This window comes from Streptomyces sp. LUP30 (genome assembly GCF_001746365.1).
Taxonomy (GTDB): Bacteria; Actinomycetota; Actinomycetes; order Streptomycetales; family Streptomycetaceae; genus Streptomyces.
This window is the reverse complement of record NZ_MJAJ01000014.1, coordinates 55,277-151,597: the sequence shown is the minus strand read 5'-3', so window position 1 is coordinate 151,597 and position 96,321 is coordinate 55,277. Positions and strand designations below refer to the sequence as shown.

At 68.6% G+C, this 96,321-nt stretch carries 81 protein-coding genes and 15 pseudogenes; 46 read left to right on the top strand and 50 right to left on the bottom strand.

From position 1 onward, the window contains the following. The 6 genes and pseudogenes from BG482_RS14690 to BG482_RS14675 form a co-directional block, all read left to right on the top strand. Nucleotides 1–220, top strand: a pseudogene (locus tag BG482_RS14690) (XRE family transcriptional regulator); the annotation flags it as partial. Nucleotides 221–685: 465 nt separating this feature from the next. Beyond that, nucleotides 686–853: a hypothetical protein gene (locus BG482_RS43945; RefSeq protein WP_176741382.1), complete on the top strand. Its 168-nt coding sequence runs from the start codon at nucleotides 686–688 to the stop codon at nucleotides 851–853. A 21-nt stretch (nucleotides 854–874) separates the two neighbouring features. Further along, entirely contained in the window at nucleotides 875–1,045 is a 171-nt protein-coding gene (locus tag BG482_RS43940; RefSeq protein WP_176741381.1) for a hypothetical protein, read from the top strand. A gap of 177 nt (nucleotides 1,046–1,222) precedes the next feature. Beyond that, nucleotides 1,223–1,516, top strand: a pseudogene (locus BG482_RS14685) (transposase); the annotation flags it as partial. Nucleotides 1,517–2,288: 772 nt separating this feature from the next. Continuing rightward, nucleotides 2,289–4,556, top strand: a complete 2,268-nt coding sequence (locus tag BG482_RS14680; RefSeq protein WP_069769446.1) for an NB-ARC domain-containing protein — start codon at nucleotides 2,289–2,291, stop codon at nucleotides 4,554–4,556. Beyond that, the gene (locus BG482_RS14675; protein ID WP_069769445.1) at nucleotides 4,553–5,620 is read left to right on the top strand and encodes a tetratricopeptide repeat protein; all 1,068 of its coding nucleotides are present in this window, start codon (nucleotides 4,553–4,555) and stop codon (nucleotides 5,618–5,620) included. The genes BG482_RS14680 and BG482_RS14675 overlap by 4 nt, the downstream gene beginning before the upstream one ends. Nucleotides 5,621–5,649: 29 nt before the next feature. Here BG482_RS14675 and BG482_RS14670 read toward each other — a convergent pair whose 3' ends face one another. Further along, a complete protein-coding gene (locus BG482_RS14670) occupies nucleotides 5,650–6,654 on the bottom strand; it encodes an NUDIX hydrolase (RefSeq protein WP_176741380.1) in 1,005 nt (334 codons plus the stop codon). A gap of 105 nt (nucleotides 6,655–6,759) precedes the next feature. On the opposite strand from BG482_RS14670, the gene BG482_RS14665 reads away from it, so the two are divergent. Further along, the gene (locus BG482_RS14665) at nucleotides 6,760–7,542 is read left to right on the top strand and encodes an alpha/beta fold hydrolase (RefSeq protein WP_069769443.1); all 783 of its coding nucleotides are present in this window, start codon (nucleotides 6,760–6,762) and stop codon (nucleotides 7,540–7,542) included. Here the strand turns inward: BG482_RS14665 and BG482_RS14660 are convergent. The 6 genes from BG482_RS14660 to BG482_RS14635 are packed head-to-tail and all read right to left on the bottom strand — an operon-like array spanning nucleotide 7,488 to nucleotide 13,935. Then, nucleotides 7,488–9,257, bottom strand: coding sequence for a hypothetical protein (locus BG482_RS14660; RefSeq protein ID WP_069769442.1), 1,770 nt, complete (start codon nucleotides 9,255–9,257; stop codon nucleotides 7,488–7,490). The genes BG482_RS14665 and BG482_RS14660 overlap by 55 nt on opposite strands. After that, on the bottom strand, nucleotides 9,257–9,811 hold the full coding sequence (locus BG482_RS14655; RefSeq protein ID WP_069769441.1) for a hypothetical protein: 555 nt from the start codon (nucleotides 9,809–9,811) through the stop codon (nucleotides 9,257–9,259). Before BG482_RS14655 ends, BG482_RS14660 begins: the two co-directional genes overlap by 1 nt. Next, nucleotides 9,808–11,049, bottom strand: a complete 1,242-nt coding sequence (locus tag BG482_RS14650) for a hypothetical protein (protein ID WP_069769440.1) — start codon at nucleotides 11,047–11,049, stop codon at nucleotides 9,808–9,810. Before BG482_RS14650 ends, BG482_RS14655 begins: the two co-directional genes overlap by 4 nt. Next, a complete protein-coding gene (locus BG482_RS14645; protein WP_069769439.1) occupies nucleotides 11,046–11,759 on the bottom strand; it encodes a trans-aconitate 2-methyltransferase in 714 nt (237 codons plus the stop codon). The genes BG482_RS14650 and BG482_RS14645 overlap by 4 nt, the downstream gene beginning before the upstream one ends. Beyond that, entirely contained in the window at nucleotides 11,756–12,883 is a 1,128-nt protein-coding gene (locus BG482_RS14640) for a hypothetical protein (protein WP_141746595.1), read from the bottom strand. The genes BG482_RS14645 and BG482_RS14640 overlap by 4 nt, the downstream gene beginning before the upstream one ends. Then, nucleotides 12,880–13,935 (bottom strand): lysine-2,3-aminomutase-like protein, encoded by a 1,056-nt coding sequence (locus BG482_RS14635; protein ID WP_069769437.1) that lies wholly within the window; start codon nucleotides 13,933–13,935, stop codon nucleotides 12,880–12,882. Before BG482_RS14635 ends, BG482_RS14640 begins: the two co-directional genes overlap by 4 nt. Nucleotides 13,936–14,098: 163 nt before the next feature. Between BG482_RS14635 and BG482_RS14630 the strand changes: the two genes are divergently transcribed. Continuing rightward, the gene (locus tag BG482_RS14630) at nucleotides 14,099–16,768 is read left to right on the top strand and encodes a tetratricopeptide repeat protein (RefSeq protein WP_069769436.1); all 2,670 of its coding nucleotides are present in this window, start codon (nucleotides 14,099–14,101) and stop codon (nucleotides 16,766–16,768) included. 52 nt (nucleotides 16,769–16,820) lie between these two features. On the opposite strand, the gene BG482_RS14625 is transcribed toward BG482_RS14630, so the two are convergent. Next, nucleotides 16,821–17,735, bottom strand: coding sequence for a macrolide 2'-phosphotransferase (locus BG482_RS14625; RefSeq protein WP_176741379.1), 915 nt, complete (start codon nucleotides 17,733–17,735; stop codon nucleotides 16,821–16,823). Nucleotides 17,736–17,895: 160 nt separating this feature from the next. On the opposite strand from BG482_RS14625, the gene BG482_RS14620 reads away from it, so the two are divergent. Beyond that, nucleotides 17,896–18,735 carry a PHP domain-containing protein gene (locus BG482_RS14620; protein ID WP_069769434.1) on the top strand — a complete coding sequence of 280 codons (840 nt, stop codon included), beginning with the start codon at nucleotides 17,896–17,898 and terminating at the stop codon, nucleotides 18,733–18,735. An 88-nt stretch (nucleotides 18,736–18,823) separates the two neighbouring features. Then, nucleotides 18,824–19,417 (top strand): hypothetical protein, encoded by a 594-nt coding sequence (locus BG482_RS14615; protein ID WP_069769433.1) that lies wholly within the window; start codon nucleotides 18,824–18,826, stop codon nucleotides 19,415–19,417. Here the strand turns inward: BG482_RS14615 and BG482_RS43450 are convergent. The 3 genes and pseudogenes from BG482_RS43450 to BG482_RS14600 form a co-directional block, all read right to left on the bottom strand. Further along, nucleotides 19,393–21,981, bottom strand: a complete 2,589-nt coding sequence (locus tag BG482_RS43450; RefSeq protein ID WP_069769432.1) for a tetratricopeptide repeat protein — start codon at nucleotides 21,979–21,981, stop codon at nucleotides 19,393–19,395. The two genes, BG482_RS14615 and BG482_RS43450, sit on opposite strands and share 25 nt — an antisense overlap. Beyond that, nucleotides 21,978–23,906, bottom strand: a complete 1,929-nt coding sequence (locus tag BG482_RS43935) for a hypothetical protein (RefSeq protein WP_176741378.1) — start codon at nucleotides 23,904–23,906, stop codon at nucleotides 21,978–21,980. Before BG482_RS43935 ends, BG482_RS43450 begins: the two co-directional genes overlap by 4 nt. A 449-nt stretch (nucleotides 23,907–24,355) precedes the next feature. Next, a pseudogene (locus BG482_RS14600) lies at nucleotides 24,356–24,984 on the bottom strand (transposase); the annotation flags it as partial. A 104-nt stretch (nucleotides 24,985–25,088) separates the two neighbouring features. On the opposite strand from BG482_RS14600, the gene BG482_RS14595 reads away from it, so the two are divergent. From BG482_RS14595 to BG482_RS14565, 8 genes are all read left to right on the top strand, one after another. Next, the gene (locus BG482_RS14595) at nucleotides 25,089–25,415 is read left to right on the top strand and encodes a hypothetical protein (protein WP_069769430.1); all 327 of its coding nucleotides are present in this window, start codon (nucleotides 25,089–25,091) and stop codon (nucleotides 25,413–25,415) included. 257 nt (nucleotides 25,416–25,672) lie between these two features. Further along, nucleotides 25,673–26,884 carry an NAD(P)/FAD-dependent oxidoreductase gene (locus BG482_RS14590; protein WP_069769459.1) on the top strand — a complete coding sequence of 404 codons (1,212 nt, stop codon included), beginning with the start codon at nucleotides 25,673–25,675 and terminating at the stop codon, nucleotides 26,882–26,884. Continuing rightward, nucleotides 26,881–27,798, top strand: a complete 918-nt coding sequence (locus BG482_RS14585; RefSeq protein ID WP_069769429.1) for an RNA polymerase sigma-70 factor — start codon at nucleotides 26,881–26,883, stop codon at nucleotides 27,796–27,798. Before BG482_RS14590 ends, BG482_RS14585 begins: the two co-directional genes overlap by 4 nt. A gap of 355 nt (nucleotides 27,799–28,153) precedes the next feature. Further along, nucleotides 28,154–28,303, top strand: a complete 150-nt coding sequence (locus BG482_RS46165) for a helix-turn-helix domain-containing protein (protein ID WP_370745788.1) — start codon at nucleotides 28,154–28,156, stop codon at nucleotides 28,301–28,303. 321 nt (nucleotides 28,304–28,624) lie between these two features. Beyond that, the gene (locus tag BG482_RS14580) at nucleotides 28,625–29,782 is read left to right on the top strand and encodes a cellulose-binding domain-containing protein (protein ID WP_069769458.1); all 1,158 of its coding nucleotides are present in this window, start codon (nucleotides 28,625–28,627) and stop codon (nucleotides 29,780–29,782) included. 192 nt (nucleotides 29,783–29,974) lie between these two features. Further along, complete coding sequence (locus tag BG482_RS14575) at nucleotides 29,975–31,471, top strand: cellulase family glycosylhydrolase (protein WP_079141817.1); 1,497 nt, start codon at nucleotides 29,975–29,977, stop codon at nucleotides 31,469–31,471. A gap of 177 nt (nucleotides 31,472–31,648) precedes the next feature. Next, entirely contained in the window at nucleotides 31,649–31,840 is a 192-nt protein-coding gene (locus BG482_RS14570; RefSeq protein WP_069769428.1) for a hypothetical protein, read from the top strand. 783 nt (nucleotides 31,841–32,623) lie between these two features. Next, nucleotides 32,624–33,790 carry a helix-turn-helix domain-containing protein gene (locus tag BG482_RS14565; protein WP_079141816.1) on the top strand — a complete coding sequence of 389 codons (1,167 nt, stop codon included), beginning with the start codon at nucleotides 32,624–32,626 and terminating at the stop codon, nucleotides 33,788–33,790. A 68-nt stretch (nucleotides 33,791–33,858) separates the two neighbouring features. On the opposite strand, the gene BG482_RS14560 is transcribed toward BG482_RS14565, so the two are convergent. From BG482_RS14560 to BG482_RS14545, 4 genes are all read right to left on the bottom strand, one after another. Then, a complete protein-coding gene (locus tag BG482_RS14560; protein ID WP_069769426.1) occupies nucleotides 33,859–34,638 on the bottom strand; it encodes a D-Ala-D-Ala carboxypeptidase family metallohydrolase in 780 nt (259 codons plus the stop codon). A gap of 61 nt (nucleotides 34,639–34,699) precedes the next feature. After that, nucleotides 34,700–35,113 (bottom strand): hypothetical protein, encoded by a 414-nt coding sequence (locus BG482_RS14555; protein ID WP_069769425.1) that lies wholly within the window; start codon nucleotides 35,111–35,113, stop codon nucleotides 34,700–34,702. Nucleotides 35,114–35,145: 32 nt separating this feature from the next. Then, nucleotides 35,146–35,529, bottom strand: a complete 384-nt coding sequence (locus BG482_RS14550; RefSeq protein WP_069769424.1) for a hypothetical protein — start codon at nucleotides 35,527–35,529, stop codon at nucleotides 35,146–35,148. Nucleotides 35,530–35,567: 38 nt separating this feature from the next. Next, nucleotides 35,568–36,914, bottom strand: coding sequence for a GH25 family lysozyme (locus BG482_RS14545; protein WP_079141815.1), 1,347 nt, complete (start codon nucleotides 36,912–36,914; stop codon nucleotides 35,568–35,570). 657 nt (nucleotides 36,915–37,571) lie between these two features. Here BG482_RS14545 and BG482_RS14540 point away from each other — a divergent pair. Further along, entirely contained in the window at nucleotides 37,572–37,781 is a 210-nt protein-coding gene (locus tag BG482_RS14540) for an SDR family oxidoreductase (RefSeq protein ID WP_069769423.1), read from the top strand. On the opposite strand, the gene BG482_RS14535 is transcribed toward BG482_RS14540, so the two are convergent. Both BG482_RS14535 and BG482_RS14530 read right to left on the bottom strand, forming a co-directional pair. Next, entirely contained in the window at nucleotides 37,760–37,960 is a 201-nt protein-coding gene (locus BG482_RS14535; RefSeq protein WP_069769422.1) for a nuclear transport factor 2 family protein, read from the bottom strand. The genes BG482_RS14540 and BG482_RS14535 overlap by 22 nt on opposite strands. A gap of 352 nt (nucleotides 37,961–38,312) precedes the next feature. Continuing rightward, entirely contained in the window at nucleotides 38,313–38,873 is a 561-nt protein-coding gene (locus tag BG482_RS14530) for a hypothetical protein (protein WP_141746587.1), read from the bottom strand. Nucleotides 38,874–39,366: 493 nt separating this feature from the next. Here BG482_RS14530 and BG482_RS14525 point away from each other — a divergent pair, with 493 nt between their 5' ends. The 4 genes and pseudogenes from BG482_RS14525 to BG482_RS41035 all read left to right on the top strand — a co-directional run. Continuing rightward, nucleotides 39,367–43,698, top strand: coding sequence for a LamG-like jellyroll fold domain-containing protein (locus BG482_RS14525; protein WP_069769420.1), 4,332 nt, complete (start codon nucleotides 39,367–39,369; stop codon nucleotides 43,696–43,698). A 151-nt stretch (nucleotides 43,699–43,849) separates the two neighbouring features. After that, the gene (locus BG482_RS14520) at nucleotides 43,850–50,290 is read left to right on the top strand and encodes an RHS repeat domain-containing protein (RefSeq protein ID WP_069769419.1); all 6,441 of its coding nucleotides are present in this window, start codon (nucleotides 43,850–43,852) and stop codon (nucleotides 50,288–50,290) included. 92 nt (nucleotides 50,291–50,382) lie between these two features. Further along, nucleotides 50,383–50,853 carry a hypothetical protein gene (locus BG482_RS14515; RefSeq protein WP_141746585.1) on the top strand — a complete coding sequence of 157 codons (471 nt, stop codon included), beginning with the start codon at nucleotides 50,383–50,385 and terminating at the stop codon, nucleotides 50,851–50,853. A 54-nt stretch (nucleotides 50,854–50,907) separates the two neighbouring features. Continuing rightward, nucleotides 50,908–51,438: pseudogene (locus tag BG482_RS41035) on the top strand (transposase); the annotation flags it as partial. Between the two features lie 112 nt (nucleotides 51,439–51,550). On the opposite strand, the pseudogene BG482_RS14510 reads toward BG482_RS41035, so the two are convergent. Beyond that, nucleotides 51,551–52,113, bottom strand: a pseudogene (locus tag BG482_RS14510) (transposase family protein); the annotation flags it as partial. A 578-nt stretch (nucleotides 52,114–52,691) separates the two neighbouring features. On the opposite strand from BG482_RS14510, the gene BG482_RS43445 reads away from it, so the two are divergent. Beyond that, the gene (locus BG482_RS43445; protein ID WP_141746583.1) at nucleotides 52,692–54,014 is read left to right on the top strand and encodes a hypothetical protein; all 1,323 of its coding nucleotides are present in this window, start codon (nucleotides 52,692–52,694) and stop codon (nucleotides 54,012–54,014) included. Nucleotides 54,015–54,181: 167 nt separating this feature from the next. Then, complete coding sequence (locus BG482_RS14505) at nucleotides 54,182–54,754, top strand: hypothetical protein (RefSeq protein WP_141746581.1); 573 nt, start codon at nucleotides 54,182–54,184, stop codon at nucleotides 54,752–54,754. A 78-nt stretch (nucleotides 54,755–54,832) separates the two neighbouring features. Here the strand turns inward: BG482_RS14505 and BG482_RS41030 are convergent, their stop codons facing one another. Then, nucleotides 54,833–55,219 carry a GNAT family N-acetyltransferase gene (locus tag BG482_RS41030; protein WP_256096373.1) on the bottom strand — a complete coding sequence of 129 codons (387 nt, stop codon included), beginning with the start codon at nucleotides 55,217–55,219 and terminating at the stop codon, nucleotides 54,833–54,835. Between the two features lie 351 nt (nucleotides 55,220–55,570). Beyond that, on the bottom strand, nucleotides 55,571–56,845 hold the full coding sequence (locus BG482_RS14500; protein WP_069769416.1) for an ArgE/DapE family deacylase: 1,275 nt from the start codon (nucleotides 56,843–56,845) through the stop codon (nucleotides 55,571–55,573). 168 nt (nucleotides 56,846–57,013) lie between these two features. Between BG482_RS14500 and BG482_RS14495 the strand changes: the two genes are divergently transcribed. Both BG482_RS14495 and BG482_RS46160 read left to right on the top strand, forming a co-directional pair. Continuing rightward, nucleotides 57,014–57,451, top strand: coding sequence for an Lrp/AsnC family transcriptional regulator (locus BG482_RS14495; RefSeq protein WP_069769415.1), 438 nt, complete (start codon nucleotides 57,014–57,016; stop codon nucleotides 57,449–57,451). Between the two features lie 54 nt (nucleotides 57,452–57,505). Further along, nucleotides 57,506–57,752, top strand: a pseudogene (locus BG482_RS46160) (IS5/IS1182 family transposase); the annotation flags it as partial. A 546-nt stretch (nucleotides 57,753–58,298) separates the two neighbouring features. Here BG482_RS46160 and BG482_RS14490 read toward each other — a convergent pair. After that, nucleotides 58,299–58,508 carry a hypothetical protein gene (locus BG482_RS14490; RefSeq protein WP_069769414.1) on the bottom strand — a complete coding sequence of 70 codons (210 nt, stop codon included), beginning with the start codon at nucleotides 58,506–58,508 and terminating at the stop codon, nucleotides 58,299–58,301. Between the two features lie 50 nt (nucleotides 58,509–58,558). After that, on the bottom strand, nucleotides 58,559–59,320 hold the full coding sequence (locus tag BG482_RS14485; RefSeq protein WP_069769413.1) for an ATP-binding cassette domain-containing protein: 762 nt from the start codon (nucleotides 59,318–59,320) through the stop codon (nucleotides 58,559–58,561). A gap of 226 nt (nucleotides 59,321–59,546) precedes the next feature. Here BG482_RS14485 and BG482_RS14480 point away from each other — a divergent pair, with 226 nt between their 5' ends. From BG482_RS14480 to BG482_RS14460, 5 genes are all read left to right on the top strand, one after another. Continuing rightward, on the top strand, nucleotides 59,547–60,518 hold the full coding sequence (locus BG482_RS14480; RefSeq protein ID WP_069769412.1) for a substrate-binding domain-containing protein: 972 nt from the start codon (nucleotides 59,547–59,549) through the stop codon (nucleotides 60,516–60,518). A gap of 40 nt (nucleotides 60,519–60,558) precedes the next feature. Further along, a complete protein-coding gene (locus BG482_RS14475) occupies nucleotides 60,559–61,569 on the top strand; it encodes an ABC transporter permease (protein ID WP_079141812.1) in 1,011 nt (336 codons plus the stop codon). A gap of 322 nt (nucleotides 61,570–61,891) precedes the next feature. After that, nucleotides 61,892–62,548 (top strand): hypothetical protein, encoded by a 657-nt coding sequence (locus tag BG482_RS14470; RefSeq protein WP_141746579.1) that lies wholly within the window; start codon nucleotides 61,892–61,894, stop codon nucleotides 62,546–62,548. An 81-nt stretch (nucleotides 62,549–62,629) separates the two neighbouring features. Continuing rightward, entirely contained in the window at nucleotides 62,630–63,844 is a 1,215-nt protein-coding gene (locus BG482_RS14465) for a sensor histidine kinase (protein ID WP_079141811.1), read from the top strand. Further along, entirely contained in the window at nucleotides 63,841–64,530 is a 690-nt protein-coding gene (locus tag BG482_RS14460) for a response regulator transcription factor (RefSeq protein WP_069769409.1), read from the top strand. The genes BG482_RS14465 and BG482_RS14460 overlap by 4 nt, the downstream gene beginning before the upstream one ends. 107 nt (nucleotides 64,531–64,637) lie before the next feature. Here BG482_RS14460 and BG482_RS14455 read toward each other — a convergent pair whose 3' ends face one another. Beyond that, on the bottom strand, nucleotides 64,638–65,195 hold the full coding sequence (locus BG482_RS14455) for a hypothetical protein (RefSeq protein WP_069769408.1): 558 nt from the start codon (nucleotides 65,193–65,195) through the stop codon (nucleotides 64,638–64,640). Between the two features lie 91 nt (nucleotides 65,196–65,286). On the opposite strand from BG482_RS14455, the pseudogene BG482_RS46155 reads away from it, so the two are divergent. Continuing rightward, a pseudogene (locus BG482_RS46155) lies at nucleotides 65,287–65,413 on the top strand (hypothetical protein); the annotation flags it as partial. Between the two features lie 117 nt (nucleotides 65,414–65,530). On the opposite strand, the gene BG482_RS14450 reads toward BG482_RS46155, so the two are convergent. From BG482_RS14450 to BG482_RS14435, 4 genes and pseudogenes are all read right to left on the bottom strand, one after another. Continuing rightward, a complete protein-coding gene (locus BG482_RS14450; RefSeq protein ID WP_256096367.1) occupies nucleotides 65,531–66,187 on the bottom strand; it encodes a 1-acyl-sn-glycerol-3-phosphate acyltransferase in 657 nt (218 codons plus the stop codon). A 163-nt stretch (nucleotides 66,188–66,350) separates the two neighbouring features. Next, nucleotides 66,351–66,842 carry a MaoC family dehydratase gene (locus tag BG482_RS14445; RefSeq protein WP_256096366.1) on the bottom strand — a complete coding sequence of 164 codons (492 nt, stop codon included), beginning with the start codon at nucleotides 66,840–66,842 and terminating at the stop codon, nucleotides 66,351–66,353. A 179-nt stretch (nucleotides 66,843–67,021) separates the two neighbouring features. Continuing rightward, nucleotides 67,022–67,231: pseudogene (locus BG482_RS45170) on the bottom strand (MFS transporter); the annotation flags it as partial. After that, nucleotides 67,231–67,839 carry a TetR/AcrR family transcriptional regulator gene (locus BG482_RS14435; protein WP_069769404.1) on the bottom strand — a complete coding sequence of 203 codons (609 nt, stop codon included), beginning with the start codon at nucleotides 67,837–67,839 and terminating at the stop codon, nucleotides 67,231–67,233. The pseudogene BG482_RS45170 and the gene BG482_RS14435, both read right to left, overlap by 1 nt. Before the next feature lie 427 nt (nucleotides 67,840–68,266). On the opposite strand from BG482_RS14435, the gene BG482_RS45800 reads away from it, so the two are divergent. The 4 genes from BG482_RS45800 (at nucleotide 68,267) to BG482_RS14425 (ending at nucleotide 70,294) form a co-directional block, all read left to right on the top strand. After that, on the top strand, nucleotides 68,267–68,440 hold the full coding sequence (locus tag BG482_RS45800) for an ATP-binding cassette domain-containing protein (protein ID WP_370745786.1): 174 nt from the start codon (nucleotides 68,267–68,269) through the stop codon (nucleotides 68,438–68,440). Continuing rightward, a complete protein-coding gene (locus BG482_RS46150; protein WP_176741377.1) occupies nucleotides 68,380–68,544 on the top strand; it encodes a hypothetical protein in 165 nt (54 codons plus the stop codon). The genes BG482_RS45800 and BG482_RS46150 overlap by 61 nt, the downstream gene beginning before the upstream one ends. 59 nt (nucleotides 68,545–68,603) lie before the next feature. Then, nucleotides 68,604–69,404 (top strand): thioesterase family protein, encoded by an 801-nt coding sequence (locus BG482_RS14430; protein WP_069769403.1) that lies wholly within the window; start codon nucleotides 68,604–68,606, stop codon nucleotides 69,402–69,404. A gap of 173 nt (nucleotides 69,405–69,577) precedes the next feature. Next, on the top strand, nucleotides 69,578–70,294 hold the full coding sequence (locus tag BG482_RS14425; RefSeq protein WP_069769454.1) for a PaaI family thioesterase: 717 nt from the start codon (nucleotides 69,578–69,580) through the stop codon (nucleotides 70,292–70,294). Nucleotides 70,295–70,479: 185 nt separating this feature from the next. Here BG482_RS14425 and BG482_RS42615 read toward each other — a convergent pair. Further along, a pseudogene (locus BG482_RS42615) lies at nucleotides 70,480–70,596 on the bottom strand (IS3 family transposase); the annotation flags it as partial. A 211-nt stretch (nucleotides 70,597–70,807) separates the two neighbouring features. On the opposite strand from BG482_RS42615, the gene BG482_RS14420 reads away from it, so the two are divergent. Further along, a complete protein-coding gene (locus tag BG482_RS14420) occupies nucleotides 70,808–71,158 on the top strand; it encodes a hypothetical protein (protein WP_069769402.1) in 351 nt (116 codons plus the stop codon). Between the two features lie 217 nt (nucleotides 71,159–71,375). Here BG482_RS14420 and BG482_RS43440 read toward each other — a convergent pair whose 3' ends face one another. Then, on the bottom strand, nucleotides 71,376–71,618 hold the full coding sequence (locus tag BG482_RS43440; protein WP_141746578.1) for a hypothetical protein: 243 nt from the start codon (nucleotides 71,616–71,618) through the stop codon (nucleotides 71,376–71,378). 243 nt (nucleotides 71,619–71,861) lie between these two features. On the opposite strand from BG482_RS43440, the gene BG482_RS46145 reads away from it, so the two are divergent. After that, a complete protein-coding gene (locus BG482_RS46145; RefSeq protein WP_079141810.1) occupies nucleotides 71,862–72,236 on the top strand; it encodes a helix-turn-helix domain-containing protein in 375 nt (124 codons plus the stop codon). A 177-nt stretch (nucleotides 72,237–72,413) separates the two neighbouring features. Here the strand turns inward: BG482_RS46145 and BG482_RS14415 are convergent, their stop codons facing one another. The 7 genes from BG482_RS14415 to BG482_RS14390 all read right to left on the bottom strand — a co-directional run bounded on the left by BG482_RS14415 (nucleotide 72,414) and on the right by BG482_RS14390 (nucleotide 79,586). Further along, on the bottom strand, nucleotides 72,414–72,680 hold the full coding sequence (locus BG482_RS14415) for a hypothetical protein (protein WP_069769401.1): 267 nt from the start codon (nucleotides 72,678–72,680) through the stop codon (nucleotides 72,414–72,416). Nucleotides 72,681–74,253: 1,573 nt separating this feature from the next. Beyond that, on the bottom strand, nucleotides 74,254–75,432 hold the full coding sequence (locus BG482_RS14410; RefSeq protein ID WP_069769400.1) for an ABC transporter ATP-binding protein: 1,179 nt from the start codon (nucleotides 75,430–75,432) through the stop codon (nucleotides 74,254–74,256). 90 nt (nucleotides 75,433–75,522) lie between these two features. Further along, nucleotides 75,523–76,356 carry a carbohydrate ABC transporter permease gene (locus BG482_RS14405; protein ID WP_069769399.1) on the bottom strand — a complete coding sequence of 278 codons (834 nt, stop codon included), beginning with the start codon at nucleotides 76,354–76,356 and terminating at the stop codon, nucleotides 75,523–75,525. Beyond that, on the bottom strand, nucleotides 76,356–77,306 hold the full coding sequence (locus BG482_RS14400) for a carbohydrate ABC transporter permease (protein ID WP_069769398.1): 951 nt from the start codon (nucleotides 77,304–77,306) through the stop codon (nucleotides 76,356–76,358). The genes BG482_RS14405 and BG482_RS14400 overlap by 1 nt, the downstream gene beginning before the upstream one ends. 88 nt (nucleotides 77,307–77,394) lie before the next feature. Beyond that, nucleotides 77,395–78,639: an ABC transporter substrate-binding protein gene (locus BG482_RS14395; RefSeq protein ID WP_069769453.1), complete on the bottom strand. Its 1,245-nt coding sequence runs from the start codon at nucleotides 78,637–78,639 to the stop codon at nucleotides 77,395–77,397. A 510-nt stretch (nucleotides 78,640–79,149) separates the two neighbouring features. After that, a complete protein-coding gene (locus BG482_RS43915) occupies nucleotides 79,150–79,314 on the bottom strand; it encodes a hypothetical protein (RefSeq protein WP_176741376.1) in 165 nt (54 codons plus the stop codon). Between the two features lie 23 nt (nucleotides 79,315–79,337). Then, nucleotides 79,338–79,586 carry a hypothetical protein gene (locus BG482_RS14390; protein ID WP_141746576.1) on the bottom strand — a complete coding sequence of 83 codons (249 nt, stop codon included), beginning with the start codon at nucleotides 79,584–79,586 and terminating at the stop codon, nucleotides 79,338–79,340. A gap of 90 nt (nucleotides 79,587–79,676) precedes the next feature. Between BG482_RS14390 and BG482_RS46140 the strand changes: the two genes are divergently transcribed. Beyond that, nucleotides 79,677–80,480 carry a DUF427 domain-containing protein gene (locus tag BG482_RS46140; RefSeq protein WP_079141809.1) on the top strand — a complete coding sequence of 268 codons (804 nt, stop codon included), beginning with the start codon at nucleotides 79,677–79,679 and terminating at the stop codon, nucleotides 80,478–80,480. A gap of 240 nt (nucleotides 80,481–80,720) precedes the next feature. Here the strand turns inward: BG482_RS46140 and gvpJ are convergent. The 4 genes and pseudogenes from gvpJ to BG482_RS14370 all read right to left on the bottom strand — a co-directional run. Continuing rightward, nucleotides 80,721–81,086 (bottom strand): annotated as a pseudogene (gvpJ, locus tag BG482_RS14380) (gas vesicle protein GvpJ); the annotation flags it as partial. Nucleotides 81,087–81,572: 486 nt separating this feature from the next. Continuing rightward, nucleotides 81,573–81,734, bottom strand: coding sequence for a hypothetical protein (locus BG482_RS40990; protein WP_256096364.1), 162 nt, complete (start codon nucleotides 81,732–81,734; stop codon nucleotides 81,573–81,575). Between the two features lie 132 nt (nucleotides 81,735–81,866). Beyond that, nucleotides 81,867–82,520: a fasciclin domain-containing protein gene (locus BG482_RS14375; RefSeq protein ID WP_069769396.1), complete on the bottom strand. Its 654-nt coding sequence runs from the start codon at nucleotides 82,518–82,520 to the stop codon at nucleotides 81,867–81,869. A 71-nt stretch (nucleotides 82,521–82,591) separates the two neighbouring features. After that, the gene (locus tag BG482_RS14370; RefSeq protein ID WP_069769395.1) at nucleotides 82,592–84,193 is read right to left on the bottom strand and encodes a sulfite oxidase; all 1,602 of its coding nucleotides are present in this window, start codon (nucleotides 84,191–84,193) and stop codon (nucleotides 82,592–82,594) included. Between the two features lie 447 nt (nucleotides 84,194–84,640). Between BG482_RS14370 and BG482_RS14365 the strand changes: the two are divergent. Further along, a pseudogene (locus BG482_RS14365) lies at nucleotides 84,641–85,328 on the top strand (transposase family protein). A gap of 51 nt (nucleotides 85,329–85,379) precedes the next feature. Here BG482_RS14365 and BG482_RS14360 read toward each other — a convergent pair. The 6 genes from BG482_RS14360 to BG482_RS43435 all read right to left on the bottom strand — a co-directional run bounded on the left by BG482_RS14360 (nucleotide 85,380) and on the right by BG482_RS43435 (nucleotide 90,227). Further along, nucleotides 85,380–86,132 (bottom strand): anti-sigma factor domain-containing protein, encoded by a 753-nt coding sequence (locus BG482_RS14360; protein ID WP_069769394.1) that lies wholly within the window; start codon nucleotides 86,130–86,132, stop codon nucleotides 85,380–85,382. After that, nucleotides 86,129–86,713 carry a sigma-70 family RNA polymerase sigma factor gene (locus BG482_RS14355; protein ID WP_069769393.1) on the bottom strand — a complete coding sequence of 195 codons (585 nt, stop codon included), beginning with the start codon at nucleotides 86,711–86,713 and terminating at the stop codon, nucleotides 86,129–86,131. Before BG482_RS14355 ends, BG482_RS14360 begins: the two co-directional genes overlap by 4 nt. A 148-nt stretch (nucleotides 86,714–86,861) precedes the next feature. After that, complete coding sequence (locus BG482_RS45165) at nucleotides 86,862–87,095, bottom strand: helix-turn-helix transcriptional regulator (protein ID WP_107450548.1); 234 nt, start codon at nucleotides 87,093–87,095, stop codon at nucleotides 86,862–86,864. A gap of 286 nt (nucleotides 87,096–87,381) precedes the next feature. Then, nucleotides 87,382–88,110, bottom strand: a complete 729-nt coding sequence (locus BG482_RS14345) for a DUF4142 domain-containing protein (protein WP_370745785.1) — start codon at nucleotides 88,108–88,110, stop codon at nucleotides 87,382–87,384. Nucleotides 88,111–88,626: 516 nt separating this feature from the next. Next, entirely contained in the window at nucleotides 88,627–89,214 is a 588-nt protein-coding gene (locus tag BG482_RS45160; protein WP_176741374.1) for a helix-turn-helix transcriptional regulator, read from the bottom strand. Between the two features lie 638 nt (nucleotides 89,215–89,852). Continuing rightward, nucleotides 89,853–90,227, bottom strand: a complete 375-nt coding sequence (locus tag BG482_RS43435) for a hypothetical protein (protein ID WP_141746574.1) — start codon at nucleotides 90,225–90,227, stop codon at nucleotides 89,853–89,855. Between the two features lie 290 nt (nucleotides 90,228–90,517). Between BG482_RS43435 and BG482_RS14335 the strand changes: the two genes are divergently transcribed. The 3 genes and pseudogenes from BG482_RS14335 to BG482_RS40980 all read left to right on the top strand — a co-directional run. Beyond that, nucleotides 90,518–91,102 carry a DinB family protein gene (locus tag BG482_RS14335; protein WP_069769391.1) on the top strand — a complete coding sequence of 195 codons (585 nt, stop codon included), beginning with the start codon at nucleotides 90,518–90,520 and terminating at the stop codon, nucleotides 91,100–91,102. A gap of 543 nt (nucleotides 91,103–91,645) precedes the next feature. Continuing rightward, entirely contained in the window at nucleotides 91,646–92,098 is a 453-nt protein-coding gene (locus BG482_RS14330; protein WP_079141806.1) for a DUF5959 family protein, read from the top strand. Between the two features lie 159 nt (nucleotides 92,099–92,257). Then, nucleotides 92,258–92,422: pseudogene (locus tag BG482_RS40980) on the top strand (IS5/IS1182 family transposase); the annotation flags it as partial. Nucleotide 92,423: 1 nt separating this feature from the next. Here the strand turns inward: BG482_RS40980 and BG482_RS14325 are convergent. Then, nucleotides 92,424–93,020, bottom strand: a complete 597-nt coding sequence (locus tag BG482_RS14325) for a TetR/AcrR family transcriptional regulator (RefSeq protein ID WP_069769389.1) — start codon at nucleotides 93,018–93,020, stop codon at nucleotides 92,424–92,426. Between the two features lie 87 nt (nucleotides 93,021–93,107). Here BG482_RS14325 and BG482_RS14320 point away from each other — a divergent pair, with 87 nt between their 5' ends. Beyond that, nucleotides 93,108–93,839 (top strand): SDR family NAD(P)-dependent oxidoreductase, encoded by a 732-nt coding sequence (locus BG482_RS14320; protein WP_069769388.1) that lies wholly within the window; start codon nucleotides 93,108–93,110, stop codon nucleotides 93,837–93,839. A gap of 58 nt (nucleotides 93,840–93,897) precedes the next feature. After that, the gene (locus BG482_RS14315) at nucleotides 93,898–94,356 is read left to right on the top strand and encodes a nuclear transport factor 2 family protein (protein WP_079141805.1); all 459 of its coding nucleotides are present in this window, start codon (nucleotides 93,898–93,900) and stop codon (nucleotides 94,354–94,356) included. A gap of 299 nt (nucleotides 94,357–94,655) precedes the next feature. Here BG482_RS14315 and BG482_RS42605 read toward each other — a convergent pair. The 3 pseudogenes from BG482_RS42605 to BG482_RS45155 form a co-directional block, all read right to left on the bottom strand. Continuing rightward, nucleotides 94,656–95,461: pseudogene (locus BG482_RS42605) on the bottom strand (IS5 family transposase); the annotation flags it as partial. A gap of 60 nt (nucleotides 95,462–95,521) precedes the next feature. Continuing rightward, nucleotides 95,522–95,949 (bottom strand): annotated as a pseudogene (locus BG482_RS14305) (RacP protein). 4 nt (nucleotides 95,950–95,953) lie between these two features. Continuing rightward, a pseudogene (locus BG482_RS45155) lies at nucleotides 95,954–96,061 on the bottom strand (DUF6192 family protein); the annotation flags it as partial. Nucleotides 96,062–96,321 lie beyond the last annotated feature (260 nt).

The following is a 96,321-nucleotide window of genomic DNA, read 5'->3' as shown; positions in this document are numbered from 1 at the left end:
CACCGACGACGGACGCTTTAGGCGCCTCACCGTCCACCTCCCCCCGGCGTACGCACAACGCCTCTTCGACGCCCGCAACACCGGAGCCGGCGACCAGCAGATGCGCGGCATCATCGCCGAGGGCTTCAAAGACGTGTACTTCCAAGACGGCGGAAACCGCGCCCAAGGACTCACCGACGTCACCCTCAACGACATCGACTACCTCGACCTCGACTACTGAACCTCCATCAGACGGCAGACCCGGCCGGGTGCACCGGGCCTGCTGTGACTGAGCGCTTCACTTGGCGAGTGAGCGGTCGAGTTGGCGAACTGAGCACCATGCCTGACGGAGCATCCGGAAAGGGTCGGCTGCGAGGCCGGCCGACGCCCCGCCAGGACAAACGCGTCACCGAAGCAAGCCCCTGACGTGCTCCTTTAGCCCTTGCCGCCTCTGTGGCGGCTTCTTCATTGGCGGGCAGAAACGGGTTACCGAACGCAAGCCCCTGACGTGCTCTTTTAGCCCTCGCCGCCTCGGTGGGGGCTTCTTCATGCGCAGGTCAGCGCTCCCTACAGACCCGCTTACTGACGGCCTCGTTGGTGCCTTGCGCCGCTAACCCACTCGCCCGTCACTGTCGGCCCCACCCCGCTCTGTCCCTGTCCGGGGAGGGCACTTTTTCCCGCCCCCCAACCAGCCTTTGGAGGATCAGTGAGCAACGAGCAGCGCGACCAGCAGCAGGTCCCGGCGACGCAGCAGCAGGCGACACCGCCCAGCCGAGCGGAGTTTGTGAAGAAGGGAGCCGCCGCAGCAATCAGCGGCCTGTCCTCGGGGGCGGCCCGAGCGATCGTCACCCACGTTCTGGGTGACGGCTCATGACTTGCGGGCGTTGGGCAGCGCATGTCAGGACTCCTGGAGCACGCCGACGTCCGCCGGACGCCGCCTGCCGCGGACCGGACCGGCCGCTTTCCGAAGTTATCGCAGTGCCTGCGCGAGCACGTCGACGCCGGACAGCTGAAGGCGATCGAGGACCATCGGAGCGTCGGCATGCCGCAGCACGCCGCCGATTGACTGGCGAGGGGCGGCCCAGAAGCACATCCTCGACCAGCCCGCCGACGACGACCTGGCCGCCTGGGCCCTCGTCCACGCCACCTCACCCGCACCCACCAGGCCGTCACCGCCACCACGCGGGCTCCCGAGGCGGCGAGGTGACCACCATCGTCCTATACGACCAGCCATCCTCGACCCGCCCACCTCGCCGCTTACGCCGGACTCGCTCCAGCGACCCGCAGCTCGGGCTCGTCGATCCGCGGCGAACAACCCTTCCGGCGTGGAAACAAGCAGTTCAGGCGGGCCTTCTTCCTGTCCATGTTCGCGGCCCTGGCCGACCCGGTCACGCGGGCCTACTACGACAAGAAAATCGCTCAGGGCAAGCACCACACCCAAGCCCTCCTCTGCCTCGCGAGACGACGAACCGACGTGCTCTTCGCGATGCTCCGCGACGGCACCTTCTACGAACCCCAACCCGCCCCCACAGGTTGACGAAACCCATACGGGCACCCCCCGACACCATCCACGACGACCCTGCCCGGGAGCGCGTCGAGACGAGCAGTGAAACGCGTGCTGCCGCCGTCGGGCTTCTACGGCCGACGACGTACTGGCAAGAGCTTCCTGTTGCGCCGCCTCTGCCGGAAGTACGGCGGCCTCTACCACATGGTGCAGCGGGAGGAGGCGCCGCTCCCTGCGATGCAGCGCCTGGCCGACGCTATCGCCGCAAGCCGTGGGCTCGGCACCCAGCCGACGGTCGTCACCGGTTTCGTCCGACGGTGTCAGGGGTGGGGATGCGGGGTCATCAGGCCGCAGCCGAAGCCATGGCCTTGCGCAGGCCTTGGACGAGGGTGCGGCGCAGCAGGTCGGGATCGGTGACTTCGAGCGGCCGTCGAAGATGACGGCAACCCTGGTGACCGGCCGTCTCCTCGAGGCGTTGTTGCTGCGAGGTTTGGCGAAGGACAGGTTGCGCTGGTCGCGGTCGAGGAGTTCGTAGCGGTCGCCGTGGTACGGGTGCTTCTTGTACGCCGTGGTGCCCTGGGGCAGCAGCGGTTTGCTGTCGGGTTTCTCGCAGATGCGGAATCCGCAGCGTTCCTGCCGGTCCAGGCGCCACAGCTCCTACGTCGATGCCGACGGCACGGCTCACCGGGTGGGGTCACCACTGGCGACGGCCGGACATCGCTGACCCGCGTCACTCTCAGCCGCTCAACTCCCCTACCCCCAGAGGCCGCACGGTAAGCTTGCACGGCAGGCGCTGGGAGGTGCGATGCGGGGTCCGCACGTTGGTCCTGATCTTGCTGCGGGCCTCGGGCCGCTGCCGGCACAAGCTCTCCACGAGTCGGCGACCCTTCTGAGGCGCCACTACGAGCTGGACCGTTGGCTGTCGGGCGGCGGCGACCGGGTACGGTCGGCGATCGTCTTCGAGACCGATGACCAGCGGACCACCCGCCTCGTCCTGAAGGTGGTTCCGAAGGGGGAAGGGCCCCTTGGCGAAGCCGCTTTCGCCAGGCATCGCCGTGCCTACGACGAGGCGCCGGTCGCCTTCGCAGCCGATCATCTGTCCGCGCTGGTGAACGAACCGATCCGGGTCGACGACGGCTCGTGGATCGTCTTCGAGACGATCGCCGGCGACGACTCCGAGGACGTCGAGGCGCTCGGGGTTCTGCTGCGCACCATGCTGGGCGGACCGGCCTCCCCCGGCGGCCGGACCCCGTGTGATCCCCGGGAGTTCGCGCGGGCGTGCGGTCAGCTGGTCGGCGGGATTCTCGATGAATGGGTCGAACGTCCCCGAACCGCCGCTCGGCCGCTGAGCGTCGCCGACTTCGTCCGGCGGCACCTGCCGGAGCGGATCGAGTCCGGGACCGTGCTGCACCAGTTGTCCGCGACGCACACCGGCGACTGGATCACCCTGGACGGCGACGGCGGCCGCGCACCCAATCCGTTCGCCCTCCTGGAGGGTGCCTTCTACGGTGACGAGGTCACCGTACGGGTGCTCGCCGGAAAGGCGCACGGCAACCTGCGTCCCGAGAACGTGTTGGTACGGGTGCGGCCCAGCCTCTGCGGAACGCTCTTCCACCTGCTCGATCTGGCCCGGTACGAGCCGGACGGAGCGCTGACGCGCGATCCGGTCGGACTCGTCCTGCACATCACCGAGCAGGCCCTGGAAGTGCTCGGCGACTTGGAACGGTCGGCCCTGATCGATGCGCTGGTCCAGCCCGAGCAGGGCCGGCTGGCGATGCTGCCCGGCTGGCTGGCCGCGGTTCTCACGGAGGTGTCGGACGCTTGCGCCCGGTGGCTCAAGGGATCCGGTCTCCAGCCGGAATGGCGCCGACAATGGCTGCTGTCGCTGGTCGGCACCGCGCTGCGGTTCACCGGCGCGACCTCGGACCGGCCGAAGGAACGGGACTGGTTCCTGCGGCTGGCGGCCAGCGCCGTCGGCCGCTTCATGGACCTGGTCCCGGTCGTCGACCACCGTGCCACCCCGGTCACCGCACCGCCCGTCTGCCCGGGGGGAACGTCCGAGCGGCATGTCCTTCCCACCCGACCATGGTCCATGATCGGCAGGTCCGGACTCGTCGGCGAACTGCTGGCCTCGCTCACCGTGGCACGGCCGGTCCGCCAGGTGATCCGCGGTCTGCCCGGTATCGGGAAGACGACGCTGCTGGCGGCCCTGGCCAACGACCCCACCGTGCGGAACTCGTTCGATCACGTGCTGTGGACAGCGCTGGGACCGGCACCGTCCCTCGCTGACTGTCTGCAGTCCTGGCGGGACGGGCTGGTGGGTGAACGCGGTACCCCGGCGAGCCGGCAGAACCTGGCCGAGGAGGTGCGCTGGCTGCTGCGGGACCGAACCGCGCTGCTGATCGTGGACGATGTCTGGGACGTCGAGCACGCCCTGTGCTTCGACGTGGGTGGTCCGCGGTCGACCGTGGTGTTCGGCACGAGACTCACCTCCGTGGCGGAACTCCTCGCCCACGACGAGTCGGAGATCGTGGTGGTCGGGCCGCTCGACGAACAGTCCGCCGGGGATCTGCTGCGCAGGACAGCGCCGCGGATGACGCGGGAGCACCCGGAAACGGCGGCCTGCATCCTCGGTGAGCTGGAAGGTTCACCGCTGGCGATCCGGGTGGCCGGCCGCCTCCTGGAGACCGAGCTGAGACGGGGGTTCGACCTGTCGTCGATCGTCGCCGACGTGCTCTCCCTGCGATCGGTGCTCGCCTCGCGTGCACCCACGGACCGGTTCGACGCCCAGGAGGGCGTACTGCCCACGGTGGAGGCGCTGCTCCGACAGAGCACCTCGCTCCTGGACCCGGCCGACCGGGACCGGTTCGCGATGCTCGGGGTCATGGCGGCGAAGCCGGCGACCTTCGACACCGCTGCGATCGCCGCGATCTGGGAGTCCGAACAGATCTGGCGGCCGCTGCGCAGGCTGCTGGACCGGGGTCTGCTGGAGCCCACGAGTTCAATAAACCGGTACTGGCTGCACAGCCTGCTCGCGGCCCACGCCCGCGACCTCCTGGAGTCCGCGCCGTGACCCTGCTGCGACAGGCCGAGATCCGGCACGCCAGGCATTTCCTCGGGCTCCTGGAGCGGACGAGGAGGATCTCCGACCTGGGCGACATGCGCCGCGCCGCGCTCAGTGTCGAGGACGACTGGCAGAACGTGGCCCAGGCGATTCGCTCGATGATCCGGCTGAGCCGGTCGGACCAGCAGTACGCGGAGCTGCTGAGCCGGATCGTCGACGTGGGCACCTTCTTCATCACGCTGAGGATGACGCCGAGCGAGGAAAGGGAACTCCTCGGCGAGGCGTCGTCCGCGGCCGAGCTGATCGCGGACGAGCGCGCCCTGGCGGCCCATCTCGGCAATCTGGCGCTGGCGCACAAGTCGTTGGGAGACTACGACGAGGCGCTGCGCCTACAACTGCGCGCGATGTCTCTCAACGAGCGCACCGGCTTCGTCATGGGGCAGGCGCAGTGTGTCGGGAACATGGGGAACATCGCACTCGAGACCGGCCGGTACGAGGACGCGCTGGGCCTGTATGCACGCCAACGTGAACTGGCCCGCCTGGCAGGAGATTTCCGGGGCATCGGGAACTCCCGCATGAACGCGGGTCTCGCCCTGAAGAGTCTGGGTCGCCTGGACGAGGCCTTGGCCGAATACGAGTCGGCGCAGTCCGCTTTCGAGCAAGTGGGTGACGCGTTGGGCTCCGGACGCCTCATGGCCAACAAGGCGTCGCTGCTGCGCAGGCTCGGTCGGCTGGAAGAGGCCAGGGAGCTTCTGCATCGTCGGATCGCCTCGGCGGAGGAACTGGGGGACGAGCACGGGAAGGCGTTGGGGATCGCCAATCTGGCCATCCTGGAACGCGACTGCGGGAACTTCACGGAGGCCCTGGATCTTCTCGTACGCGCCTGGGAAAGGCTGTCGGCCAGTGGCCATCGCCGGACCGGTATGCAGGTGCACGCGGAGATGGCCCGCTGTCATACCGGCCTGGGCGACACCCAGGCCGCCCGCGCCGCCGCCGTGTTCGCGGCGGAACTGGCGCGGGAGCACGGGCTCCCTGTCGACGAGGACATCCGCGCCCTGGCGGCCGGTCCGTGAACCGCCCCGGCCGGTCTCACGGCGGCGGGTCACAGCAACTGGAGGATCGACACGGCAAGTCCGAGCAGCCCGAGGACCAGTCCCATCGCCTCCCAGGGATGCCGCCGGACGAGACCCCAGCGGGGCGGCCCCGCGCCGGCCGGGGCGGCCAGGACGGCCGGGACGGCCGGCTCGAGCCCCGCCAGACCGCCGGCGAGGTCGGTGAGCGCCGAGAACAGGATGCGCCTGCCGTCGTCGGCCCTCCCGCTGTTCAGTTCACGTTCGCTGACCCAACGGTCGGCGGGCCCCAGCACGATCCGTTCGCGGCGGGTCCGCAGATGGAAGAGCACGATGCGGTAGCGGGTGAGAATCCCCGAGGTACGGGAGACCGCCAGCCGTTCGAACCGCCGGAGAACGGTGACCGTGTCGCTGTCCTGATGGAAGGAGAAGTCGGTGAGTTCCTCCTCCAGTTCCCTGATGACGGTGTGCTCGATCGTCCCGTCGTCCGGGCGGCGATGGCCGCCGATCAGCTGGTACTGGCGCGACCGTGCGTCGTACTGCACCAGATACCGGCTCTCCCCTCCGGGTGCCGCTCCTTCCTTGATGACGACCTGGGCGATCTCGGCAGCGGCCAGCGGCGAGGCGGAGGTCCCCGTCTCCGCGAAGCGGCGGCTCTCCATGGCGAACAGGAACCGGGGGCCCGACAGGACCGCCGAACCGTCGGCCGATGAATCGGCGCCGGCTTCGGCCCTCCCCCAGTTGAGGAAGACCGCCATCCCCTGGTCGAGGTGCTCCGCGAGACTTCGAATGCAACCGTGCGCGATCGGGGTCGCGGCCCTGAACAGCGGTTCCCCTTGCCCGCTCGTCCGGAGCTCGAGCACACCGAGGACCCCGAGCACGGCCATCGCGGCCTCGGCTCGGGGAGCGTCCCGCTCGTCCAGCCCCGCACGCCGCGCCAGTTCCGCCGGGCCGATGGCCGGCTCCGAGATCGGTGGAACGGCTCTCAGTATCCGCGCCGCCCTCTCCCGGTACGACGCTCCTGCTGCCGACTGCACCACAGCTCCCTCCTCACTCTCGCGTTTCCGGGCCGTCGCCCCGGAGCTCCGTGAGTCCCACGCACCCGGGCCGCAGGCATGAGGCCCGCGAGAGGCACGGGCCGTGTGGAGCACAACGGAGGCCACCTCTTCTTCAGGACGGCAGGCACGGGTGAGGCTCTGGTCCTCCTCCATGGGTTCACCCTCGACCACCGTCTCTGGTACCCGCAGATCGAGCGCTTGCGAAGCCGCTTCCAGGTGGTCGCCTACGACTGCCGGGGATTCGGACGGTCATCGGTCCCCACCGGCTTCTACTGCCCCGCCGACGATCTGCGGAGTGTGCTCGACCATCTGGGGATCGCCAGGACCCATCTGGTCGGGCTGTCGATGGGAGGCAGGATCGCGGTCAACTTCGCGACGGCCCATCCGGAGCGGGTGGAGTCTCTCTGTCTGCTGGGCAGCGACGTCGGGGGTCACCGGTTCTCCTTCGACTGGGACCCCGTGGGTGACACCCTCGAGGCGATGCGCGCCGCATGGCTCGCGCACGACGTCTTCGGCGGGATCCGGTCCTCGCCCGCCCTGTTCCGACAAGTCGAGGCGATGGTCGCCGACTACACCGGCTTCCACTGGCGTGCGGACGACCCCCGGGAGGCCGATCTCGACGCCGTCGGCCGGCTGCACCGGATCACGGCACGGACCTCGGTCGTCGTGGGCGAGCACGATCTGCCCGACTTCCATGTCATCGCCAGGCTTCTGGCCGACCGTATCCCCGAGGCCGCTCTGACGGTCGTGCCCGGCGCCGGACATCTGCTCCCTCTGGAGTGCGCCGATGTATGCACCGAGCTCATCGCGCGTCATCTCGACGACTCCCGTGCCGGCAGCCGGTCGGCCGCGCCCGGTCCGAGGTGACGCCTCCACTCCCCGGACCAGTACCATCCCTTGTCGAACCCGAAGATCACCGGCGGACGGTCCAGGCCGGCGACCGCACGCCAGAACGCGTCGACCAGGCCGCTGTAGCGGACGGCGGACCAGAGATCAGCCCGTGTGAAGGGCGGCCCGTCGGTCCTGACCACACGGATGTCGTACCCACCGCGGTAGTGGTTGCCTCCCACCGCGAGCGGCTCGCGCCACAGCTGTGCGCCCGGCGCCCTGATCGAATGGCGGACACCGGCGGCGACATGTCCGCCGTGCCAGAGGTGGGCGTGTTCGGCGAGGTCGGGCATGGTCGGGGGAAAGAAGTAGTGCCGGTCGACAGGCACCTCCGCGCGAGTGAAGTTGCCCGGGACGAAGTGCCACCGGTTGTACTGCATGCGCTGACTGACCGACCACAGCAAGGTGACCAGCTCGTGCTCCGGCCGCCGCCCGGCGAAGTCGGGATGCGGGAGCACGCAGCAGAAGAAGTCGGGCTTGCGCAGAGCGAGCACTCCGGACGTCCGGTCGGGGGCCACGGCCCGCAGCCGCGTCAGATCACGGACGGCGCTGGTCATTCCGTAGTCGGCCCGCAGATCCCGTACGGCCGCCATGACGATCGACGCCAGCAGCTCTTCCACGTCTCCTCCCTCCGCCGCCAGCTCCACGACGGCTCGCGAGACCACCGCTTCGGCGGGCAGTCCTGCGGGGTTCCGCATGGCGGGAATCCCGCGCGCCAGGTCGCCGAGGGTCGGAGGAAGGAGGGCGTGGGCCCGCTCCGTGGCGGGGACCTTCGCGAGGACCTCCCGTTTCCCGAAGGCCGGCGCGGAGATCCGGCGGAAGCACACCGTTGCGGAGGCGTTCACCGCGGTCCTGAGCGAGGCCGTCTCCATCGCGAGCTCCTGAAACGGGCGTCCCGCCGTGTCGGACTGGACCGGAACGCCCAGCGACGCCGCGTAGCGGCGCAGACGGGATACCAGCCATGTCCTCAGGCCAAGGGCGCTCAGCTGCCGCCCGTTGAACTCCTCGAAGCAGATCGGCCCTCCGGCGGTGAACAGCAAGTGGGCCGCGGCCACGAAGAGCCGGTCGGCCCGCGGCCAGTCGGCGACGGGTACGTCGGCAAGTCCCGCGAGGACCCTGTCACGCAGCAGGGTGTTGCTGGCCGCGTCGGACCTGGAGTAGATCCGCCTGCCGACATAGACGAGAACCGTCTCGACCCGGTCGATCCAGTCGACGACCTGTCCGAGGCGCTCGGTGAGCGTGCCCTCCTTCTCCCATGCGTGGAGTATCCGGTCCAGTTCCCGCTGTTCGATGAGTTCTTCCTGCCGCCAGGCGGTGTGGCGTTCCTCCGCCCGTTCCCTCGCCGCCTCATCCAGGCGCAGCGTCGCGAGAAGGTCGGCCTCCGGCGTCCCGTCGAGTTCGTCGCGCAGGAGAAGGGACAGCTTGCCCTGCCGTGAGTAGGCGACGAAGAGATCGCCGTCCTCGGCGGACGGAACGGACAGCCGTAGCCGTTCGTCCCCCATGATTTCGTGGAGCAGGTGCCGTTCGCGCTCGGTCAGACCCGCCGACGCGTCCGCGTAGGGCAGTCGGCCGCCCACGGTGAGGAGCCGGATGAGTGTCGTGTAGGCGGGCCGGTCCTGCCCTGCCTCGCGGCGCAGTTCCTGGAACAGGTCGTCCGCGCGGAACCGGGCTTTCCCCTGCTTGGCGCCGCCCATCAAGCGCTCTCCCGTCCTTGGCGACCGTTGATGTCGCCCGCCCTGATCATGATTTCCTGAGGCACCCGGCCGGCGGCCTCGAGCGCCGCCCCGATCCTGGTCCGCCACTCGTGCGTGAGCCGGTCGGGAATGCGCCGTCGGCTGGACTCGACGACCCCCTCGCAGGCCGGTGTTCCGCACGAACACGCGAAGGCCCACGGCTCGTCGAAGCGGAAGGTCCGGTAGTCACAGCAGGCCTCCTCGCCTCGGCGGATGTCGGCGACGGCGATCCCCACGGAGAGGCCGAGGTCCAGCACCGCCGGCCGGCATGAGTGGTTGAAGAGGTGGGCACCGTGGCAGGGGGTGAGCAGACCGGCGTCGGCACGCCGGTAGCCGTATTCGTGGAGCCAGTCGATCACCGCGGGCGGCGCGGTGCGCTGGCTGCCGGTGTCCATGACACGGCAGCGCGGGCAGGGTGCCCACAGGGCGGTGCCCAAAGGGATGTCGGCCAGGGCGATGATCCCGGAACCATGGATCCTGCTGATACCGGGGTGGAGCGACGAGTGGAGTGTCATGTCAGCCCCAGGATCGAGGTGAGCAGCCGTTCCGCGTCGAGGACGTCGGCCCTGTTCCCGCCGACGACGAGGTAGCGCCATCTGCCGTCGATCTCGGTGGTGTCGGCGGTGAGGACCACCCTGGTGGTCCCGTTCGCGAGACCGGCGGCTTCGATGGCGCCGACGGCGGTGTCGAAGTCGGGGCCGCGACGCCCCTGGCGGACGTCGGCGAGCCAGGACGGCGACGCCTCGCCGGTGAGACGGCGCGCGAGTTCCTCCAGATATGTCCCGCCGGTACGACGGACGTTGGCCTCCGTCACGACATGACTGTCCGCGAGGAGACAGCAGTCCACGTCGAAAACGCCACGGAAGCCCTCACCGTGCAGCCACGAGCCGATGGCGAGCGCCGCCTCGTGCGCGACCGCGGCGCCCCGCGGATCGGCGGGCGCCGTCATCCCGGTCCAGGCGTTGTTCACGGTCCTCTGATCGCAACTGGAGAAGGGCACGGGCCCGTGCTCCTCGACGATCATCTCGACGCTGGGCACCGAGACGAAGTCCAGGAACTCCTCGTAGACCCACCCGCATCCGCGCTCGTCCGCTTCCACGACTCCGGTGATCTGATCGGTCGGGGACCTCGGATGGTCGGCCCGCACGACCACGGTCCCGTACCCGTTGGACGAGCGGTCGATCTTGACGATGGCCGCTGGACGTTTCTTCAGGAAGTCCTCCACTCGCGCGCACAGTTCCGGCAGGGTCGCGGCGTGACCGCCGGCCGCGACCGGCAGCCCGAGGGCCCGGGCGATCGAGCGGAACCCCCGCTTGGTGTTGATCTCGCGGACGGCGCGCACCGTCCTCTCCGTGGGGATCCCTCGGTAGCCGGCGACCGGGGTTCCGGTCCGGGCGGCGAAGTCGACGGTCCTGCGGTCGAGGACGAAGGGCAGGAGCTGCGACCGTGACACCACCTTCTCCACCGCGCCTTTGTGCTCCACCAGGTCGAGGGCGTGGCCGGTGAAGATCTCCTCGGGCTGCACCAGGTCGATCCGCCCGAGGTCGATGCCGAGAGTCCGTTCCACGTAGTCGCGGAACGACCGGCTGCAGGGTGCCAGCACGACCAGGCAGTCGTCCGGACGTGCGAGCCACAGTTTCCTCGGTGTCACCGATGCCATGGTCCGCGCGTAGGACGGCGGCGCGTTCTCGATCATGACATCGTTGACCAGATTCCCCAGCACGGTCCGGCTGCTCACCACGGCCTCCTTCATGTGGTCTCCTCGGAGGGTTCAGAGCGGCGGGCGTGGAGCACGGCGTGCCCGGCGTACACCCAGCAGACATCGACGTCGGAAAAGCCGGCCCCGGCCAGCCAGTCGAGGTGGTCGCCGACCCGGGAAGGGCGATCGACGGGATCGGGGAACCTGAAGGTGTTCCATCGGGCCGCCTCGAAGGGAGCGGTCGCCTCGGGCTCCGTGGCACGGACCTCGGCGTCCCAGCGGTCGGCGGCGACGGCCAGCGGGCCCCGGCCCACCGGCAACACCAGATCGGCCATCACGAAGGACCCGCCCGGTGCCAGCGAAGCGCGCACCAGCCGGTAGAGAGCCTGTTTGGCGCGGTCATCGAGATGATGGACCGCCAGCGAGGTGACGACCGCTCCGTAAGGGCCGTCGGCCATGGCGCCGCGGTCCTCCATACCGGCATGGCGCAGGGTGACGCGTCCCGGGAAGACCGCGAGCCGGTCCCGGGCGAGACGGAGCATGCCCGCCGAGGCGTCGACCGCGGTCACGCGCACCTCGGACAGCCGGCCCAGGATGTGTTCTGTCAGCCTGCCGTCGCCGCAGCCCAGCTCCAGGACGTCCGGCCGCGGCATTTCGGCGAGCAGGTCGCAGACCACGTCGAACTGCTCCTTCCTGCGGGGCACGAAGGCGTCCCCGTACCGCACGAACAGGGCGGTGTCGTCGTCCTCCCAACCGGTACTCATGTTCCGCTCCTCACGGTCAACGCCCCCTGCTCCGCGAGCCACCCGGCGACCGTGCGACAGCCCGCCGGAACGTCCGGGCCCCCGTCCGGACACAGCACCCCTTCGGTCAGCCAGTCGCGGATGTCCGCGCGATCGGGCACCCGGACCGAAGCTCCGAGCGCGGCGACCCACAGGCCCCGGCCATCGCCGTACCAGAGCACCGGCGATTCCAGTCGTGCCGGGCCGCGCACCCGGGCGGTGCGCACGGGCGGCCCCCCGGCGAATGTCTGCGCCGGCGGCCTCATGCCGAGTCCGGAGAGCGTGGCCAGCAGGTCTCCGGCGCTGCCGTCCGAGGCCAGATGACTGCGGTACTCCTCCAGCCAGTCACCCGGAACCTCGCCCGCGAAGCGCTCCGCCCAGGAGCGCAGCACCGGTCCCCGACGCGCCGGCCCCCGCCCGTAGGCGGCCACGTTCAAGGCGAGGGAGGGGCCGTTTGCCGAGCGGCCGACGTGCCAGGTCCCCGCCTGCCAGGCGAAGCCCTGCTCCCGCGCCGCCGTGAGGCTCTCGGCCCGGTCGCGGTGGTCTCGCGGATCCAGGCCGGGCAGGTACTGTTCCTGAGCTCCGCTCCCGGGATCCCTGTCCTCCCTGACGACCGTTCCCTTCGGCGGCCAGGCGTCCTCGGTCCAGAAGTCCATGGCCTTCTCGCCCTCGACGACGAGGTGGAGGTTGGAGCAGGCCTCCCGGTGGATGCCCCCCGGCGTCTGCCGATACCGGCCGTAGAAGATTTCCGCCTCGACCCGTCCCTGCGGCAGCCCCCGGGTCGCGAACCAGGGTTCCAGCCCGCCGACCAGGGCGCGGAACAGCGTCCGGTCACAGGTCTGAGCGGCGCTGGCCCAGGCGAACAGGTCGTCCGCCGCTCCGGCCGCCGTCCGCCCGTCCGACCACGCCGCCGGTCCGGCGAGTGCACCGCGTACGAACAGCTTCGTGCGGCGCGCGGTCGGGGTCTGCGCGTCCGTGGCGAAGGCCCGGTCCAGTGTCCGGCGCACGCGTCCGGCACTCACCTCGGGAAGGTGCCAGAGCACGCGGGAGACGGAAGCATCCGCCGGGTGGGCGGCGATGGCGAGCCGCACTGCTGCGGGCCTCACCGCTCCGACTCCTTCGGCACCGGCGGGTAGCGGTGACGGGCTCCCCCGCGGTCCGTCACCAGATACGAGCCGTCCGCCGAGCGTTCGAGGGAGGTGCCGGCGATCGGTACCTTTCCATGGCCACCCGGTATGTCCAGGACGTAGGTCGGCTGGCAGAGTCCCGAGACGTCGCCGCGCAGCTGATGCACGAGGTCCCTGCCCTCTTCGATGCCGGTGCGAAAGTGCCCCGTCCCGCGGGCGAGATCCGCGTGGTGCAGGTAGTAGGGCTTGACCCGGTGCTCGACCAGTTTCCGGAAGAGCTCCTCCAGCACACTCGCGCTGTCGTTGACGCCTCGGAGCAGCACGGTCTGGCTCAGCAGCGGGATACCGTGGTCGGCCAGTGCCCCCAGCGCCGCCGACGCCTCGTCACCGATCTCCTGGCGATGGTTGCAGTGCAGGACGATCCAGACCGGTGTACGGCGTCTGAGGACGGACAGCAGCCTGGGCCGGATCCGCTCCGGAGCGACGACCGGAACCCGGGTGTGGATCCGGACGACCCGCACATGGGCGATGGCGTCGAGCCCGTCCAGGATCCGGTCCAGGCGGGCGGGCGGGAGCATTAACGGATCGCCGCCGGTGAGGATGACCTCCCAGATCTCCTCGTGGTCGCGGACGTAGTCGAGGGCTGCCGCGAGATCGCCCTCCGGCAGGACGCCGTGCTCCGGGCCCACGGCCTCCCTCCGGAAGCAGAAGCGGCAGTAGACGGGACACATCCCCAGGGGCTTGAGGAGGACGCGGTCCCGGTAACGGTGGGTCACGCCGGTCACCGGGCTGAACCGGTCGTCGCCGATTGGATCGCTGAACTCCTCGGCGGACTCGATCAGTTCGCTCGCCGTGGGCACGAACTGTGCGGCGACCGGGTCGCCCGGGCCGTGCCCCAGGCGGCTCCTGACCGCAGGGCTGATCGCGATCGCGTACCGCCGGGCCACCTCCTCCAGGGCCGCCTCGTCCGAGGCGAGGCCGGCGGCCACGAGGCCGTCCACGGTTCGGATCGTCGTTCGGTCACCTGTCATGTCGCTTCCGCCCTCCGCTCGTTGCCGACGCTTCCAGGGGACCGCCGGGCGTCGCGTGGGCTCAAGGGCGATGTCGCAGGTCCAGACAGGTTCGGACAACTCCGTTGTCCGGCCTTCGCTATGCTGCCCGGGGAGCCCTACGCATCTGCCCTGGCGGTTGACCTTGCCTGACGACCTTCCCGATCCCCGGCGCATCGCGACCCGCAAGGACTTCGGTCGTGAACTGACCCTCGTCAAGGACGCCTCCGGTCACACCATCCGGCGCCTCGCCGGCGAGCTCGGTATTCCGGCCAGCACACTCGGCGGTTACTTCGCGGGCACGCACCTCCCCAGCCTTCAACCGCCGGGCCTGCTGCTGCGCTTGCTCCGCATCTGCGGGGTCGCCGATCCCGGGGAGCTGAAGGAATGGCACCGGGCCTACTGGCGGGTCAAGCGAGCGACCGACGATCGCGCCGGCCAGGAGACCCGCGAGCCGGAGACCGACCAGGCCGGGTATCCCGAGCCCTCGACGTCACCACTGATCGCCGACGGCTCCCGGCTCGTCTCGGTCTCCACCCGTCCTCCGGTGGGACGGCTGGGCGGGGACCCGGAGATCCGGGGCCGCGAAGCCCTGGTGGGCGTGCTCGTCACCGCGATGGAGAGTTCTTCGCTGCTGCGCGACGAACCGAGCGTCCACGTCCTGCACGGGCTCGGGGGCTGCGGCAAGAGCACTGTGGCTCTGGCTGCGGCGCGAGCCGCCCTCGCCGCAGGTGTTCGCATCTGGTGGCTGGTCGCGGACGACGTCGCGGTGCTCACGGCAGGGATGCTGTCGATCGCCATGGAACTGAGCGCCGACCCGGACGAGTTACGTCTGGGCAGCCTTCAGGACATCGTGTGGCGGCTGCTCGAAGGACTGGAGGAACCGTGGCTCCTGGTCCTGGACAACGCCGACGACCCGCCGGGCGCGCTCTCCCTCAACGGACGTCCGGTGACCGACGGCACCGGGTGGCTGCGGGACGCGGCGCACAGTCTCGGCACCATCGTCGTCACGAGCTGCGACAGAAGCGAGTCGAGCTGGGGTGCCCCTCCCCCGTCGTGGCTCGCGCTGCACGAGGTCGAATGCCTGCCGCCGGCCCTCGGTGCGGACGTGCTCATCGAGCTCGCGGGCCGAGGGGGCGATCCCGAGGCCGAGGCTGAGGCCGCCGCGCTCGCCGAGCGGCTCGGCGGGCTCCCTCTGGCCCTGGTCCTCGCCGGCCGCTACCTGGCCGAGATCGCCGAGATGCCGCGGAGCTGGATCACACCCGACCTTCCCCTGGGGTTCGGAAGCTACCTGGAGGTCCTGGACCGGGGAGGAGAACCCGCGGCACTCCTGGCGGCGAAGGCGGGAACCCCTCCGACCAGGCCGGAGCACGTGACGGTCGGCCGGACCTGGGAGCTGTCACTGGACCTGCTCGCCGAGCGCGGCCTGACCGAGGCCCGCAGAGTGCTACACCTTCTTGCCTGCCTCGGCTCCGCGCCCGTTCCCTACGAACTCGTCCTGAGCGCGGAGACCATCTCGGCCTCGTCGCTGTTCGGCCCGCTGTCCCCCAGGCTGACCTGGGAGACGCTGCGTGGGCTCGAAGCACTCGGGTTGCTCGACTTCACCACGTCGTCGGCCGGGGAGCCGAGCGGAGGCGGGACGACTCGGCTGCTCGTGCTGCACCCCGTGGTCCGGGACGTCTCCCGGTGGCACGTCGACGTCCGCGCCCTGAGCGGTGACTTCGTCGCCCTGACCGTCGCCCTGCTCAGCTCGGCGCTGGAACACAGCGATCCCAAACTCCCGCAGGACTGGGCGCGCTGGAGCCTGCTCACCGACCACTGTGCCGCACCGCTCGACCTGATCGACGACCATGGTCTGGAACCTCCGGCGGCCCCACCCTCGGCCGTGGACCTCGCGAACCGAGCGGCGGGATATCTGCGCGCCGTCGGTCATCTCGGACGCTCCGAGGCCGCCTACGTCCGGGTCAGGGCCACCGCGGCCCGCATCCTGTCCCCGGACGACCCGCGTCTGCTGGCGGTCACGCACGACACCGCCCGGCTCCACTACGACCAGGGCAGGCTCCGTGAGGCGGAGAAGGAGTTCCGCGAGGTGGTGGAACTTCGGGAGCGACGTCTCGGCCGTGATCACCCCGACACGCTGACCTCGCGGCACCACCTCGCCCGGACCCTGCTCGGACGGGGCATGCTGGACGAGGCCGGGGTTATCTTCGAGAGTACGTTCCGCGTACGGTCCAGGATCCTCGGCGTGACCCATCCCGACACACTGACCAGCCACAACAGCATCGCCGATCATCTGAGCGCCATGGGGAACCACTCCGCCGCACGACAGGTGTACGAGCGCGTCCTCGCGCTCAGGACCGAGCACCTGGGCCCGGAACATCCGGCGACGCTGGTGACCCGCCACTACCTGGCACAGACGCGCTACCGCCTGGGCGAGCACACCGGGGTGGTGGAGGAGCTGCGGGCACTGGCCGACACCAACAGCGGGCTTCGCGGCCCGGACCACCCCAGAACCCTGTCCGTTCTCGGGACGTTGGCCGATCTGCTGCACGACTCCGGGCGGATCGAGGAGGCGAAGGAACTGGCGACGTCCCTCGTCGAGCGGCGCCGCAGGATCCTGGGCAACGCTCACCGGGCGACCCTGGCAAGCCGCTACCGGCTCGGGCTGATCCTGTTCGATCTCGGTGAACTGGACAAGGCGGAGGAGGCCCTGACCGACGTACTGGTGGATCGGCAACGCGCCTACGGACTCCGTCATCCCACCACCGTCATGACGCAGGAAACCCTCGCCGCGGTACGCCGGCATCGTGCCTAGGCCCCCGAGACGTACGGTCCGTCTTGGGGTTCCCGCGGCGTGATGACACGGTTCAGGCCTCCGCCGTGCCCATGCGCTGCCTGGCCATCTCGACGTAGCGCGGTTGGCTGCTCGTCAGCCCGAGGACGCCGAGTGCCAGCGGGGCGAAGGCGATCGCGTTGAGCACATGCTCTCGCAGTCCGGGCCAGGCAGGGCCGCCATGGCGCCGATACCCCTCCATCAGGCGGTCCCAGGTGGGGGGATCGAACTTGCGGGCGGCCTCGACGAATTCCTGTCCCGGATCGCCGATCTCCGCGTCCGTCCAGTCCAGCACACCGGTCAGATCACCGTCGGAGTCGACGAGCGTGTGCCCGGGGTGCAGGTCGCCATGGATCAACACGGCCTGGGGCGACCACAGTCGGTCCTCCGCCAGCCAGCGAAGGCCCCTGTCCCACCAGCTCTTGTGCATGCCCAGTTCCGTGCGGCCGATCTCCAGGCGCGTTCGGAAGACTTCCCGGACCGCGTCCGGGCCACGTACGGGGATGCCGGTGTCCCTGAGTTCTCGCAGGTCCGTCCCGTGCAGCACCGCCATCAGCCGGGCGAGTGCGTCGACATAACGCTCCGGCGGGTCGGTACGGTCGATCCTCCAGTGCAGCTCGTGGGTGCGGACGTCCTCCGAGGCCGCGGGTTCACCGGGCAGCATCGGGTAGGCGATCAGGTCCGGGCCTGCCACGGCCCACTGCGGCACCGCCACCGGAAGGCACGGTCCGACGAGACGGAGCACCCGTGACTCCGCCTCGATCGCCGCCGCGAGATCCGCCCGGCGCGCCCGCCGGAGGATCCACGCCGTCCCATCCCGCCCGAGGACGCGGACGACGTGGAAATCCCATCCGGTGTCGTCCGGCACGGCGGTCTCCTCCCGCAGGACGAGCCCATGGCGACGCGCGCTTTCCAACAGGAGACAGGAGATCTCCTCATCCCTTTGCATGTCGATGCCTTTCCCGGCCTGTTCACTGATTCTCCGCGCCTCCCAGTCTGCCCGAGCGCGCACTTCCGGCTTTCCCTTCCGTGAGGTCCGGACAAGGCCGTACAAGGCCGCACGAGGGCGAATCCTTGCTCGATCCGAACTCCGTTGCCAGCATAGGCACATGCTCCCCACCGACAGTCATGTCCATACGGAATGGTCCTGGGACTGCCTCGCCGGGTCGATGACGGCGTCCTGCCGAAAGGCCGTGGACCTCGGGCTCCGGTCGATCGCCTTCACCGAACACACCGACTTCACCGCCTGGCTGATCCCGCCCGAGGCGATCGCGACCATGCCCGAGAAGTACCAGGAAATGGTACGCGCCGACGGTACGCTTCTTCCGCCTCCCCTCGACGTCATGGGATATCTCTCCTGCATCGAGGAATGCCGAACTCGATTTCCCGGACTGCGCATCCTTTCCGGACTCGAACTCGGAGAGCCTCACTGGCATTCGACGGAGGTGAAGAACATCCTCCGGAGCGGCACCTTCGATCGTGTTCTGGGATCGGTGCACTCACTGAGGGAAGGGCCGCATGCTCTGGTCGTCGAACGGCTCCACGGGCTCCGCCAGCCCGACGAACTCCTGCGCGACTACCTGGCCGAGGCGCTGGCGATGGTGGAGGGGTCGGACGCCTTCGAGGTGCTCGGCCACCTGGACTACCCTGTCCGCGCCTGGCCGGCGGAGGCGGGTCCCTTCGATCCGGGCAGTTTCGAGGAGGAGTTCCGCGGTGTCCTGCGGGCGCTCGCCGTGGCGGGCCGGGTCCTCGAGATCAACACCGCTGTTCCGCTGGACGCCCTGATCGTTCGCTGGTGGCGTGAGTGCGGCGGCAAGTGGATCAGTTTCGGGAGTGACGCCCATGAACCCGGCCAGGTCGCCCGCGACTTCGCCCGGATGGGCGCGCTGGCCGAGGGTTGCGGGTTCCGCCCCGGACGGAACACCAGCGACTTCTGGCGGCGGAGTTGACGATCGGCCGCTCCCCGGTCGAGTGACCGACATAATGGGGCCCTCAGCCCCTGGCGGGGATCCTCGGCAGGAAAGAGGAGAAGCCTCATTGCCCGGCACAGCGGCGGCGGCCGTACTCGACCTGTTCGTGGAAGAGCCCGTCCTGGGCAGCGACAGCCGCTTCTTCAGGGAAGCGGGGGTCGCCTTCGGTCACCCGACCGTCGGGCCGATCGGCGACGACGAGCTGCCCGAGCCGGTCACCCGCCGTCCCGATCTGCGGAAGCGTCGCTTCACCGCCCTTCATCTGCCGTTCGACCTCGAAGAGCTCAAGAGCGGGCAGCGATACGTCAAGGCCATGGTGCGGCTGAGCTTCGACTGTGATGTGCGGGCCGTGACGGTCTCCTGCACCTCCTCCGACGAAACCGTCGAGGTCCGTACCTTCGGTGTGGGCCGCAATCAGCTGAGTTGTGTACTCTCCGGGCGGCAGGACGGAGCGGGCTTCGCGCCGTCCGCTCAGCTCGCCGCCGCCGTACTGGAGGCGCCGCTTCGTCCCACCCTGGTCACGGGGACGATCGACGCCTCGGTCACCTTCACGCATCGGCAGTTCGGTGTCAGCACCCGCAGACAGGCCGAACCCGAGCGGCCCCTGCGGTTCAGCCTGGACCTGGCCACCGGTTCCTACGCCATCGACGGGGCCGGATAGAAGGTGCCGAGCGGTACCACCGGCGCCCAGTGGTGGACCCGCTCCGATCGGGCGCCCTCCTGAGAGAGCATCCAACGGGTGGCCGCCAGAAGGGCGTCCGGCAGCGCCGCCCCGGTCGTCGTGTCCAGCACGCGCTCCACGTAGAGCGAGGCGGGGACCGAGTCGGCCAGCTCACCGACCGTCGCCATGATCTCGGACGAACCCGCGGCGAGTGCCAGTGTGGCGAGGCTGAGCGGGTCCGTCGGGCCGTGCCCCGGTATGGCACCGGCCCAGCAGGCGATGAACACGAGCAGATCGGGGGAGCGTGCGCCCACCAGGTCGACCGGCAGCAGCCACTCGTCCTGGTCGAGTTCCAGATAGTGCCCGAGGCCCGGTGTCGGGCGTCCATGGCCGGCCACCACCATGGCCTGTCCGCCCGACCTCAGTCGTTGCTTGGCCTGCGCCGGGGTGCTCAGCACCGTCACGTCCCAGTGGGAATCGTTCTGGAAGGCCGAGAGCCGGTGGTGACGGACGAACGGGCTGCGCCACAGGTCCACCTGACGGGCTCCGGCCGGGGTGGACGGCTTTCCCCGTGCCGCGAGTTGCCTCTGCACTGTCAGAGAGGGGCAGAGCACATAGGCCGCGCCTTCGCCGAGGACCCGGCCGTCCGACAGGGGAACAGCGCCCCAGGGCACGAGCCACAGTTCCCCCACCGGGATGAGGACCAGCCGGGCACCTGATTGCCCGGTCAGCATCTCGTCCACCGGTGCGGGGATCATGTCGCGCAGAGAGGCGAGGTCATCGAGCCTGAGGTCGGCCCGCTCGTCGCCGTCACCGCCCAGGAGCTCCAGCATCTCGACGGTGCTGTCGGCCAGTTCCGTGACGCCGAGGTGGCAGGTGCCGTCCGGCTCGCGCCAGAGCCAGCGGAGAAGACGACGATCCCTCGGGTCCAGGAGCGTCTGCACCGTGTGGCAGCCGCGCGGGAGCGCGTCGAGCAGGGCGTCTCCCTCGTCCCGCGGCGGAAGGTAGACCGTGGCCAGCAGGTCCTCGAGCGATGCCTCCGCCTGGGGAACCAGCCCGTGCCTGACCCCGACGGCACCCAGCAGCCTGACGATCCGCTCCCTGCGCGCCGACGGCGCCTCACCGTCCGATGTCCGGCCGGCGGCGCCGCGCCGATGCCCGATGAGTCTCTGATCGGCACGGACGAGCAGCTCCTGGAGCAGGTTCAGCTCGGCGGAGGCCGTCGTCGCCCGGGCCGCCTCCTCGAAGAGCCCCGCGAGCCTCCGCCCCGCGAGGCAGTCGGCCGCGACCGCGAAAGCGGCCGGCGAGCCGTGCCGGGTGGCGGCGTCGAGCGCCCCGGCGTAGACGCCTCGGAACCTGTCGCGGTACTCGCGCTGGGAGCGGTCGTCGCTGTGCGTCGCCCGGTACTCCTCGACGGCTACGAGCGCATCCATGCACGCGCTCAGCACGTCATCGCCCCTGCCCAGTTCCTCATAGGCCTCGGCGAGACGGTGGTAGGCCTTGCTCACTCCCAGGATGTCGTCGAGATCGCGGTAGGCCGCGAGGGCGGTCCGGAAGCGGACGACCGCGTCCTTCCAGTCGGCGCGTGCCCTGGAGACCCGGGCGAGATCCTGGAGCGCGTGCGCCCGGCTCAGTCGCAGGCCGGCCGATTCGGCGGCGTTCAGGCTCTCCTGATAGCGGCGCTCGGCGTCGTCGATCTCGTAGGCGTCCAGGTGCACGTCGCCGAGACCGCTCAACGCATTGGTGAGTCCCATCGGATTGCCCGCGGCCGTGTAGGCCTCGTGTGCCCGCTTGTACCATGTCCCGGCCTCCGGGCGGCGTTTCAGGCGGTGCAGGACGACCGCGGCGCGCAGGGCCGCGTTGCCCTCGCCGATCGGGGAACGAACCTCCGTGAACATCGCATATGCGCGCAGGGCGTGCGCGACCGATGCTTCGAGGTTGTCGAGGCGCTCGGCGCATTCGGAGATCCCGAGTGCGCAGTTCGCCGCGTAGAGCGGATCGCCCAGGGCGTTCGCCAGCTCCGACGCCTCCTCGAACCTGGTGCGGGCGGTCCCGGCGGAGTGTGCCATCAGCGTGACGTGCCCGAGATGGACCAGGGCGCGGAGCCGACCGAACCGGTAGCCGTCGGTGTTCGCGATCTCCAAGGCCGCCTCGTACTCGCGTGCCGCACTCTCGATGTCGCCCACGGCGAACGCGACGTCGCCCAGCCCCACTCGGGCGTTCACCGTGACGACCCGCAGCGACGCCGAGGTCTCGTGACCGAGCAGCTCGGTGAAGATCCTGGTGGCCGCAACGGAGTCGTTGGCTCGCACGGCCATGTCCCCCTGGTCGTCCAGGGAGACGCTCGCCTTCCAGTCGGCGAACGACAGTCCGCGATCGCAGGGTCCGGGAGACGCTTCGGGGTCCCGTAGATGCCGGTATCGGCTGCGGAGCGCCACCGCTCCGGGGGGTTCGAGCCCCTCGACAAGGGCTGTCCGCTCGCTCCTGTCCTCGGCGACCCAGGCGGTGTACAGGACTCGGGAAGCGGGATGGTCGGCGATGTCGCTCTCGTAGCCGGCGTTCACCGCTCGACCCTCCCCTGCCTGAAGGTGAAGAGAAGCCTCTCGACCAGTTCGTCGGCCACCGCGCTCCCCCGACGCACCAGTTCGTGCCGGGCCAGGACACCGTCGGCGGGCAGCCTCAGCGGACCGGCCGAGCTGCGGGATCTGACCGTCTCGTGCGGCACGGCATGCGCCGGGCCCTCGGAGACGACGAGACCCCCGGTCTCGACGCCCAGGGCGATCCCGAATCCTTCGGGTGCGGGTGCCGGTACGCGCAGCAGGGCGTCCAGCAGTCTGCGCAGCCGTATCGCCAGGTCGGCCCGATCGAGGATCGCGCCCGAATCGTCGTGTGGCAGCGCGGTCCAGGCCGAACGCTGCCCGCTGCGGGTCACGGCCAGCCCCGCGCCCGAGGATCCGACGGCTGCGGCCGGACCCTCCTGCCGGACCTCCTCGTCCTCCGTGAACAACCGGGCCTCGCGGCCCGCCGCCACGAGACCCTCCTTCAACGCTTCCCAACGGGTCACGGCCAGCCGCTCGACGGGCGGGTGGGGGATCAGGTGCAGTTCGACGGCCGTGCGCGCGGCCGTGCGTGGCCGCACGAGATCGGGGATCCAGGCCACCGGGAGGGGTTCGGGCAGCGTGCGCCAGGCGGGCGGAGTCACGGCGACCGGCGGGGCCGATTCCGGATCGGGGGCGGGAAGGCCCGGCATACCGACGAACCGGTCGGCCGCCCGGGCGGCGAGCCGGAGGAACCAGGGGTGATCCGCCCTGTCGGTGGATTTGCGCCCGAGAAACAGCATCGCGCACCCGGCCAGGGACAGCAGCCGTTCCCGCCGCCATTCCGGTTGGAGGCCGGAGCCCTCCAACCAGCCGAGGAACGCACGGTCCATACTGGTGATCACCTCGACCAGCCAGCCCGGGAGCCGTCCGGCGTGCGCCTCGTCCGGTGCGATCACATAGTCCAGTAAGGCCTCCCGCTGCGGGGCGGACAGCGTGTCCATGCGACGGGCGAGGACGTAGAGCAGCAGGTGCGCCGGATCGCGGGTCACGGGGCCGTCGGGCTCGTAGAGCGCGAGGTCGATGAGGTGGAACTTCTCGGCGTCGATGGCCGGATCGACGCGAACGAGGACGTTGTCGGTGTGCAGATCGCCGTGCGTGCGTCCGACCAGACCGCGCACGATCCGCCGATCGCCGAAGAGCGCGCCTCTGGCCAGCGCGAAGGGGTTGACCAGTGGGCGCCGCTCGCCAGCGATCTCGATACGGTCCGTGCGGTGCTCCATGGACAAGGCGTGCAACCGGCCGCCGGGTTCCAACTGGTCCTGAATGTGCAGGCCCAGGAATTCCGCCACCGTGAACGCCTGTCGCGCCTTGCGAGGACGACCGTTCCACGGTTGGAGCACCCCGCTGACGACCGCGCCGCAGATCTCTGCGAAGTCCGTTGATGTACAGGGGATCTCGGTGGTGTCCCCGGCCGGTATCCCGAGCATCGAGTTCAGCAGCACCGTCAGCACTTCGACGCTCTCGATGTCGTCGCCCGCGATCTCCTGGAGGGTCATGAAGCGGCCCTTGCCCAGCCGAATCGGGTCCCCTTCGAGCTTGGTCAGGTGCTCTTTGGCGAAGTCCGGCGCCTCGGCGTAGGCGTCGCGATGCCGGGCGTACTCCGTCGCTGTGAGCCGGGTCGTCGTGTCGTCGGTGATGGGGACCTTGAGCAACAGACGTCGCGTGCTCAGGGTCCGATGGTCCGTCTCGAGGACGATCGCCACGGGGGCCCGGCTCCGGCCGTTCACCAGCCACCGGTCGAGCTCGTAGTCCCGCTTGTGCAGCGCCGCCATCTCGGTGAGCGCTTCGACGGCCGACGCATCGAGCCCTGCCGCGAGCGCGTCTCCGACGATTCCCTCTTCCATCGCTTCTCCGTGCTTGTCATCGCGGGCGCCGGCGTGGTCAGGCATGGGCGGGATTCTACTTTCCGGGACCGCCTCTCATAGGGGTTCCCGGCCAGCCGTACAAGTCCGGACAGGCTCGGGAGGAGGGCCCACGGCTTCGGTGATTGCCGGTGGCCGAGCAGCCGGTTCAGGCTCTCCGCTGCCCGTACGGCGGAGTCTCCGCAGCAGTTGTCGACCAGGACGTGCACCTGCCACACCTTCTCGCCAGCGGCGCGGAGTCGCGCGGCAGCCACTCGGCGAGTCAATCGTCGCGGTAGGGGTGGCGGAAGCGCTCCTCCTTACCGCCGGTTCCCCACGCGAGGTTGCGGCTGTGGAACTGTCAACCCCCTCGCAGCGTGGAGAGGATCCATGCGGCCAGTCTCTCGGCGAAAGTGGCCCAAGTGCTCCGACGCGAAGGGGTCGCCGGATCTGTCGGCGCGCGCACGGGCTAGAGGTTGTCCTGTATGGGGTGTGAGTTATCCGGTGAGGGCCAGGTTGTGGAGCCTGGCGATGCCGAGCATGGCTTGGTGCACGCCGTTGCCCTTGAGCCGGCAGTCCCGCAGGATCCTCCAGTTCTTCAACCGTGACAGGGCGTGTTCCACGCGCGCTCGCGCCCGGCGGTGGACGGCGTTTTCCCCTTCCTGCTGCGGGCTGAGGTGCGTCTGGCCTCGTCGTTTGCGGTGCGGGATGAGCAGGCCGGTGCCTTGGTAGCCTCCGTCGGCGATGGTCGGTGCACCGCGGCAGGCCCGGTCGACGCCGGACTCCGTAAACGCCCGGCAATCGTTGCGGCTGCCGGGCAATGGCAGGCCGATCGTCACCACCAGGCGGTTGCTGGCGTCGACGACGACCTGCAGGTTGGTCGAGTACCGATAGTTCTTGCTCGAGGCGGCGATGCTGCGGTCGCGGGTGGGCACCAGGGTGCCGTCGACGATGTAGACGGTGTCCTTGCGCGGCCGACGCGCTGGCGAGATGGCCAGCAAGGGCGCCAGGTGGTCCAGGATGCGGTCGGCCGCCGACTTCGAGACCCGAACAAAGGCGCCACCTGCCGCAACGTGAGGTTCGTGCGCCAGTACGTCGCCACTAGCAACACCCGGTCCTCCAGTGGCCGCCGGCGCGCTGGCCGCCGGCCTCACCGCACCAGCGATCGCCGCGCTCACCGCCGCCCGGACCGACCTCGACCAGACCCTCTCCCCCGACGTTCCCTAGGATTTGGCCGACCTCGAGGCCGCTGCCGAGAGCTACGGGTACGGCTACCACGGTCGGGAACCCACCCGCGTCCTGGCCGACCTGGTCACCGACTTCACGACCCTGCGCCCGCTCCTCACGGTCCCGCAGCCCGCACCGGTGAGGGCCAGGTTGTGCCGGACGGCCAGGCGGATGGCCGGGATGACCGCGACCGTCCCGCACGACCTGGGCAGCCGCCGGGAGTCACGCGCCTGGTTCGCCACCGCCGTCCGGGCCGCCGCCGAATCGGGCGACCCGCAGCTGCGCGCGTGGAACATGCTAGGCGCAGTTCCGCTGGTCGGGGTGATGTAGAGGCGGTCGTGCTCGCGGGTGGTGTGGAAGCACCAGGCCCTGCCGCTGCCCTGCTGCTCCTGTTGTTCCGTCAGTTCCCGTGCGGAGCCAGTTTGATCATGGTTGAATGCTGCGCGCCGCGGCGCTCGGGGTGGGGGCTGATGCCGCCATCGCCCGCCCTCTCTCTTCGTGATGTGACGCGCGCCACATCGACCCCATGTCACGAACGGAAAGGCAGCTTGCGTCTCGTGGTCGTCCGAACGGCGGGAACGACCGACATGAGAGGCAGCAGAGAGATGAACGCGACAGCAGCACAGCAGCACGAGGTCCTGGTCCTGGGCGCCGGCTACGCCGGGCTCTCGGCCGCGATCCAGCTCGCGGCTCGCACCAGGAAGCGTGGGAACCTGCGAGTGACGCTGGCCAACCCCTACGACACCTTCACCGAGCGGCTCCGACTCCACATGACCGCCACCGGCCAAGAGACGGCCGAGATGAACATCCCGGAGCTGCTGGACGGCACCGGGGCCGGCTTCGTCCGCGGCTGGGTCACCGCCGTGGACGCCGAGGCGAAGACCGTCCGGATCGACGACGACCGGGTCCTGCACTACGACACCCTGGTCTACGGCCTGGGCAGCATCGCGGACACCGTTGCCGTCCCCGGCGTGGACGACCACGCCTACACCCTGAACAGCCCGGAGGACGCCGCCCTCCTCGCCGACCGGCTGACCCGGCTCGACGGCGGGACCGTCGTGGTCGGCGGCAGCGGCCTCACCGGTGTCGAGGCCGCCGCGGAGATCGCCGAGCGGCATCCAGAGCTCCAGGTGGTGCTGCTGGGCCGGCGGGAGCCGGGCGCGAGCATGCACCCGAAGGCCAAGGCCTACCTGGATTCGGCGCTCGCCCGGCTCGGCGTGCAGGTGCGCAGCCGCGTCGAGGTGGTCAAGGTGCTGCCGGACAGCGTCGAGCTCGCGGACGGCTCCAGCGTCCCGGCGGCCGCGGTGCTGTGGACCAGCGGCACCCGTGTCTCGCCGCTGGCCGACGCCGCCGGCCTGACCGTCGACGATCGCGGCCGGGTGGTCACCGACAGCGCGCTGCGCTCGGTCTCCCACCCGGGTGTCTACGCCGTGGGCGACGCGGCGGCGATCCGCCAGGGCTTCGGCGTGATGCACGGGACCTGCCAGGGCGGCATGCCCACCGGCGTGCACGCGGCCCTCTCGATCCTGCGGGTGCTGGCCGGTAAGGAGCCCAAGCCCTTCCGCTTCGGCTATTACCACACGCCCGTCAGCCTGGGCCGGAACGACGCCGTCGTGCAGTTCACCCGCCCCGACGACAGCCCGCGCCGGATTGTGCTGACCGGCAAGCGGGCCGCGAAGTACAAGGAGACGGTCACCGCCGCACCGTGGCCGACCTTCGCCCGCATGAAGAAGATGCCCGCCTCGGGCGGGTTCTGGCCGCGCGGCGGCAGCTACACCCGGATCAGGAGCGCCAAGTGACCCAGCCGCAACAGGTCGGCCCCGACCAGCTCGCCTTCCAGCAGTTCCGCCCCCTGCTCTTCTCCGTCGCCTACCGCATCCTCGGCACCGCCACCGACGCCGAGGACGCGGTCCAGGACGCCTGGCTCAAGTGGTCGTCGGCCGACCGTTCCCAGGTCGCCGACCCCAAGGCCTACCTGGCCCGGATCGTCTCCAACCTGGCGATGGAGCGACTTCGTTCGACCCGCCACCAGCGCGAGACCTACATCGGGCCATGGCTCCCCGAGCCGATCCTCACCGGCCCGGACACCGCCGACGGCGTCGCCACGGCGGACTCGGTCTCCATGGCCCTGCTGGTCGTCCTGGAGACGCTGAGCCCTCTGGAGCGCGCGATCTTCGTGTTGAAGGAGGTCTTCGCCTTCAGCTACGCGGAGATCGCGCAGGCGGTGGAACGCTCGGAGACGGCGGTCCGGCAGGGCGCGCACCGCGCCCGCAAGCACGTCCAGGCCCGCCGGCCCCGTTTCACCGCGGACCGCGCCCGCCAACGCGACGTCACCGAGCGTTTCTTCGCGGCGACGGCGGGCGGCGACATCAACACCCTCATGGAACTGCTCTCCCCGGACGTCACGCTGTGGACCGATGGCGGCGGCAAGGTCCGCCAGGCCCTCAAGCCGGTCGTCGGCCTGGAGACCGTGGCGCGTTGGTTCGCCGCGCTCGGCACCGTGACCTACCAGGGCATCGAGCCCGGGCAGATGCGGGCAGAGCTCACCTCGATCAACGGCGGCCCGGGCATGGTCTTCCGCGGGCCGGACCGCGTGATCGCCACGCTGACCTTCGATTTCGACCCGGAAGGCCGCATCTCGACCATCCACAACGTGGCCAACCCCGACAAGCTCCACGCCGTCGCGAACGGCACTCGGCACGAACTCTCCTGACCGCCCGATCGTTGTCGTCACCATCCGCACCCTCGCCATCAGCCAACTCGCCATCCAGATCCGCACCCTGATGATCCTCGGCCGCCACCAGCAGACCACCGCACGGCCCTCCCTCATCGTCACTGGACCCGCCGCAGCCGACAGAACCACCGTCCTGCTGAAGGTCGGCCGCACCTGCCACCTCGCCCATCTGCAAGAACCCGCCCCCGCCCAGGTCAGGCCACACCACGGCACCCGTGGCGTACGTCCTCGTCACGCCCGGTCTGGAACAGCACGACAGCACTTCAGCTAGCCGCGCAGCGGCCCCGGCGCGCTCATCCGAACGGGGCGCCAGCACCACGGCTGGACGCTGGCCGTGCTCGCTGACCGCATCGGCTGCTCGCCCGCAACCGTCTCCCGTCTGGAGCGCCGCACCCGGATCGCCGTCCCCGCTGTTCAGCAGCCTGCCAAGGTGGTCAAGGACTGCGGCGACGTGCACGTCCTTGTGAGGCCAAACCCCAACTGATTCCACCCCCTGTCCGGGCCGGGCACACGCCCCAGCCCGGACACGGCGAAAACTCCGACGGGAACGCAACCCCTTGTCAGGGTCATGGCCCTCTTCTACAGTCCCGGATACGTGGGAGCGCTCCCACAGTTGCGATGCTCCAGCGCTCACTCCGAGAAGAGTCCCATACGAACGTCACGGCGCCCCGTCACGAAGAAGGCGGATCCCCCCATGCAGCTTCTTCCGATCCACCGCTCGCCCGCCCGAAAGCGCGTTGCTGTGTTGCTGGCCGCCCCGACCATGCTCGTCGCGGACAGCTGTGCCGAGAGAGTGATCATGCCCATGACATTACGCGTGCGCCGCCACCGGCTGCCTCTGTGGGCATTGGTTCTGACCGTGGTGGCGGTTGCCCTTCCCGCCATCGCGACGTCACGCGCACAGGGCGCGGCCACGGGCTGCACGGTCACGTACACCACCAACGAGTGGTCCGGCGGCTTCACCGCCCAGATCCGCGTCACGAATCTCGGCGCCGCCCTGAACGGCTGGCGGCTGGAGTGGGCCTACGCTGGCGACCAGCAGGTCACGTCCGCGTGGAACGCGCAGGTCACCCAGTCGGGCAGCGCGGTGACCGCCGTGAACGCCGCGCACAATGCCGTGCTCGCCGCCGGCGGGTCCGTGGACTTCGGCCTCCAGGGCACCTGGCGCACCACCGACCCCGCCCCCACCGCCTTTGCCCTCAACGGTGCTCCGTGCGGCGGAACCGCGACTCCCACGCCGACGCCGACGGCGACATCCACCGCGCCGACCGAATGCGCTGGGGCCGGGGCGACGATCTGCTCCGACTTCGAGGACCAAGCCGGCACCGTGCCCTCGGGCGCCTGGCAGACCACGGCACCCGACTGCCAGGGAACGGGGAAGGTCAGCGTCGACACGTCCGTCGCCTACAGCGGCACCAGGTCGCTGCGCGTCGACGGCGGCGCCGGCTACTGCAACCACGTCTTCGCAGCCTCCACTCGCGATCTGTCCTCCGTCGGGCCCGTGGTGTACGTGCGGATGCGGGTCCGGCACACCACCGCCCTGCCCATCAACCACGTCACCTTCGTGTCCATGCCGGACGCCTCACAGGGCAGCAAGGCGCTGCGCGTCGGCGGGCAGAACGGCGCGCTGCAGTGGAACCGCGAGAGCGACGACGCGACGCTGCCGGAACAGAGCCCGGCGGGTGTCGCGCTCAGCACCCCGCTGGCTACGGGCCGGTGGCTGTGCTTAAGGTACGAGATCGACACCACCGCCCAGTCCATGCGCACCTGGGTCGACGACCAGGAGATCGCCGGACTGCGCGTGGATGGGGTGCCGACCCAGAACGTCGACGGGCAGTGGCTCGCCCGCAGGACCCCTCCCCGCCCCACCGGCCTGCGCCTGGGCTGGGAGAGCTACGGCACCGGGGACGACACTCTCTGGTTCGACGACGTGGCCCTTGGCTCCTCACCGATCGGCTGCTGACGCCCGCATGGAATGTGCCGGGACGACAGGATCTGAACGCGCGACAGTTGTCGATTCCTTGATCCGTGCGGCGCGCAGCACCCGCCTGGTGGACCGGTCAGCTGCAGGCCCTCGGCCTGGGCCCTGGCTCACCCGTCCGTCGATCAGATGAGTATCGAGGCTCATCGATCCCTCACGTAACAAGGAGATCAGGTGAAACGTCGTCACACCTTAATAGCCGCCGGCGCCGCCGGTGCACTGATCCTGGGTGGCCTTGCCATCGCCGCCCTGCCCGCATCGGCATCCGCCACCGGCTGCTCGGTCGTGTACAAGGTGCAGAGCGAATGGCCGGGAGGGTTCACCGCGGATCTGGCCATCAAAAATCTCGGCTCACCCGTGCGAGGGTGGACCGCGACGTTCGACTTCCCGGACTCCGACCAGAAGGTCACCAACGGCTGGAGTGCCACCTGGGCACAGTCCGGAACCCACGTGTCCGCCACCAACCTCGACTGGAACGGGACGCTGGACACGGGCGGGTCGGCGTCCATCGGGTTCAACGGTGCGTGGAAGGGCGCCAATCCGCAACCCGCATCGGTTGCGCTCAACGGCGTGACCTGTAGCGGCTCGGTGACATCCCCGACCCCCAGCCCCACCACCACTCCGACCGGCGGCCCCAGCGGTCCGGCCCCGGAGCTGAAGGTTTCCGGCAACAAGATCGTCACCGCGAGCGGCAAGCCGTACCGGCTGCTGGGTGTGGACCGCTCCAGCGGTGAATACGCTTGTGTTCAGGGCAAAGGACTGTGGGACGGCGGCCCGGTCGACCAGGCTTCCGTCGACGCGATGAAGACCTGGAGCATCCACGCGGTACGGGTGCCGTTGAACGAGGAATGCTGGCTCGGCCTCAACGGCTCGCCCCAGGGGACCGCTTACCAGCAGGGCGTCAAAGATTACGTCAACCTGCTGGTCGCCAATGGCATCACCCCGATCCTCGACCTGCACTGGACGCGGGGCGCCTATACCAACGGGCCGGACTGGCACTGCAAGGACGCCACCGCGACCTGCCAGAAACCCATGCCGGACGCGCAGTACGCCCCCCAGTTCTGGACCGGTGTCGCCAACGCCTTCAAGGGCAATGACGCCGTCGTCCTCGATCTGTTCAACGAGCCGTACCCGGAGATCGCCGCCGACTGGGACAAGACGGTCGGCTGGCAGTGCTGGCGCGACGGCGGCACCTGCACGGGCTTCCCGTACGAGACGGCCGGCATGCAGGACCTGGTCGACGCGGTCCGGGCCACCGGCGCGACCAACGTCCTCATGCTGGGTGGCCTTGAGTGGGCCAACGACATGCGCGAGTGGCTGACGCACATGCCGAACGACCCGCTGAACAACATCGCCGCGTCATGGCATTCGTACAGCTTCAACGCCTGTGCGACAGTGTCCTGCTGGGACAGCCAAGTCGCGCCGCTCGCCCAGCACGTGCCGGTCGTCATCGGTGAGTTCGGCCAGGACAACTGCGGCTTCGACTACATGCACCAGTTGGTGGACTGGGCCGACGCGCACAACATGAGTTATCTCGCGTGGACCTGGAACCCCTGGGGCTGCAGTAATGGTGGCGTGCTCATCAAGGACTGGGCGGGCACCCCGGAACCCGGCGTCGGAGAGGGTCTGAAGGCCCACCTGATCAGCCAAGACCCCTACTCGACCCCATAACCGAGTGCCCAGGTTCTCGCCCGGGTCCAGCCCGACGAGGTCCTCCAGGGCGAGGCCGGCCGCGCCCGCCTGCTCGCCGAGCAGCGCGCCGTCCTGGTCCCCGACCCCGCGCACGCGGTCGCCGAACTGCACTGACCAGCCAACCGTCCTTCCGTGCCCGAATGAGTGACGAAGGCCATGCCCCACACCGCGTACACGCCGTCACTGCCCGGCCTGAGCACCACCGACGACCTGGACACCGTCAACAACTGGGGGCTGGGCGCCGACTCGACCGCCTACCTCGCCCGGATGCTCACAGACCCCGACGCACACGGCACCGACCTGAAGCGCACCGCCGTCCTGTACATGGCCACCGGCAGCGTTCTCTAGCCGGTCTGCGCGTGTTGCTCTCTGTCTCTCTGGGGCCCCGCTATGACGGCAGAGGTTGACGAACAGAGCGCGAGACCAGGCTCCCGGTAGCGCCCCAGGTCGCCTGGCCTCACTTCTGAGAGCCCACGGCCCGCAGCGTCTCGACCACCGTAGCGGTCAGCCGACGAGTGCAGTGAGTCGTCCGCGGATGCGTGCGCGGTCGTTCTTGAGTTCCTCGGAACGGATGAAGCCGGTCGCAGACTTCTCTGCTTCTCGCCGTGCGGGAGGTCAGCGGCTGCAGCGGCGAGCCGAGCGTCAACAGCAGTCCGTCGCGGCGGAGTTGACCGGGCCACTGAAGAGCCTCCTATTTGATCAGCCAGTTGATCGACTCGGCTGAGAGCATGGCTCACCCCCGGGGTTCAGGCAGCGCTGTGGTCATCGCCTTGCACGCGACCTGACCCGCGATACGGCGCAAATAGAGTACCCATTCGATCAGAGGGTCCGGAAACGGTGAAGGCGCCCTCCAGCATGCCCGGCCCGGGGCGTCGGCCGCCCGGCCGGATGAGCGCGTGCGCGCGAGCATCGCACGGACCGGGAAAGCCGGTCGAGACGGCGGGAGCCAGGGGTCACATCACCCCGAAGACCCCAAGGAGACCCTCGGACTAAGGGAATGTTTGACATTGTTTCAAACTGCGTCGAGAGAAGGGCCATTGGCGATCGTATTGCGTGGGCGAAAGGGCGCACGCGCCCGGACCGGCGGTGTAGCTTCTACCCGTCAGTAGGGGCTTGAGCAAGGGTGGAAGTGTGGTTGCCTCTCCGCATACCGATAAGTTCGCCGCCTGTCTTCGCATGCTGAAGGAGCGCAGCGGCCGGGGGTACGACCGCCTCGGCAAGGAGGCGGGCGTCAGTGGTTCCAGTCTGCATCGGTACTGCTCGGGGCTCGGTGTTCCGACGGACTACCGGGTCGTGCACTCCTTCGCCAAGGTGTGCGGTGCCAGTGCGGAGGAGCTCCGCGAACTCCACCGGCTCTGGGCACTGGCGGACACCGACAGGGACGCACCCACCGGGACCGCCAAGGAGAGCCTCGCGGCAGATCGCGAGGCCGGAGCGGAGACGGTGGCGCGATGGGAGGCCGACGCGAGGCGGGAGGCCGGGCCGGCGGCAACCACGGCTGCGGCCGAAGGTGCGGAGCCCGGGTCCAGGCACGGCGCACCGCCCGTGGCGCCGGACACGGGGGCGGACGACGTCGTCCCGCTGGAGGTAGAGCTCGGTACGACGGGGCGGCCCGGGCGGTCCCGGATGCCCGAGAAGCTCTCCCCCCGCTTCGCGGTACTGGCGGCCATGGTCGCGGTGCTGCTGGTGGCCGGTTTCGTGTGGCTTCCCGGCAGTCGTTCCGCCGACGGGTCACCGGCGGCGGACGACGGGCTGCTGTACTCCCCCGCGTGCAAGTCGGTGAGCATGGGCCAACACGACGAGTGCGTGCGCGAGGTCCAGACCCTGCTGGTGGCGGCGAAGGGTCGGCTCGCCGTCGATGGGGACTTCGGGCCGGAGACCCTGCGCAGGCTGACCGCCTTCCAGGTGCTGGCGCGCCTGCCGGCCAGCAACGTGGTCGACGAGGACACCAAGAAGGCGCTCTACGCCCGGAGGGTGAGCATGTCGACCTGGTCGCCGGCCAGGGTGGCGGAGCGGATCCGTCAGGTGTTCACCGAGGATCCCGCGTCTGCGGTGGCCGTCGCCCGCTGCGCGTCCTTCCTGGACCCGTTGTGGGTCCTGCCCAACACCAACGGCAGCCGCAACTGGGGCGTCTTCCAGATCTCCGACGGCCGCCTGCGCGAGCTCGGCGGCACCCCGCTGCGGGCGTTCGACCCGGAGTGGAACATCAAGGCAGCCCACCGCCTGTGGAGTGCGCAGCACGACTTCCACGACTGGCCCTCCTGCGAGGCGGCGCTGAAGGACACGCCGAAGGCCTGAGGCGCGAAGCCCCGGGTACCGCCGCCGCGGTACCCGGGGTATACGGTCGCGGCCGGGCCGCGACCGCGTCAGATCGTGCCGCTCTCCCACCACCAGTCGCGGCCCAGGTCGGCCCGGCTGTCGACGTGCTGGTGGTCGACGGTGTACCGCTCCAGGCCGGAGAACCCGCAGGTCTCCGCCTTCTGGTAGACGGTCTTGGTGGCGACGCCGGGCACGTCGAGGTCGGCGGCCGTGCCGTACAGGTGCATGCTGTCGCTGGCCCCGCCGATGTCGGCGTTGTGTGCGATGCTGCGGAAGCCCGAGTTGACCGTGATCGGCTTGTCCCCGAGCTTCTTGCGCAACGCCTCCAGCTTGTACATGCAGCGGCGGGCGTTCTCCTTGGTCTGCGCCGCGCTCAGTTTGCCGCCGTTGAAGGTGCCGCTCGACTGGTCCACGAACTCGCTCCAGTTGAAGTGGGCCGTGGAGCCGTCCGACTGCTCGAGTGCGTTGAGCTTCGCCTGGGTGTTGGGGCCGGCGACCCCGTCGTCGTCCAGGCCGTACGCGGCCTGGAACCGCTTGACGGCCGCGAGCGTGCCGGGGCCGAAGTCGCCGTCGAGGCCGACCCGGGTGTGGCTCGCGCTGTCGGCCGCCCACCCGGAGACACGGATCTGCAGCTCGAGCACGTCGGCGCCGCTGTCGCCCTGCTTCATGGTGCGCGACCACGAATAGGCCTGCGCGGTACCGGAGAGCAACAGGGGGCCGATCGCCAGGCCGGCGCCGACGGCCAGCGTCCCGCGCAGCATGCTGCGGCGGTCGAGCGGGCGGCCTGCGGCGGAGCGTGCGTCGGCGGAACGGAAGAGGAAGGTCATCGTCGTCCTTTCGGGACGGTCGGAACAGTCGGAACGGTGGTGCGAGAAGTGCGGAAGGAGATCAGTAGGCGAGCTGGAAGTTCACGTTCTGCGCGTCGGTGTCGTAGGGGCCGACGCGCAGGACGAAACGGGTGCCGTCTTTGACGTCGGTGGCGACCGTCGCCCACGGGGTGCCGTGCAGGGAGTACGTGTTGTCGTGGTTGCACTTGTCGGTGTGTTCGACGAACACCACACAGGCGTAGAGGAATCCGCCGTCGTCCGTGGTGAGCCGCATGTTGATGTCACCGCACCGCGAGGACGTGGTGAACGGCCCGTAATCCTTGGGTCCCACCTGGTAGCGGTAGTTGAGGTTCTTCGCACCGCCGTAGCAGCTGGTCGCCGCGGCCGAGGACTGTGCGGCGGCGGGCGCGGCACCCGCTGCCAGCAGTGCGGCCACGGTGACGAGAGCCGAGGCGAGCGCCCGGGTCTTGATCATGGTGGTCTCCGTTCGGTGATGTGGGTGAGTCGTCAGAAGGCGATCTGGAAGGTGGCGGAACTGCCCTCCAGGTCCACGCCGTTGGGCACGGTGAACTTCGTTCCGTTCAGGACGTCGGTGGCGATGGTCGTCCAGCTCCGGCCGATCTTGGTCCAGTAGTTGCAGCCGCTTGCCCGGGCGAACTGCACGCAGGCCCAGCCGAAGTCGGCGTCGCCGCCGGTCATCCGCATGTTGATGTCCGTGCAGCGGCTCGTGGTCACGTACGGGCCGAAGTCACGGACCTCCCCGTAGTGGACCGTGACCGCTCCGCCGTAGCAGCTCGTGGCGGCGGTGGCTGCCGAGGCGGGCGCCGGGACGGTGAAGCCCAGGACGGCGAGCAGGGCGACGAGGGCCGCGCGGGAGAGGCGGTCGGTCATGGTGTTCCTCATCGGTACGGTGGTGGCCACGGCCGGAATCACCGGTTGGCCAGGCGGTCGAGGTCGGCCTGGGTGCCGTTGAACACGTCCCCGGTCGCCGGCGCCCGCAGGCCGGGGAAGAGCGCGGCGTCCGTGTACTGCCACATCGCCCAGGTCGTCGAGCCGTTCGGCAGCGGAGGCTGGGTGATCGACTGGCGGTAGTCCGCGAGCTGAAGCGGATACCGGGCGAAGGCGGTGGTCGACCCCATGCAGTCGTCCAGGAAGGACTTCTGGGTGTAGATCATCGGGACGCGGCCGAAGGCGTTCTCGACCCGGTCCAGCCAGGCCTTGGCGTCGGCCACCGTGCCGTAGGTGGGACAGCGTCCGCTGCCGTCGTCCATGCGCTCCAGGTCGAAGATGGGAGGCAGGTCGCCCGCGCGCTTGCCGGTATAGCCGGTCGCCCGCACGGCGGCTATGAACCGGTCGGCCTGCGCGGCACCCGTGTCGGCGGCCGAGCCCGTGTAGAAGTGGTACGGCGCGACGGCCAGCCCCGCCGCCCGGGCCGCCTCCAGGTCAGTGGCGAGGTACTCGTCGGTGACGTTCATGCCCCGGGTGGCCTTGACCGTCGCGAACTCGACGCCGGAGGCACGGACGGCCTTCCAGTCGATCGGCGCACCGCCCGGGTGCTGGTACTTGGCCGTGTCCAGCCCGTCGATCGGATACCCGGCCGGGCGGGGCGGGGTGCAGTACGTGTTACGGCTGGACCAGTCGACCAGCTTCGCCCACGTGTTCGGGCCCACCGTGCCGTCGGCGCTGAGGTTGGCGCAGTGCTGGAGCTCGATGACCCGTTCCTCGGTGCCGCCGCCGAAGTCGCCATCGATCGTCAGGGGCGGATAGTGGTACGGCTCCATGGCGAGGTTCAGCCGGCACTGCACCTCCTTGACCTCGTCGCTCTTCGCCCCCTTCTTCAGGGTCGGGCGCGAGTCGGTGTGGCCGCACACGGTCGCCTGAGCCGTCCCCGCCGTGCCCTGGGTCGCGCAGGTGTGCGGCTGGGCGGCCCAGGTGTTGAGCGCGGCCCACGTGTTCGGGCCGAGCACGCCGTCCGCACTCAGTCCGGCGCACCGCTGGAACTCCCTGACGCGTGTCTCCGTCGCCGCACCGAAGGTGCCGTCGGCCGCGATCGGCGTGTACCGGCTCGGCTTCGTGGCGAGGTCGAGCTCGCACTGCGCCTCGACCGTCGCGTCCCCCGTCGACCCCTGCTGCAGCGTGGGCTGTGCGCTCGTGTGCCCGCAGACCGCGACCGCGTTGGCCGCGGCCTGTGCCGCCTGCGTGGCCGTTTGCCCGTACAGGGGCAGGACCGCTGCCACGGCGAGGATCAGACCCCGCAGGAGCGTCCTCTTTTCCATCTGGTGTTCCCCCTCTTGCTGGTGAGTGGCCGGGAGCCCTCCCGGCCCGAGTGATGCTGGCAGCGGACGTCCCGTGGTGGTCGCGTCCGGCGGAGATCGGGACGCCGGGACGCCGGCACGGCTGTGACCTGCGCGGACGGACCGGTGCTGGGACGGGCTCGGGACGCGGACAGCCGTGCGGGTCCCACGACCGGGAGGAGCGGAGGTCGAACGGGACGTGCGACGGCTGCAAATGGGAAGCGGGGAACGGTCGGGCCGGGTCAAGGTGGCGCTCATCGCCCTGCTTGGGCGTATGGCGCTGCATGACCGCAATGATCGTCCGTGGCGCGTGAGGGGCCAGGGGTGGCCGGCGCCGCCGGGCGTCCCGGCAGCAGACCATCGAGGCGCTGAGTCAGCAGGTCCCGGCATACGTTCGCTGCCGCCCGGACCGCCCTGGGCATCCTCGACTGGGAACTGTCCGCCGATCAAGGTAAAGCAGGTCCGGGCCCACATCTGACAGTCCGCGGCCTGGGCCATCGCCTTCTGTTCGGTGCGGGCCCATCTGATGGCAAGGCCATGGGAGTGGTGAACGCTTCGATGATGCTGCCGTCAAAGGCTGGGTCGACAAGGGCGGCGAAGGTTCTTGATCGACGGCTCGACCTTCAAGGAGCCGACGACATGACGCAGCCAACCCGCCCGAGCATCACCCGCGTTCTGATCACCGGCGGGACAGGCAGCATCGGACGCCTCGTCGCCGCCCGCCTGCTCGAACTGGGCAGCCTGCCACGCGTGCTCAGCCGCGACCCCGACCGCGCCCGGCGCTCGCTGCCCGATGGCGTCGAGGTGGTGGCAGGCGAACTGGCCGATCAGCCATCGATGGAGTGGTAGACGAACCGCCCCTGACGCATCTGCGCCAGCCACTCCCCCTTTGGCTGCACGTGTACGGCCACGTAGCTGAGGGTGAAGTCCTCCGCGAGCAAGCCTTCGAGAGTCGTGGTGTCCCCTTCGATCATGACGTCCAGGTAGGCGCGGTGGGGCCTCCCTGAGGCCCGTGGGAGCCGTTGCATCAGGGGTGGGCATGTGACTCCTCGGCGGGCTGTGAAGCGGTATCCGCCCCGCCGTCGGGGGCCTGTGCCGGCACGACAGATGCGAACAGCGGTCCCAGTTCAGCGGGCGGAGCCCTGATCGGCGACGAGCCGTCCGGCTGCTGTCAGCATGGCCACCGCTACCCGCGGGATCTGGGTGCGAGCGATGGCTCCGCCGAGATGACCTGTAAGACGGCCGTACCGCCGGTGAAAGCAGCGACCCCACATCGCGCTGTCCCCCATGGACATCAGTTTCAGTGAGGTGCAGCGCACTGTCGAGGGCGCCTTGGGAGCCGTTCCGTTCACCTGGCAGCCAGTCTGATCGACAACAGTCCTACTGGGATTCCTCGGAACCGTCCTCGCTCGCTCCAGCAATCCTGCCGCCGACGAATACCACGCCCAGCCCGACGACGGCTGCACCGGCGACTGTCGCCACCCTCATCCCCGCCATCAAGAACTGTTTGCTCTCGCTGTCCTTCTCGGATACCCGCCCCACGTTTCGTTCGAAGCGGTCGTGCAGGGACTCCCGCTGTGCCTCGCTGAGGTCGTCCCGACCGAGGTCGGCCCGCAGGGCGTCCCGCTGGTCCTGCGCAGCCTTGTAGAAGTGGTTCTGGCTGTTCTCGTTGGCTGCAAGAGTGGTCTTGTGGGCCTCTGTGACCGCATCGATGTTGGCTTTGCCCAGGTCCTTGAAGGAGGGGAACTGCTCGATGAGCTTGAGCCGCACCTCGGTGGCCATCTCGGGCATCGCTGCCGCGAACCTGAGCACCTTGTCCTTGGACAGGTTCCGCCAGCTCGGGATACCCAACTTCCGCTTGACTGCCGATTCGTGCACGTCGCCCATTCCCTGACTCCGCTCGTCGTCCCGTGAGGCATTCCGGATGGTAGCGGTGCTCACCGACAGACTCCCCTGCTTCTGCAATCCTGGCCGAGGGGTTGCTGTCCGGCTGGGGTCAGTCTCAGTTCTGGTCTCGATTGCTGCTCGATCCGGCACGGTATGCGCTCGTCCGTGGCTGTCCGGCACGTCGCCTGACCTGTAACGCGATCCCTTCCGATGACGCGCGGCCCAGGGGCTCCTGACCGACGTTCCGGGTACGGCCTGCTCCGCAGCGCACCCGGGACCGCACCGGACGCCGGAACCCGGATCGCACTGGACCTGGACGCCGAAACCGCCGCCCCGGGCAGCCTCCCGCCCACTCCCGTCATTCCAGCCGACTGGGTCCGCTCATTCCGCCTCGGGGCTTCGGGGGACGTGTCCGGTTTGTGCTTCTGTTCCTCGCGGATTCCCGGCGGGGACACGGGAGTTGACTGCCGTCGAACTTGATTGACAACGAGAACCGGCCACCCGGATAGTCATCTTCACATTATGAAGATTGCATGAGAGGGCTGGCGTGGCTGAAAGAACTCGGGGGAGAGCTGCCGTCGGCGCGATCTCCCTACTGGTCGGAGCACTGCTCACGGGCCAGATACCAGGATCGTCCCTGCCCGCCGCGGTCGCGCAGACCTCGGACACGGCGGGGACGCGGTCCCAGACCGCCGACGCACCCACACCGGACACCCTTTCCCCCGCCGTCGACCGGGCACGGGACCAGGCCCGGCGAGCCGGCAAGCAGGTCGAGGTCGTCAGCGAACGCGGAGCGAGCCGCGAGCTGTTCGCCAACCCGAGCGGCACCCTCACCGAGATCACCCACCTGAAACCGGTGCGCACCCGTCGGGCGGGCCGATGGGTCGACATCGACACCGGCCTGCGACGGCTGGACGGCGTGGGCATCGCGCCCGTCGCCGCCGCCTCCGACGTGGTGTTCTCGGCGGGCGGCAGCCGTGACCCGCTGGTCAAGATGGTCAAGGCGGGCCGGGAGCTGTCACTGTCGTGGCCCGGCACCCTGCCCGCCCCGGTGCTCTCCGGATCGTCCGTGACCTATCCGGAGGTCCTGCCGGGGGTGGATCTGCGGATGACCGCGGAGCCCGACGGCTTCTCCCAGGTGCTGGTCGTCAAGAGCGCCGGGGCCGCGGCCAACCCCGGGCTCGCCGCACTGAAGCTGCCCATGGCCGGCAAGGGGCTCACCGTCCGTCCCACCGCCACCGGGGGACTTGAGGCGGTCGACGCACAAGCGGGAGGCGTGGCCTTCGAAGCGGCGCAGCCGGTGATGTGGGACTCCCGCCAAGCCGCCGACATGGTGCCGGACACGGGCGCGGGCGCCAAGAACAGCGCGCCGTCCGCCAAGTCCGCAGCGTCCGAAGCGCCCGCCAAGTCCGCGGCCGGGCGGCCCACTTCGCCCGCCGCTCCCGCCGCCGGTCTGTACGACGGCCCTGGGGACACTTCGGCACGGGCCGACGTGGGCGCCTCGGTGACGGGGAACTCCCTCCTCCTCACCCCCGACCCGAAGCTGCTCTCCGGTGAGGACACCCGCTACCCGGTCTTCATCGACCCCGCCTGGTCCTCACCGCGTGCGTCCTCGTACGCGATGGTCTCCCGCGCCTACCCCGACTCCGACTTCTACAAGTTCGACGGCGCGGACGACTCCGGCCTGGGCTTCTGCCCGCCGAACTTCACCGGTCTCAAGTGCGCGCCCAACGACGCCAAGCGGCTCTTCTACAAGCTGCCTGTGACCAGTTTCGCCGGCAAGAGCATCACCAGCGCCGAGTTCGTCGTGCGGGAGACGTTCGCCTACAACTGCACCAAGCAGCCGGTGGAGTTCTGGCGTACCAAGACGCTCACCTCGACGACGTCCTGGAACGACCAGAAGGCCGCGGGCTACTGGATCGACCAGATGCCGACAGTGACGGCGGCCAAGGGCGCGACCGCCTCCTGCCCGGACGGCGACCTGGAGTTCAACGCCAAGGACGCCGTCGTCTGGGCCGCCGCCAATAAGCAGACGTCGCTCACCTTCGGGCTCAAGGCCCCGGACGAGAGCGCCGAGAACCAGTGGAAGCGCTTCGCGGGCAACGGCTTCCTGCGCGTCGAGTACAACAACCCGCCGAGCCAGCCCAAGCAGTCCCAGCTGACCATGGCCCCCGGGGGCAGCTGCACGCTGTCGCCCAAGGCCGTCAACGTCCTTCCCAAGGCGACGGCCGTCCTGTCGGACCCCGACAAGGACCAGGTGTACGCGGAGTTCAAGGTCGAGTGGGACGCGGGCGACGGCTGGAAACAGCACTGGGACTCCGGCCGCATCGGCCCCAAGGCCTCCGGGCAGCCGTACACGATCACGCTCCCGTCCAGCATCCCGCAGAACGTCAAGGCCGCGTGGAGCGTGCGGGCGTCGGACGGCAAACTGTGGGGGCCCTGGAGCTACGCGGGCGACACCCAGACCGGCTGCTACCTGGTCTACGACTCCAAGCATCCGGCCGCACCGACCGTTACCTCCGGGCAGTACCCCGCCTCGCACACCGACGACCCGCTCGACCCCTGGCTGGACGGCGTCGGACGCTACGGCCGCTTCACCATCGACTCGACCGCGGCGGACGTGGCCAAGTACTGGTTCGGCCTGAACGCGGACCCCACCGCGGCCAATGAGCGCAAGCCCGCGACGCCCGGAGCGCCCGTCTCGATCGACGTGATGCCGACCAGGCCGGGGCTCAACACCCTCTACGTGCAGGCCTGGGACGCCAACAACAACGACAGCACGATCGGCTCGTACCAGTTCCGGGTGGCCACCGGCCAGCCCGAACGCGCCGCCTGGACCCTCGACGCCCCGGCCGGCTCGACCCAGGACCCGGGCGACGGCGGCGTCCGGCCCGCCCTGCTCGACGGAACCGCGGCCCTCGGCGAACCGGGCGTGCGCGGCACGGCCCTCGCCCTGAACGGCGCGGACGCCACGGACGGCTACGCGGCCGCCGGCCCCCATCTGCTCGACACCGATGGCGACTACACCGTCTCCACCTGGGTGCGCCTCGACTCGGACGCCGCCACCGCCACCGCCGTCAGCGTCGACGGCACCTACCACGCGGGCCTCTACCTCGGGTACGAGGGAGGGAGCAAGCGCTGGGCGCTGCGCGTGCCCACGAAGGACGCCGCCGGCGCCGGCTTCGCCGCCCAGCAAGTGCTGTCACCGGCCCCGCCGCAGGTCGGCAAGTGGACCCATCTCGCGGCCGTCCGTGACGCGACGGCCGGCAAGTACACCCTGTACGTGGACGGTGTCGCGGCCGGCGCCGCCGCCGTCACCACCCCCTGGCACGCGGCCGCCAACCTCCAGTTCGGGCGGGCCAAGTACAACGGCGCCTACGTGGACCCGTGGAAGGGCGCGATCGACGAGACCGCCGTCTACGACCGTCCGCTGGGCGCGGAGGACGTCGGCCGGCTGGCCCGGCAGGAGCCGGTGACCACGGGCCGTCCGGCCAAGGCGGCCTGGAGCTTCGACGACGCGGCGACCTCCCAGGTGGCGAAGGGCGAGAGCCAGGTGAACCCGCTCGTCCTCAAGGGCGACGGCGCCACGTTCGGCGTCCCGGGGAACGTGGCCGGCGCCCTGGACCTCGGTTCCGCTGCGAACGGCTACGCGAGCACCGCCGGACCGCAACTCAACACCCTGCGCAGCTTCTCGGTGGCCGCCTGGGCGAAGCTCCCCCGGACGGAGTCGGACGCGGCGCAGATCATCGCGACCCAGGCGGGCGCCCAGCAGAGCGGCTTCGAGCTCTACTACTCGGGCTCCTACCGCCGGTGGGTCTTCAACCGGTACAACTCCGACACCGCGGGCGTCCAGCCCACACGGGCGATGGCCAACCTCGGCAAGCCCGCCGCAGACCAGGTGTACCCCGGCGACAGCTGGCACCATCTCCTCGGGGTCTACGACGGCACGCTGAAGGAACTGCGGCTCTTCGTGGACGGCGGACTCGTCTCCGCTGTCCCGTTCACGCCCGCCCCCTGGGACGCCGCTGGTCCGGTACAGGTCGGTGCGGGATCGTACGGCGGTCGGCCCGACTCGTTCTTCAAGGGGCAGATCGACGACGTGCGCCTGTACGACCGGGTGGTCTCCAAGGACGAGGCCGGTGACCTGTTCAAGCAGCACCCACAGGTGAAGGGCCGCTGGAAGTTCGACGCCACGACGGCGGGCACGCCGGCCTCCAGCCCGGACGACAGCGTCGGCAAGCGGCCGGCGGTCCTGTCCGGCCAGGCGTCCGTGAAGCCCGCCGCCGGATGGGTCGGCGCGGGCGGTCTGGTCCTGGACGGGGTGGACGACTACGCCGCCGCCGCGACGGTCCCGGTCAACACCAAGGAGAGCTTCACCGCCACCGCTTGGGTGACCACCGCGGCACGCCCCCAGAAGAAGGTCACGGTCCTGTCGGCGGAAGGAGCCGTCAACAGCGCCTTCACCGTGCGCTATGCGCCGGATCCCACGGACCCGGAGAACCAGGGCGGTTACGAACTGGAACTGCCCGGGGCGGACACGGCCGGCGCGCCCCGGCCCGCGGTACGGCATTCGAGCTTCCAGTCGGAGTTCGAGTGGGACCACCTGGCCGTCGTGTACGACGCGTTCGCCGACGAGGCACGGCTGTACGTCAACGGTCATCTGGAGCAGGTCGAGGACGCCATGTCGTGGCGGTCCAACGTCCAGCCCTTCCAGGCGACCAAGCAGCTGCAGTTCGGACGCAACAAGGAGAACGGGACCCTCGGCGAGTACTGGCCGGGCGTGATCGACGACGTGTGGATCTTCTCCGGCGTGGCGAGTGAAGCCCAGATCGCCAAGCTCGGGAACGGGGAGTCCCTGGACACGGTTCCAGGCCCGTAGTCCGTGACCCGTAGCCCGTGACCCGTAGTCCGCATCCCCGGGCGTCGTGACGACGCGCTTTCTCCGACCCGTGGGCCCGCATACAGCGGGCCCACGGGTCCGCAAGCGACCGGACCCGACCCCCACCCGACAAACGTAAGGACCATTCGGGTTGTCCAGACCCATACGGCCGCCTCGCGCGGGCCGCTTCCACCGGTACACCACCCTGACGGTGACCGCGCTCATGATCGGCTCGCTGTTCCAGGCCGAGCCCGCGCTGGCCGCCGCGACATCGGGCGGTGTCCGGCACACCTCACCCGTCGAGGCCGACCACCCTGTCCCCGGCGTATCGCTCAGGACCAAGCCGCGCAAGGCGGACGGTCTGCCGTCGGGCCTGCGCCGCGCGCCCCACGCCGCCTGGCCGAAGGCCGGCTCCGCGCAGGTCCAGCTGCCCACGACCACCCCGGCGGCCTCAGCTGCTCAAGGCCTGAGCGCCGGTGGCAAGGCGGCGGGCAAGAGGGGCGCACGTCCCGCCGTCGCTCAGCTGCCCGTACCCGGCCTGCCCGTCAAGCTGCTGGCCGACCCGGCGGCGACCGGCTCCGCCAAGGCCCAGGTGCGGCTGCTGCCCAAGGAGACCGCCCGCGGTCTCGGCCTCGACGGAGTCCTGCTCTCCGTCGCCGCCGCCGGCCCCGCAAGCACGTCCACCGGCTCCCGCAGCATCGGCGTCAGCATCGACTACTCCGCGTTCGGCGAGGCCTACGGCGGTGACTACGGTGCGAGGCTGCGGCTGGTCACCCTGCCGTCCTGCGCGCTGACCACGCCGAAGCTGCCCCGCTGCCGTACGACGACGCCGGTGGCGGGCCGTAACGACAGTGAGAAGCACACGGTCTCCGCCGCCTCCGTGGCGCTGCGTCCCGCCGCCTCCGCCGTGCTCCTCGCCGCGGTGGCCGACCCCGACGGCGGTTCCGCGGGCGCCGGCGACTACTCGGCGACCCCGCTGTCGTCGTCGGCCGCATGGCAGACCAGTCTCCAGACGGGCGACTTCTCCTGGTCCTACCCGCTGACCGCGCCCACCGTGCCCGGCGGACTGCTGCCCAAGCTGTCCATCGGCTACTCCTCGGGCGCCGTCGACGGTCAGACCACCACCAGCAACAACCAGTCCTCCTGGGTCGGTTCGGGCTTCGACATGAACACCGGCTTCATCGAGCGGCGCTACAAGCCGTGCGGCGAGGACGGCGACTGGAGCAAGGACGACGCCCCCGGCGACCAGTGCTGGGGCTACGACAACGCCACCATCAGCTTCAACGGCCGCGCAGGCGAACTGATCCCGGCGGGCAAGAACGTCTGGCGCATCCGCAACGACGACGGAACCCGGGTCGAGAAGCTCAGCGACGCCACCGGGCGGGCGAACGGCGACAACGACGGCGAGTACTGGAAGGTGACGACCACCGACGGCCTCCAGTACTTCTTCGGTTACAACCGCCTCCCGGGCTGGAGCACGGGCAAGCCCGAGACGAAGTCCACCTGGACCGTGCCCGTCTTCGGCAACAACACCGACGAGCCCTGCCACCAGGCCACCTTCGCCGCGTCCTGGTGCCAGCAGGCCTGGCGCTGGAACCTCGACTACGTGGTCGACCTCCAGGGCAACGCCATGTCGTACTGGTACGACCCGGAGACCAACTCGTACGGCCGCAACCGCGTGGCCGCCGACGACACCCCCTACGAGCGCGGCGGTGTCATCGACCGCATCGAGTACGGCCAGCGCAGCGACACGCTTTACACCGCCAAGCCCGTCGGCAAGGTCGTCTTCACCAATACCGAGCGGTGCATCGAGGCCACGGCCGCCGCGTGCGCCGTCACGGAGATCGAGAAGAACCCCACCCGGTGGGAGGACACGCCGTACTACCTGAACTGCAAGGCGGGCGGCGACTGCGACAAGGGCCGGTTCGCCCCGTCCTTCTGGTCCCGCAAGCGGCTTTCCAAGGTCACCACGCAGATCCTGCAGCCCTCGGGCGGATACGCGGACGCCGATGCCTGGGCGTTCGTCCAGAGGTGGGGCGACGCGGACATCGACCGTTCCCTGCTCCTGGAGTCGATCCAGCACACCGGCCTGTCCGCCGCCCCGTCGATCACGCTGCCGAAGGTGACCTTCGGCTACAAGCAGGGGCCCAACCGGCTCGACCGGCTCGGTGACGGCATCGCGCCCTTCATCAAGTACCGGCTCTCCAACGTCTCCGACGAGTCGGGCGGCTCGATCGACGTCGCCTACTCGGAGCCCGAGTGCGACTTCGCCGCACTGCCCACGCCGGAGTCGAACACCACCCGCTGCTTCCCGCAGTACTGGCAGCCCGCCGGCGCGCCCGATCCCGTCCAGGAGTGGTTCAACAAGTACGTCGTCACCCAGGTCACCGCGACCGACCGCACCGGCGGCTCCGACGACATGGTCACCAAGTACGCCTACCTGGACGGAGCCGCCTGGCACTACGCCGACGACGACGGCCTGACCAAGGAGAAGTACAAGACCTGGTCGCAGTGGAACGGCTACGGCCGGGTCCAGGTCCAGTCCGGCGGCTGGGACGGCATGCGCTCGCTGAACGAGCACTGGTTCCTGCGGGGCATGGACGGCGACCGCAAGAACGCCGGAGGCGGCGTCAAGGCGGTGACCGTCTCCGACGGGGAAGGCGGCAGCCTCACCGACCACGAGGCCTTCCAGGGAGTCGAGTTCAAGACCATCGACTACACCGGGCCGGGCGGCACGGTGGAGAGCAAGACCGTGAGCACGCCCTGGCGCAAGGAGACCGCCAAGCGGGTGCGGGACTGGGGCACGGTCACCGCGAACCTGACCGGCACGGCCGCGACCCGCACCTGGGACCGCAAGCACGACGGCGGCTGGCAGCAGACGTCCACCGCGACGACGTACGACGACCTGGGGCGGGTCACCGAGGACAGCGACCTCGGTGAGGCCGCGCCCGGCGACGAGCAGTGCACCACCACCGAGTACGCCGACAACGCCACCACCTGGCTGCGCGCCCTGCCCAAGCAGGTCGAGGTCCTCGACGTGGCATGCGGCACCGCCGTCACCTATCCCGCGCACCTGCTCTCCCGTAAGCGCAACACCTACGACTCCCTCGCCTTCGGCGCCGCCCCGACCCGCGGCCTGCTCACCAAGCAGGAGGAGCTCGTCGGTTACACCGGCGCCACCCCGAACTACCGGTGGAAGAGCACCGGGTACGACAGCTATGGGCGGCCCAAGTCCACCTCCGACTCGTCGGGGGCCAGTAGTACGACCGTCTTCGCCGCGGCGACCGCCACCAAGCCGGGCACCCTCACGGTGACGGGCACCGAACTGGTCGCCGGCACCCCGTCCAGCGCGCAGTCCGTCGTCACGGAGTTCGACGGCGTCCGCTCGCTGCCCACCGCAACGATCGACACCAACGGCAAGCGCGCCGACGCGGAGTTCGACGCGCTGGGCCGGCTCACCAAGGCCTGGCTCGCCAACCGGCCCAAGAGCTCCAGCCCGACGCCCAGCCTGGAGTACGGCTACCGCATCGCGGAGGGCGACATCGCCGCGGTCGTCGCCAAGAAGCTGATGAACGACGGCAGTCAGCAAGCGTCCTACATCCTGTACGACGGCTGGCTGCGACCACGGCAGTCGCAGTCCGTCGGCTCCGACGGCGGCCGGCTGATCGACGACACGTTCTACGACGGACGCGGTCTGGTCGTGCGCAAGTACGCGCCGTACTACGCGGCCAAGGCGCCCGAGGCCAAGCTCTTCGGCGTGACCGAGCAGGGCTCGGTGGAGACCCAGACCGTCAACGAGTACGACGGACTGGGCCGCCAGACCGTCACCAGGACGCTCCGCGGCAACGGCGTCGGCGTGGAGCTGTCCCGCACCACGACCACCCACAGCGCCGACCTGGTCACCGTCGACCCGCCGGACGGCGCCACGCCGACCGCGACGGTGCTCGACGCGGCGGGCCGGACCACCGAACTGCGTGAGTTCCACGGCGGGGCGCCGACCGGCGCCTACGACAGCACGTGGTACGAGCACGACGCCGACGGACACCTGACGAAGGTCACCGGCCCCGACAAGACGGTCCGCTCCTACACCTACGACCTGCTCGGACGCCAGCTCACCTCCACCGATCCCGATTCGGGCACCACCAGGACGACCTACGACGACGCGGACCGGGTCACCACCGCGACCGACGTCGGCCGTCAGAAGACGCTCGCCTTCGTCTACGACCGGCTCGGGCGGCACACCGAGACCCGGGAGAACTCCACCACCGGCCCGCTGCTGGCCTCCTGGACCTTCGACACCGTACGCAAGGGCTACCTGGGCAGCTCCACCCGCTATGTCGGGGGCGCGGGCGGAGCCCAGTACACGCAGACGATCAACGCCTACGACAACCTGTACCGGCCCCTGCGCACGACCGTGTCGATCCCGTCCACCGAGCCCGGACTGGGCGGCGCCGCGGGAGTCAGCTACCAGACCAACACCACCTACAACCTCGACGGGACCGTCAAGTCCGCCAGCTATCCGGCGGCCGGGAACCTGCCCGCCGAGGTGGTCGCACCGACCTACGACGGCCTCCAGCGCGTGGTGAAGGCCGAGGGCCTCGGCACCTATGTCGGCAACGCGCGCTACAGCCTCACCGGGAAGCTGGAGGAACTGGAACTGGGCGACGCCGGCAAGCGCGTCTGGATCAACAACACGTACGAGCCGGGCACCCAGCTGCTGTCCACCAGCCGCACCGAACGCGAGGGAATCGCCGGGGTCGACCGCGCGGTCACCTACGACTACGACGACGCGGGCAACGTCGACTCGGTCACCGACGCCTCCCGCCAGGGCACGGACCGGCAGTGCTTCCGCTACGACTACCTCCAGCGGCTCACCGAGGCGTGGACCCCGGCCGGCGACTGCGCGTCGGCCCCTGCCGCCGCCGCTCTCGGCGGACCTGCGCCGTACTGGCAGTCGTACACCTACACCGCGGCCGGGAACCGCGACACCGACACGACGCACGACCCCAGCGGGAAGGCCGCGGGAGACATCACCCGCACCTACCGTTACGACGAGAACGGCAAGGGCCAGCCCAACACCCTGACGTCGGTCTCCTCGGCGGGCGCCGTCACCGGCAAGGACACCTACACCTACGAACCCGGCGGCGGCGCCGAGTCCCGCACACCGGCCGGCGGAGCCAAGCAGAGCTTCACCTGGGACTCCGAGGGCAACCTCGCCTCCGTCACCGATGGCTCCGCGACCACCCAGTACCTGTACGACGCCGACGGCAAGCGCCTGATCAGCCGCGGTCCCGGCGGAGTCTCGACGCTGTACCTGGGAGCCTCGGAGATCACCTGGACGAAGGCCACCGGGAAGACGACCGCGCGGCGGTACTACGACCTCGGCGGGGCGAGCGCCGTGCGTCAGGACGACGGCAAGCTCTCCTTCGTCGTCGCCGACCACCACGGCACCGGTGAACTCGCCGTCGACGCCACGACGCAGACCATGGTGCAACGCCGCACCATGCCGTTCGGCGAGGCACGCGGCACTCTGCCGCCGGCCGGAAGCTGGCCGGGGACCAAGGGCTTCGTCGGCGGTACGCAGGATCCGACCGGCCTCACCCATCTCGGGGCCCGGGAGTACGACCCGAAGACGGGGCGCTTCCTCAGCGCCGACGCGGTGGTGGACCCGACGGACCCGCAGCAGCTGAACGGCTACGCCTACGCGCACAACAACCCGCTGCGGCGCAGCGACCCGACGGGCAACTACGACCCGGACATGATGGCGTGGTGCCAGGACAACCCCGGCAGGTGCCAGGGCGGAAGGATCATCCCCAGCAAGCCCTCGAAGCACAAGAAGAACCCCAACCCCGGGATGGACAAGAAGCGCGCCCATATGCCGGCGGTGCAGAACGAGCGCCTGGAAAAGATCATCAAGGAGCTCTACATCAGGCCCCAGGTCGCGGACTCGGACGTGAAGGGCGACGGCAAGACGGGCACGGCCCTGATCGAGGAGATGAACGAGGGCAAGGCCTTCGGGGGTAAGGGAACGAGTTGGCACATCGAGAAGGCCGTCGCGAAACTGGGCGGTCTGCGGGACCTGTTGGAGGACGACCGCAAGGCCAAGGTGGACACCGGAAAGGGAATCCTCTCCGACTCCGACCGCAAGGTCGCGATCAACGAATCGAAGGAACTCTGGACGGCCCTCAACGCGGATGACGTGGCCGGAGAGGTGACGAAGAGGGTGAACGCGAAACCCGAGTTCGCGAAGACGGTGTCCAATCTCATCAAGACCGTCATCTCGGCGGAATCCATGAGCGAGGTCACAGGGCAGAAGTTCGCCGTCCCCGAGAACCTCCACCCGAAGGCGGCCCAACGGGCCGTGCCCTCGGGTGAGAAGATCAAGGGCCGAGGTTTCGCCAAGGCGTTCGGGGTGGTGGGCGGTGCCGTCAGCGTCGCGCAGTTCCCGGTGGACGCCTACAACTACGGGTTCGAGGAAGCCACGAAACAGCTCACGGAGTCCCTGACGGACCCGCTGGGCGTGGTTCCCGAGGGCCAGGGGGCGGGATGCCTGTTCTTCAATGACTGCTATGTGGTGAGCCCGATGGCCTGACCGTCGGACCGCCCATCAGAGACGCCGCCGGCCGGGAGGCATTCCCGGCCGGCGGCGCGGTATTATCAAGCGCCCTATGAAGAGGTATGGACATGCAAGGAATCTCGTCCGGTGATCTGGTCGCGCAGCTGAGGCGGCTGCTGCCGGAGGTCGAGCCCTACTTCGAAAAGGCGGCCGACCGGCACGACCTGCGTGCGTCGCAGGTGACCCATTGGGAGCAGGTGAGCACCCATCCCGGGACGCTCCTGTCGGAAGTGCTTGCGCACCCGCTGTTCCAGCCCTTGATGGAATCACCGGAAATCGACGCGAAGCAGAAAGGCGTCCTGGAGCGTTGCTTCGAGTTCATAGAGGGACTCCACGAAGACCCCACGGGTTGGCTCGTGGACACGGCCTACTTCACTTTTGTGGAACCTTTCCTGGAAAGCGGTGAAGTGCTCGACCGCGCCTTCCGGTTCGCCTGGCCGAAGACCCGGGCGGCGACCCTGGCCATGCTGCGGGGCTGGAACATCGCCGTGGACCCGTCCTGGGAGAATCCGCCGGAGGAGGACGACCGGCAGGGCTGAGAACGGCTGGGATTGCGGCGACGGCGAGATCGGCCTGGCCTGTCTGGACGCTCAGTGGGCGGGAGGCCGTCGGGCTGGACCGAGCAGAATCGTCCCGACCGGCTGCCCGCCTCCTACCACCGCACTCACGGCGTGCGGTGCTTCCACGGCTGCTACTCGGTCGGTGACGACACCCTGTGGGTCGTCAACCGTCGTAGAAGAGGTGTCGCCAACACGCTGGCCGCGCTGAAGTCGATCCGTGCCGCCCGGCCCTGCGGCGCCCCGATCTACGTGATCCTGGACAACCTGTCCGCCCACAAAGGCGCCGACATCCGTCGCTGGGCGGGGAAGAACAAGGTCGAGCTGCGCTTCACCCCGACCTATGCATCCTGGGCGAACCCGACCGGAGCCCACTTCGGACTGCTGCGGCAGTTCACCATCGCCAACTCCCACCACCCCAACCCCACCATCCAGACACGTGCCCTGCATGCCTACCTGCGTTGGCGGAACGCCAACGCCCACCACCGTGATGTCCTGGCCGCCGAACGCAAGGAACGCGCCCGCATCCGCAGCGAGAAAGGCATCCGCTGGGGCGGACCTCCCCTCAAGAGGTCTTGCACGGTCAAATCCGCGCCAAGTGGCTGGCCAAGCAGGACGGCGCACTTGCCGCGCACCCGGCGCTCCCCGTGTAGCGCCGCCGCAAGCCGGCCGTGTCTGCAAGGCGGACCGTGCCGCCCGCGCCCTGGTACCCCTTGTCCGCCCAGCAGTTGATGCCGGCTTGGGCGAGAGCGTCGATGATGCCGTGCGCTCGTGCGGCCCGAACGTCGTGGACGGCACCGGGGAGAGCTGGTGAAGCCCACAGGAGACGGCCCTTCGGGTCGGTCATGACCTGCACGTTCATTCCGTGCGTCTTGTGTTTTCCCGCGTAGAAGAGCCGGTCGGCGGCGATCCTGTCGATCGGCGGAAGGGTCCCGTCCAGGATCAGTTACGCCTTCATCGACGCGGCCCGTACTGCTTCGGCGAGCGTGGGGGCGAGGGCGGCCAAAATTCGACGGCCTCGGTGATGTACCGGTAGACGGTGGTGGTGCCGATCCCGAAACCGGACGCGAGCTGGGCGTAGGGCTGGCCCTTGCGCAGGTGGGTGAGGGTGAGCAGTGCCTGTGGGCCCGCGCTCAGGCGCCGCCATTGGGTGCCGAGAGCGTGACGGTTTGTTCTCAGGCGGGTTGAGAGGAAGCGGAAGGCAGAACTGGACTCGTCGACGCCGGACGGGTAGACAAGCATGCGAAGCCTCTGGTGGAGACGGTTCCCTTGGTCGAAAACCCATCTACCAGGAGCTTCATCCGTCTGTTAGGCCAACTCCCCAGCCCGCACTGAAGGTTGGAAAAGGCTCACAATATCCCGGCGTGTCGTTCGGAATTGTCGCGACGCCCCTAGGAGAATTCGCTATCTGATGGCCAGCCCGGAGCAGATGTCCGCGACGAGGAGGTCGGGAGTTGACACCCGAACCAGATTCTACGGTTACAGTTTCCGGCACCGGCGTGCCCCAACTTCTCAAGATGTATGACCGAGCGCTAGAGGATGCGGCGTCTTTGTCACCGTTTGTGTTGGTGCACTCTCGGCCCTCGCGGTGGCGATTTATCAAGCCATTGGCCCGGTTTCCCCGTATGGCCTTTGGTACGCGAATGTTCCTAATCCGGCACGTAGAGCGGTCACTCCTGACACTTGAACGAAATTATCATGTTCGAGAAGCTCTGGGCGAGCTGACACCCGATCACGATGATCGAGATCGCTCCGCTTGCGCGGCGTACCGTAGAGCCCTCCCACCAAGCCGTTACACGTTCGCCCTCATCGGCTTTGCGGTGTCTGCTGTGATCGTTGCGTCGGTTATCATCCAGCTCGCTGGACGCGCCGCGAGATCTATTCTCGCAGGCATCGCACACGGGGAAACAAAAAATAATGACAAACAATCCCTAGATAAGCTGCTAAGAAGCCTACAAGATAACCGCCTTGAGACGACCTTCGGCGAGATCAGCAAAGACCTGGTCAACTTGATGACCGGTGGTGGAGGAGGAGATCTGCCGACGGCAGTCGACCACGCAATCCATATTGGTAGCGCAGGTCTGCTGGTACTGGTCTTCATCGCCTTCGTCACCGGCTACGTGGCCACTCGACCATTGGTATCTTCCTTCCGGCTCAAGAGGCAAATCCTCGGTCTCGCCGATCAGGACGGACTTGGCCTTAACGACACCGCAAGCAGTTGGTACGTAAACAAATCGGTCGGCGCTTATAAGCAGGAAAGAAAAGCCTTTGGGGCACTTAAAAGAAAGCCGGTACCGGAAAAGCCTGTCGACCTAGTAATTCTCGCCTTTCCGCCTGCATTTCTGCTCGCGCTGGCGATTCTGCTCGCTTGGTGGGTGACAAAAGACACCCTTCAAACTGCCACCGAGTGGCAGCAGTCGTGGCAGGAATGGCTGCCAAACCTATTGGCGGCTTATCTTTACGTTGCATGGCTGGGAGCTCTGGGTGCGCTTCGAATGATGTGGCTGCTTTCAGCGTTCGAAGGTCGTAGAGATGGGGAGAACCGAAAAGCCCCCTTCGTCGGCAAGATGCGCCACAACGGCTTGTATGTGGAGGCGCGTCCCGTGATTGAGGCTGCCGCGTGGCCGATGGCTTCGGGATTGCTCTATCTTCCATGGCTCTTTTATCCAGTAATTGGCGCCATTCACTTCCATCGTATTATGCTGACCGGGAATCGTTTGCTCGGACACCGCGGCCACTGCGCAGTGGCGACTCTGGCCTTCATCTCAGTTGTCGCCACGCCGGTCATCGTCTCTCACCAGCTCTGGCGATTTGCCACACTGGATAGCAGTCGCCGCAGCAAAATCCTTGCTGTCGTTGCTTTCCCTGCGTTGTTCATGCTACCGGTGGCCCAGGTTGCGAGCGCGGTTGCATACTCTTCGTCTGCAGTCTCTTCGAATGCAGACATTTCAGCCTCCTCTTGGCTTTTTCTGTGCTCCGTTTCCTCTGGCCTCCTGTGGGCTCTTCTTTACGCACTGGTTGTGGCAGCGGTGCAGAAATGCCAGAACAGCCTGATTCGAAAACTAGCCGATGAGGTGAAAAGTGGACAGTGCGAGCAAGCCGGTGCCCATGTCACACTCGGCCCGGTCCACGGACAAGAATAAAATTCGTAGCCAGGCGCTGCTATAACCGGGATCTACGGAACACCTTGAGCCTTTTCCAACCTCGAGGCGCTATCCCGTAATCGATCTTCGGATGGCGGTCCTGCAGGCGCCCGGTTGATCTGATGCTCACGGTCAGCACGCTGCTGGCCACCGCTTAGCATGCCTTCATGACGCAGCCCTGGACGATGCGCAGGATGGCGGATGAGTTTGCCGAGCTGCTCGGAATGGATCCCGCCAGCATCGACGGCGGCAACCTGACGTTCGTCCGGAGAGACCTGCACGCAACACTCTCGATCTGGAAGGACCGCTACGACTGGTCGACCTTTGGCTGGACGGTCCACTCGGACTACACCGACCTCCGTGACCGAATGGAAAGCTTCGGCGGAGTCAGCATCCGGATCGACCACCCCGCGCCATCCGGCGACGCGAGTCCAGCCAATATTCCCCAGGGCGCCTGCTATCTCTGGCCGGCGGGCGGCACTCCACTTGCCCCAGAGGCCACTTTCGGTGTCACTCAGTACGGACTGCCCTCCCTGCACTTCGTCCGTGACCCCCACGACCGGGGCCTGCTGCTACTGGCGGATGCCCACGTCCACCGGGGCAGGGTTGGTCCTTCGCGCCAACTAACAACGAACCGGCACGGCTTGCGAAGGCCATCCTGTTGGCCCGCCGGTCCGGGGATCAGGATCTTGAGCGGGCGGCTGTCGTCTAGCTGCGGGACAGGGGCGAGGAAGCGGTAGCCCACCGGCCCGACTACCGCTTCCGGGAGGCTGTCGCCGACTGGTCCAAGCAGTACGCCAAGGCCACCGGGATCGATCTCAGCGACCTGGCCAGCTGTCAGGGACCGTGTGGGCAAGCCGATCGCTTCCCAGCCGCCGAGCCCGCGCCTCCGTCCAGGCAAGCAGCGCACTGCCAAGACCCCGCCTCGTGTGACCGGGATGCACGTGGACCGTGGCGCGCCGGCCCTTAACCCAGCCCCAGCCAGCCAGCTCACTTCCGGAATGGTGAACGAGCACCGCGTCGGACTTCACTTCCAGGCCAGGCGTGTTGAGGCCAGCGGCGATGACGTCGGCGCCGGTCGCAGCACGACCACGGAGCTCGTACTCGCAAGCGGTGACCAGTTGGTGAACTGCATCGACATCAGCGGTGGTTGCCGGTCGGCTTCCGTAGCCGTCCGGCAACCACTGAGAGGAAGGACCAGACATGGGTGAGCCCTGCGTCATCTGCACCTCCACGTCGACCTGATCACCTACTGACTTCTTCAGGGTGTTGTCGGGGGTGGTGACGGCTGATGACGGGTGGTGATCCCTGTCGGCCGGTGGTATGCGGTACGCGCAGGGTGCCGGGCTGACCATCGAGAGGCGACGGCCTCGTGAGCGGATCCGGTACGGGGCAGGTGCGCGGTTCGGCCGTGGTGAGAGGACTGCGGTGATCGCTCTCGAGCCGATGGCCGAGAACTGCCGTACTGTCGGAACCGCCGCTGGCCACCCCTGCGACCGCCTCCCGCTGGCCGCAAGAGTCACTTCCACCGGGTCACAAAAGCCGTTAGGGGTCTGCTACTTGGTGCCGACCATGCGCAGTGTGGCGAGCACCAGTGCCCGGGTGACGGTGACGATGTCGCTCACGCGGACCTGTTCCTGTGGACCGTGCGCGAGGCGTACGTCGCCGGGGCCGTACTGCAGCGTGGGGATGCCCGCCCCGGAATACAGTCGCAGGTCGCTGCCATAGGGGGCGCCTCGCTCAGAAGGCCGCGGGCCGCCGGTGACGTCGGCGTGCGCGTCGGCGACCTGGGCCGCTAGCGGATGCCCGGCCGGCAGCCGTCCGCTGGCGAACTGCCCGCCCGGCCACGTCACCGTGGCGGGGTGAGAGCGCAGCCAGGGGTCGGCCGCGCAGGCTTCGGCCACGCACGCCTCCAGTTCGGTGCGTGCCTGGGCCGGATCCTCGCCCAGCCGGACGCCCAGTCTTCCCTCGGCCACCAGCAGGTCGGGCACGCTGCTGGCCCAGTCACCGGAATGAACGGTACCGACGGACAGCGGGTAGGGGATGGGGTATTCGGACATGAGCGGGTCAGCCCCGACGTTGCGGCGGCCTTCCAGCTGGGCGAGCGCACGGTGGATGGGCAAGTACGCGTCGATCGCGCTCACCCCCACGTATCTGGTGCTGCCGTGGGTGGCCCGGCCGGGTACTTGGATGCGGAAGGTCAGGGCGCCGGCGTTCGCAGTCATGACCGCGCCGCTGGTCGGTTCGGTGATGATGCAGGCGTCGCCGGTGTGGCCGCGTCGGAGGGTGCCGAACGCCCCGAGTCCCCCGTCCTCTTCACTGACTACGAAATGCGCGGACACCTGACCGCGCAGCCTTGCGCCCGCCTCCCGTATCGCGGCCAGGGTGGCGAGTATCGCCATCACCCCCGCCTTCATGTCGCACGCTCCTCGTGCGTGCACCACGTCCCCGGTAACCCGAGGGCGGAAGGGGTCACCCTCCCAGCGCGCCAAGTCTCCGGAAGGGACGACGTCGACGTGCCCCTGGAGGATCAGCGTCGGCCCGTCGCCCTGGGGCACCGTGCCGCCCACCAGGCCCCACGCCTCGGTGCGCGGGGCCTCGCTGCCGGGAAAACGGGGATGGTCACGTAGCTCGGGCAGGTTCATGGACCACAGGTCGACATCGAGGTGCATCCGCTTCAGATGCCGGGCCAGGACGTGCTGAACCTCGGACTCCGCGGCGCTCCCCGTCACGCTCGGAACCGCGAGGAGTTCCAGCAGAAACCGGGCGATGGCCGCCTCATCCACCGCGGCCAGGGCCGAGGCTTCCACATCGCTCAGGCTTGCTGTCATCTCAACGCTGCTCCCACCACGTGACATCAGGACAATCCGGAGACTATGTTCGACGGACAATGCAAGCAATCGCCATTTGCTGCTTCCTACTGTCGCTTTCTTGCAATGTCAGCGGACCCATGGCTATTTCTTGCGCTGGCCGCAGGTTCTGACGTCTGGAGTGAGGTCATGGACGCCATCGATCAAGCGATCATCCGGTACGTGCTGCACGACGCTCGGGCCACATACGCCCAGATCGGCAAGGCGTCCGGGCTGTCCGCGCCCGCCGCCAAGCGGCGTCTCGACCGCCTCGTGGCTACCGGAGCGATCCGCGGTTTCACCGCTCTCGTCGATCCTCAGGCGTTGGCCTGGCATACCGAGGCTTTCGTCGAGGTCTACTGCACCGGCAATCCCACCCCCGCCGAACTGCGCCAAGCCCTGGAGGCCATCCCCGAGGTCGTCGAAGCCTGTACCGTCTCGGGCGCCGCCGACGCTGTCGTCCACATGCTCGCCAGAGACATCGCCCACCTGGAACAGGCCATCCAACGCGTGCGGGCCACCTCTCCTGTGGAACGGACCGAGAGCGCCATCGTGCTCTCGCGGCTGTTGAACCGGCCTCGCGTGTGATCGACACCGTGCGACCACCGCGAGTGCCGAGGCCGGCGTCCGCCGGCCTCGGGACGACGCGGCATCCCGCACACGATCCCCGAACGCCTCGACCAGCAAAGACACCGCAAGAACCGAGGCTCCAGAAGGGGGTCGACCCACCGGCTTCGACAGCGAGCGCTGCAAGAAACGCAACACCGTCGAACGCACCATCAACCGCCTCAAGGGCTTCCGGGCCGTCGCTACCCGCTACGAGAAACGCGCGTACATCTACCTCGGCACCGTCACGCTCGCAACCCTCGTCATCTGGCTCAAAACATGATCCGAGAAACAGTGCCTGGTAGAGGAGTTGACTCCACAGCCGATCGTCTCCATCACGCCGTCGTACGCAGCGAAGACGGCCTGGGGGACGCCGAAGAGCTACCCCCGCGGGGCACAGGGACGACCCGCTCGGCGGCACGGGGCTCGGTGGTCCCGCGAAGCCACCCCGCGGGCGCGGGGCATTCCCGCGCGCGGGGATGGCCGCACCACGGTGATGGAGCAGGCGGACACCTCCGACTGCCCACCGTCGCTGAGTCTCACCAGGTCGTGCGCGGGGTGGCACAGGGGTCGGCGTGTCCCCCGTCTCCGCAGCCAGGCGGGCGCCCCGTGGGCTGGCAGCAGTGGGCCCCGCTGGAGTGCTCGGTCCCAGCAGTAGCTGTGTCCGTTCGGCACCCGCGGCTGCAGCGCCGGTGTCTGGGGGTCTTCGGGCTCATCCCTGCCCTTCCTGCGCCAGCGGGCGGAGGGCCTCGCCGTCCGGGCAGTAGATGTGTGGCCGCCGTGAGTCGGAGACAGGCACCGATGTGGATGCGGAGCACACGGTGCGCTTCTATACGAGTGCACGGGTCGCAGGCTCGAGAAAACCGGCCTCGGTGTCGCAGAGGTAGGCCGGCGCGACTTCGAGCATCAACGCGCCGATCCCGTGCGCGCAGGCGGCGAGATCGTCCACGACGCCGCGCAGCGCCGCGAGCGCGGGATCCGCCGACGGCGAAGGCGGGTCGGTACGGACGTCTCGGACGGCCTGGGCGGACCACCGCACGCACCGCTGGCAATTTCCGGTCCCGCGTGGGGTTGGGGATCCTGCGCGAGTCAAGGGCTGCTCGAGATCCCTGTGATGGAGGAGATGATCCGGTCCTGAGATGTGGTCGGTACATCGAAGAAACCGTTGTTGTAGCCGAGCCGCAGCACCGCGGCCCGGTCCGCGACGGCCTTGACGTCTCCCAGGTTGTGACTGATGAGGATCACCCCGATCCCCTGTTCGCGGAGCTTGTCGACCAGGTCGAGGACATGGTCTGCCTGCTGTGTGCCGAGTGCCGCGGTGGGCTCGTCGAGTAGGACGGCCTTCGGTTTACCCAGGAGTGCGCGAGAGATCGCGACCGTCTGCCGCTGGCCCGCCGACAGCGTGGCGACGGGGGTGCGCATGTCGGGGACGCGAATGCCCAGTGCGTCCAGCTGCCGGCGTGCCTCTGCGCGCATGCCGTTCTTGTCCATGTGCCGGAAGAGGCGGCCCAGGGCACCGGGACTTCTGCGCTCCCGGCCGAGAAAAAGGTTCTCGGCCACATCAAGGCCGTCGCACAGCGCCAGGTTCTGATACACGGTCGCGATACCGAGGTGTTGGGCGGCCTGAGGGGTCCTGATCTGCACCGGCCGGCCCTCCCACTCGATGACGCCGGTGTCGGCCGGTGCGACGCCCGCGATGACCCTCACGAGGGTGGACTTGCCAGCGCCGTTGTCCCCCAGGAGGGCGACGACTTCGCCCGGGTGGACTTCCAGCTCGACGTCCTTCAGGGCCTGCACGGCACCGAATCGCTTGGAGATGCCACGCAGTGCGAGCAGCGGCGAACCGGTCACGCGTACCTCGCCTCCTCGGTGCGTGCAAGGTCGGCGGAAATCCGCCCCGTGGTAACGGTAGGTCAAAGCTCGCTTACATTACCTTTCGACATAGTCTCGACATATGAGGCAGAAGCGGGGATCGTGGGGCGTTGGGCCAGCCCAGGGAGGGCAGACCACGACACACCGCCCTTCGAGGCGCGAGCGCGCATGTCAGTGGCGTCGCCGACGGGGAGCGGCGCTCCTCATGGCGGGTGGCCTTCTGCTCGGGGCCGCCGGATGCGGCGAGGGGCAGAGCGACAGCGGTGGCACGGGGTCGGGGAAGGTCAAGATCGGCCTCGTGACCAAGACCGAGACCAACCCGTACTTCGTGACTCTGCGCGAGGCCGCCGTGGCGGCGGCGGCGAAGAACGACGCCAAGCTCATCGCCCTGGCCGGCCGGTTCGACGGGGACAACGAGGGCCAGGTCGCCGCGATGGAGAGTCTCATCTCCAGCGGTGTGAAGGGCATCCTCATCACGCCGTCGAACGGCACGGGGCTCCTGAGCACCATCGCGGAGGCCCGCCGACAGGGCATTGCGGTGATCGCGCTGGACTCCACCACCGAGCCGCCGAGCGCGACCGATGCCACCTACGCGACGGACAACGTCAAGGCGGGACGCCTCCAGGGTTCCTACCTCAGGGCTGCTCTCGCCGGCCGACCGCCCAAGGTGATCATGCTCGACGGCACGGACGACTCCACCGTCAGCAAGCAGCGTCACGAGGGGTTCCTCAAAGGCTTCGGCATCACGAACGACTCCCCGGCGATTCGCGGACAGGCGAACACCAATGGAGAACGCAATCCGGCACAGGCTGCGACGGAGAACCTCCTGGAGCGCACGAGCGACATCAACACGGTCTACACGATCAACGAGCCGGTGGCGAGCGGTGCCTCCGCGGCCATGGCGGCTCGCGGCCTCACCGGCAAGGTGACCATCGGCTCCATCGACGGTGGGTGCACCGGCGTCCGCGACGTGCGGTCCGGCAAGTACGCGGCCACGGTCATGCAGTTCCCCGTCAGGATGGCCACGCGAGGCGTCGACTCGGTCGTCGAGTACGCCAAGAACGGGAAGAAGCCGCACGGACTCTCGGACACGGGCACCGTACTCATCACCGACAAACCGGTGAACGGATTGGCGTCTCAGGATACGGACTGGGGACTGAAGCATTGCTGGGGATGACGTACCGACGTCGAGCGGTCGAAGAGGATCAGGCTGACCGATGAGAACATCTGTCACCGACCACGCCGTCGACGCTGAACGGCACGCCCGGCTCCGGGAGGGACTCCGGTACGCCCTGCGCACGCCGGCCATCGGCCCTCTCACTGCTCTGCTCATTGCCGTGGTGGTCTTCTGGATCATCACGGATACGTTCCTGACGGCGCAGAACCTTTCGCTGGTGCTCCAGCAGTCCATCGTGATCGCCACTCTGGCACTGGGCCAGTCCCTGATCATCCTCACCGCCGGCATCGACCTCTCGAACGGCGCCATCGCGGTCCTCGGCACGATCGTCATGGCCAAACTTGCCTTCGAAGGCGGCAGCCCCGGGGTGGCCCTGCTTATCGGCTTGGCCGTGGCGACGTTCCTGGGACTGGTGAACGGCCTGCTCGTCGCCCGGCTGGGCTTGCCCCCCTTCATCGTGACCCTGGGAACCCTGACCGTCGTTTTCGCGGTGAGCAGCCTCTACTCCGATTCGCGTAGCTATCAGGTGACCTCCGATCTGCTCCTGTTTTGGGGGCACGGCATCCAGCTCGGAGCGATGCGCCTCACCTGGGGGACATTCCTGCTCGTGGGCCTCTACGGGTTGTTTTGGTACGTACTTGCCAACACCGCCTGGGGCCGACACGTCTACGCCGTCGGCGACGCACCCGAGTCCGCGCGCCTGATCGGCATCAAGGTGTGGAGCACAGTCCTCTCGGTCTACGTCACCGCCGGGTTCCTTTACGGCATCGCCGCCTGGCAGGCCCTCGGCCGAATCGCCAACGCCGACCCGAACGCCTACCAGACAGCCAACCTGGAAAGCATCACAGCCGTCGTGCTCGGCGGCACCAGCTTGTTCGGCGGCCGGGGCAGCATCATCGGCACGCTCATCGGGGCCCTCATCGTCAACGTGCTCCGCTCCGGTCTCACTCAGGCGGGCATCGACAGTCTCTACCAAGATGTCGCGACCGGGACCCTCGTCGTCGTCGCAGTCGGCGTCGACCAGGTCTTGCGGCGAAGCGGCTCACGCTGATGCCAGAGTCCAGGCCGTGCCTGCCGTGGCTCGCCCTGCCCTTCTCTGCACGTTTCGGCCGCGCCCTGGTGTCGTCACCCGAGACGGCATCCGGCCTCCACGGGTATCGAGTCGGGATCGATACCCGTGGAGGGCGATTGGTCGCTGTTGCGGCGCGGCCCACTGGCCGGCACCGCCTTCACCGACGACGAGCACGCGTGAGTAATCCTTGACTCGGCCAGAAGCAGCCTCCCGGTGAGGGCCTGCTGACATGACCGGCAGGTGATCGAGGCCAGGAGCGGCCGTCGGCGGTGGGGGGGACCGCGGTCTCCACCCTCCACCCTTGCATCTCCATCCGGTGACCAGCCCGGAGGCCGATGGCAGGGCCGGGCGTCGCGGCGAGGGTGGGCGCATGACAGCGAAGATCGTGATCATGCAGCTGGCGATCCTGGCCGTGGTGCTGGAGTCCGATCTCGGCCGCCGCAAGATCAGCTGGTTCCGGGTGGGACGGCCGGTCGTCGGCGTCGCCGTTATCGTGCCGTTCTTCTTCACCTCGTTGCCCACCGGCGGGAACGATCTGCTGCTGCAGGGCGCCGGCGCGCTGGCGGGGGCGGCACTCGGGCTGTTCTCGGTCTGCCCGCTGCTGGTGTCCGTCGACTACCAACCGGATTGGCGACGCCGTTGGCCGCGCACCTCGCCCACCCCAGGCAGCCCCGCCGCGGTCAGCCGCTCGGGGGCCGGTTACGCGGCGGTCTGGATCGCCGTGACGGCTGCCCGGCTCGGCTTCGCCTACGGCGCCCAGCACATCTTTCCGGTGGGGGTCGGCGTGTTCCTGACCACCCACCACCTGAACGCCACCGGTCTGACGAACGGCTTCATCTTCCTGTCGGTGAGCATGAGCCTGTTCCGCAGCCTGGGGCTGTACGTGCGAGGCCGCGCGCGCCTGGCCCAGGCCGGTCCGGTCGTGGGCGCCGCGCATGTGACGGGCGGTGCACGGTGATTCTCATACCGCTGCTCGGCCTGATCGTCCGTGCTGTCCGCGCGCTGGGGGCGCGCTCTGCAGGCACGCCATCCTGGGATAATGCGGACCGAGAGTATTGTTAGAAGGTTAAGCCCGGCCGTGGACCCTCCCGGGATCGGGCTGAGCGGCATGATCCCCGACCCACGGGCGCGTGCCGCGGCCATGCTGGTGGGGCTGGGGGTGTCGATCTGGATCAACATCGTCACACTTCCCGCTGCCCCCGGGATCGTGGCGCCTGTCGCTCTGGCCGTCGCCGCGCTGGCTTGGCTCGTCCTGATCGCCCGCACCCGAGGTACGCACGTGGTCGCGGTCGCCGCGGTGATGTGCGCAGCCGGGGCGGTGCTCGCGGTCACTGATGCCAATGGGTTGATCTTCACCGGCGTCGCGGCGAGCGTGGCCGCCGTCGCGTTCGATCCGGTCGCCGCCCTCGTGCTGTCTGCCGCCGGTCCTGTCGCCTACTGCCTCGCGGCGATCCCTCACGGGCCGTTTCCGGGGCGCCTGTTGGGCACCGCCGCGGTGGTCCTCGCCGGGCTGGTGGCTGGTGCCAGGCGACGCGAGATCGACCGGCGTGCTCGGCAAAGCACGCTGGTCGCCACGGAACGCCGGCGTACCGAGCTCGCACGGGCCGAGGCGGAACTCGCCGGTGAGCGCAACCCTCTCGGCCGCGAGCTGCACGACGTGCTCGCCCACACCCTCGGCGCCCTGTCGATCCAGCTCACCGCTATCGACACCCTCGCCCGCACCGACGTATCGCGCGAGAAGCTCATCACACAGATCGAGCTCGGCCACGAGCTGGTCAGCACGGGCCTGGACGAGGCACGCCATGCCGTCCGCGCGCTGCGGGGCGAGCCCACGCCGCTGGCCCGGCAGCTCGAACGGCTCTGCGAACTCCATCAGGCAGAGCTCGAACTGGACGGTAGCCAGCAGGAGCTCAATGCCGACATCACGCTCGCGCTCTACCGGCTCGCCCAGGAAGCACTGACCAACGCCGCCAAACACGCCCCTGACACGCGCCGGAGTGTGCGGGTCGGCTTCGGTCCGCGGGACGTGACCGTACAGGTCGGCAATACGAGACCTGCCCCGGGCCCGGACACGCCCGCGGCGCTGCACGCGAGCGGCAGCGGGTTCGGCCTCCAGGGTATGAGGGAACGCGTCAAGCAGGCGGGTGGCGATCTCCAGGCGGGTCACACGCCCGACGGCGGATGGCTGGTCGCCGCACGCATCCCCTACCGACGGGGCAACCTGGGCAACCGCAGCGACGGGAATGACCGATGAGCCCCACGCCGATCTCCGTGATCATCGCCGACGACCATCGGGTCGTGCGCGAGGGCCTGGCCACCATCCTCGGCGCCGTCGACGGGGTGCACATCGCCGGGCTGGCCGCGGACGGCGCTCAAGCCGTCGATCTCGCCGCCCGGCACGAGGCCGACGTGGTCTTGATGGACCTTCACATGCCCGGCGTCGACGGCGTCGAGGCCACGCGCCGGCTCAGGGCCGAGCGTCCGGCCACGGCCGTCGTGGTACTCACCACCTATACCGACGACGACTCCATCCTCGCCGCACTCGAGGCCGGAGCCACCGGCTACCTGACCAAGAACGCCTCCGCCGCGGACATCCACCGCGCCATCGAGGCCGCCGCCTGCGGCCACGCCATGCTCGACCCGCTCGCCGCCGCCCGCCTGATCCACGCGAGCCGCCGCAACGACCCGGGCCACACCGTGAAGAACGCCGCTCTCCCCGACGGCCTCACCGAACGCGAGGCCCAGGTGCTCGGCCTGATCGCGCAGGGCCTGTCCAACGCTGAGATCGCCGCCAAGCTGTACCTGAGCCGCTCCACGGTGAAGACCCATATCCATCAGATCTTCGCCAAGACCGGCAGCCGCGACCGCCCGCAGGCCATTGTGTACGCGCACCGGCATGGGATCCACGCCGAGGAGGATCCGGCCCAGCGGAACGGGTGACCGGCCGGTCCTTCTGAGCTTCACGATCAACTCATGGCCCCTTCGACGCGTATCCGGGTCGCGGGTCAGCCCGGACCGGGAGTGTCCGGTCCGGGCTGACCCGCACGTCATTGGTCTCGGCGGGCTGGTTCGCGGATGAGCTGGGGCATCAGCTCCCGGTTAGCGGCGCGCGCGGCGGCGAGGTCGTCGTCGCGGTCCTGGAGCTTGAGTTCCAGGTCGACGACCTGCCGTTCGAGGGTAGTGATCCGGGCCTGGAGCTGTTCGGTGTCTTCGGGGCCGCCGATGCCGGACTCCCGCCAGACCTGTTCGCCCAAGGCCTCGCTGAGGCGGGTTTCGAGGCGGCGGATCTGGGCGGTGAGGCGGGCGGTGCGGGCGTCGGCGGCGGCAGGTCGGCTTGGAGGGAAGCCCGGCTCACGGCCGGGCCCCGGCCGCCGGGGATCATGGGCGGCTCGGCGGGCCTGGGCGTGAACCTGGCCGAGCAGATCGCGGTGACGGTAGAGAAAGATGCGGTCGACGCCCACGCGGCGGGCGATGGCCGCGACGCTGACCTCGGAGCCGTCCTTCGCGGCCTCGGCCAGGGAAGCGAGCACGCGTTGGCGGCGTCTGCCAGTGTCGGCCCGGCGTCCCTCGATCATGGCCTGGACGGTGGGGTCGGGTGCGGTCATGCGGGTCGTTCCGGTCGGAAGTCGGGCAGCGGCTGGCGGATGCGGGGCATGCCGAGGAAGTTCTGCCGCATCTGGCGGACGACCTGGACGGGCCGCCCGCGGGTCGGGCGGCCGGATCCATGGTCAACCACTCCCTGTGGGTGGCCACGACGAATCCGCTGTCGCACTCCCTGCTGTTTGAACGCTTCCCCGGCGAACGTCGCAGCTCGCTGCCCGATACCGTCCTCCAGACCGGTGAGGTCCCTGGAACCGCCCCACTGTCCCTGACCACGCGTCACGCTGATTACGGAGGGCTACTCGTCACTTCGTCGTAGCTTCGGGAGAAGAGGGCCGGGTCAGCCCTGCTCCTTCACCCTCGCAGCGTAGAGGGGCACGTACTCCTGGCCGGAGACCTCTGCCAGGGCCTGCATGATCAAGTCAGAGACAGCCCTTCGGGCACCGGCGTCAGCGGCGGAGCCCTCGTACAGGGTGAGGTCGACGGGCTTGCCGAAGGTGACCTTGACCTTGGCCGGACGCGGAAGCATGCGCCCGGGGGGCAGGACGCAGTCGGTGCCGCTCATGGCCACCGGCACCACGGGCGCGCCGGACTTGAGAGCCAGCCATGCCACGCCCGTCTTGGCCCGGTAGAGCCGGCCGTCCGGGGAGCGTGTGCCCTCGGGGTAGATACAGAAGACACCGCCGTCCTTCACCACCCGAAGACACGCGTCAAGCGAGGCCACCGCCGCCCGTTGGTTCTCGCGGTCGACCGGAACCTGCCCACTGCCCCGCATGAAGGACGAGACGATCCGCATCGGCCAGGGACCTCCCTCAAAGTACTCCGCTTTCGCCATGAAGGTCACCTGCCGATCCAGCACCAGCGGCAGGAAGGTGGAGTCCACGATGGACAGGTGGTTGGACGCGAGTATGACGCCGTTCGACTGCGGCACATTCTCCAGGCCCACGGCTTCGAGCCGCGCCGCAGTACGCAGCACCGGCCCGGTCAGCCACTTCAAATGCTCATACATCAATTCGTTCCTCTATGACTCGTGCGCATCGCGCGTTGGCGCGACCCTCGCCCGCGGCGGCAAGCTCGAACATGCCACGGCATTCCAGCGCGTACCGGACGTACGCGTTACCGAGCGCCCAACTGGCCGCGCCTTGACGGAGTGCCACCCGTCATGCGCCGTCCCGGGTGCTCAGCAGGTTCACGACCGTCACCCGCAGCACCGGCTCGCCGCCCTGATCGATGAGCTCGGCGAGCGTGCGCACGATGCCGCGTCGCGGATCGGAGCTCGATCGCCGGGTGTCGATGGTGCGGAGGTGCAGGCGGAGCCGGTCGCCGGGGTGGACGGGCTTGAGCCAGCGCAGTTCGTCCACCCCGGGGCTGCCCAGACTCGCGACCTTCGACAGATAGTGCCTGGCGAACAGTTGCATCATCAGTGTGACCGTGTGCCAGCCGCTGGCGACCAGCCCGCCGAAGGGGCCCTGCCGCGCGGCGATGGGATCGATGTGGAAGGACTGAGGGTCGTACTGCGAGGCGAAGGCGATGATCTCCTCCTCCGTGACCGCAACGCTGCCGTACTCGTACGTCGCACCCGCTGTGTAGTCCTCGAAGTACCGGTCATCGATGGGGACCATGAATCCGTCCATGTCCTGGTGTCCATTCAAGTTGCGTCATCCTTACGAGCTCTGGGAAAAAGTGCTGAGGGCAGGGGGCCGAGGGTCGCGGCCGCGGCCATCAGCAGCAAAGTGGTTCGCACGGAGCGCCAGCGCCTGCGCTCGTCGCGATGGCGACGCCGAGAGTCGTGCCGATGGCATCGCGGTCTGGTTCAGGTCGCTGACGGCTCTCGGTCGCCCAGCCGTACCGCGACGGCGAGAAGGGCAGCCGCCGCGACTAGATACCCGGTACTGGGCCACTGGATCTGTGCCGGGCTCGCAGAGAGCCAACGCTGCAGGCTGGGCTGCGCCACGAGTAGAACGGTGCCGTCCAGTGCGACGGACACCGCCCCGGCCACGCTGACGAGAAGCGGACCCGAGCGTCGCAGCCGCCCGGTCATCAGGTCATGGGCCCCAGATGGGCGTCCAGTGCAGCTTCGATCAGCCCCTCGTGACTGTTGAAACCGTCGTCACCGAGGGCGAGTTGCAGGCTGCCCCAGGACCGCAGTTGAGCGATGCCGTGCAGGTTCGCCCACAGGGCGGCCGCAGTGACGGCCGCCGCAGGCTCCAGCGCCTGTGCCAGGCACCGAACGACGAGCTCGGTGACACGCTGGAACATCGGAAGCGTCGCCTCCCGCAGCCGAGGTCCGTCCGGGGTTCCACTCTGCTCGCTGCTGTCGAGCAGGTCGTGACGGAACATCAGCTCGAACATGCCGCGCCGTTCCAGTGCGTAGGTGACGTACACCCGCGCCAGCACCGCCAACTCAACATGCGGCACGGCAGTCCCGGCCGTGGCTGCGGCGAACCGCGCGCCCAGCTCCTCGAAGCCTCTGTGCGCGATGGCCGACAGCAGCGCCCGGTGTGTCGGAAAGTAGCGCCGCGGCGCACCGTGCGAGACACCTGCCCGGCGGGCGATCTCCCGAAGACCAACCGAAGCGGTGCCCTCAGACAGCACCAGCTCTACGCCGGCATCGACCAGTCGTTCCCGCAGAGACCCTTCAACATCCATAGACAGTGTCTACCAGATATTCGTAGACAGCGTCTATCGGCAATCCATCTGCGCGGACTCAGGGCTGGCGGTCCGCGTGGTGCCGGGCGGCCGGCGCCGCAGTGCCCTTTCTCAAGGCGTACCTGGCGCTGGAGTGCCACGACCTGGGGACCGCCCGTCCCGGCGTCGGGACGTTGGTGACCCGCCCGGACGCTGGCCGGCGACACGCTCGCCGCGCACGGACCGCTCCGCAAAGACCTGCAGCGCTGGCTGACCAGCCCGCCTGGCAGGGCGCGACGACGAGAGCATCGAGGCGCTGTGAACGCATTTCGTAACGCCGCCGGAGAGGACGTAGCGCGAGCGCTGTCTTGCATGCCCAGGGCCTGGACAAAGGGACAAACAGCGCTGGACGCTGCAGAACTGCGACCCGGATGTCCCCGCCGGACGGGTGGTCGGCCCCAACGGCGCCGGCAAGTCGACCTTATTGAACCTGGCCTCCCGCATGCTGACCCCGACGGCCGGTTCACCATCGAGGTGTGCGGCGGCCGTCCCGCTTCGGGTGTGGAACCGCTGGCCAAGATCGGCTTCGTCGCTCAGGACAACCCGACCTACGCCGCGTTGAGCGTCGCCGACCACCTCGACTTCGGCTTTGCCGTTGCGCAGGTCCAGAGGTCAGTGGATCACACGCTGACGGGCGCGGCATCAGTTATGCAAAGGCAGATGTGAGTGAAGCGACGAATGGACTGCCTGGTGGGCGGTCTCGCTTGTTGAGTAGCTTCTGTCCCATGCGGAAGACCATCGGGCACGATTTCGACCAGGACACCCGGCTCAACTGGGCCTCTGAGGCGAGCTGTACGGCTCACCTCACCGATCGCTGGAACACCACCAGCGGCAACCCCAACGGTGGCTATCTCATGGCCGTTGGGGTTCGTGCCCTCCAGGAGCGCTCTGCCCATCCAGATCCGCTGGTGGCCTCGGCGTTCTTCCTCCGGCCGGGATCACCGGGGCCGGCCGAAATCCAGGTGGAGTCGGCCAGGGAAGGACGCCGAACTTCCACTCGCGAGGCACAGATGCGCCAGGGCGGCCAGGAGATCCTGCGGATCGTGGCGACGTTCACCGACTTCGACCAGGCGGACGGTCGCAATCTGTCGCTGACGGAGACGCCAGACCTGCCCTCGCCGGATGACCTCTCCGATCCGCTGGCCGGGATCGAACTGCCCGGCATCACCGTCGCAGACCGGGTCGAATACCGGACTGCTCAACCACCCGGTTGGCTGCATGGACAGCCCAGCGGTGACCCCAGCATGACGTTCTGGATGCGATTCGCCGACGGCCGCGAACCCGACCTTGTGAGTCTGCCGTTCCTGGCCGACGCGGCATATCCGGCGATCATGGAGCTGGGGGAGATGCCCTCGGCCACTCTCGAACTGACCATCCACCTGCGAGATCGGCCCGCCCCCGGCTGGCTGGCCTGCCAGATCAACACCCGCCACGTCGCCGGCGGCTTTCATGAAGAGGATTGCGATATCTGGGACTCGCGAGGCGTCCTCGTCGCCCAATCGCGCCAACTCGCTCTCATCCCCTGAGTCTGTGTGGGCCGGATTTGGTTCGTGCGGCAGGTCGTGGGGAGCGACGGGCGTTCGTTGCATCGCAAGAAGACGGCACCTGTGAGGTGGGGAGTAGCCCCCTCCCCCAGCGCGTCGAACCTGCCCGCCCCTTCGCCGCCGCCGGGAACAAGGTGTGTGGTGGAGTGGGCGCCATGACCGACATTGAGACGATCACGGTGCCCCGTCATCTGCGGGGGTATCCCGGGGTGGCATTCGGCGGGTATATAGCGGGGGTGCTCGCCGGGCGGGCGGCGGCCAAGACCGTCCGGGTGGACTTCCGACGGCCGACCCCGGTTGAGGTACCGGTGGGTCTCACAGAGACCGCCGGCGGCGGGGCCGTGCTGACCGGCGCCGACGGGGTGCTCGCGGTGGCCACGCCCGACGAGCTGGACCTCGAAGTCCCCGAACCGCCCTCCTGGGAGGCGGCCTCGGCCGCGGCCGAGACGTACCGCGCGGCTCCGCCGGAGGGGGCTGCGGACTGCTTCGGGTGCGGACTCGACCGCACGCCCGACACCGGGCTGCGCCAGCACTGCGGAGTCGTACCGGGACGGGATCTGGTGGCCGCGGCATGGACGGCCGGGCCCGCGCTCGCCGACACGGAGGGGAAGCTGCGGCCGGAGCTGGTGTGGGGGGCGCTCGACTGCCCCGGGAACGCGGCGGGTCGGCTGCGGGGGAGGTTACGGGAGGGGGCGGTGACGGCCTCACTCACGGCGCGGTTGCTCCGGCCGGTGCCGGTTTCCTCACGGCTGGTGTCTTATGCCTGGGTCCTCTCGGAGGAAGGGCGGAAGCACCGGGTGGGTGTTGCCCTGGCCACGGCGGGGGGCGACCTTTGCGCGGTCGCCTCGGCGCTGTGGGTGGACCTTCGATAACACCCCCGACGTTGGCTGGGACTCGCGAAACTGACAGCTGAACCGCCACGGGGGCCAGCCCTATCAGCTGGGCCCCGTGGCGTGGACAGCATGCCTCATGCCTGGATTTGCTTCCACGGGGCCGTACGTGACCACCGAGTAGTGTGCCTACTCCTGTCGACGGCCCAGCATGTTCATGATCGTCAGACGGTGGTGCGGATCTTCTTCCCACGTCGGACGCCCTCCAAGCCGAGATCACGCATCAACCGGGAGACGGTGCACCCGGCCACCGGTACGCCTTCGCGGTACAGCTGCCGCCAGACCTATCGGACCCGCTGTGCACGAATCGGGGACTGCCGGCGCGCTCACTGGTGCTCTTGGGTCACAGGTCACGCCTACGGTCTTCAAGGAACGAAACACAGCCCGGACGCACACGCAGCGCATCCGTCCGAAGAACCGCAGCGACCAAGACCCGTCGGCTCGATCCCCTGATTCGAACGGGCCTGCGCTCGACCTCTAGGTAAAGGATCTGTCATGCAGTCGATCAGTCGATTCACCGCCCGGGCCGTAACCCTGGCTGCCGCAGCTGGAGCCACCGTCGCCCTTGCCGGCGGCCCAGCCTCCGCCGCCGGCTTCTGGGCCAACGCATGCCAGGACGGGAGGGCTTGCATCGTCCTCGCGCACGGAGCAGGCCCGGGGGGAGCGTACTGGAACATCGATGGTTGTAAGCACCACCCGATTCATGACTACTACAAGAGTGCGCTCGCCCAGGGCAACGCCTTCTACGTCAACTACGCCAACGGCAAGTGGGACTATGTCGGGCCGTGGACCGGGCGGCCGCTGGACAGCGGCAATCTGGTCACCTCGGTCGACGTGCTCTGCTGAGCTGGGAAAACTCCGCGGTGCCGGCCGAGGGGCCTGATCATCCTAAGTACGCGTGCCGCTCCCAACAGCGGCACTACCACCCGATCGAGAAGCGCTGGCTCATGGCACTTGCATTTCCGCCCGATGCAAGAATGACCCGTCAGCGACCATCGTCAGACGCCTGATCGACCGACTCACCCGCCACGTAGGTCGCTCACGGTTTCGCCGAACTCGCGTTTCAGTCTTGCCGAGATGTTTGTTTTTGTGTACTCCCCATCGTGCTGCGATCGCGGCCGTAGAGATGCCCGCGCAAGTGGGCGGCGATCTGTTCCGCCAGCCCGGCGTCACGGACCGCGCGGGAGCCGGGCCTGGCAGCGCGGCGGGCATAGAAGGCGGTCCTGGAGACCTTCAGCAGCTCACACGCCCGTTTGACGCTGTGACCTGCACGCTTCTCCGCCTCGATGAACGGGTGCACCGTCACCGGGTCTTCTTCACCGGTCAGAGCAACAGTCCTGGTTGAGGACGGTATACGTGGCGAGACTGGGTCGGCCGGGGATGTCGGACGAGATGAAGGCCGACTTGTGGCGACGGTGGAGGGCCGGGGAGTCGATCAGCTTCATCTCGAGGCAGATCGGCAAGCCTCCCAGCTCGGTGTTCACTGTCGTCAAGCATCACGGAGGGATCGCTCCCGGACCCCCGCAAGGCGCGCGCCGGAAGCTTGACCATGGGCGAGCGGGAGGAGATCTCGCGCGGGCTTTGTGCCGGTGAGTCCTACCGGACCATCGCCGGCCTCCTGGGGCGTGCGGTGTCGACGATCAGCCGTGAAGTCAGCAACAACGGCGGACGGGACGTCTACCGGGCGATCGCTGCGCAGAAACGCGCACTTGACCGCGCACGCCGCCCGAAGCAGTGCCTCCTGGCCCACAGACCCGCGCTGAGGCGGACAGTGTCGCGGCACCGGTCAGCTCCGCAGCGAGGCGCCCGATCGGGATGGCGGATGAGCGCGGCGATCTGCGGCGATGCGAACTGCGGCCCCCGAACCAGGCGGACGTCGCTGCGCCCCACCGTCATGATCGCCTGCCAGTCCTCGTCCTCCTAGGCACCGGGGCTTACCTCCTCGGGCTTCTTGATACGGCCACCGGCGACCGGCACCCTCCCGCGCGCCGCCGACAGCTGCCGTCTGCTCGCCCTCGTCGAGCAGTGCCATCAGGTAGACGTGGGTACCGGCGAGCATCTGATGGTCTGCGACCCAGGCGTCGCGGACGGCGGCCGTCAATCATGCCCGCGATTTGCCCGACATACCAGCGGAGGAAGGAGCAGTGCCCGCCGCGCGCGCCGACGCGCTGTATGGCTCCGGCCTTACCGGTGGCTGGGCAACGCTGTCGAGCACCAGTGACTCCTTCGTCCGGCCCGGAGGCTCGGCGTCCACCTGGTCGACCGAGACCTGCTCGGCCAGCTGCTGGTCGGCGTATCCGTCCAGATGCAGCTGCCACACCATGGACAGCACCAGGTACCAGCGCAGGGCGAACGAGTGGCGGATCATATGGGCGCGAGGCCCACACAGCGCATTATGACCGGCGGCCCTCGCGCTGTTCGGGCGTCAGTTCTTCTGCCGAGAGGTCGACCTGGTGCTACTCGAGGTTAACGATCTCTGTTGCGTGAGGACCAATGAGCCGTCTGCGGTTGCCTGCTGCCAGCTTTTTTCCTAGGCGCTCTGCGTTGGCCTCTCCTCTCTGCCAGCTCAGAGTTCGGCGACAGTAGATAAATCAGCCACCACAAAGGCACTAGGAACACCAACGCAATGAGCCAAAAAACTGCGGAGACACCAATCCTTTCACCCAAACTCCCCTGAGAGGATAGGCCATAGATTACGAACACGAGAGCCCAGATGAAAACAGTATAATAAAGCAGTCGCGCCATTGATCCCATAATGGACCGCACCGGATAGAGCCATAGAAATCTCCTGAGCGGGACCCAGATGGCGATATTTCCCGACGGCGAGGGGTCGCCAAAAGATTTGTCAATCTCGTCAAGTAGGTCTTCAAGGATCTCCGCTGCTCTGACGTTCGTGAGTTTCACGCTAGGGTTCGCCGTGATCGCTTGAGGGGCGGAATCCCATTCGCCGAGAAACCCAAGATAGGCTCGCGCTTCGTCGAGCGCGTGCCGACGTCGCGCTTCCGCATTCCTTCGAGATCGCCATTCCTGGAGCCATAGACTAGCCAAGCCAAGGGACGACGCGAGCACGACGGGCACCACAGCAGGAATGATATCTTTAGATCCTACCCCGAACACAGACTCTCCCTTTCGAGCGATATTTTGGCAAATTCGACCCCTCTATGAGAGAATACTTATTCAAGACTCGCCCCGTGTGGTCGGGTAATCAAAATTGACTGATTATGCACGCTTCGAGGGTTGCAAGCGAGGCCGCTTTGCCCTGACCTGTACTGCAAAAGCAAGCGTAAGTCGCGAACCCTAATGCCGCAAAGGAGGTACCATCCATGGGGGGTTAACCAATCGTTGATTTCCAAGGCTCACTCGCTTGCATCAACCAAGTCCCTCTTTTGATGGCACTTTCCATTATCGCCCAACAGCCGCGCCAGCCCCGATCGTTCATGAGGATCCGTCAGGTGCTGACGGATTCTTGTGGTGATGCCGGTGGGAGTCACCCGCGGTGATGAGCCGTGACCACTCCTGCCGCATCACTCGATCCGCGGCGGCCCGGCGCCGCCAACCGCCTTCGGTGGTGAGCTCGTTGGAGAGGACGGCGCCGACGGCGCCGAACCTCGCAGGCAGGCCCGCCACCGCGAACCGATCTTCTTCAAGTGGCCGCGTCAGGTCAGGACGGTGGGCACGAAGCTGGGACTTGAGGCGGCGGTACGCGGGAGGCTGGAACCGCTGCGGGCGAAGATGACCACGCTCGCCGATCGCGATTGCGCGCACAAGCGGCCCCACGCACGGTTCACCGCACGCCGGTAACCACACCAGTCGGGGCGTAACCGGCGTGCGCTCAACGGCAATTGACGTGTCTTGCGAAGAACAGCACCAGACCCGTCGAGGCCCCTTGCCACCCAGGAAGCAGGACCGGCCGGGGAACGCCCCGCCCCGGTAACGGTCCGTCAACCGGTGTTGTCCGGGTGGGTGAGGTTGGTGCCGGTCCTCGGGTCGAACACGTGAGCCTTGCTCATGTCGACCCGCATGTCCAGCGGTTGGCCCTCCCGGGTCCGCGTGGCGGCGTCCAGGCGGGCGACGATCTGCTGGACGGCACCGGTGTCCCGCAGGCCCGAGTCGGTCGCGAGCTCCTCCAGTTCGGCGCTCTGCGCGGGGCCGCCCTCCTGGGCAAAGTAGACGTATACGTCGGAGCCAAGGGACTCCAGCACGTCGATGGTGGCGGTGACGACCGGGCCGTGGGCGTCATGCGCCAGGGCCGCATCCTCGAAGGCCTCTGGTCGCAGGCCGACGATGACCTCGCGGGGCGCGTTCTGCCGCTCCAGTGCCTGCCTCGTCGAGCCGTCCAGAGGGAGGTCCCCGAGGGCGGAGTGCAGGATGCTCCCCTCGACGGTTGCGTTGAGGAAGTTCATCGCCGGGGAGCCGATGAAGCCGGCGACGAAGATGTTGCGCGGGAGGTCGTAGAGCTCTGCGGGCGTTCCGACCTGCTGGACGACTCCCAGCCTCATGACGACGACGCGGTCGCCGAGGGTCATCGCCTCGGTCTGGTCGTGGGTGACGTACACGGTGGTGGTGCCCAAGCGCCTTTGCAGTCGGGCGATCTGGGTGCGCATCTGGACACGGAGCTTGGCGTCCAGGTTGGACAGCGGCTCGTCCATCAGGAACACCTTCGGGTCGCGGACGATCGCCCGCCCCATGGCGACGCGCTGCCGCTGGCCGCCGGACAGGGCGGCCGGCCGGCGGTCGAGGAACTCGCCAAGGTCCAAGACCCGCGCCGCCTCCTCGACCTTCTGGTTGATGGTCGCCTTGTCCACCTTGGCCAGGCGCAGCGGGAAGCCCATGTTCTCGCGGACGCTCAGGTGCGGGTACAGGGCGTAGCTCTGGAACACCATCGCGACGTCGCGGTCCTTGGGCGGAAGATCGTTCACGACCCGGTCGCCGATGCTCAGGGTGCCCTCGGTGATGTCCTCAAGGCCGGCGATCATGTTCAGGGTGGTGGACTTGCCGCACCCGGACGGACCGACCAGGATCACGAACTCGCCGTCGGCGATGTCGAGGTCCACGCCCTGCACGGCGAGCGATCCGTCGGGAAAACGCTTGGTGATGCCCGAGAGGACGATCTCGGCCATAGGTGGTGCCTCCTTGTCTTCACAGCTTCCGGGTCAGGGGTGCGCCATCGGGGCGGCGGGTCCACGGCGGGCCCGCCGCCCGGGCGTCGGTCACCCCTTGACCGCCCCGGAGGTCAGTCCGGCGACGATCCGCCGCTGGAAGAACAGGACGAAAATGATGATCGGGATGGTGATCACCACGGCGGCGGCGGCGATCGAACCCGTGGGCTGCTCGAACTGCGAACTGCCGGTGAAGAACGCGATCGCGGCGGGCACGGTCCGCGCGCGATCGGTGGAGGTCAGCGAGATCGCGAAGAGGAAGTCGTTCCAGCAGAAGATGAATACCAAGATGGCCGTGGTGAACACGCCCGGCGCCGCCAGCGGGGCGATGACCAGGCGGAACGCCTGCGCCGGGGTCGCCCCGTCGACCTTGGCGGCCTTCTCCAGGTCCCAGGGGATCTCCCTGAAGAACGCCGACAGGGTGTAGATGGCCAGCGGCAGCGAGAAGGTCATGTACGGGATGATCAGGCCGATCCAGGTGTCAAAGATCCCCAGGATGCGCTCGATGTTGAACAGCGGTGAGACCAGGGAGATCGGCGGGAACATCGCGATCAGCAGGGACATGCCGATGAGGAGCCCCTTGCCGGGGAACCTGAGCCTGGCTACCGCATAGGCGGCCATGGTGCCCAGCACGACGGCGATCGTCGTGGAGATCAAAGCAATGCCGATCGAGTTGATCAGCGCGCGGGTGAACTCGCTGGTCTGGAAGATGCCCCGGTAGTTCTCCCAGGTCCACTGTCGGGGAATGTAGTCGCCGTCGGTGAGGGTGCCGGGGTTCTTGAAGGACAGAGCGATGATCCACCACACCGGGAACAGGGCGTACAGCACCACCGCCACGTTCAGAACGCCCCATCGGACGGCGTGCGACCTTCCGGCGGCTGCCATCAGCGCTTCACCTCCGCGCCGGGTGCCGCCGCACCGAACAGTCTGACGAACGCGAACGCGATGATTGCGACGCAGATGAAGATCAGCACCGAGATCGTCGATCCGATGCCCAGATTCAGGGCGGTGAACAGGTTGTCGTAGCCGAGGATCGACACAGACCCGGTGCCGTGCGCGCCCGAGGTGAGGATGTAGATGTTGTCGAAGATCCGGAACGCATCGAGCGTACGGAAGAGCAGTGCCACCAGGATCGCCGGTTTCATCAGGGGCAGCATCACCTTGGTGAAGCGCTGCCAGGGGGAGGCGCCGTCCACCATGGCCGCCCGCAGGGTCTCCTCGGGCACCAGGGCGAGACCCGCGAGGAGCAGCAGCGCCATGAACGGAGTGGTCTTCCACACCTCGGCGAGGACAATCAGCCACAGGGCGGGCCACTGCTCGGTCAGCGGGGCGCTGCCGTTGGGCAGCAGCCCGGCGAGATAGCCGAGTTGGGGGGTCCAGGCGTACTGCCAGGAATAGGCGGCTACCACCGTGACGATTCCGTACGGGATGAGCACCGAGGTGCGGACGGCGCCGCGCCAGAAGATCGTCCGGTGCATGACCAAGGCGAGCCCCATACCGAGGACCAGCTCGATGGTGACCGAGACCCCCGTGATGAACACCGTCACCCAGAAGGCGTCCCACCAATACGAGGAGGACAGCACGACGCCGTAGTTGCTCAGTCCGATGAATTTCGCCTGCCCCGGGAAGCGCAGGTCGGTGCGCTGAAGGGAGAGGTAGACGGCATACCCGACGGGGTAGGCGGTTACCGCGAGCATGACGATCACGGCCGGGGCGCAGAGCAGCCAGCCGAGCCGCCGCTCCTGCCGGGCGCCCTCCGAGAGGGCCTTGCGGTCCTGCGCCTGCTGCTGCTCGGCGGGCGGCGGGCCTGCGGCCGACGGTGCTTGCGCGCTCATCTCGGACCCCCCCGGTACGGGTATCGCGCACGAGGGTTCCGGTCTGTGGTGGGTCGGAGACGGTTGCGGTTGCGGTTGCGGTTGCGGTTCACGGGATCACACCCTTGGATTGCAGGGCATCGTCGATCTGGCTGCTGATGGTGGCGACCGTGCTTTCCGGTGTGATCCCGGAGGGTGGGGAGAGCGCGTGGGAGATCACGATCGACACGTTCTGGTAGGCCGGGGTGATCGGGCGGACACTCGCCGACTGCAGGGCGTCGAGCACCTCTTGGGCGAAGGGGTACTGCTCGACGAAGGTCGCATCGTCGTACAGGGCCCGCAAGGTCGGCGGCAGACCGCCCTTCAGCGCCGCGGTGAGCTGATTCTGCCGGTCGCGCAGGCACAAGGCCGCTTCGAAGGACAGGTCGGGGTGGCGCGAGTAGGTGCTCACCGCCAGGTCGATGCCGCCGATGGTGGGCCGTGACGGCCGGCCGGCGTCGACGCGGGGGTAGGGGGCCCAGGCGAAATTCTTAAACAGCTGAGGATTGTTCGCCTTCATCGACGGATAGACGAACGGATAGTTGAGCTCGAATGCTGCCACGCCCGACTCCATGGCCAGCCGGTTCTGATCCTCCATCTGATTAGACAGGGAGGGGTCGGCAGCCGGGGAGTTCGCCATGTCGCGCATGACGCCGGCGGCCCGTACGGCGGGCGGGCCAAGGGAGGCTTCGTTGGCACTCGGATCGAGGATGGATCCGCCCGCGCTGCTGACCATCGTGTTGAACCAGACGGTGAGCCCTTCGTACTGGGCACCCTGGATCTCCACGTAGTGGGGCTTGCCCTGCCGGGCCAGACGGCGCGCCGTGTCCAGCATCTCCGACCATGTCCTGGGCGGTGTGGGCACCAGGTCCTTCCGGTACCACAGCAGCTGGGTATTCGTGTTGTACGGAACGGCGTAGAGCTTGCCCTTCCAGGTCGCCGTCTGGAGGGGGACGCGCAGGGTGCCGTCGGTGGCCTGCTGCTTGGCCCGGCCCGTCCACTCGCGGATCCAGCGGGCCTCGGCGAACTCGGCGGGCCAGGTGACGTCGAGGCCCAGGACGTCCATCGAGTCGTCCTCGGCGGCAAGCCGACGGACGAGCTGCTGGCGCTGGCCGTCGGCGGCACGCGGAAGCTTGTTGTAGACGATCCGGTAGCGTCCGCCGGACTGCTTACCGCACCGGTCGGCCGCACTCTGCAGGGCGCCCGAGTCGTCGGGGAAGTTGTACCAGTTGATGGTGACCGGGCCGGAACCCCCACCGCCGTCGCACGCGGCGAGCGGGGACGCCAGCAGCGGCAGTACAGCAAGGGCTCTCAGCCACCGCTGCCGCGCGGTGAGCGCCTTCCTGCCCGGAGCCCGCTGGTTTCCGCACCCGCGCACGCGACGACACCTCGAATCCGGGTTGGGGACACCGGACCGGGCCCGGCGCGCTTCCGTGACCACGCTAAGCCGTCAAAGCGTCACATGACGCAACATCAGCCTCTAAGTCGCCCACATCGCCCACATCGAATACGGCATCCGTGCCCGTCCCACCACATCCGGGGCGGGCGTGCAGCCCGAACGGGGACAGGGTCTGGTAGCCCCGGCCGCATCCTGCCGGTGGTTGCCGTCTGCTGTGTGCGCCGATCCGGCGTGTCTGCCGGTCACGTACGCCCGGAGACGAAGGTGCTGCGCGGGCCGACGAGACCCTGCGAAGTCACCCCGACCTGCCGGCCCGGCAGCTGACCTGCTCGGTCTGCCGTGCGACTGATGAGTCGCCCTGACATATCTCACGACCGCCGGCGTTGGACCGGCCGGCCGCGGCGCGGCTGCTGCTTGTCCTCCCGTTCACGGGCTGCGTACGCGGCCTGCCGACGGGGTGTGGTGGGCTTCCCGACCGGGGGGGACGCCGATCGTCTCCAGAAGCGTCCGGGTGCGGGAACGGCCGAAGCGCCGGAAGATCGCCCCGGCCGGGCTGCGCTCCTTGAGCTGCTGTTTCATGCCGGTGACCACGCCGTCGTCGTAGGCGTCCCCTGTCAGTGCGGCCTGGTCAGCTCGGTCAACTCGGTCAGCTCGGTCAGCTCGGTCAGCTCGGTCAGCTGCACGATGACAAGGTCCGGGTCGCGCGGGCCGACGAGGCCGGTTGCCTCTCGGACGATGTCGGCCATGGTCACTTCCGGGTGGCGCATGCTTCCGGCGTGGACGTCACCGCTGTGGACGAATTGTCCGGTGGCCTGCATCTCCTGTGCGGTGTCGGGGCGAACCGTGTGGAGGACGAGAACCACAGAGGAGAGAGCGTGACCGACACGGGCGTAGGCAGGGGGCGCAGCGCTGCCGAGAAGCGTGGTATCGATTGCACAGGCTGGTGATCACCGATGACGAGATGGGCGCCCCGGCCCGATGGCGGACGGCCTGCGGGTAAACCTTGCTCCCACACCTGGACGGCGGACCCACCCCCGCTGAGTGAGACGTGCGCGTCCTGCGCGGCGCGCGGAAGCGCACCGGCTGTGGCTGATCTGCTGCTGTGCCTGACGTGCGGCCACGTGGGCTGCAGCGACAGCTCTCCTGGCGCGCACGCCACGGGCCACTTCGACTCCAGCGCACACCCGGTCGCACGCACCCTGGCACGTGACCGGGAATGGGCCTGGTGCTACGAGGACGAGGTGTATCTGGACCGGCTGGAAGAACCCGTGCCGCGTTCCGCCCCGCGGACGCCCGAGTCGGTCTGGGACTACCCGAGGCCGCCCGTCATGCGGGAGGACGACCGTGTGGTGCGGGTGGAGTGCGCAGGACAGGTGGTGGCCGAGACCCGCAGGGCCATCCGGGTACTGGAGACCAGCCATCCCCCCGTGTTCTATATCCCGCCGCGGGACGTCCGTACGGAGCTTCTGTTCCCGGCGGTCGCGGGCCGGACCTGGTGCGAATGGAAGGGGTCGGCCCGGTACTGGGACGTCGTCCGGGGAGACGACGTACGTGCTCGCGCCGCGTGGAGCTATCCCCGACCCGAGCCCGGCTACGCACCCCTCGCCGGCTTCCTCGCCTTCTACCCGAGCCGCGTGGACCGCTGCACGGTTGACGGGGAGGAGGTGACGGCGCAGGAGGGGGACTTTTACGGCGGCTGGATCACCGCAGAGGTGCGTGGGCCGTTCAAGGGCGCACCGGGCACCCGACTGTGGTGAGACGGCGACGGTGAGATCCGCTCGGCCGAGGACCGCGGCCGCCTCCACCTCGGCGAGAGCGCGGTGGACGCACACGGGCCCGGTCCAGCTCAGTTGAAGCGACCGAGCCGAGGCTCATTGCGCCGGACCGAGCAATTCGGGGCATCCCCCGTTCTCACCAGAGAGCCGGACGCGTGTGTGCACGAGCAGCCCGGGGCCCGCGCGCGGGACGACTCTGGCGTCATCCCGGGCTGGGCCGACCTGGCGTGCTCGGCCCTCGCCATGTTCCTGCTGGAACGAGTCGGAGATCGTCTCCGCGGCACCGGCCAGGGCTCCCCTGCTCTAGCCGTCGGCGCCGGCCTGCGTCGCCTGTCCCGCGAGCTCCGTCAGCCCGACCGGCTTGCGTGGTCCGGCTTCCAGGTCGAGGCGGTTGCAAGCCTCGGCGAAGCGAAGGTAGGTGTCGACGCTGGCCACCACGATCCGTATGTCGATCTTGAGTAGCTCGATGCCGACGAGAGAGACCCGAATGCAGGCGTCGATGACCAATCCGCGGTCAAGAATCAGTTCCAGGACGTCGTACAGGCCACTGGAACCGCCCCCACCGCTCTGCTGCGTCGCCACGGTCATCGCCGGCCAACCCCTCACCTCTTACGCTGTCCCCTCGACGCCTACCCTTCACTGCGACGCAGGCCATGCGTACGGATAGCCCGGCCGCCCGCGATCAAACGTCGTTGCGGGCTGAGCGAGGGGTCAGGCCTCGCAGACGACGCCCCTTTAGCCGGCCGGTAGCGGTGAGGACGGCGGTACGGCACGCACATCCGTCGAAGGCAGCGGGCAGCGGGCAGCGGTCGCCCGTGGGACGGAAACGCGTCGGGTATCCGGGGGACCTGGCTGCCAGGGGCGGAGTCGCAAGGGCGGTCATGTGGTCGGCCGCCGCGATGTCCACCACCCCCGTCCCGGACGCACCGAGAACAAGGGCTCAGCCACGCTACCGGTCGACAGGCCGTTCGTCTCGCGCGCCCGCTTGCCTGGTGAGGCAGGGCGCCGCTGGGAGGCCGAGCAGGGCCTGAACCTCGAGCTCGACTCATGTGTCTTTCACGTCGATGCGCCCCTTCACGACGACGTCGTCGTGAAGGGGCGCATCGACGTCCGACCCCGGTCGGGCGCGGGCTGGTCGGCCCCGGCCGTGCCGCCGTCCACGGCCGTGGTGTGGGGCGGCCTGCCGGTCTGCGGGGTGGACAGGTCCTCGGGGTCGGGTGCGGTCCGCGCGGTCATCGCGGGTTCCTCTCGGCTTCGACCTCGATGGGCTCCCGGCTCGTTGGAAGCGGCCCGGGCGTGTCTGTGACGCGTGGCCAGAAACAGATCGGCGGGGCGCCACACGCGTGGCMCCCCGCCGATGACGCCGCGTCAGCCGGTGGGCATCAGGACGCTGTCGATGATGTAGACGGTGGCGTTGGCGGTCTGGACGTTGCCGCAGACCACCTTGACGGAGTCGTTGACGGTGTAGGACTCGCCGGAACCGGAGGTCGTCACCTTCGACTTCTCCAGGGTGTCGAAGGAGCCCTTCTCCAAGTCCTTCGGAGTCAGCTTCTGGCCCACGACGTGGTAGGTGAGGATCTTCGTCAGCTGGACCTTGTCGTTGAGGACCTTGTCCAAGGTGGCCTTGGGGATCTTGGCGAAGGCGTCGTTGGTCGGGGCGAACACGGTGATGTTCTGGGCGTTGTTGAGGGTGTCGACCAGTCCGGCCTTCTTCACCGCGGCCACCAGTGTGGACAGGGCCGGGTTGTTGGACGCGGCGGTGGCGACCGGGGCCTGGGCCATGCCGTCGAAGGAGCCGGCACCGGTCTTCGGCACCGCCGAACAGGCCGTGCCGAAGGGCTGGTCCGCCGAGGCGGTGCTGCCGGAGCCGGCCATGCCGTCGTCCGAGGCGGAGACCGACGCCTTGGTGGAGGAGTCGGAGGACGTGGAGTCGCTGCCACTGCCGGAGCAGGCGCTCAGTGCAAGGGGCAGGACGGCCGCGGCGGCCAAGGTCACGGCGGTACGGCGGATACGGGTGTTCATGGTGGTTCTCCTGTTGGTTGGAGCAGCCTGAGCTGCCTCGACATGGGGAAAGGGGAAAGTGGCTTGGGAGGTCAGTCGACGGTCACGACCACGGAGTGCCATCCGCTGGCGCCGTCGGGGATCGTGCGGGTGCGCTTCTCGGTCTGCACCGCGCCGGTGCGGTCGGTGGCTCGCACGGTGAGGGTGTGGCCGCCCTTGGTGGCCTGCCAGGGGAAAGTCCACTGGCGCCAGGTGTCGGCCGTGACCTCGGCGGCGAGTCGGGCCTCCTGCCAGGGGCCGTCGTCGACGCGGATCTCGACCTTCTCGATGCCGCGGTGCTGGGCCCAGGCGACGCCGCCGACCATCACCGTGCCCGTCGCGGGCCGTGCGAACGGCTTGGGCGTGTCGATGCGCGACTCCGTCTTGACGGGCGCCTTGCGGGCCCAGCCGCGCTTGACCCAGTAGGGGTCGTAGGAGTCGAACGTAGTGAGCTCGATTTCCTTGATCCACTTACAGGCGGAGACGAAGCCGTACAGGCCGGGCACCACCATGCGGACCGGGAAGCCGTGCGCGAAGGGCAGGGGTTCACCGTTCATGCCGAGGGCGAGGAGGGCGTCACGGCCGTCCATCACGTCCTCGACCGGGCTGCCGATCGTCATGCCGTCCACGGAACGGGCCACCAACTGGTCGGCGTGGCCGCCCTTCGAGGGGGGCTTCACCCCGCACTCGGCCAGCAGGTCGGCCAGGCGTACGCCGATCCAGAGGGCGTTTCCGACGTAGGGGCCGCCGACCTCGTTGGAGACGCAGGTCAACGTGATGGCGCGCTCGACCAGGTCGCTGCGCAGGAGATCGTCGTACGAGAGCGTGACCGGACGGGTGACGCCCTTGCCGTGGATCCGCAGCTTCCACGTCGTCGCGTCCACCTTGGGCACCACGAGGGCGGTGTCGACGCGGTAGAAGTCCGCGTTGGGCGTGACGAACGGGCTGAGGCCGGGGATCCGCGGTCCCGCGCCCTTCGGCACGGCTGGGGCGGGGGATGCGGGCGCGGGCAGCACCACGTTCCGCCGGGAGGCGACCGCGTCCCGGCCGCCGGCCCTGGACAGGGACCGGCTCAGCAGACCGGCTCCCGCCGAGGCCATGGCCGCCGTGCTCGCCGCGATCACGAAGCCGCGGCGGTCCCAGTCCCCAACGGAAGGGACCGTCGGGGGCGCGCCGATTTCCGTACGGCGTTCGAGGCGGCCCGTGAGCACGTACAGGAGTACGGCTCCGGCGACGGCCCCGGCCACCGAGGGCAGCGCGTCCGTGACCCCGGTCGAGTCGGGCCTTCCGGTCGCCGCGAGCGCTCCCACGGCCCCGAACAGCAGCACACCGGCCGCCGCCGTGCGGCGGAACCACAGTCCGACAATTCCCAGGGACATCGCGAAAAGCGCAAGGACGGCGAGAATTCCCAGCTGGAGGAACAGTTTGTCGTCCGTGCCGAAATGTCGGATCGCCCAGTCCTTGACCGCGGCGGGCGTGCGATCGATCGCGGCGCCGCCGACGGCGACGACCGGACCGGCTTGCGGGCGGACCGCACCCGCCACGGCCTCGGCGACCGCGAGCGCTGCACACCCGGCCAGGGCACCGCTGAGCGCGCCCAGCAGGAGCCGGACCGGACCGGGTCGGCGGCGGGGATTCTTCTCGTTCTCGGTCACGTGGGGAATCCGGTCCTGAAACCCCGCCGGATTGGTCGCACCCACGATCGGATGAATTTTCTTTTCCCACCAATCCGCGCCCTCTTCGGCTACGGATCACCCATAGAATCTCTATTCTTTTGGCCGGTCGTCGAATGCGACGGCGGTCGCCGGCATCCGTCGGGCCCTCGCGGCCCGAAGTCCCGCGTGACGGCGAACGCCCCACGGTGTCCAACGCTTGAGAAGACCGACCTTCGTAAGACGGGACGAGAAGAGCCGCCCAGGGAGCGTTTTCAGTGTGGTCACTGATCGGGTGACGGGGGCGGGGTGACGTCGGGTGCGCAACGGACAGGGCTCCCGTGCCGTTGAGCGAGGTGTTCGACGTCTCAACTCAGCAGCTCAGGAGCCCTGTCGGTTCCGTATCCTGCCGCACTCGACCTGCCCCACGCCCTGGTCGAGTGGGTCACGATGCTCATCGTCACCCGTGAGGGTGGCCGGCGGTGCAAACTCCCGCCGCACCGCCGTGCGCACTCGTGTACCTGCGCCGCCATGACACCCTCGCCCGTATCGCCAGAGCGTTCGGGACATCCGTCGGCACCGCCTACGCCTGTGTCACCGCGGTCACCGGTCCGCTCGCCGAGCAGGCGCCCGGCCTGCTGAAGACGCTGCGCGCGCACGACCCGGACTTCGTCCTCCTGGACGGCACGCTCGCCGAGTGCGACCGCGTCGGCGACGGCAGGGCCGACTACTCCTCGAAACACAAGCGGCACGGGGTGAACGCGTGCAGGTCGTTACCGACCCGGCCGGTGAGATCCTGTGGCTGTCGCCGGCACTGCCGGGCCGGACCCACGATCTGACGGCCGCCCGCACCCACAAGATCCTCCGGATCTGTGCGCGCCAGGGCGTCCCGATCCTCGCCGACGTGGCCTACATCGGTGCGGGCGACTGTGTCACCACCGCCAAGCGCCGCCCGCCAGGCGGTGAACTCACCCTCACCGAACGGACCGAGAACCGGGCCCTGTCCGCGGCCCGGGCACCTGTCGAACGAGGCATGGCACGGCTGAAGTCCTGGCAGCTCTTCCGCAGATCCCGCATCAGCCCCGACCGCATGAGCGTCATCACCAAAGCCGTCCTCACCCTGGAAAAGCAACGCTGAAAACGCCCAGTGGCCGGGGGCCCGCGCACCGAGCGCACCACCGGACCGCACTCAGCCGGGGAAGGCCATCAAGGCGAGCGGCGTGGTGGTGGGCTGCTTCGAGCCGCCCCCGGGTTCGACGGTGACGCCCATGCCCGACGCCCGGTCGACGTCGCCTTGCATCAGGACGGCCTGGTCACGGCGGTCGGGATCCATCAGCCCGGCGGGCCGCATGGTCCCCCCGTCGTCGAACCAGAGTTGGTAGACCTTGCCGCCGGGCGGACGGGCCATTCCCGAGACGACGAACACGGCCCTGTCCCGGCTGTGGGAGACGACGACCGTACCGGTGGCGCCTCCGGCCAGCTCGGTGGCCCGCGTCCGGGCGTCCGGCGCCGCGAGTACGGCGGCGATCTCGTCGGCGCTCCGGGACGCCTGGCGTGCCTCGGCGCGGGCGTCCGCAGCCTGCTGGTGCTGCCACACGGTCGTCCCGCCGAGCGCCGCGGCCGCGGCGAGGAAGGCGGCGAGCGCCCATCGGGACAGCAGCCGGGCCTTCAGCCCGGCACGCTCCGGGAGGACCCGGAGGGGCGTGCCGGGCGTGTCCTGGCGGACGGTGGTGATCCGGCGCAGCACCTGCTCGCGCAGCGCCGGGTAGGCGGGCGCGGTGACGGCCAGTCCCAGCCGGGCCGCGGTCGCGCTCAGCTCGGCCGTTTCCTGCGTGCAGGGTTCGCAGCCCACGAGGTGCCGTTCGAACGAGGCGTTCTCCTCGTCGGACAGGGCGTGCAGGGCGTACGCGCCTGTCAGCCGGTGCAGGTCGATGGTCGTCACGCGGTCACCCCCAGGCAGTCGCGCAGCCGGATCAGTCCGTCGCGCAGTCGGGTCTTCACGGTCCCCAGCGGGAGCCCCAGCGCCTCGGAGACCTCGCGGTAGGTCAGGCCCCGGTAGTAGGCGAGAGTGACGGACTGGCGCTGGAGTTCGGTCAACGTGCGCAGACAGCGCCGCACCTGCTCCCGCTCCAGCCGTGCCTCGACATGCTCGGCTACCTCGTCGTACTCCGGCACCTTGTCCAGCAGTGCGGCCTTGTGGTCCCGGGCCATCGCGGCGTCCACCGAACGCACCCGGTCCACCGCCCGGCGGTGCGCCAGCGTGAGGATCCAGTTGACCGCGGTCCCGCGATCGGGCCGGTAGCGGGGAGCTGTCCGCCACACCTCCACCAGGACCTCCTGGGCCACCTCCTCCGACTGCGCGTGATCCCGCAGCACGGCACGCACGACGCCCAGCACCGGGCCCGCCACGATGTCGTACACGTGGGCGAACGCGTCCTCGTCCCCCAGAGCCACCTGCCCCACGAGTTCCTGCAGGTCAGGCCCCTCAGAGGGTTTTCTGATGATATGCACTGCTTCTTTCACCGAGGGCCTCCACCGTCGGGACATGTCCGGGCTTAATCCGTTCCCGCAGGCCACTTGGATTGGTTGCGCTCGTGACCAATTCTCTGACGGCGATGACGGAGGTCCGGGACCAGCGCGGTCCGGGTCAGCCGGTGGGGTGCGATCCACCTCACGGGACGGAGCAAGGCTGCACGACCGCTCCCCTGGGCACGCCCAAGTTGAGCGGCAGTGGCTCGGATTGTCCATCCGCGGTCTTCTTGAGCCGTATATGCACTATTTTCGGCTTGATGAGATCGTTCGGCGCGCACCCGAGGACGTCACACAGCGCGACCAGGGTGCCTGTGTTCATCCGCTCGAGCGGCTGCGTCACCGTGCGGCAGACGGGCTCGCGCGGCAAGGTCACGCCGCGTTCCGCCGGGAGCCCAGCAGGTCCGGGCAGCGCAACGACCGCTCAGCCCATGCGGAAACCCACGCCTGTTCAACACCCTTCAGAACGTGAACGGCGGTCCGACCCCTTCACACGCCCTCCGAACAGGCTGAGCGGGCAGGCAGACACGTATGTGCGGACCGCCGGTACGGCGGTGGCGGCGCCCGGAGAGGCACCGGTCAGCCGCGCGCCGTTGGAGCACGGCACGCGGCTGGGGCCGAACCTGACGGCCTGATCGCTGCGGCAGGTTCGGCCGGCGTCCTCACTCCCCGCCGGCGGACCCGGGCGAGGCCGCACTGTGTGCCGGCAGGGGAAGGACGATCTGGGACTGGCCCACTACCGGGGGCGGTGGGGTGGTGTCCTGGGCGGGGATGCCGGGCGGGTTGGTCGACGGGGAGAGAGCCTTGTCGAAGTCGACGAGGCCGGTCTTCTCCACGATCGTGATGTGGTCCATGACGGTCTCGTTGGTCTTGTCCGCCAGGACGCGGATCAGCGAGTTCTTCGTGGTGGTGCGGACGCCCGCGATCGTGGAGAGGATCTGCCCTTGTGCCGCGCGCAGGATGGTGGCCATGTCGGCATCGAACTGCTTGCCCGTGTCGCCCTTCAGTTGGGCTACGAAGCCCAGTTGTTGCGGCGAGGGCTGGTTGGGCAGCGTGATGTCCAACTCGCCGGCGACGCCGCGGCAGACGGCGTCCAGCGAACCGTGCCCGGCGATCAGGTGCTCCCCGGCGGTCTTGACCGCCTTGGTCGTGCCCTTCTGTACCGCCATCTGACCGACGGGGTACTCCCACAGTCCGGCCGCCCGCACCTGGACCACGAAGTCCCGGTCGGCTTCCGTCAACGGTCCGGTCGCCGGGCGGGCGATGATCCGGTCGGGTGCGCTGCCGACCTTCTGAACTCCGAGCATGGAGGGGTAGAGGAGCGAGCCGAGAGTGAAGGCGATCCCACCGCCGAGGAAGAAAGTTCCCGCGACTTTCCGTGAAACGAACACCGTGTCTCCTGATCCGGATCGGATCCCGCACGCGCAGAAGTACGGATACGGACCCCGGCAGAATCTCTTGGATTCGCAATGGGTTCGCAAAATCGACCAGACGGCTTGGAGGATGCCGCGGAGCGGGTGAATACGCCGGCGTGTGCAATATGAACGGATCTCGCACCGTTGCGGCATGTGTCGTTCGAGGGCTCAGCTCAACGGCACCGGCCCCTCGTGGTCGATGTTCCTGGCCAGTGGACGGCAGCGCGCGACCCGGGCGTCGCCGCCCGTCGAAGCCATTCCGGCGGCGCAGAGAGGGGCCGTTCGGCCCCAACTGCGAGCGGAAACATGGGCCGTTCGCCCCTATCGGGATGGGGCGTCCTTGCGGCGATCATGTGACGGCGGCCGGGAAGGGCCACATCCATTCCCGCACACACGGCGCTTCCCGGCTCGTCAGCGACGTAAGCAGATATGGAGGGTCGAGGCCCTGCACCATGCCAGAGACGTGAAGGGTCAATCGGTCGCTCCTGACGGTCACAGTGAGAGACTTGCGATGAGCTCTTCGCGACTGTTGACTCCAGTTTTCCGGTACACGGACTTCAGGTGATCATTCACAGTGTGCAGTGAGATATTCAAACTACGGGCGATCTGCTTGACAGCCGCCCCATCGAGAGCACATTCAATGACCGCTTGCTCCCTGACGGTCAGTCCATACAGGACGGCAGCCGCGGGCAACGGCACGTCGGAGGAGGCGGGTTGAATAGTCACTGCAATGCTGCCGGAAAGCGTTTCACCGAGCGGTTGGGCCTGCAGGACCATCCAACCGTCGGGACCGGGTACGCGACTCAGCGCCTGCCTCCCCGGATGGCGCGCAGCCAGCGCAATATTCCAGATGTGCGCAAATAACTCCTCGTCGTCTACTGTCGCGCTTTTCGGTGCGAGCCGGCTCACCCACTCGCGCCCCGTCCCGGTCACAGCGCTCACGGTGTCATGCCTGTCGATCAGCACGACACCCGGCGCAGGTGCATTGCGGACGGGACGCAAGAATCGGCTTGCGACATGCTGCCTCAATGCCGCGGCCAGAGTTCCGGAGAGCTGCGTGGCACGCAGTGATTCGGCCATCGTGAAAGGTCTGCCGCCTCTTTCCCTCAGCAAGACCAAGACCCCCCACGCCCTGCCTCCGAGAGTGAGCGCGATCCGCATTTCACTTCCGACCTCAGTGGCTTTCATTATCCTTTCGTGTTCGAGACTGAGGTTTCGCGAGCTCGGGAGGTCTCGCGCCGCGAGGACGGCAACGGAGCGGGAACTGCGCATCATGCTGGTCACCGTGTGCTGCTCCTGGCCCAGGATCTCCTCAGTCTCCAGCGCGCGGTAGAAAGCGGCTCCGTAACCATGTTCCTTGGCCAGGAAACATGCCGCTCCTGTTAGCGGGTCGATGCCTCTCAACATGTATCCGTCGTGCGGGAGAAACCGTTTGATCCACTGTGAGATAACACTCCCCAGCTCCGCAGTGGTGGCGGTTTCTGCAGTGGCCGCCGAAAGGGTATGGGGCATAGACCTCGGAGAAGACTCCACGGGGACAGCGTGGATCGGCGCATCGCGCCGATCCAGCCATGTGGGAATTTTGACCGACATCGAAGCGTTCTTGGCGAATTTTCGACCCCCCAAAAAACGGAACCGGAGGTCTTGGTTCCCTTTAGCACCGCCAAGCCGCCGGCCCGAGAGAGCCCTTTCGGCACCAGAAAGATCGACTCACACCGTCAGCACTCCGGAATGCTTCTCTCGTGGAATGCTTCGTTCCCGTCTACGTACGCACCGTACGTCCATCCTTCGACGAACAACTCCTGCCCGGTGGTAGCGGTGTAACGCTCGGACAACGTGTGGTACCACACGTTTCCACGGTTGTTTATATTGTCGCCACGATCCCAGCAGTCCGCGAAGATGGAATCCCCGGCCCGAAGATCCGGAACTCCCACCTTGCCGTCGCGCGTATGAGCCGTCTTGTAGACGCTCGGCCCGAAGCCCGTGGTGACCGGAATCACCGCTGCAGCAGACGCGCTCCCCGTCGCCAGCGCCAGAGCACCAGCGCTCAATGCCGCCACAACGGCACCACGACCCCATATGGCGAATCTCATCGTCGTCTCTCCCTCTCCCGAACAGTCCTGCTGCGGTGTGTTCGCCTCGGAGCATGCCCGGACGTGGGTGATGGGTGAATCCCCAGAACTAGGGGGTGCCGAAGCTGCGACCGCGATGGACAAACCTGTCCATCCAATGGGCCGACAGGTTGTCTCGCATGGCAGGTTTCGCGAGCTTCTTGTAGCCGCTCAGGGTGCGGTGACCATGGCCCGCCCTCGGCTCTGCCAGTCGTTGCGGACCATGTAAGGGATCTTGAGACCATGACCAGCCCATGGCAGGCTGATGCCGCATGATCGATGAATTCGCGAAGGACAACCTGCACGGGAGACTGCGGCGGGACCGCAAGGCACTGCTCTGGAAACTCGAGGGCCTGTCCGAATACGACACCCGTCGACCTTTGACCGCGACCGGGACCAACCTCCTCGGCCTGGTCAAACACATGGCCGGCGTCGAGGCCAGGTACTTCGGCGAGGTCTTCGACCGCCCCTCCCCCGAACCGTTACCCCGGTGGCAGGACCACGCAGGCAGCGATCTGTGGGCGACCGAGGACGAGACCCGCGATCAGATCATCGAGTTCTACCGTCGCACGTGGCAACACTCGGACGTGACGATCAACGAGCTTCCCCTCGACGCCCCCGGCCACGTGCCGTGGTGGCCGGAGCCGCATCCCCGCACGAACCTGTTCGCCGTCATGGTCCACGTCCTCAGCGAGACCAACCGGCACGCCGGGCACGCCGACATCCTGCGCGAAGGCGTCGACGGCCGAACCGGGATGCGCCCCGAACATGAGGTGCACATCGATGAGGAGGCCCGCGCCGCCTACTGCGCGAGGATCGAGCAGGCTGCCAGATCAGCCGCGTCAGTCGAGGCATAAAAGGCTGCGCCGCGTGCCGGAACCGGGGGCCGCCGAGGCTACACGCCGGTGGTGCGGGTGCGGGTGCGCGGCCGCGGGTTCCGGGCGAGGGTCGATGGCGGGCATGACCTACTGCAAGCCTGGTGAGCCGTCCCAGCTGTTCTATGCGGTCCGGGAGTACACCGGGTGCAGGGGCCGGCCGAAGGGCTTGGGCTGGCTCGATTCCCGTGATCTGATCCTCCGGGCCCGCATCCGGCTGGGTGATCATGCTGACTTGGGACAACGTCCGACTGCATCTGACGAAGCCGCTGCGGGAGTTCATCGACGCCAACGCCGAGTGGCTCACCGTCGTTCAGCTATGTGGTCAGGCGCCCGGCCTCAACCCGACCGACGGCGTGTGTCCCTGGTCAAGCGCGACATCGGCAACCTTGCCGCGCCGGCTCGGCCCCTGGGCACCTGACTCTCCAGGCCTGGGCCCGACTGTGTCGCTCGTCCGGCGACAGGAGACGATGCAGCCCACGTCGGCGCACGAAAGCGAGCACCTCAATGACGGAACCCGCTCCGATGGATCTGATCCACCTCGCCGATCCGGATGGGAACCGCTGCGTCGTGCGCGTCACAGGACGGTCCCAGCCGGGCGTGCTGACCGGCCACGACATTCTGCACGCGAACGTGCTTGTGTCCGCGAGTTTCGTCGACGCCCGCCTCGACCTTTACCTCTTCCAGCGTGATTTGGACTCCTGGGAACAGGAGCTGTCCAACCTGGGACCAGGCCGGACGGTCAGCATCGGCGGAGACCGCGGCCTCAGCCTCGAGATCCACGTGCACGACGACGGCCGGCTGTCGATCCAGGTCAGCGACCCGGACCGCCTGACGGCAGCCCTGGGAACCCGACCCGAGGAAGACTGGATCGCCGAGCATCGCGGGCGCCTGGAACAGGTCCGACTGACCTGGCCCAGCGAAGTCGTCGAGACGGCACCAGGGGCTTACGAGTGGAGCCCCCATCGCAAACCGTGACCACCACGATGGGCAGCAAGCCGCCCGGAATGCCGCCCCCGGACACGGCACCGCGGTGGTACCTGTTTCTGAACTCCCATTTGCCATAGGCCTGTTGGCGACCTTGGCGGGGTGGGGTGGCCCGCCGTATCGGGCGTGGGCAAGGGGGCTGGAACTGTCCGGCTCTCACCTGCACTGCCGGGCCGCACCCACGACCTGACCGCCGCCCGAGCCCACCGAATCATCCGGATCTGCGAGGGCCAGAGCGCCCCCATCCTGGCCGATCTCGCCTACCAGGGCGGCGCTCCCTGGCTGACCACGGACGTCAAGCGCAGGCCCCTGAAACTCAGTGGGCGGTGCGGGGCAGTACAGCAAGGGCTGTCCGGGCGATATCGGTCAGCGTGTCCTCGCTCACTCCGGCCTTGCCCAGCGCTTCGATGCCGCGCAGCACGGCGAGCACCAGCGCAGCCAGCTTTCCCGGATCCGCGTCCGCGGCGATGTCGCCGTTGCGCTGGCAGGCTGCGATGTCGCCCTCCAGTAGCGCCTGGAGCGCCTCGATGGCCGCACGCGCCCGCTTGGCCACCGTCTCGTCGTGTTCGGCCAGCTCGGCGGCGCCCTTGGCCAACAGACATCCGCGGCGGGCGGTGTCTGCGGCAGTCGCCGCCGCCACCGCGTACACGTGGGCGGACAGCCGCGCGTAGGCGTCCGCGTCGTTGCCGCGCAGTTGTCGGCGCGCAGCGTCGACGACGGAGGTGCAGTAGTCGTCGAACACGCGGTGGAAGAGTTCCTGCTTTCCGCCGAACGCACCGTACAGGCTGCCTTTGCCGAGCCCTGTTGCCTCGGCGATGTCTTCCATGCGCGTGGCGGCGTACCCACCCGACCAGAACCGCTCCCGGGCAGTGTCCAGTACCTGCTGCTCGTCGAACTTCCTGGGGCGCGCCATGGGGACAGCCTACCGATTCTTGACTCGTTCGTCCATAACGTCTAGCGTTATGGACGAACGAGTCAAGAACTGAGGAGTGGGCGTGTGATGACCGAAGTACTCGCAGGGAAGGTCGCGGTGGTCACCGGAGCGGGCAGCGGCATTGGGCTGGCCATCGCCAGGCGGTTCGCCGCGGAGAGGGCACGGGTGTTCCTGGCCGGTCGCCGTCAGGAGTCGCTCGACGCGGCCGTCGCTGAGATCGGGCCGGCGGCCACCGGTGTGAGGACCGATGTTTCGGTACAGGCGGACCTCGATGAGCTCTACTCTGTCGTGCGCGAGGAGGCGGGTCGCGTCGACGTGCTCGTCGCCAACGCCGGCAGTGCTGTCCCTCAGCGTCTCGGTGAGATCACAGAGGAAGCCATCGACGCCACCTTCGGTACGAACGTGAAGGGCACGATCTTCACCGTGCAGAAGGCGCTGCCCCTGCTGTCGGACGGCGCATCGATCATAGTGACAGGGTCGACCAACGCGCTCTCCCCGGGAACCAGCCTGGCAACTTACGGCGCATCGAAGGCAGCAGTGCGCAATCTGGTGCGCAGCTGGGCGCTCAGCGCGCAGGAACGGAAGTTCCGGGTGAACGTGCTGACCCCGGGCCCGACCGAGACCCCGGGCCTGGTCGGCGTCGTAGGCCCGGATCACCAGCTCGCCGCGCAGGTGCCACTCGGCAGGATCGGCCACCCGGACGAAATCGCCGCCGTGGCGACGTTCCTGGCCTCGGACGCTTCCAGCTTCGTCAACGGCGCCGACTGGTTCGTCGACGGAGGCCTGGCGCAGGTCTGACCGCGCCCTTCAACCAGCGCGAGAGCGCGCCACAACACACCACGTACCAGGAGGAAAAGTGAACGCCACCAGCGATATTCAGAAGCGTCGCGAAGAGATAGCTATCAACTACTTCCGCATGGTGGACGCCGGCAACCCTGCGGTTATCGACGTCTTCACGGACGATGCTCGTATGTTCTACCCGAAGTTCGGCATCGCATATGGGAAGGCGCAGATCGGAGCGTTCGCTCAGGGTCTCGGCCGGGGAATCGCGTCGCTCAAGCACGAGATCGAGGGCTTCACCGTGTTGTCGTCCGGGAACTACGTGATCGTCGAGGGCGTGGAAAGGGGAACAACGACGTCAGGCGTGGACTTCCCTGACGGTGTTTCCTCCTTCGGGCTGTTCTGCAATGTGTTCGAGTTCGAGGGTGAACTCATCAAGAGGGTCCACATCTACGTGGATCCGGACTTCGCCAACACCCATACCGAAGGTGTGGCTTGGGGTAAGTCGGTGCAGAACAGCATCGCCAGCCTCTAGTCGACAGCCTGCACCGTGGTGTCGTCATGGGGGCGGGGGCCGCATGGCGACGAGGTCGCAGTGCTCAATCCGGGAACCCAGTGTGCGGCTGGGCGGACAACCGCAGTTGGACGCCCAGGGACGGTTGACCGTGGCCTTCCTCGGTGAGGGGGCACCCCCGACCGGCTGACCGGGCATGGCCGGTGGTGGGACAGTGGTCTTCCCCGGGTCAGGAGCAAGGAGAGGACGCTGTCCTTGGAACCGGTCAGTCCCGCACCGTTTCGCAGGGTGCCGGCTGTCCGTTCCTGCGGGAGCTTCGACGGTGATGCGCCTGGTCATGATGGTGATCGCCGCCCAGGTGATCAGTGATTCCGAGTGCTGGATGAGCCGTTCGTAGTCGCGTGCGTGCCGGCGGGCGTGCATGATCCGGGCGAGCGAGCGTTCGGCGACCCAGCGGCGGGGCAGGACGACGAACCCGCTCGCGTCCTTCGGGCGGCTGACCGTCTTCAAGGTCAGGCCCAGTAGGGACTTCGACGAGGTCACGAGCTGTCCGGCGTAGGCGGAGTCGGCCCAGACGATCGTGATCTCGGGGCGCATCAGCCACAGCCGGAACAAGACCTCCTTCGCGGCGTCGCGGTCGGTCATGTCGGCCGGGGTGACCATCACGAACAGCGGCAGGCCCTTGGCGCCGACGACCAGGTGCCGCTTGCGTCCGTTGATCTTTTTCGCGCCGCCGTAGCCGCGCGAGTCCCGTCCGACGGTCTCTGCGGCCCTGACCGACTGGGAGTCGATCACCGTGGAGACCGCTCCCGGGGCCCGGCCCATCTCGCGGCGGATGCGTTTGCGCAGCTGGTCGCGGATCTGTCCGATCACCCGAAGGCGGCCCAGCGGGCCATGAAGCCGTAACACGCGCGCCAGGGCGGGAAGTCCTTGGGCAGGGCCCTCCACGTGCAGCCGGTATCGACGACGTAGCGAATCGCGTCGACGATCTCGCGGCGCCGAGGGTGCGTCGCCGGACGTCCTCCCCGTCGGCATCTCGCAGGCGGCCGGGGGGCGGCGGCAGGGCCTCGATGAGCGCCCATTCGTCGTCCAAGGTGTCGGACGGATAGCAGCGGGACCTGCCCATCCACGAACCTCCCCTCACCAAGTAAGGGGGTTGGGGCCGGCCCCTTCGCGGCCGGCCCCCTCAGCCGTTGATGTGGTCGGCGATGATGTCGAGCGTGGATTCGACCGAGCCGAGCTGGGTGTTGAGGTGCCTGATCCACCGTCCCTTCGCTGGAGGGCCGCGTGCGAGCCGACGACAGCAGTGATGAAGCGGCGGATCTCGGTGAGCTTCTCTCTCACGATCGCCAGTTCGTAGGCCTGGAGTTCGTCCGTGTCGGTGCAGAAGCGGTAGCCGTCCTTCTTCGTCCAGATCAACGGCGGCCAGCTGCGTTCGGCGATGATGTCGCGCAGGCAGGCCAGGCCCGCGCGGGCCTGGCTGGGCGTCAGCTCGCTGGAGCGGACGAGCCGGACGAAGGTCAGCGCGGCCGGACGGGCTTCGAAGAGCACGAACCGGATGGTGTCGGCGTACCGCTGGGACGCCGCCGATCTGCGCTCCGAGGCGCGCGGCACCGCCCTATTCGCCTTGCAGGAGGCGGGCCGGTTCCCCGTCGACGTCGACCCTTCCGGTGTCGACGGCCGTCTCGATCCGGTCGAGGGTGGCGCGGACGCGGGCGATGCCTTCGCCACGTTCGGCGGCAGCACACGGCGCACGCGCGGAGGTCACGGATGCGCCCGGCGGCGCTGCCCCGGCCGGTCGCCCGAAACGACCGACCGGTGCGACGAGCACTTGCCGCGCCGGAGTTGAAAACGTTCCTTCCGGCGGGCGAACATCTGAACCCCGGACGAAACAGCGAGAAAGTCACCACACGCGCGGGGTTGTACGCCGCACGGAATCCGGATTCGTCGTATCAGCTGAGCTTTGCCTTCTCTCTTGCACCGGGC

What these genes read in the sequence shown, in the direction of transcription:
- BG482_RS14645 (WP_069769439.1), bottom strand. Translation starts at nt 11,759, where the DNA reads ATGAGTACCGGTTGGGAGGACGACGACACCGCCCTGTTCGTGCGGTAC.
- BG482_RS14590 (WP_069769459.1), top strand. Translation starts at nt 25,673, where the DNA reads ATGAGAGGCAGCAGAGAGATGAACGCGACAGCAGCACAGCAGCACGAG.
- BG482_RS14625 (WP_176741379.1), bottom strand. Translation starts at nt 17,735, where the DNA reads ATGCAAAGGGATGAGGAGATCTCCTGTCTCCTGTTGGAAAGCGCGCGT.
- BG482_RS14465 (WP_079141811.1), top strand. Translation starts at nt 62,630, where the DNA reads ATGCGGACCGAGAGTATTGTTAGAAGGTTAAGCCCGGCCGTGGACCCT.
- BG482_RS14335 (WP_069769391.1), top strand. Translation starts at nt 90,518, where the DNA reads ATGATCGATGAATTCGCGAAGGACAACCTGCACGGGAGACTGCGGCGG.
- BG482_RS14475 (WP_079141812.1), top strand. Translation starts at nt 60,559, where the DNA reads ATGAGAACATCTGTCACCGACCACGCCGTCGACGCTGAACGGCACGCC.
- BG482_RS14650 (WP_069769440.1), bottom strand. Translation starts at nt 11,049, where the DNA reads ATGAAGGAGGCCGTGGTGAGCAGCCGGACCGTGCTGGGGAATCTGGTC.
- BG482_RS43935 (WP_176741378.1), bottom strand. Translation starts at nt 23,906, where the DNA reads ATGCCTGACCACGCCGGCGCCCGCGATGACAAGCACGGAGAAGCGATG.
- BG482_RS14495 (WP_069769415.1), top strand. Translation starts at nt 57,014, where the DNA reads ATGGACGCCATCGATCAAGCGATCATCCGGTACGTGCTGCACGACGCT.
- BG482_RS46145 (WP_079141810.1), top strand. Translation starts at nt 71,862, where the DNA reads ATGGGCGAGCGGGAGGAGATCTCGCGCGGGCTTTGTGCCGGTGAGTCC.
- BG482_RS14555 (WP_069769425.1), bottom strand. Translation starts at nt 35,113, where the DNA reads ATGATCAAGACCCGGGCGCTCGCCTCGGCTCTCGTCACCGTGGCCGCA.
- BG482_RS14325 (WP_069769389.1), bottom strand. Translation starts at nt 93,020, where the DNA reads ATGGCGCGCCCCAGGAAGTTCGACGAGCAGCAGGTACTGGACACTGCC.
- BG482_RS14425 (WP_069769454.1), top strand. Translation starts at nt 69,578, where the DNA reads ATGACCGACATTGAGACGATCACGGTGCCCCGTCATCTGCGGGGGTAT.
- BG482_RS14480 (WP_069769412.1), top strand. Translation starts at nt 59,547, where the DNA reads ATGGCGGGTGGCCTTCTGCTCGGGGCCGCCGGATGCGGCGAGGGGCAG.
- BG482_RS14580 (WP_069769458.1), top strand. Translation starts at nt 28,625, where the DNA reads ATGACATTACGCGTGCGCCGCCACCGGCTGCCTCTGTGGGCATTGGTT.
- BG482_RS14460 (WP_069769409.1), top strand. Translation starts at nt 63,841, where the DNA reads ATGAGCCCCACGCCGATCTCCGTGATCATCGCCGACGACCATCGGGTC.
- BG482_RS45160 (WP_176741374.1), bottom strand. Translation starts at nt 89,214, where the DNA reads ATGGCCGAATCACTGCGTGCCACGCAGCTCTCCGGAACTCTGGCCGCG.
- BG482_RS14430 (WP_069769403.1), top strand. Translation starts at nt 68,604, where the DNA reads ATGCGGAAGACCATCGGGCACGATTTCGACCAGGACACCCGGCTCAAC.
- BG482_RS14515 (WP_141746585.1), top strand. Translation starts at nt 50,383, where the DNA reads ATGCAAGGAATCTCGTCCGGTGATCTGGTCGCGCAGCTGAGGCGGCTG.
- BG482_RS14655 (WP_069769441.1), bottom strand. Translation starts at nt 9,811, where the DNA reads ATGACACTCCACTCGTCGCTCCACCCCGGTATCAGCAGGATCCATGGT.
- BG482_RS40990 (WP_256096364.1), bottom strand. Translation starts at nt 81,734, where the DNA reads ATGACCGCGCGGACCGCACCCGACCCCGAGGACCTGTCCACCCCGCAG.
- BG482_RS14620 (WP_069769434.1), top strand. Translation starts at nt 17,896, where the DNA reads ATGCTCCCCACCGACAGTCATGTCCATACGGAATGGTCCTGGGACTGC.
- BG482_RS14505 (WP_141746581.1), top strand. Translation starts at nt 54,182, where the DNA reads ATGACGCAGCCCTGGACGATGCGCAGGATGGCGGATGAGTTTGCCGAG.
- BG482_RS14500 (WP_069769416.1), bottom strand. Translation starts at nt 56,845, where the DNA reads ATGACAGCAAGCCTGAGCGATGTGGAAGCCTCGGCCCTGGCCGCGGTG.
- BG482_RS14400 (WP_069769398.1), bottom strand. Translation starts at nt 77,306, where the DNA reads ATGAGCGCGCAAGCACCGTCGGCCGCAGGCCCGCCGCCCGCCGAGCAG.
- BG482_RS43435 (WP_141746574.1), bottom strand. Translation starts at nt 90,227, where the DNA reads ATGAGATTCGCCATATGGGGTCGTGGTGCCGTTGTGGCGGCATTGAGC.
- BG482_RS43940 (WP_176741381.1), top strand. Translation starts at nt 875, where the DNA reads ATGTCAGGACTCCTGGAGCACGCCGACGTCCGCCGGACGCCGCCTGCC.
- BG482_RS14550 (WP_069769424.1), bottom strand. Translation starts at nt 35,529, where the DNA reads ATGACCGACCGCCTCTCCCGCGCGGCCCTCGTCGCCCTGCTCGCCGTC.
- BG482_RS14560 (WP_069769426.1), bottom strand. Translation starts at nt 34,638, where the DNA reads ATGACCTTCCTCTTCCGTTCCGCCGACGCACGCTCCGCCGCAGGCCGC.
- BG482_RS14535 (WP_069769422.1), bottom strand. Translation starts at nt 37,960, where the DNA reads ATGCAACGGCTCCCACGGGCCTCAGGGAGGCCCCACCGCGCCTACCTG.
- BG482_RS46140 (WP_079141809.1), top strand. Translation starts at nt 79,677, where the DNA reads ATGACGAGATGGGCGCCCCGGCCCGATGGCGGACGGCCTGCGGGTAAA.
- BG482_RS14405 (WP_069769399.1), bottom strand. Translation starts at nt 76,356, where the DNA reads ATGGCAGCCGCCGGAAGGTCGCACGCCGTCCGATGGGGCGTTCTGAAC.
- BG482_RS14375 (WP_069769396.1), bottom strand. Translation starts at nt 82,520, where the DNA reads ATGAACACCCGTATCCGCCGTACCGCCGTGACCTTGGCCGCCGCGGCC.
- BG482_RS14435 (WP_069769404.1), bottom strand. Translation starts at nt 67,839, where the DNA reads ATGGATGTTGAAGGGTCTCTGCGGGAACGACTGGTCGATGCCGGCGTA.
- BG482_RS14570 (WP_069769428.1), top strand. Translation starts at nt 31,649, where the DNA reads ATGCCCCACACCGCGTACACGCCGTCACTGCCCGGCCTGAGCACCACC.
- BG482_RS14680 (WP_069769446.1), top strand. Translation starts at nt 2,289, where the DNA reads ATGCGGGGTCCGCACGTTGGTCCTGATCTTGCTGCGGGCCTCGGGCCG.
- BG482_RS14330 (WP_079141806.1), top strand. Translation starts at nt 91,646, where the DNA reads ATGGATCTGATCCACCTCGCCGATCCGGATGGGAACCGCTGCGTCGTG.
- BG482_RS41030 (WP_256096373.1), bottom strand. Translation starts at nt 55,219, where the DNA reads ATGTCTGGTCCTTCCTCTCAGTGGTTGCCGGACGGCTACGGAAGCCGA.
- BG482_RS14415 (WP_069769401.1), bottom strand. Translation starts at nt 72,680, where the DNA reads ATGATCCGCCACTCGTTCGCCCTGCGCTGGTACCTGGTGCTGTCCATG.
- BG482_RS14455 (WP_069769408.1), bottom strand. Translation starts at nt 65,195, where the DNA reads ATGACCGCACCCGACCCCACCGTCCAGGCCATGATCGAGGGACGCCGG.
- BG482_RS14410 (WP_069769400.1), bottom strand. Translation starts at nt 75,432, where the DNA reads ATGGCCGAGATCGTCCTCTCGGGCATCACCAAGCGTTTTCCCGACGGA.
- BG482_RS14320 (WP_069769388.1), top strand. Translation starts at nt 93,108, where the DNA reads ATGACCGAAGTACTCGCAGGGAAGGTCGCGGTGGTCACCGGAGCGGGC.
- BG482_RS14420 (WP_069769402.1), top strand. Translation starts at nt 70,808, where the DNA reads ATGCAGTCGATCAGTCGATTCACCGCCCGGGCCGTAACCCTGGCTGCC.
- BG482_RS14545 (WP_079141815.1), bottom strand. Translation starts at nt 36,914, where the DNA reads ATGGAAAAGAGGACGCTCCTGCGGGGTCTGATCCTCGCCGTGGCAGCG.
- BG482_RS14540 (WP_069769423.1), top strand. Translation starts at nt 37,572, where the DNA reads ATGACGCAGCCAACCCGCCCGAGCATCACCCGCGTTCTGATCACCGGC.
- BG482_RS14660 (WP_069769442.1), bottom strand. Translation starts at nt 9,257, where the DNA reads ATGGGCGGCGCCAAGCAGGGGAAAGCCCGGTTCCGCGCGGACGACCTG.
- BG482_RS14635 (WP_069769437.1), bottom strand. Translation starts at nt 13,935, where the DNA reads ATGACAGGTGACCGAACGACGATCCGAACCGTGGACGGCCTCGTGGCC.